Below are 115,159 nucleotides of genomic sequence, written 5' to 3' on the forward strand. Positions count from 1 at the left end.
TGAAACTGCGGACTTGTTAGAAACATGCTTGGCACAGCGCTTTGGTGAAATTCGTCCAGTGGTTCTCAGTTATAAGCATGCCTTTCAGGATCGTCTGGATATTAATCCGTTGCAGGCAACCTTAAAACAACTCAAAGATACGGCTCATCGTGTCGGTCTGAATCTTGATTTTGGTGATGATCGTCTGGGGTATATGGACTTGTTATTTTCGCACTTTGTTGAGCCAAGTTTAGGCTTTGATGCGCCCGTATTCTTAACCGATTTTCCACCTGAAATGGCTTCATTGGCCAAAGTGAAACAGGATGAAGATGGAGAACTGGTTGCAGCACGTTTTGAGGTTTATATCGAAGGTTTAGAATTGGCAAATGCCTATGATGAACTTTTGGATGCGTCTGTGTTGGCTTCACGTTTTGAAGCAGATAATGCAGAACGAACCCAGCAAGGTTTGCCTGTAATTCCGACCGATCAGTATTTGTTGGCTGCTTTGCCGAATATGCCAGAGTGTTCAGGGATCGCTTTGGGAATTGATCGTTTACTGATGGTTGCCATGAATCAAGTCAAAATTGAACAGGTCATTGCCTTCCCAGCAGAGATTGCCTAAGGCTTTTTTAATATTTATAGAAGTTGCATCAAGAGTTGCATCAATTCACTTTGGCGATGCGTTCGGGTTTTTTTGAAAATTGATTGTAGATGCTTCTTTACTGTATCGGCTTGAATTTGATGTGACAGGGCAATTTCTTTGGTGGTTTTGCCTTCGAGAAGTTGCTCACATATTTTATGTTCAACCGGCGTAAACATAAACAGCTGGGTACAGATGTCTTTCTGATATTTAGGTTTCTGTTTTAATCCAGAGAAGGTTGCAAGCAAGACGGGACGAAGGCCGAAAATCTTATGGGCTTTTTCTGGGCTGAGCAGGTCAAGGGTTAGGAATAAATGCTGGTCGAGTACGATGATTTTGCTACGTTCGTGATCTGCTTGTTGTTGATGATTTTTATAATTACGTTCCAGTTCAATCAGATTCTGGTCAAATTGTTGCTGATGTTGCTCATTTAAAATAAAACGACGCTGTTTGATTTGAATCTGTTGATGATCTTGCAATAATTGCTGAGCTTCAGAATTGATCTCTAAAATATCGCCATTCAGGTTAATAATCGCAATTGGTTGATTCATTTTTTGGATCAGCTGTGACCCAAGCAGGGTCATGGTGGAGTATTCAAAATGATGGCGATATTGTTGGATCTTCTGTTGTACCATCGGTAAAATTTCATGAATTGGCTGAAGTTCACTACAGCTTAATGCACCACGTTCAGGGCTGGTCAGAAAAGCCAGTAAGACACAGACTTTGTGGTCATAAATGATTTGTATGGCTGAACAGAAGCGTAAATCCAGAGGCTGTAGTACCCGTTGGTAAACTTGAGTCTGTGTGATTTCGTGCTCTTGAAAATGCTGAGAGCAATGCATCCATCCTGTCATGGGGGCCAAAAGCATTTTCTTTAAACGCGGGTCATCATCTATGGCTAAGCGGATTTGGGTCAGTGCGGCTTGTTCGAGTTGATTGGAATCAAAATTCACGCCGTGATGGACACTGAACGAAAGTGCTTGTACTTCTAGATCAACAGCCAATAGTTGCGAAGCTTGCACATCAAAATAGTGATTCAGTTGCTCTAAGAAAATCATCCAATCATCAGCATGCTGAACTTTATTTAAGATGTCCATGACTGGGCTGTGCTGGCTTAGAGTCATCTAAAATCCCATCGAAAAATAGAATATATTCCATATAGTTTATATGGATTTTAACTAAATGAAATTATTAAATTAAAAAAATGTGACTTCTTATGCAATTATCAGATGAAATGAGTATTTAAAGTTCATTAAGCTTTGAAAGCAACATGCCTAAACTGATAGAAGGTTTAGGCATGTTGGGGTTTAGTTGCATCCCTTTTCTGCTTGTCTAGGAGGGCAGAAATCACCACGCCCGTCATGATGATTGTCAGGGGTAACAATGATGCAGAGGTTTTTAGCAGAGATTTGTATCATTCCGCTGTGCGAAAAACGGTTCTAAACCCGACATGCGTTGCCGCCAAATCAAATTCTTGCGGATAACGGCTACTATTGCGGTAACGAGCGCAAAAGTTTGATGCGCATAAAAAAGACCCGCCTTTAAGGACATACTGGGTTGCGGTAGTATTTTGTTGACGTAAATCAGCGTAATTGCCCATGTGCTGATCATGTGCACCATGATAAACGGAAGAAGTCCATTCCCAGACATTGCCAATCATATCGTATAACTTGAATGCATTGGCGGCATAACAGCCCACAGGCGCTATCCCTGCAAAATGATCTTCAGCGGTATTATTCTGTGGAAATTCACCTTGCCAATAATTGGCTTGCGGATGTAGATGTGCATCCTGTGGCGCTTGATGTAAGGGGGTATCTGTTTTGGAGCCTGCTTTGGCAGCATATTCCCATTCTTGTTCTGTGGGTAAATCACGACCTAACCAAACTGCATAATGTTCTGCATCATTCTTGGTGACGTAGCGAACTGGCTCAGAGGGAAGAGGGGCTTGACCTGCGCTACCGTTGGGATTTTTCCAGGTGTAATCTGCTTTCAGTTGCCACCATTGATTTGGGTTATTCACATCAGGAGAAAATACTGCAGCTTGTTTCTGTTTTTCTGCATCAGTGATATAACCCGTTGCTTTGACGAAACTGGAAAACTGGGCCACAGTGACTTCGGTTTGATCGATCCAAAACCCTTTCACCTGACGTTGTGATTTTCCAAAATTCAGCTCATCTGGATAGGCAAGATTTGATCCCAATTGAAATGAACCTTCAGGAATCCACACCATGCCTGCAGTTTTATTGTCTTGCCATGCGTCAGGTACGCCTGAATATTTTTTGCATTGCTGCAATGAACCCAACTGAGCTAGCGAGCTGCTTTGCGTACGAGTATGGCTTATATGATCAGGCTTAACTTTGCTACAGCCTGTCACAAGCGACAGGCTGCTGAGTGAAACTAAAAAGGTCATCCACTTCATTTAAGGAAATATTCCTTAACACCATTTTTCTGCGTATATTGATTATATATATTTACAAGTTCTTGCAGTTTTTCAGGATTGTTTTTAGCGAGATTTTCTGTTTCACCACGATCATTTTTGAGGTTATATAGTTCCCAAGTGCCAGTTCCTAGTTCTGGCGTACCTTGTAATGCAACTTTCCAATCTCCTTGGCGTGCATATTTACTGCCATGTAATTCATCAGCAAAACTAAAGTTGACTGGACGAATGGTTGCGGCTTTATTTTCGAGCACAGATTTCCATGAATAGCCGCTTGGCGTATTAATCTGACGGCCTTTATATTGACCTTGTGGCACTGCAATATTGGCGTAATCTAAAACCGTCGGGAAAACATCTAACACCGAAGCAAAGCCGTGATGGGTTGTTTGAGCTTTGGTTTGATGTGGGAGTTTTACGATTGCAGGTGCAGTGGTTGCACCTTCACCAGCAGTGTCTTTCCATAGGTGGAAAGGTGCAGCACTGACTTCTGCCCAACGTGGCCCGACATAGTGGTAGGAACTCGAGGTGCCGACATTATTGACACTATTATCAAAACCCGATTCGGCACCATAATTGCCACGAATAAAGCCTTCTGCGCCGTTATCTGAAACAAAGAAAATTAACGTATTGTCATATAAGTTATTACGTTTCAGATATTGAATGACACGACCGATATTGGCATCCAGATTTTCAACCATACCCGCGTAGATTTCCATTCTACGGGCTTCTAATGCTTTTTGTTCGCTTGAAAGCTCATTCCATTTACCATATTTTTCTGGGGCATTTTGTGTGGCGATTGGTTCAGCTGCTTTAAAATTTGCTGGAATTAATCCGAGTTGTTTTTGACGGGCTATGCGTGCATCGCGAATCACGTCGTAACCTACATCGTAAACACCACGATAACGATCACGATATTCAGCAGGTGCTTGTAAAGGCCAATGTGGTGCGGTGTAAGCAGCATAGGCAAAGAACGGTTTTCCAGAGTTTTTGCCTGACTCTAAATAGTCAATGAGTTTATCCGTGTAATAATCGGTCGAGAAAAAATTATCAGGTAAGGATGAAATCGGGACTTGTTTGCCATCTTCGGTGTATGTTGCATTCCGCTTATAGGCTGCTGGTGCTTGCTTGAAATGCAAGTCTAAGCCTTGTAACAAGGTAAAGGAGTGGTCAAAACCTTTGGCATGCGCATTGGTTGCATCGGTTAGACCCAAGTGCCATTTGCCACTGATATAGGTACGATAGCCATTGTCTTTAAGAACTTCGGCAATGGAAAGAGAGCGTTCATTTAAATAGCCCTCATAACCCGGTTGTTTTTGTAAGTGAGGCTTATTAAGTTCCGCCATTGCACCAATACCTGCTAAATGGTGGTCTGTGCCAGAAATTAATTGTGAGCGTGTTGGTGAACAGGTGGGTGCAGTATGATAATCCGTTAAAATGCGACCTGCTCGGGTCAATTCATCAATATTCGGGGTATGAATTTCCCCACCAAAAGTGCCTAAGTCTGAATAACCTAAATCATCGGCCATGATGAATAAAACATTGGGTTGTTTCTTGGTTTCAACTACGGTATTTGAATCATCAGAATCATTATTGCTGCACGCTGAAATTGAAAGGCTAAAAAGTGCAATAGAGAGTGTGCTCAGAAGGCTGTTATGAGACATTAGAATCAGCTGTATTTTATAAAAGAATTATGGCGAGTTTAGAGAGATGATTTTTATGGTAAAAATAATTAAAATTTGATTGTTAATCTTAAAAAAAGAAAAGCCCCAATACAGGGGCTTATTTCTAAGATAATTTAAAATGGGATTTTGGTGAGTTGATTCAAGAAATGTGGAACGACCCGTGGTTCTAAGATGATGGTCACCACGACACCATAGGCAGCACCCCAGAGATGCGCGCTGTGATTGATGTTGCTATTGCCGCGTTTGCCAGACCAGATGCTATAGGCCACATATAAAATGGCAAAAATAATTGCAGGAACAGGAATGAAGAACACAAAAATCAAGTTCCACGGTTGGAATAGGATATAGGCAAACAGTACTGCTGAAACTGCACCAGAAGCACCTAAGCTCGCCCATCGTGCATCATGACGATGTTTCAGATAGCTCGGTAAAATGGCAACAATCAGACCACCTAGATAAAATAAGACAAAGCCCATGTCATAGAAAAACTGACGATAGAAGCTTTCAATAATATTGCCGAAGAAAAACAGCGTGATCATATTGAACAATAGATGTGTGCCATCGGCATGAATGAAACCATGCGTGATAAAACGGTCATATTGCCCCCGTTGCATTGCAGGAGGCCAAAAGATCAAACGGTTCATTACAGCCTGATTGGAGAAGGCCAATAAGGAGATTGCAACAGTAATAATGATGAGAGTCACAGTGTGACCAAAGGGTAGATGTAACATATAGGTTTTAAATTGATCAGTGTCTAAGCAATAATGCCATTAAAAACTTAATAAACAATGTTCTTGCATAGAATTCCTACAAAAATGGTTGATTTTTTTTTTTTACCCTCCATCTTCGGTTAATATAACGACATCAGCTTGAGGATTATTGTTATGTCGACTGAGAACACCAACACTGCTGTCGCAGAAGAAATTCCAAACCTTTTAATTACTCCATCTGCACAAGAGTATTTAGGTGATTTATTAGCAAAGCAAAATACCCCAGGAATTGGCGTTCGTGTTTTTGTAGAGCATCCAGGTACTCCACGTGCTGAATGTTGTATGGCATATAGTGCGCCTGAAGAAGTGGTGCCAACAGACTATAAACAGGATTATCCTAATTTTCCTGCTTATGTTGATGCGCCATCAATTCCGTATTTGGTTGATGCTGTAATTGACTACAACAAAGATCGTTTTGGTGGTCAATTAACATTCCGTGCACCAAACTCTAAAGTGCCACGTGTCGGTCCAGATGCTTCAATTGAAGAGCGTATTACGTATGTATTGCAATCTGAAATTAATCCAGGTCTTGAAGGGCATGGCGGTAATTGTAGTTTGGTAGAAGTGAATAATGATCCAGAACACGGTCTTACTGCTGTATTGAAATTCGGTGGTGGTTGCCAAGGTTGTTCTGCGATTGATGTCACCTTAAAACAGGGTGTGGAAACGACGTTGAGACAGCACGTACCTGAACTACAGCGTGTGGTGGATCAAACCGATCATACGCAAGCAGAAGGCGCTTATTTCAAATAATTGATGGAAATTTACTGTATTTTTAAAAGCCCTTTCGAGGGCTTTTTTTATTGGTTGGTCAAAAAATAAGGCATTTTTCTTTATTTCATAACAAGATGTATGCAAAATAAAGTGAATATATAAATAATAATAATTATCATTTTTATTGAGTTTTATTTGTTTTTTGTTAGAATTCTCGTGAATTTTTAAGCAAATCTTAAGATTTTTTCTGAATCAGGTGGGAATATGTCTAATACAATAGTACGTCAATCACTACTCACAATTTCTGTGTTGAGCGGTATGATGGCCGTTGCACATGCAGCAGAAACTCAAGCCAATAAAGATGCAGTGCAATTAGACAAGATTGTTGTGACTGCAAGTGGCTTTGAACAAGATATTAAAAAAGCGGCAGCCTCGATTTCGGTACTGACACAAGAACAAATCAATAAAAAAGCATATCGTGATGTAACCGATGCTTTAAAAGATGTACCTGGCGTGGTCGTAACAGGGGGCGGTAGTTCAAGTGATATTAGTATCCGCGGTATGGGCAGTGCTTATACCGTGATTATGGTTGATGGAAAAAAAGTAAATACCCGCTCTGTACGTCCAAATAGCGATAACTCAGGTATTGAGCAAGGTTGGTTACCCAATATTGGTGCGATTGAACGTATTGAAGTGATTCGTGGCCCAATGTCTGGCTTGTACGGTTCAGATGCGATGGGTGGTGTGATTAACATCATTACCAAGAAAAATGTAAAGGAGTGGACTGGATCAATTAAACTTGATACCACCTTACAAGAGAATAATGATTCAGGTAATCAATACCAAACCAATGCTTATATTGCAGGGCCTTTAATTGCCAACCTTTTATCGTTTAAAGCCAATGGCCTATATTCTCAACGTGATGAAGATGAAATTTATGGGGGCTATAGCAAGCAAAAAATTCGTGCGGGTGGGGCTGCATTTAGTTTGACGCCAAATGATGATCACACCATCGATTTAGAATATCAACGTTCAATTCAAAATCGAGATGCAACGGTTGGAAAGAGCATTTCCCCAGTACAAACTGGACGAAACAAACCTGCTAATTCGCTTACTGATTATTATCGTACTGAATATAGCTTAACCCATCGTGGCAAGATTGGTGCTGTAGAGTCGCACTCATATATTCAACGTGAAGAAAATGAAAATCCATCACGTAATATGGAAGCAACGAACACGACCTTTAATACCATTAATAAAATTAATTTTGATCGTCATAGCTTGAGCTTTGGTGGTATGTATTTAAAAGAAGAACTAGATGACAAAGGCAACCAGTTAAGTGTGGGTGGGGCGAAACCAGTTTCAAACCTTGATCGTTACAGTTGGGCATTATTTGCCGAAAATGCTTGGAACATTGTGGACGATTTCACTTTAACTACATCACTCCGTTTAGATAAAGATGAAAAGTTTGGCGATCACTGGAGCCCGAAAGTTTATGGTGTTTGGGGTTTAAATGACAATTGGGTGATTAAAGGTGGTGTGTCAACAGGTTATAAAACACCAGCTCTTCGTGCCACTGTAGCCGAATGGGGCCAAGCAACGGGTGGTGGGCAGAGTAAAGGCGTGATTGTCGGGAATCCAGATTTAAAACCTGAGAAAAGTGTCAACTATGAGGTTTCTTTCAACTGGGATAATTTGGATAACTTGACTGCTGGATTAACGCTGTTTAATAGTGAGTTTAAAGATAAGATCACTGAAGTAAGAACTTGCCAAGGAGCATCTGGTACATTGGCGTGTGATTGGTTGGGTGAGAAGTTCGACTTTGTCAGCTTACGTGAAAACGTCGATAAGGCGAGTATGCGCGGCGCAGAAGCAACCTTTGGTTGGAAAGTTTTACCGAATGTGAATTTGAGTGCGAACTATACCTTTACCGATACTGAACAGAAGAGTGGTATCAATAAAGGCAAGCCTTTAAATGAAATGCCTAAGCATATGTTCAATACAACGGCAGATTGGGAAATCAATGACCAGTTCTCAAGCTGGGGACGTGTCAACTATCGTAGTAAAACCTCAGATTACTTGAGCCGTACTGCAATGGCGAAAGGTAAACCTGCGTATACCATGGTGGATGTCGGTGTAAACTTTAAGCCAACACAAAATATCGCAGTTGCAGCAGGGATCTATAACTTATTTGATAAAAAGATTGATACAGCAACCTACAATTATGTATTAGATGGTCGCCGTTACAATCTTGGCTTGACTTATAGCTTCTAAATGACAATAAAGAAAGGATAGGGCAGCAAATGCCTTATCCTTCTGATTTTATGATTTGAAGGACTTGATCAGAATAATAAAACTTTTCTAAATACGTGCGTGCGCGTTGTCTTAAATAACCTGTTTGGATGACTTGCTGTAAAACTGGTGAGAGCAGGTAGGTCAACTGATTTTGAATCAATTCTTCATCGATATTCAGATCACGCAATAACAGGTCAAAAGTGCATTCCTGATTACGTGCATACCATGCATATACGCCATCGTGCACTTGCTGTTTGAGATAAGGCGTTTGACGAATATGATCCCAAATCTCATGTCCCATGCCCACTGTTTTAGGCAAATCTTGTACTTCGATATAATGACGCAATACCGATAAAGGCATGACTTTAATTTTATGCCAAAGGTTGGCTTGGAAATGGTAGAGCTTATCGTCATTAAAATGTTGATTTAAGACTTTTTCACTCATCTGGCTAATTTTTAAAATATTCTTTTGCAGGTAATGTCCAATCGTGTCATTCAGGTTGGAATCAGTCACTGATTCTAAAACCGATTTACCCATTTTCATAAAATGCCCAACACCAGGAACCCGTTTAGACACCATGGAGTTATCTAAATAGTCTTGAATGGAATGCTGAATCAGTTGCGTAATCAGTGCTGAGAAAGCAGGATTATTGACAATGGTTTTGATCAAACGTTGGCGATGACCACTTTTACTCGCCACATACTGTGCGATTGAGTCGATGGTAAGCACAGGAATGACATCTTCAATGCTAGTTTGATCGTTGGCAGGATGGATCAAGGCAAAGCGGATATGTTCAGCAATCTGTTCAACTAAAAATGAGCTGGCAGGTGTAGCTAAAATTTGTTTTTCGATCAGATCAAAAATTTGTTGAAATGACCAAATATGCTGTAGCTGTTGTAAACGCAACCAATGATAGAACTGTTTAAACTCAAGTTGAATGGTTTCTGCTTGAGCAAACTCTGCATCAAGGAAATCAAGTTGTGCATCAATCAGTTGTTCTATCATTGGATGTTTAGACATAAAATCTCAAATTATTGCTTCAAAGTTATGGTGATGGCGCAGTTGCAGGTTTTTGTGCCTGAATCTTGCTTAAAAACGGTAAGTATTGCTGAACCACCAATTGATCTGCTTCTAAGATTGGCATATGTCCAACATTATCCAAGATCACTGGTGTTTGCGCATTTTTCATCAGTGATTTTAACTCAGGTGCAACCTCGACATTGATAATTTTATCTTGCTTGCCCCATAAAATGAGTGTTGGTGCATCAATTGATCGCGCAAGTAAGGCAAATGAATCGGGTGTATATAACTTATTGAGTGCAATGATTTGATCGACCATTTTCTGGGTTTGCTCAATCTGGCCAATCATCATTTTCTCTTGCGCTTGGGCAATTTCCTTAGGAATGAAAGGTGGAGTATACATAGCTTGTTGCATTAAGAAGTTGAAGTCACCTTTCTTGCTCACAATCATGTTTTTCAACTGATTTGGATCTTTTAAGTAAGGGGTGGTGGCAGACTTATAAACACCAGCTGCATCAATCAAGAACAAACTTTTGGTTTCAAACGGATATTGACCTGCATAAAGCATCGCAATTGAGCCACCCAATGAATGACCTGCGACATGTGCGGGTCCAGTGAGGTTCGCTGCTTCGACAAAACGACGCAATTTTTCTGTCACGTTTGGAACCGAATAGTCAAAGTCTTTCGGAACCTGTGTTTCACCGCTTGCTGGCAAATCTGGAATCACCACATGATAATTTGCTGTGAGCGCGCGTGCGACACGGTTCCAGTTGTCGCGACTTCCAGCTAAACCATGTATCAAAATCACAATCGGTTTTCCTGCTTGCCCACCTTCACTATATGACCATGTGATATCGCCCACTTTTAGAGTCTTGGTTTGTAGGCCAGCCCATGCACGTTCTTGTTGTAGAACATTTTGAAAACTCATCTCAATTTCTGCTGCTTGTGTTGTGCTGATAGCAACTGTTGTGAAACTACAAGCAAGCAAAGCGGCGGTTAAGGTCTTGCGAAAGGGAAAGGAAAATCGATTTGTCATGTTCATTGTTCTGTCCTTGATTTATTTTTAAACATATTGATTATTAGGGAAGACGCTACAGGAGTCATTTGCATAATTTACAGATGTATGGAAATTCTTGCCAATGAAATCATCAATTTTCTACGATTTTCGCAATCAAAAGATTGCAAGTTTGATTGAGAGATTCTGTTTTTGTCAGTGACTTTCAAACAGGCGCACATTAAACTGTTTGGCTAGCTCAATCACAAATGGATACACGCATGCTCACCGCACAAGAAGCATTAGAACGTTTAAAAGCTGGTAATGCCCGTTTTGTAAAAGGAGAAGCAGTTCAACAAAAGTTGTTATCTCACCAAGAACGTGCCGAGATGGCAAGTGATCAAAATCCTTTTGCAATTGTTTTAGGCTGTTCTGATTCACGTGTACCCGCAGAAATGGTGTTTGACCAAGGTTTGGGTGACTTGTTCGTGATTCGTGTTGCAGGAAATATTGTTGCACCTTCACAGGTTGGAAGTGTTGAATTCGCTGCAGAACGTTATGATTGTGCAGTTGTGGTGGTACTTGGTCATAGTCATTGTGGTGCGATTCAGGCCACGATTGATACCTTGATGCATCCTGATCATCCTCCTTCATCGAATTTAATGTCGATTGTGAACCGTGTTCGCCCTTCGGTTGAAATTTTGATGCAAACTGAATTGAAAAATGATTTGAAAAAGCTTTCGGCGCATGCAGTTCGTTCAAATGTATTTGCTTCAGTGAATCAACTTCGTCACGGTTCTGCCGTGTTAGAAAGCCTGATTGAAAAAGGTAAAATGATTGTCGTTGGTGCAGAATATTCGCTTGAAACGGGTGAGGTAACTTTTTTTGATTTTTAAAGCAGATGGCGAGTTGAGAAACTCGCCATTCTTTTATCATTAATGCTTTATATCCATCGTTGATAAAATTTGGATGTTTCAATCAAAGAGCAGCTCCACTATGAATATTATGCCGATATCTGAATCACAATTATCAGATTGGCTACAGCTAAGAAGCTTGCTTTGGCCTGATCATGAAGATGCGCATTTAGTGGAAATGCGTCAGTTACTTACACGAACAGATACTTTGCAGTTATTGGCATATTCAGAAATGCAACAGCCGATTGCAATGTTAGAAGCATCAATTCGACATGAATATGTGAACGGTACGCAAACTTCACCTGTGGCATTTCTGGAAGGGATTTATGTCCTGCCTGAACATCGACGTTCAGGTATTGCCACTCAATTGATTCAACAAGTAGAACAATGGGCAAAACAATATGCATGTACTGAATTTGCTTCAGATGCAGCAATTGATAATACCATCAGTCATGCAATGCATCAGGCCTTAGGTTTTCATGAAACTGAACGCGTGGTTTATTTCAAGAAAAATATCAGTTAGAGCATGTTCGCTATTAAATGAGCGTTTATAAAGCACCTTTAATGTAGGGATAAGCCACATTGAGCATGATTGGTTGTGCTTTGGCATTGGGGTGGATTTGATCATTTTGGATTAAATTTTTCTGTCCAGCCACGCCTTCAAGGAAGAAAGGCAATAATTTCACTTTATATTGCTGACTTACAATTTTGTAATTATTTTCAAAAGCCGCACTATAGGCTGTCCCATAATTCGGTGGTATTTTCATACCAAACAGTAAAACATTGGCTTTCTGTTTTTGGCTAAGTTGTACCAATTGAGCAAGGTTCTTTTGAATCATTTGTGGCGGTTGACCACGTAATCCATCATTGCCACCAAGTTCAATCACGACCACCTCAGGCTTATAGGTTTGCAATAATTTTGGCAGTCTTGCCAGTGCACCACTGGTGGTTTCACCACTGACACTTGCATTGACCACTTTATGCTGTTTCGGATACTGTTGGTCTAAACGCTGTTGTAATAAATGAACCCAACCTTGCTTTACATCTATGCCATAACCAGCACTCAGGCTATCACCCAAAATCAAAATAGTCTTTGCTGAAACCCATGTCGGGATCAAACACATGCTGATGATCCCAACTGCTTTTGATACTGACCAGATAACTTTAGATTTTTGCATCGTATTTCAAATTTGTCCTAAAGGATACGTGACATCATGCCACAACCGATTATCTCTGCCCAAAAAGTTACACAACATATTCAAATTAATCAGCAAAGTCTTACGATTTTAAAAGATATTGATTTAGACATTTATCAAGGTGAACAAATCGCGATTACGGGACGTTCAGGCTCGGGAAAATCAACTTTGTTAGGTATTCTCGCGACACTGGATCGACCGAGTTTGGGGGAGTTATGGGTCTGTGGTGAGGCAGTACATAGCTTAACCGAAGAACAACGGGCTCGTGTTCGGCTAGAAAATATTGGTTTTGTATTTCAGTCTTTTCAGCTATTACCGCAGTTGAGTGCTTTGGAAAATGTGATGTTGCCATTACGTTTGCAGCCTGATTTTAATTTTAAGCAAGCTGAGCAAAAAGCATTGGGGTGGCTGGAGCGAGTAGGATTAATTCGACAGGCATCGCAAACACCGAAGGTCCTTTCTGGTGGAGAGCAACAACGCGTCGCGATTGCACGAGCCTTGATTGCTGAACCCAAAATTATTTTTGCCGATGAACCTACAGGGAATCTCGATGGGCAAACTGCGGAAGAGGTTGAGCAACTTTTATTTGATTTAAATCAAGAACTCGGTACAACTTTAGTGCTAGTAACGCATGATCAGAGCTTGGCTGCCTTATGCCAACGTCATGTCAAACTTGCCGATGGTCAAATTCAGGAAATCGTCAAGTTGCAGGAGGGGGTATGAGTTCAGTCCTTAAACCCTTACTTTTACAAAGTTTTCGTACTGGGGGCTTATATCTGCTGATTATTGCATTGTCTTTGGCAATCAGTGCAACTACGGCGCTCAAGTTTAGTAATACCCAAGTCCAAAATGCGGTGGCATTGCAAGCCGCTGAGATGTTAGGGGCTGACTTGGTGCTATCGGATAAAGATCCGATTCAAGCCAATTGGCGGCAACAGGCAGAACAGTTGAAGTTGAAACAAGCACCTGTCACCGTATTTAGCTCAATGGCGCATACACAAGATCAGTTCGTGATGGTCAATGTCAAAGCTGTAGATGCAAATTTTCCGTTACGTGGTCAGTTAGAGATTGAGCCTAAAGTACAAGCGATACAGCCTGGACAGGTTTGGCTAAGTCAGCGGGCGATGGATTTATTACAGGCAAAAATGGGAGAGCCACTTGCGATTGCTGATGGCCAATTTAAAGTCACAGGCATTATCGAGCGTGATTCTAACCAAGAGACTGGATTCTCAGGTTTCTCTCCCACAGTGATGATTCACCAAGCTGACATTGCGAAAACCAATGCAGTCCAGGTGGGCAGTCGAATTGAATATCGACTGTTAATCGCGGGTGAGCCAGATGCAATCAAACGCTATAAACAGATTTTTAAGCAATCGCAGCATCCTGAACAGGATGTTGAACAGCAGACAGATCAACAGTTGGAGGAGAATGAACAGAGTTCGCTCAAACTCAGAGATGCCAGTCAATCCAATACTCGTTTAATGAAGCCGATTGAAAATCTGGATACTTTCTTACAGCTTGCCAATTTATTAACCATATTGCTGTGTGGTATTGCGATTGCTTTAACCAGTCAGCGTTATGTGCAGCAGAATCAAGATCATATTGCATTGATGCGTTGTTTAGGGGCGAGTAAGCGACAAATTTTATGGGCTTATATTGTCTTGCTTGGCATCGTTAGTGTCTTGTCGATTGTATTGGGCAGTTTGATTGGGATTGTTTTGGGCTATGGCTTATTGCAGTTGATGCTGCAACTGATTCCACAACTGCAATTGAGCTTCGCAGTCGCAGATCTGCTTTATGCCTTGCCAATTGCGATTTTTACCAGTGTGATGGTGTTGATTGGCTTTATTTTGCCAAGCATTTGGGAATTATTAAATACACCGCCGATTCGAGTGATCCGCCAACAAGAACGTTCGCGTAAGTCATATTTCGCTATGTTTGCGATTGGTATCGCCAGTTTGATTATGTTTAGTTTGGTGTTGAGTGATAACTTGCAGCTCAGCCTGTTAGTGCTTACTGCAATTTTGTTGCTTTGCGCCATTCTTTATGCGGTGATTTGGTTGTTACTGAAAGCCATTAAACAGCTTAAGCATCCTATTTCTGCCTATGTCCGGATTCCTCATCAGACCGCCTTACAGATTACTGCTTTGGCTTTGGGGTTAAGCTTGATCACGGTATTGAGTGTATTAAGAACAGACCTACTGCAACGTTGGCAACAGCAATTACCTGTGGGTACACCCAATCAATTTGTTTACGGTTTACCACCGTTTGATATGCCACAGTTTAAACAACAAATTGAACAAAATGGTTGGCAAGCGACACCGTTATATCCAAATATTCGCGGGCGATTGGTCGCTAAAAATGGTCATGCCTTTGCGCCAGAGTTAGTCAAACAAAACAATTCATTGCGCCGTGAATTGAATTTGACCCAAGCAGATTTCTATCCCAAAGACAATGTGATTACCCAAGGTGTCGCTCATTTTACCAAAGCAGGGCAAGTATCAGTTGAGCAAAAAACAGCAGATGAGCTTGGCATCCAAATTGGCGATCAACTCAGTTTTAGCTTACCTGAAGGGACATTAGAGGCAACGGTGGTGAACTTACGTACTGTCGAATGGGAAAGCTTTAGTCCGAATTTCTTCTTTATCTTCTCACCTAAAACTATGGATGAAAACGCTGGTAGTTATTTAGGTAGCTTTTATTTACCACCTGCCGATCAACCTAAAATGGTGCAACTGATTCAGCAATTCTCCAATACAGTATTTATCGATGTTGGACGTATTCTTGAGGAAGTGAAACGCTTGATGAATGTGCTGGTACAGATTGTCACGGTACTGGCCGCATTGGTTGGCTTCTCTGGTGTATTGGTACTGATTGCATGTTTAAATGTGCTGATGGATGAGCGTCGTAAAGAAGTTGCGTTATTACGTTCATTTGGTGTTGCTAAGAATAAACTCAAACGTATGCTCAGTCTTGAGATTGGTTTCATTGGAATGTTAGCGGGTATTGTTGCTTGTTTATTTGCTGAAGTCATTAGTGCGATTGCAAGTCACAGGATGCAAATGGCAGTGCAATGGCACCCTGAGATTTGGTTGATTTTACCGCTCGGCATGATGATTATTTGTACTTTGATCGGTCGTTATCGCCTCAGTTATTTATGCGATATTCCACCGCTACAAAGTTTAAGAGAAATGAATCAGTCTTAAAATGTTGACTGATTCTGGCGCAGGATTTCATGCCATAACGGATTGAGTCCTGTGCTTAACGTGGTGCAATACCAATAAAATGCAGCAAGTAATAGCGTACCCAAAATTAAAGCAAGGATTTGAAAGAACGCTTTATTTTGCATTTTTTGGCTGAAATACCATGTTGCTGCAAGTAGAGCACCCATGATCATGCCACCGATATGTGCAGCATTATTAATACCTGAAACCGTAAAACCAAATACAAGGTTAATCCCCATAATCATCAACAAGGATTTTTTATCCAGCCAAAAACGTTGCTGTGGTAATGCAGGAAAAAGAGAAATGACTGTCAGTGCAGCACCAAGTCCCATGACCGCGCCTGATGCGCCTGCGCTGATACGTGGCAGTAAGTTGGGATCGAAATGTTGCAACAGTTCATAGCCATCACGAATGCTTAAATAACTTGAAAGTACACTTCCCATCAAACCTGCAAGAAAATACAGACCGATATAGTAGCTTCGTCCAAATAGTTGCTCGGCAACACTGCCAAAGATATACAGTGCCCACATATTCAGCATTAAATGGATCATGCCAAAATGGAAAAACATACTACTGAACAATCGTTCTGGTTCACCAGTGAAGGTGAGTGGGGTAAAATCTGCACCCCAAGCAATTGCATCTACTGGGGCAGGGTCGGTAATATTCACACCTGAAAGAATTTGCCAGCCAAATAATCCGACATTGACTGCAATCAGTAGCGCAGTAAACCACCAGGTTTGTATTTGCAATTTTTGATTGATTTGTGGTGGAGTCGTTTCAGTCATGTGTTTACGCTAGTTATTGATATAAAAAATAGCTTAGCATGAATTTGTTGCACGATGGAGTGATGCACTTTAATGAAAGCCTTTTTAGCACGCGCAGTAATGTTGATTATCGGCGTCATTCTACTGATCCAACTTTGGATCTTTAGTAGTTTGGTCTGGTGGCGGACACATCCTGTTGAAACCACGATGTTTATGCGTTGGGATTATTTAACGGACTTTAAGCCGATTAAACAGGAATGGCGTGACTATGACAATATTAGTGATAATTTCAAACGCGCCATTTTAGCGGGTGAAGATGCAAAATTTATTCACCACCATGGTTTTGATTGGGCTGGGATTCAATTTGCGTTGGAGCGAAATAGTGAAAAAGGTGAGCTCGTTGCTGGCGGTTCAACGGTTTCGCAACAACTGGCAAAAAACCTATTTTTATATAATAAACGTTCATTCATTCGTAAGGGTCAAGAAGCGGTTGCAACTTGGATGATGGAGCGGATGTGGTCGAAACGCCGTATTTTAGAAGTGTATATGAACTCGGTGGAGTTTGGTCAAAACATTTATGGCGTTGAAGCAGCAGCTCAATTTTATTATGGCAAAAGTTCGAAAAGTCTGACTCGGGAGCAGGCTGCATTTTTGGCTGCATTATTGCCAAATCCTAAATATTATCAAGACAATCGCAATGACCCTAAGCTGCAATACCGTAAACGAGTCATCTTGAAATATATGAATGCGATACAAATTCCACAATAATCCAAAAAAATTTAAAAAAGCCTAATATTTTTGGGCTTTTTTACCAAATTGACATAATTTTGCAGCATACTTAAATCATCACTTGATGAATGATAATGCGACAAGGTTCGGTATGAATACTGCAGTGACGACAACAGCGCCCATAGAATATAGTTACAACGATCGTTATATTAATCGTGAACTTTCGATTCTCGATTTCCATCTTCGTGTACTAGAACAGGCTGTCGATCCACTTCACCCCCTTTTAGAACGGATGAATTTCCTTCTGATTTTTTCACGTAACCTAGATGAATTCTTTGAAATTCGTGTTGCAGGGGTGATGGAGCAACTGACCTTAGGCAATGAAAGTCGTACCCCAGATGGATTAACGCCTAAACAAGTTTTAGATCAAATTTCAAAAACCACACACGCTGCGATTGAGCGTCAATACCGTATTCTTAATGAACAAATTTTGCCGAAGTTGCGTGAAGAGGATATTTGCTTCTTACGCCGTGGTGAATTAACCCCTGCACAATCGGCGTGGATTAAAAAATATTTCCAAGAGCAAGTTGCACCTGTACTGACCCCAATTAGCCTTGATCCTGCACATCCATTCCCACGCTTAGTCAACAAAAGCTTAAACTTTATTGTGACTTTAGAAGGGAAGGATGCGTTTGGCCGTCAGATTGATCTTGCGGTTGTACCTGCGCCACGCTCATTGCCACGTGTAGTACGGTTGCCTGATGAGTTAACTGACGGTAAAGAACATCATGTAATGTTGTCTGCAATCATTCATGAACATGTTTCTGATTTATTCCCAGGCATGACCGCAACGGGTTGTTATCAATTCCGTGTCACGCGTAATGCGGATTTAGCCTTGAATGAAGATGTAGAAGATCTAGCTAAAGCGCTCAAAGGTGAATTAAGTTCACGTCGTTTTGGTCGTGCAGTACGTCTGGAAGTGACACATAACTGTCCAAAGCATATTTATGAATACTTACTGGATGAGTTTGATTTAAACGAAGAGCAGCTCTATCGCGTTGATGGACCAGTGAATTTAGCCCGTTTATTGTCTAATTTTAAACGTCCACATTTGCGCTATGACTCCCATACACCAGTCATTCCAAAAGCATTTAAAAAGTCTGAAAGTATTTTTGCTGCGATGCAGAAACAGGATATTTTATTACACCATCCATTTGAATCCTTCGCTCCTGTGATTCAGTTGTTGCGTGAAGCAGCGCGTGATCCGCAAGTGTTGGCAATTAAGCAAACACTTTACCGTAGTGGAGCAGATTCGGAAATCGTACAAGTACTTGCCGAAGCTGCTCGTAATGGTAAAGAGGTGACGGCTGTTATTGAGCTTCGTGCACGTTTTGATGAAGAATCCAATATCGAAGTAGCGAATGTATTGCAAGAAGCAGGTGCTGTGGTGGTATATGGCATCGTGGGTTATAAGACCCATGCCAAAATGATTCTGGTGGTTCGCCGTGAAAACAATAAACTGGTGCGTTATGTGCATTTGGGCACAGGAAACTACCATGCAACCAATGCGCGTATTTATACCGATTATGGTTTGATGACCACAGATAAAGACCTCTGTGAAGACGTGCATCGTATTTTCCAAGAATTAACGGGCATGGGGAAAATGGCCAAGCCGAAAAAGCTGCTCCATGCGCCATTCACGTTGCATGCACAACTCATTAACTATATTGATGATGAAATTGCCAATGCCAAAGAAGGTAAACCTGCGCAAATTATCATTAAGGTAAATGCACTAACTGAAGTGCAGTTAATCAATAAATTGTATGAAGCATCACAAGCAGGTGTGCAGGTGGATCTGATTATTCGTTCGATTTGCTGTTTACGTCCAGGTTTGCCACACCTATCTGAAAATATCCGTGTGCGCTCGATTGTTGGGCGTTTCTTGGAACATACACGGGTTTATTATTTCAGTAATAATGGTAATCCACGTATTTATGGTTCAAGTGCGGACTGGATGGATCGTAATCTATTCAACCGTGTTGAAGCCTGTTTCCCGATTGAAGACCCGGCTTTGAAAAAGCGTATCTATCAGCAAGGTTTGTTAAATTATCTCAAAGATAATCAACAAGCGTGGTTGTTACAGGGAGATGGTGTTTGGGATCGTGTACGACCTGTAGCAGGTGAGGCTCCTCATAATGCTCAACATACTTTGCTTGAGGCAATTAAATAAGATCAATAAAAAAACCGACCAGCATAGGTCGGTTTTTTTATACAAAATATTCAGTAGCTTTTGATTTCTAGCACCAGTTGGTTCACGAGATCTGCTGCTTCCAGCTCTCTGATTTGCCCGACATTGCTGCCTGCCCAAAAGGCACCATAACTAAAATCATGCTGTGCGCTTGCAACAGACATGAGTTGTTTAGCCAAATCATAGGTATAAGGGTAAGCTGGGACCTTGGGACGATTCGGTGAGTCAATCTGTGTATGCCATGTCCCAAGCAAACCACGAGCTGGTCGGCCAGACAGGCTAGCACTAATTTGAGTAATGTTTTGGCTAAATAATGCTTTACGGTATGCTGCATTTGCACTTGAACTTTTACATTGTACAAACGCTGTACCCAGTTGTACTGCGGCAGCTCCTAACTTGAGTACGGCTTTAGCTTGATCGCCATTCATGATACCGCCAGCTGCAATCACGGGCAGTGTGCAATGTTGGGTGATGAGTTGAACGAGATCAAAGGTTTGAATTGCAGCATCAAAGTGTTGATTGAAAATCCCACGATGTCCGCCGGCTTCAATTCCTTGAGCAATAATGATGTCTATACCTGACGCTTCAATCGCTTGGGCTTCAAGCAGATTCGTCGCAGATACCATGGTGATAATACCTGCATCTTTTAGCGCTTGAATTTGATGTGGATGTGGAATGCCAAAATGAAAACTGACCGCTTTGGGCGCTGTTTCAAGAACCACTTTCAGAAAGTCATCATTATCCAAAAAACTTGGATAAATGCAGTTCAGTTGAGTCGGTACTTCTGCACCAAATTTCTCAAATTGGGGGCGAATATAATCAATCCAGTGCTGTGCTATTTCGGGGTCAAGTTGTTCAGATTGATGGCAAAAAAAGTTAACTTGAAATGGTTTGTCGGTGAGTTCTTGAGTCTTTATGATTTGGGCTTTAGCTGCTTCTGGCGTATTTGCGCCAAGACCTAAGGAGCCCAATGCACCTTGATTAGAAACTTCTGCGGCAAGTTCTGGCGTCGAAACGCCTGCCATCGGTGCAAGTAAAATCGGATGTTTTATTTCTAATAATTCTAAAATTGACATGATGCTTTACTCATTCCATTTTTAACCACCTTAACGTAAAAACAAAAAGGCTGGCAAATAATAATCGCTATTTACTTATTGAATATAGAGGTTATTTTTATATTAAAAAATTCAGCTTTCTATATAGGTGTGACATTAAAGAGTGAGCCGACCCAACTCGAAAATGCCATCGCAAGCACGCCCCATAAAGTAATACGTAAACTGCCTTTGAGCATGGAGGTACGCGCAAAGTAACTGGATAATGCACCCAGCAAGGCCAGTGAAATTATCCCAGTAATCAGTACTGAACGTGCTACCCAAGTACCTGGACTCAGTAAAATGGCCAACATCGGCAGGGCTGCTCCACAAGAGAAAGAGGCTGCTGAGGATAAAGCGGCTTGAACTGGATTCGCAGCGGTATTTTCATGGATCCCAATCTCATCTCGTGCATGTGCACCGAGTGCATCGTGTTCAGTCAATTGTTTGGCAACTTCATGTGCCAGTTCAGGGTTTAAGCCACGTGAAATATAAATTTGTGTCAGCTCTTTTAGTTCTGCATGTGGATTTTTTTCCAGTTCTCTGGCCTCAAATCGAAGATCAGATTTTTCAATGTCTTCTTGAGATTTGACTGAAATATATTCGCCAGCCGCCATGGATGTGGCGCCGGAAATAAGTCCTGCAATACAGGTAATCAATAGAGTATGAGAGCTTGCACCGCTTGCAGCCATTCCCATAATCAGACTGGTGACAGAAATAATGCCATCATTGGCACCCAAAACAGCCGCACGTAGCCAGCCTGAACGTTGTATGACATGCGGTTCTGCATGTTGGGAATAGGACATAATGTACTCTTTAAGATCGGTTGGATTTAATTATTTATAACGTAGTAAATCATGTGTTATTTGTAAAATTTTATTGATGATTCATAAACTTAATCTATTATAAAATAACTTATTTTAACGATAGCATAACGATGATTTGGTTATAATATGTGAATAATTTAACACTTTAACTTTGGGTTACATTGGCGTTTTATGACCCATATTGTTGATATTTCTAGTTGAGATCTGCGATGAACAATTCGAACAATAAGCTGCTGAGTCATACACTATTAATCTTGGGTCTTTTCTTACCTATACAACATGCATTCAGTGCTGAAGCTGATTTTGTCAAAGAAGGGGATGCAGCATATAAACCAGGGAACCCAATTTATGATCGTTGGGATAAATTTTATAAAATTGAACAAAGCCGACCCGAAGAGGCCGAGAAAATTTTGATTGAGTTAGGTCAACTCACACCTAAAGATATTAAGGTCTGGAAAAGTCTGACTTATTTGCAGATACGGTTAAATAAACAAAATGATGCGCTTCAAAGCGTACGTAAGGCTGAACAGCTTGCTCCACAAGATGATCAATTGAAATTACAAGAAGCTTATTTGCTGAATCAGCAGAAACGGGATAAAGAAGCCTTAGTTATTTTTAAAGGATTATCGACATCAACAGATGCTGACATTGCAGCAAAAGCGCAACAAGCCGTGCAAAACTTAAGTGGTTCAGCTGTTCCATCCACCTTTAAGGATGTTTATTTTGCGCCGTCTTATGAGTCACGTTATGACGATTTCATTTTTCCATTGAAGATGCGTTATGGGAAAAATTTGGATAACGGACGGGCGCAAGTCTATGGTTTTGTAAATTTAAACCGTGATACTAAATCTAAAGGTGGTGTTCGCCCTGAAATTATTGATGAAAATGCAGTCACTGTTGGCATCGGCGCAAACTATCAGCCTTGGCAATCCATTCCTGTTCGCGCTTATTTAGAAGTCGGGGGAAGCTATGATTTGATCGATCGTAATCGTGATAAATTCCGTGAAAGTGTGGTGGGTGGGGTTACAGGTTATCAAGAGTGGTATGCCAATCCTGCTGTAGAACAACGTACGGTATGGAATGATTACTTTACTGATTTGTATGGCAATATCGCGAGTTACTCGCGTGAAGATTATAATGTGATTGCTGATTTGAGATTGCGTTCGGGTTTCAATGTTTATCGTGGTGAGGCAGGAACAGTACAAGCCTATGGCAAACTGCATACCTTAGCGGATTCAGAAGGTGAGAATTACAATAATTTATTTGAATATGGCGCTGGCGTTGCTTGGCAGCCATTTAATTATATTCCAGTGAAATTGCGAGTTGAGCGTCTATATGGGCATTATTTCAAAGATGCTTTAGCCGATGGAACTGAAAACTATAACAACACTCGTACTGAACTTGTTTTTTATAAGAGCTTTTAACGAGCTTTAATGGTATGTGCTCCATATCTCAGCTTGTACCACAATGCAACAGTATAAACAGTCATACGGTTCATGTAGTGAGGACCATCAAAAATATACACTTTTTGCCCTTCATAGGCTTTAAGCTGTTCTATGACTTCCCATGGGTAGGCGGAGCGGAATTTACCGCCTTTCACTGGGCGGAATGCTTCTAATACAATGATAATATTATCTTTGCCAAATTCTTTTTGAAGATCTTCAAGCACAATACGGGCTTGCTGTGGGGAGCGCGTTCCTACACCTACACCATCTTGAAAGAATACGCCTGTATGGTTGGGTAACCAGCTTTTTAACCAAGAGTCTAAATGTTCTGGTGCTTGTTCTCCACTATAGATACTGATCCAAAGAGGTTTTGGTAAAATACGGATGGCTTTGGCAAGATCATTCACACAGATCCAGGTTGGGTCTGCCTCGACAGGGAAATAATAACCTTTGAGTGGAATGAATTGAGTATTCTCGATGATTTTTTTAGAATTATCAGCAAGTTGTAATACATTGGAACGTGCGGTTTTTTCATCATATTCTCCTGCTAAGCCTAGAAGAATATGTTGGGCCCATGGTTTTTGCTGAATCTGCTTAAGGTTGATGTTTTTATCCCATTTTTGTAATCCGATCTCATGGTCAAACCAAGACTTGGATTGCACCACAGACCATTGTGGAACAAAAGTAGAAACACCGAGTAGATTCCAATTCCCAGAAGGTGGAGTGGTAGCTAAATCAGGTTGCCAAAATATGCCTTCAATCTGTGGAGGTTGTAGATCTGCTTTAAGCTGATGAGTACAACCTCCTAACAAGAATAAGGCTGAGAGGCTTAGCGTGGTTAACGTTGTTGATTTAGTCAGCCTTATTTTTAGCATTAGGTCGTTTACGCCAGTACCAGAGCAAAATTGCAAGAATCATGATAGCAGAGATTGTGACGACCAAGATAAAGAATGACGATTGCTTAACAAGAGGTGCTTTTTGGTTCCCCACCATAATTTTTTGTAAGATAAAGACTTGTCCGCTTTCTGTAACCAAAATCTTACTGGCATTATTGGGGATATTCTGTTGAATTTTCTCCCAAAGTTTTGTGAAGTTTTGCGCACCTTGCATTGAATCAGTAATGATATCAAAACGTTGATTATGGAAGCTGACCAAGAAACCATTGGTAGCAGCAGGTGCATAAAGTGTATTTTGATGCATTAGAACTTGCTGGCGATAAATATTAGGATTGACCTGTACGTTCAAAAGTTCAGGTTTATTTGGATCTAATTTCACCAGATTTAACGGAATTGGATCATTGGTCATCAGCATTTTCTTGGCCACTTGACTCATGGTCATTGCGATTTCCAAGCTACCTGCATTTCCATCAATAGCAATGGTCGGGTGCGTTGCAAAAGTCATTGATAAGGATGCAACACCATTTTTTAGTTTGTGTGGCAATTTCACTGTCGATTTTTGTGTATCAATCCAAAGGGAACCTTTTGCGGTTGGTAAGCACTGCGAGTTTACAATTACTGAATTTTCAAGTTTCAGGCTGAAGGTCGTATTGTTCGAAATGGTCTTGGCGAAGTAGTTAAACTGACGGTTAACAGGATCTGAATCTAGGTTGGCTGTTTTTAAGCTGCCTGCCAAGCCGCCATCAATCCACGTAGTAATGTTGGAACCTTCTAATAAACCACTTTGTACGCGAAGTGCGATTTGCCCCTGTAAAATATCAGTTGGCTGCCAAACTGCTGGGAAATTCAAGAATAGATTTTTCTCAGCTTGATTTAAACGGAAATCACTAATGCCTAAGTCCGCAAGGGTATGGATTTGCTTAATCTTAGCCCAATTCGGCGCTTCGAGTTTATTTGGAAGAAAGGTCGCAGAAGTATTTAATTGTTGTAAATAATTTGGATTGAGCAATCCGTTGATCGCAGAGACTAGTTTTTCAGGCTGATCATATTGAATTTGTAAGGTAGGAATATCATTTGCCGTACTGATTTGGACGAGAGTCCCTTTCGGTAAAGGGGTAGCTGATTTTGTAATTTCAATATAGAAGTTTGGTGTTTGCTCTGTCGGAGCATTTTGTTCATACCATTGGATAGGGGTGACTGAACTCCATGCACTAATCAGACGCCCTAACATGCTTGCTTCATTTACGTTTGCAGGATTGTATTTTAATACACCGACAAAAGGAGTTGGACGGACAACCTGAGGATTAAATAAAGCATCAGGCAAATCTTTTAAACGATAAATTGGTCTGTGTCGAATATAGTCAATTTTAGAATTACTTAAATAGGTAACTTGATCGACATCTTCGCTACAGAAAGTTGTTTTGTCGACGGCAGGTGAAGTATTGGGTGAGTACTGCTGCAAAATAAAGTCTAGACGATGAAAGCCACTTTGGGTTGCCGGAATATCAAAGCTTAACGAGCCACTTCCGTTTAAAGTAGTATTATAAATCAGCTTGTCATCAAATTTTACCAATAATGTTGTGAAATGTTCGGTGGAATAATCACTGGTAAAACGGATATTTTGCCATTCAGAACCTTTACCTACATAAATGAAGTGTGGCTCAATTGTATATTTATTGGACGTGTTGATGTTGTCGAACGTCCAAGTATTCAAGGTATCTGCCACAGAAAAAACGGGCAAGGAAAGAGCGATGCTTGCAACTACTGCTTTTAGAAAATGATGATGTAATGGGTTATTTTTCATTTATTTTTTCTCCTTGCTACGCTCAGTTTTATACCACTGTAATGAATTGCCTTGGATCTTATTTTTGAGCATGTCATATGCAGCTTTAAACACGATAAATAAGAACACTTGTGAATACGTTACGTAAGATAAGACAGCGAAGAAATATAGTTGAGGTTTGGCTCTTTCTAAAGATAAGGTGAACCACATTTGTGCGACATATAAACAGAAGGATAGGCCCCAAAGTAGAGTAAATGGACCAGGAACTGTAATCCCTGCAATACCCAATAAGCCTAAAGTTAAAGTGATGTGACTCCAGATCAGTGCGGGTACAAACAGCACATAACACATGATATTGTTAAAAATTTCGATTCCGATCGGGAATGGTTTTCGCAGTGCAATTGGTAAATATTTACTGGTCACATAGAAATTTCCTTGTGTCCAGCGAGAGCGTTGTTTTACAAATACACTTAAAGAAGGTGGATCTTGTTGCCAGCCGACAGCATAAGGTACCCACTTAATCCGTCTTTGGCCCAAGAAAATGCGAAAGCTCATCTCGGTATCATCAACCAAAGACTTTTCATCAAAACCACCCAATGTTTCTAAAGCATCACGCCAGATCACATAATTGGTGCCCATTAAGGTTGAGAGTTCGAAACGTTGCCAGCGACCACCTTGGAAAATCCATTGAAAGAAAATAAATTCAATCGCAATAAAACGGGTCAAAATACTGTCACGCCAGTTACGGGTACGAACTTTACCATTTACAGCCACTAATTTTTTATCAGCCAGTAAGGTTTGGGCTAATAGACGTACACAGTCAGGTTCAGGTGTACTATCTGCGTCATAGACCACGATTAGCTCACCTTTAGCATGCGGTAAACCGTTGTTGAGTGTACGTGACTTACCTTTTCCTCCCATACCTTTCGGTACATTAACAATTTTAATGCAGGGATAAATGGCAGCCATGCGCTCTGCAATTTCTAAGGTATTATCTTTAGAGCCATCATTAATCAGTAAAACTTCATAAGCATGTGCAGGATAGTCCTGTTGTGCAATCGCATGCAAAGTATCTTCAATCACTACACCTTCGTTATAGGCTGGAATCAAGACACTTAATACGGGCCATTGTTCAGGAACTGGCATGTTTTCCAGTTCCTTTGCTGCATTTTTAGAATATTTCCATGCCTGATAACTCAACCATGCCCAAAAGGCTTGTGGAATCCAGATCCCAAGAAAACCAAATAAGAAAAGAATATCAATTGCGGGCATTTATTCTTCTCCTACGAATGATAGATATAATCAAAATAAGGAGTAATCCACCGCCAAGTAATAATGAGATCCAGGAAATAGAACTTCCGAACGTACTGAGTAAACTTGGATAATGTGCTGAATAGATATAGTCGAGTGGAATGACCACTGTACTCAGTCCGATTAGAATATAGCCGAATAAACTGGTTTCAACACCGTCTGTGGTACTGGTAAATTGAGTACGATTCAAATCCCATGAGATACCGAGTTTAGGATATTCAATGGTATTTAAGGGCATACCCAATGGCGGGTTAATCACAACTTGATAACCTGAACTTTGTGATGGGTCGGTAATTGCTTGATAGAAATAATGTTGATGATGTTGAATTTTGCGGGCAGGGATACGTAGTTCAGTTGGGCTGTCTGATCGGATAATGTAGCTGCCAGCAGGCTGAGCAATCAGGTTTTCATCCCAGCCTGTTTCAATCAATGCCGCTAAAGGACGTAAGCCAATCGCGGTGGAAAAAGTTGCTTTAGCAGCAAAATACTTTGCATGAGCCATTTGATAGAAGGCGACAGGAATGGCACCTTCATTGACGGCTTTTTTAATTTTATAATATTTAATTGCACTAAAATATTCGTTCGGCAAAATTACACCAGGTTTGATGCCTTGCTCAATCAATTGCTTAAAACTTTCAGAATCTAGTTGGTCTGAAGTGAATACAGGCCACCATGTTGCAGGTTGTGGAAATAGTTGTGCAACGGTTTGAGGAGCTTCGGTCTGCGTAGTTAATTCTGTTTTTGCAGTTTCAATTTTGCAGTGATAATACTGCTGGTAGAATTGCTGCAACGTCGTATCAGGAATGTTACTTGTTGCGACCAGAACACCACAGATATTGAGTAATACGGACATTAGTGCACCTCTCGACTGGAAGGTGTTAAGTATTCAGTATGTTGCTCAATATGCAGTTTGAGTACAGTGAGTTCTTGAAGATCTTGAATGAAGTGTGGATAGATCTGCTGTTCATCAATGCTAGGTTCGTGAATGACAATACTTTTAATTTCACTGAGTTCTTCATTAATAAAATGGTAAATCACACTATTTCTCTCATTTGAAAGAATCGCCATAATTTTATTTTGGGTTTCTTTCCAGATATCTTCGCCCAACATTTCACGAATCAGTACAGTGTTGTTGATATGGGTCGTAATGATTTTATAGTGATCTTTATGCGTGAGTTGTAACAACTTTTTTAATTCAGCTTGGAAATGTTTTAAGGCGGTCAGCGGTAAGATATCGTGTTGATAATTACGATCATAACTTTGGATTGCACGAAAGCTTTTTAAGGCATTTCGAATATTATGACGTATCGCACTTAAAAAGATCGGGGTAATCGGTAGCACGAACAATAATAGCAGTTGACGTTCCACATAGGTTTGATTGGCCAAATCGAGAAAGAAGTAGACGGCAACGCCAACAAAGGTAATCAAGCCGAGGACTAATGCCATTCCGACATTCAAAAAAGCACCAGAAATTAACAGAATGAGCAGAAACACCCAACTACCGCGATAACTGGCTGGAAGCCACTCATATGCGACGATACCCATAAAAATTTGAGCGGAAATAATCCACAAGACGAGTGCTGGAGCTGGATTTTTTTGCATAATAATTTTAGTTTTAATAAATGTCTTTTGTGATCAAGGTAGCATTATTTTACGATTATTACGACAGCTTTTCTGTTGTTTGCTTTGTAAAATAATTTTATAAACAGTAACATACAGTATAGTCTGTATTTCAAAAGAATAAAAAGTATCCTATTTTAGAGGTTTATTTCATTTCTGTAAGCTCTGTTAATGAGATTTGAAAGCGTCGATTGCACGCAGACGACTGGCCTTTAAATCCACCATCGGCTCAGGATAATCCAGTGTTAGCGGCTGATTTCTAGCATAAGGCTCATGAATCATTTTGTTATTGAGATGGGCCAGCTCTGGAACCCATTTACGGATATATTCACCTTCAGGATCAAACTTTTGTGATTGAGTCGTTGGATTAAACACACGGAAATAAGGAACAGCATCCGTCCCTGTAGATGCACACCATTGCCATCCACCATTATTGGCAGCCAAGTCACCATCAATTAGGTGCTGCATAAACCATTGCTCACCTTTACGCCAGTCGATGAGTAGGTTCTTGCTTAAGAACATGGCACAGATCATACGTACCCGATTATGCATCCAACCAGTGGCTAACATTTGCCGCATACCAGCATCAATAATGGGGATACCTGTTTGTCCTTGCTGCCATTTTTCTAATGCAATTGGATCTTCACGCCAGCAGATCTTTTGGGTGTGAGATTGGAAGGGATGATGCTTGGAGACTTTGGGGAAATCAAACAAGATGTGTTGATAAAACTCACGCCACAGAAGTTCATCCAGCCATGTTTGTTGACCTTCGGACTGAATCTCAAAATGTCCCTGTTGTTGCCTAAATAGTGCTTGCAGGCATTGACGAATGGAAATAATGCCAATATTTAAATAGGCTGAAAGTTGGCTAGTGCCTGATATCGCAGGTAAATCTCGTGCTGTTTTGTAGCCAGTTAAGCGTTCATCAATAAATTGATCTAAGAGCATGAGAGCATGTGTTTCTCCGACTTGCCATTCGGTAAAGTTGGAATATTGGATTTTTTTTATATAGTCACGCTGTAATTCTTGAATATCATCTTGTTGAAAGGCTGATATATCAAGCGACAGAGGTTGCTGTTCCTTTGGGGGAGGATAACATTGTGGTAAACCGTGCTGTAAACGTTGATAGCAGGTTTTCTTAAATGCACCAAAAACCTGATAGGGAGAGTTAGATTGATTGCGAATAGAGGCAACTGGAAATAAAGTTCGATCATGCAAAAGGATCAATTCTTTATTATGTTGATTTATTTGCTGCTGTACGGTCTGATCTCGTTTGAGTTCATTGATGCCAAGTTCGATATTGGCATATATATTTTCAATGTTAAACTTTTGGATCAAAAGTGAAAAAAAGTCAGGAACATCTTTCCACAATGGAATTGTTTGAATCAAAAGGGGAATATTCAGGTCTGCAAGGTGCTGTTTTAGTTGTTGTAATTGACGTAGATAAAACTCGATTTTAATCGCTGCATCGTCGTGTTGCTGCCACTGTGCAGGAGACAAAATTACCAGTGCAACTGTCGGGCCTGCTTGAGTCGCATGCCAAAGCGCTGCATGATCATGGATTCTTAAATCTTGGCGAAACCAAATCAGTTGATAGGTCTGAGACATAGTTGTAGATTGTAATCGAAAGTTAGACAACGTTAAGCGATTTTTCGATTTTGGAAAAGTACTTAGCAATAAAAAAGCAAAGCCGAAGCTTTGCTTTTTCCATCTAATTCAAAAGTGAATTAGTGGTGGTGACCACCTGCACCATGAACGTGACCGTGATCTAATTCTTCTTGAGAAGCATCGCGGATTTCAACGATTTCTACTTCAAAAGTAAGATCTTGGCCAGCAAGTGGGAAGTTCGCATCAACGATGATGTTGTCACCTTCAATCGCTTTAACAGTTACGATTTGAACGCCATCATCAGTTTGAGCTTGGAATTGCATACCAGGTTGGATGTTGTCCACACCTTGGAACATTTGAGCTGGAACTTCTTGAACGAGGTCTGGGTTGTATTCGCCATAACCTTCAGCAGCTGGAACGTTTACAGTGAATTTTTCGCCTACAGTTTTACCTGTAAGTGCATTTTCTAAACCAGGAATGATGTTGCCTGCGCCGTGCAAATATGCAAGTGGTTCACCTTGAGATTGATCAAGTGTTTCACCCTCAGCGTTTGTTAAAGTGTAGTGGAATGAAACCACGTGGTTAAGTGCAATAGCAGTCATGTTTTGAATCCATGTCATCAATAGTTTTAGCTGTATATCATAAAGTGAAAAATAGATTTTGTTGACTATTTTCCACTTTTTGAAACGATTTAGTTAAATATTGAGACGAAATATCAAATTTCAACTCAATACAGTTTAATTTTTGGACGGACACGACGTGTTAGGAAATCTTTCATGGTCAGCATACCGGCTTGGGTATAACCATGAATATTGGCTTGATGCAATCGGTATAACGATACATACATGGTTTTTGCAATAAAGCCTTGTACGCTAACATCGCCCAACAATTCTCCCACAGCTTGATTGTGGCTTAATGACACCAGTGACCCTTTCTCACTAAAGCTGAACATCGGTTGAGGAGAACCCGATAAACGTGCAGCCATTGCATCCACCAGAAATGTGGCTTGCTGACTAGCGACTTGTGCACGTGGACCTAGAGGCGGCTGACGTGCATCTAATTGACAGTTGGCACAATCACCAAAGGCAAATACATTTGGGTCAGAGTAGGTTTGTAGTGTTGCATACACCATTAAACGATTAATCTTGTCACGTTTAAAATCAGTGAAAGATTCTAGGACTTTCGGTGCTTTTACACCTGCCGCCCAAACCGTAATATCTGAGTGCAGCACATTGCCATTACTAAAATAGACATTAGATTCATCAACTTTTTGTACTTTATGTTGAGTCAGAATCTCAATACCCATTTTCTGGAGTTGTTTAGCACTATGTGCAGCTGTTTTTTCTGTCAGCGCAGGGAGGATGCGATCAGAGGCTTCAATGAGAGTGATTTTGACCTGCTTCGGATCAATTTTCTTTAAACCATAACGATAAAAGTTTTTCGTGGTTTCAATCAGTTCTGCCGCCAGCTCAACGCCTGTTGCACCTGCACCAACAATACCAATATTTAAAGCCCGTTCGGTTGGCTGGTTTTGTGCCTCGATATAAAGATGGAACAAATCTTGTTGGAAGATGTCGGCCTGTTTGCGGCTATCGAGGAAATGGCAATGTTCGCGCACACCTTCTGTGCCAAAGTCGTTTGATACTGAACCAACAGCCAGCACAAGTGTGTCGTAGCTGAGATTTTGGGTCAGTGGGGTATGTTCTTTAGAAAGCTGTGGAGGAGAAAGTATAATTTGTTTTTGATCTTTATTGACATCGATCAAGGTGCCAAGCACGAATTCAAAATGATGTTTTTCTGCGTGAGCAAAATAATTGGTTTGTTCTTCGTGAGGATTGAGTGAGCCTGCAGCGATTTCATGCAGGAGAGGCTTCCATATGTGCGTGAGGTTTTGATCGACTAGGGTGATTCGGGCTTTCTTTCGTCTACCAAAACGTTCACCTAGTTGCGTCGCAAGTTCCAAACCACCTGCGCCACCACCCACAATCACGATATGATGTAAGGTTTTGCTCATGATTAACCTAATTATTTTTGTGAAAGGATGGCAGGATTATGCCATCCTTTTTTCGATCATGTATGGTTAATCTTGATAAAAAAAGTAGGTTTTTTTTATCCTTGATTTAAAGGGTAAAGTTTTGGGTTTTTTGTGTCATTGGTGGAAAAGAATGAAAATAAGTTAGAAAACCAAATCATAATTTTCTGGAAAATATTGGCTTCTTCAATGTGCACATCGTTTTCGATCTGCAAGCTACGAATCAATTGATTGTTTTGATAGATTGACACTGTTGCCAAGTTCATCACTTGGGTTAAAGGGGCAGTCAAATGCTGTTCATTGAGCTCAATATTGATACGTGTATTGGTGGTTTGCAGCGGCTCAACCGTGCTGACTTGTTGGTTTGCATCAATCAGATGAATACGTTGAGTCAGTAAGTCAAAAGTATTCAAATCAATCGGTGCAGTTTGACCATATAAGGAAGTGGTTACAATGGTTGGCTGCTGTGTTTCAACTTTAAACATTTTCAATGTCGATTTAACCACAGGAAGTTCTGCAATCAATCGTTGCTTAGGAATCACTTCTTCGTCGCGGGTATAGGTATAAGCCAAGTTCATTAACTTATGCGCCACTTCAGCACGTTTTACCGCGCTTGGTGTACCTAACACCACCACAATTAAACGGCGTTTTTCAACATGCGGGTTAAACGTCGGACGCTCTGCTGTTAACGCAAGATTATAACCTGCTGCTTTGGTATAACCCGTTTTTAGACCATCCGCTGTTGGGTCCATTTTTAATGCAAGGTTAGTGGCGTGATGGAAGCGTTGGTTATAGCTAAAACTTGGCATTTTTGAATAATACAAATATTCAGGTGTTTCTTTCACGATTGCTTTGGCAAGTAAGCTGAGATCTGCTGCGGTTGAGTAGTGATCTGTCATGGTGATACCAGCAGGGTTGCTGAAATGTGTATCTTTCATGCCAAGTGCTTGTGCTTCTTGGTTCATACGTGCAACGAACTGCGGCACACTGCCTGAGATTTTTTCAGCAAGGGTCACTGCTGCATCATTGGCAGACATGACGATCAGACCTGCTAACAGTTGATCAACAGAAATCTGCTCACCTGCTTTTAGGTACATTTGTGACTCATCCCACATCACTGTGCTGACCACAGGTGTTGCGGTCAATACGTCTGCTTTATGCAATTTACCCGCTTCAATTTCTTTTAAAGCGATGTAAGCCACCATCATTTTGGTTAAAGAGGCTGGCGCGCGTTGAACATGACTGTTGTGCTCTGCAATGATTTGTCCTGATTGGGCATCAATCACCGACCATGCTTGAGCTTCAACTGTTTCGGGTGCAATGTTGAGTAAATTTGCATGTGCAAGGTTTGCACAAACGAGACTAAACAACGTAAAGAGGGAGAGGAGAAATTTCACGTGAATACCTTGTATTGCCGATCCGATGGCCTAGAATGCGAGACAAGAATGCTATGACTTTTTTGTTGAAGAATCCAGCAACTTTTGCCGACAATTACGACATCTACGCATGACTTTGTAAAAAAATGCTAAGCTGTGTGAAATTGTTCCTATTTTCATGATTAAAAATTATGTTGCACTATCAAATTGAGTTCGACGATTATCGCCAGCACCTGATTCATGTCACACTTCGTTTTCTTGCAAATCCCAATCAAGAACTTTGGTTGCCTACTTGGATTCCTGGTAGTTATTTGATTCGAGAGTTCTCAAAGCATATCGAGTCGGTGAAAGCATCTGATGAAGCAGGGCGATTACTGACCATTAAAAAAACAGAAAAAAATCGTTGGCGTTTATTCAATACCGATCATGAACTGATTACGGTTGAATATGATGTGTATGCCTATGATTTGTCTGTACGCGGTGCCTATGTCGATCAGACACGTTTATATGTTAATCCTGCCTGTGTGTGTTTAGGGCTGATAGATCAAGAACAAGCTGCATGTGAACTTGAATTATTCCTACCTGATGAATTAAAACATTTCCAAATAGCTACAGGTTTGCCATCAAAAAGCTTAGTGAAGGGGCGTTTCACCTTAAAAGCAGAAAACTATGACCAACTGATTGATAGTCCATTTGAATTGGCAGATCAAAGTCGTTTTAGTTTTGAAGCCAGCGGTATTGCGCATGAGTTTGTGATTTCTGGCAAGCACACCACCAATTTAGCTCGTTTAGAGGCAGATATTAAAAAGATTTGCCAAACTGAAATCGACATGTTTGGTTCAGCGCCATTTCAGAACTATACCTTTATGACCATGGCAACTGGCAATAGTTATGGTGGTTTAGAGCACTGTAATAGCACCAGTTTAATTACACCGCGTGATGATTTACCGCAAGCCAATGAAGCAGAAGAGCCGTCTAAAGACTATCAGCGTTTCTTGGGCCTATGCAGCCATGAATATTTTCACTCATGGTTAGTGAAATTTATTCGTCCTGAAAATTTCGCCAATTATGATTTGCATAAAGAAGCCTACACCAGCTTACTGTGGATTTTTGAAGGCTTTACGTCTTATTACGATGATTTGATTCTATTGCGTAGTGGCGTGATTTCACAGAAGTCTTATTTGGATCTCCTGAAAGCGCAAATTGATCGTTATCTGCAAAATCCAGGACGTTTGATTCAATCCGTTTCTGAGTCTAGTTTTGATGCATGGATTAAGTTCTATCGTCAGGATGAAAACTCAAATAATGCGGGAACCAGTTACTATAACAAAGGCAGTTTGGTGGCACTGTGTCTAGACTTGGGCTTGCGCTTACGTGGTTCTAATTTAGATGCCTTGATGCGTCGTTTGTATGAAAATACCCAAAATGGTATTCAGGTCAACGATCGGACTATTTTTGAATTATGTCATGAACTGACAGGTGATAACTGGATTGAGCAAATCAATCATTTGATCAACACCACAGATGAGTTACCGCTGGATCAATTATTCCCTGAGTTCGGTTTAAGTTTTAGCAGCAAAGATGACAAGGCGTTACCATTCGGTTTAAAAGTGGTTGATAAAGCTGAAGGTGTGGTGGTGCAACAGCTTCGTCGTGACAGTGCTGCCGCTCAAGCAGGTTTATCGGCCAATGATGTGATTGTCGCGATTGATGGCATCAAAGCATCAGAAAAACTTTTAGTGAAGTATGCAAAGCAACAAGGCAAGTTTACGGTTTATGCATTCCGTCGCGATGAGTTCTTACAATTTGAACTGCAAGCAGGTGAGAACTCGCTTACAACAGTTGAACTCAAAGTTGAAGATCAAAAGAAACTCGATAGTTGGTTGAAGAAATAGTCAGAGATACGATAAAAAAGACGCTCTATATGAGCGTCTTTTTTATTAGCTACCTCGGTAGGTGGAATAACCATAGCGGCTGAGAAGTAGTGGAATATGGTAATGGGGGACGGTACCATCAACGGTGAAAATAACTGGAACCTCAGGGAAAAAACTCGGTTGCTTCTGAGCTTTAAACCAGTCGCCTGTTTTAAAGGTGACTTTATAAATACCTGCGGCGAGTTCTTGTTGTACTGGGTAAAGCGCAGTAATCCTGCCATTTTGATCTGTTTTGGCTTGATTGATTTCCACCCATTTATCTTTTTGCTGTGCTTCCAGAGTAACCATAACATCGGCAGCAGGTAAACCATTTTCCAAATTAAGCACATGAACGCTGAGTGGATTTGGAGAGGCTGCAAAAATTGTGCTGGTTGCGAATAGTGCTGTTGCAGCACATAAAAATTTAGACATTGTATGACTCCAAAGAAATTTTTCTAAAATCGTAGAGTGGCTTTCTCTATTAGATTTTTGATGCCACATCTAATGGCTAAGTTTATCGATCAATGTTTTTTAATTCTTTTTTAGAATGAATATCTTGCACCTAAATAAAACTCACTTGAGTATAGGTGTGCTTTCATTTGTTCATCTTGTAAACCACGTGCATTGGCAAAGTTGTTTAACCCGCTATCAGCCTTACCTAAGTCAACATAGCGATAACCCATATCAAGATTTAAGTTTTTAATGGCTTTGTAAGTTGCACCTGCACCTAAGCTATAGACCAATTGTGTTTCAGTATTGGAAAGGTATTGGCGAGATGCATTACCTTGCCAGCCTGAAGATTTAGTGCGGGCAATACCTAAGCCGACATTGCCATACACCGCTACGTTGTTGATGACTTCAAAATCCCGATAAGCATTCAACATTAAACGTTGTGTATCGACTTTGTGATGGTTGAGGCTGGTTGGAAAGTTGGTTGAACCACTGGTAAATTCAGCGTTATTTTTAAAGGTATACTCACCTTCAGTACGCCAGCCATTGCCAAAATCATAGCCAAAACCTAATGAAGCGTTGGTTTGATCTTTTTTATCTTGACCTGTGACAAATTGGCCAATACCAGGGCGTAAGCTGGTTTCCATATTGTCGGCTTTGAGTTGAGCAGCAGCAACTTTTGCAGAGAGATAATAACCTGCATTATTTGTGTCCTGAGCATAGCTCAGTGATACAGCAGTCAGTAAAACAGAAGAAACAGCAAAACGGCTCAGTAGCTTGTCCATATTCAATTTTCCAAAATCAATAGCGGAATGTTGGGCGATAAAAATCTTTATTTGCTTAAGACATGGTAGGAAGAAAAAAATCTTGGCGTGATGACAATTGGATTACCGATTTGTAATCTTGACGATGAATAAATCAGGTTAAGATATGGGATGCATATTTTAATTGTCGAAGATGAATCTAAAATCGCGCAGTTCTTAGCGAAAGGATTAAATGAATCTGGTTATACCTGTGCCATTGCAAAAGATGGCATAGAGGCTTTGTCACGTTTGCAGCGGGAAGCCTTTGATTTGTTGATTTTGGATGTGATGTTGCCACAATTGGACGGTTGGCAAGTTTTGCAAACGCTACGTACTTTTTCGAAAATGCCGGTTTTAGTACTGACTGCAAAAGATCATGTTTTGGATCGGGTAAAGGGTTTGGAACTTGGCGCAGATGATTATTTAATTAAACCTTTTTCTTATGTCGAATTATTGGCAAGGATTAAAAGTCTGTGACGCCGTGTACCGAATGTAGAACAAGAAACTTATCAAATCTCGAATTTAACCTTAAACCGACTCAGTCGGGAAGTACATCGCGCCGATACCAAGATTGATCTGACTGCCAAAGAGTTTGTGTTGTTACAATTATTGATTCAACACCGTGGTGAAGTGCTAACAAGAACGCAAATTGCTTCAATGGTTTGGAATATCAATTTTGATACGGATACTAATGTGGTGGATGTTGCGATACGCCGATTAAGGGCAAAGATTGATGATCATTTCGTTCCCAAGTTAATTTATACAGTCAGGGGGATGGGTTATAAGGTTGATTTAAAAGATGGCAATGATGCATAGACTGTCATTGGCTTCCCGCCTAAGTTTTGCTTTTAGCCTCATTTCCTGCGTGGTTTTTAGCAGTATCGGTGGTTTGTCTTATCAGAATTTTCGCGAAATGGTTTATAGCCAGCAAGATAAAGCCTTGGCTGCTCGGATTAAACGAATGGAAGTTTTTCTGACCGATGCACATACTATTCAGATTTTAGGGAAATACCCAAAGCTTTATGAAAATATGGTGGGACATGAAGACAGTATTTTTATTGTCAAAGAGTCAACACAAGATCTCATCACGATTAATCCATTACAAATCAAAATTCCTGAGCTAAATTATTCAAATAAAATTCAATATCGTAATAATACTATTGAGCATCCGACCACACGCTTCGCATTCCAATCCATTTCATATGATCATAAGCAATATCAATTGATTGCAGGGCAACAATGGAATGGAGCGAATCAAATACTGAGCCAATATTTTTGGAAAGTCTTGTTTTATAGTGGTCTGGGTATTTTGTTGTCTAGTCTTCTAGGATTTATGGTGGGGCATTATTTATTCCGTTCCATGCGCACTTTGATTGCAGAGACCAGTAAAATCAATGTGCAAAAGCTGAATCATCGTATTGAAATTGAATCCAGCAATATTGAGGTTCAGCAGTTGAGCCATGCAATGAATGAAATGCTCGATAAAATTCAACAGGATTATCAAAAACTGGCACAGTTTTCAGAAGATATCGCACATGAATTGAGAATACCACTCAATAATTTAATGGGACAAACGCAGATTTTACTGTCACAACCGCGTAAGACAGAAGAACTCGAAAATTTACTCTATTCGCATTTGGAAGAGTATGAGCGGCTCACCAAAATGATTGAAAGCATGCTGTTTATTGCACGTTCTGAACATGCTGAGCAGGGGCTTGAGAAAAAGCCAGTCAATGTCAAACAGCTGATGAAAAATATTATCGACTATTTTGATTGTTTGGTTGAAGAGCATCAGATGACGCTCAAACTTGATGTGGTTGATGATCTGAATATCATGGCGAATGAAGCATTAATCCAACGTGCGATTGCGAATTTAATCAGTAATGCCATTTTGCATGGTCAAACAGGTGGCGTGATTAGAGTAGATGCTGGTCAACGTGATTTAAATTGTGTCATGACGTTTGTGACTGAAGGTGTTTTTATAGATGAAAAGCATTTGCCTTATTTATTTGACCGGTTTTATCAGGTCGATGAAAGTCGACATCAAAAAGCGCAAACAGGTGGTCTGGGTTTAGCTATTGTGAGCTCAATTATGCAGTTACATGCAGGTGTCGCTGAGGTTGAAAATCGAACTGACGGTGTGGCGTTTAGTTTGATCTTACCACTAAAGAATTAACGTAATTTTCATCAAGCTCTGTCAAAATAGGACTAGATATTTAGCAATTTGTGTATTTGTTTGCTAAATGATCAATTCAGTGCATTCATTTAAAGTTGACAGTGGTTTGTATTTGAAAAGACATAACTTGGCCTCATATATACATACCAGATTGCTACTATTATATCATTTTGTAGTATTTTTTATCGAAATGTCGTTATCACAGGATATTGCGTTGACTAGCATGTGATGAACGCTGATACTCTCAAGTTTGTTCAAGCAAATCGGTTCTAGGAGCTGGGCCACAAGCGCAGTTTTCCATAACTCAATCCAACACAAGGGGCTATATATGGCTGGTGGAAAGTCAAAAATCATTTATACACTGACTGATGAGGCGCCGTTATTAGCGACTTATTCATTGCTACCGATCATTGAGACCTTTACAAAACCTGCTGGCATTGAGATTGTTAAAAGTGACATCTCAGTTGCAGTGCGTGTACTCGCAGAATTTTCAGATTACCTGAAAGATGAACAAAAGGTAACTAATAACCTTGCCGAGTTAGGTCGTCTTACTCAAGACCCAGATACCAATATCATTAAACTGCCAAACATCAGTGCGTCTGTTGCTCAGTTAGTTTCATGTATTAAAGAGCTTCAATCGAAGGGCTATGCACTTCCTGATTACCCAGAAAACCCAACCACTGAAGAAGAAAAAGAGATCAAGGCGCGTTATGGTAAATGCCTTGGTTCAGCAGTAAACCCAGTATTGCGTGAAGGTAACTCTGATCGTCGCGCACCAGCTGCGGTAAAAAATTATGCTAAAAAACACCCGCATTCAATGAGCGAGTGGAAGCAGTGGTCACAGACTCACGTTTCTCACATGGATGAAGGTGACTTCTACCATGGCGAAAAATCAATGACTTTAGACCGTGCACGTAATGTGAAAATGGAACTCATCACCAAGTCTGGTGAAACCATCGTACTTAAGCCAAAAGTTGCGCTTCAAGATGGTGAAATCATTGACTCAATGTTTATGAGCAAAAAAGCACTATGTGACTTCTACGAGAAAGAACTCGAAGACTGTCGTGAAGCAGGCATTTTGTTCTCATTGCACGTGAAAGCAACCATGATGAAAGTATCACACCCGATCGTATTCGGTCACTGTGTGAAAATTTACTACAAAGACGCTTTTGAAAAGCACGGTAAATTGTTTGACGAATTAGGCATCAACGTCAATAACGGTATGGCGGGTCTTTACGAGAAGATCGCAACCTTACCAACTTCACTTCGTGAAGAAATCATCGAAGATTTACATGCTTGCCAGGAACACCGTCCTGCACTTGCAATGGTGGATTCTGCTAAAGGCATCACTAACTTCCATTCACCAAATGACGTGATTGTAGATGCTTCTATGCCTGCAATGATCCGTGGTGGCGGTAAAATGTGGGGTGCTGACGGCAAACCTTACGATTGTAAAGCAGTCATGCCTGAATCTACATTCGCACGTATTTACCAAGAAATGATCAATTTCTGTAAGTGGAATGGTAACTTCGACCCACGTACTATGGGTACTGTGCCAAACGTTGGTTTAATGGCGCAAAAAGCGGAAGAATACGGTTCACACGACAAAACTTTTGAAATTTCTGAAGCAGGTGTTGCCAACATTACTGATCTCGACACAGGTGAAGTGTTGATGTCACAAAATGTAGAAGAAGGTGATATCTGGCGTATGTGTCAGGTGAAAGACGCACCAATCCGTGATTGGGTAAAACTTGCAGTAACACGTGCACGTAACTCAGGTATGCCTGCAATCTTCTGGCTTGACCCGTACCGCCCACACGAAAATGAATTAATCAAAAAAGTTGAAAAATATCTTGAAGATCACGATACAGTTGGTCTTGATATCCAAATCATGTCACAAGTGCGTGCAATGCGTTATACGCTTGAGCGTGTAGCGCGTGGTCTTGATACGATTTCTGTAACAGGTAACATCTTACGTGACTATTTAACAGACCTGTTCCCAATTATGGAATTGGGTACTTCTGCGAAAATGTTGTCGATCGTGCCGTTAATGGCAGGTGGCGGCATGTACGAAACAGGTGCGGGTGGTTCAGCACCGAAACATGTACAGCAATTAGTTGAAGAAAATCACTTGCGTTGGGATTCACTCGGTGAGTTCCTTGCGTTAGCTGTATCTTTAGAAGAGCTTGGTATTAAAGAAAGTAATGACCGTGCGAAATTGCTTGCCAAGACACTTGATCAAGCGACAGGAAAATTGTTGGATAATGACAAATCTCCATCACGTCGTACAGGGGAGCTTGATAACCGCGGTAGTCACTTCTATTTAGCATTGTACTGGGCTGAAGCATTGGCTGCTCAAGACGAAGATGCTGAGTTAAAAGCGAAGTTTGCTCCGCTTGCAAAAGCACTCGCTGAAAATGAACAGAAGATCGTTGCTGAGCTTGCTCAAGTTCAAGGTCAAGCTGCGGACATTGGCGGTTACTATGCAATCGATCCAGCGAAAGTAAATGCGGTCATGCGTCCAAGTGAAACGTTTAATACAACACTTGCGTCACTTTAAGTTTTATGTTTAAAACATGACTGATGATTAAATTGGTCATGTAAAAAAGCCGATGTGAAAACATCGGCTTTTTTTATTATAAAAATATGTATTTTCTACAAACATTCATTACAACAGAGTTCGCATATTTAAACTCCGCATGAAAATCATGTCGACCATCTCTAAACTCTAGAAATTCTACGGCTGACCAAGGGTAGAACATTTCTAGATAGTTTAAATATTCTTGTATAAGTTCCCAATTTTTTTCATCAATTTGCCCTTCAAGTAAAATTTGTAGTTGCTGTGCTTTTGAGCATAACGGAACTACTATTTCAATCAGTTTTGTATAGGCCACTTTATATTCTGACTCTCTTGTTTCTATTGAAAATGTATAAGTTAGAACATAGCTTTTAGATGTAAATTGCCCATGTAAATCCCATATATCATTGATTTATTAATTTTGAAATTAAAGATAAGTTGTGTTGTGTTTTCCAGTTAAGAATTAAAACTGCAGCTGTTATTGCTGCAAAGACTGTGGCTGCGCTACCTAATAATGAGGTAATAGGAGCGATGTTATTTTGATTTTCTATTTTTATTAATAAGTTTCCAAACCATAGGTATAGTAGATTTATTAATAAAAAAATTGAAATAAGTAGAAATGGTAAGTAATTAGAAATAAGTAGTCTAAGTATTTGATATCGTATTTTTCTAAGCATTTTATAACCTTAATAATATTAAAGCCCACTTTCGTGGGCTTTAATATTATTAAATCTTAACGACCATTACGACCACGTCCGCGTGGTGCTTTGGTATTTGGACGCGTTGTTCCATTGGTCTTACGACGCGGTTTATCTGCATCATCAGTTTGCCAGATACGGGTTGTACCACCACCAGCTTTTTTCTTGCCTTTAAATGGTTTTTCACCTCGTTCTTCACGTGCTTTATCTTTGGCACGAGAGAAATGCGGTTTATTATTCGATTTTTTCGCGAAAGAGCGACCTTCATAAGGCTTATCGGCAGGAACATCTTTAAAATCAGGATAAAGTAAAGGTTCGATTTCGAGTTGTTCACCTGGTTGTAAGCCCAGTTTGACCAGATCAATGCTACCAATTTGAGTACGAATCAGACGTAAAGTCGGGAATCCCACAGCAGCAGTCATACGACGCACTTGGCGGTTACGACCTTCGCAGATTTGTAGTTCAATCCACGTCGTTGGAATATTGGCACGATAACGTACAGGTGGGTTACGTTCCCATAGCCATTCAGGTTGATCGACTTTACGTGCTTTGGCAGGTAAGGTCATACCATCTGCAAGTTCAACACCCTTTTGCAGTTTTTCGATTGCTTCTTCTGTGACATCACCATCAACTTGAGCAAGATACGTTTTATATTTCTTATTATCAGGATGGGTGATGAACTGGTTTAAACCACCATGATCAGTAAGAAACATTAAACCTTCAGAGTCTAAATCTAAACGTCCTGCGATACGAAGTTCAGGATCTTTAATAAAACTTGAAACTGTTAAATGTTTTTCATCTTCGCGAAACTGTGACAAAACGTCAAAAGGTTTGTTAAATACGACTACTTTCATATGGATATACTACTTTGGCTATGGGCGGCATCATAACAATAAAGGTTTCTATTTAATGGAGAAATGTTGTTATTTCCCGTATAAATCTCAAAAAAACCTGTTTTGAACTAAACTGTTTCATGCAATAAAAAACGAAAGTATGCCATAGAAGGCATAGAGATAATCGCTAAATACATGAGGGAGAACCTACAAAATGGGTTATCAGAAGATTGTGGTTCCTGCTGATGGAGACAAAATCACAGTAAATGCAGACCTGTCATTGAATGTTCCAAATCGTCCAATCATCCCTTTTATTGAAGGTGATGGTATTGGTGTGGATATTACACCAGCAATGAAGGCAGTAGTAGATGCCGCCGTGCTAAAAGCTTACGGTGGCAAACGTTCGATCGAATGGATGGAAGTCTACTGCGGCGAAAAAGCAGATAAAATCTATGGCAATTATATGCCAGAAGAAACTTTTGATGCTTTACGTGAGTTTATTATATCAATAAAAGGCCCATTGACTACACCTGTTGGTGGCGGTATTCGCTCTTTGAATGTTGCATTACGTCAAGAACTCGATCTATATGTCTGTGTACGTCCAGTACGTTGGTTTGAAGGGGTGCCTTCACCTGTGCAACATCCAGAACTTACAGATATGGTCATCTTCCGTGAAAACTCAGAAGATATCTATGCTGGGATTGAATGGAAGGCTGATTCTGCAGAAGCAAAAAAAGTCATTAAATTTTTGCAAGAAGAAATGGGGGTAACCAAAATCCGATTCCCTAAAGATTGTGGGATTGGGATTAAACCTGTTTCTAAAGAGGGGACTCAACGTCTGGTTCGTAAAGCCATTCAGTTTGCGATTGATAATGATAAACCTTCTGTGACTTTGGTACACAAAGGCAACATCATGAAGTACACCGAAGGTGCGTTTAAAGAGTGGGGCTATGAACTTGCAATGGAACGTTTTGGAGGGCAGCTATTGGATGGTGGCCCATGGGTAAAAATTAAAAATCCGAAAACGGGTAAAGACATCATTATAAAAGATGTGATTGCCGATGCATTCTTACAGCAAATTTTAATGCGTCCAGCCGATTATTCTGTGATTGCGACACTGAACTTAAATGGTGACTATATTTCGGATGCACTTGCAGCAGAAGTGGGCGGCATTGGGATTGCACCGGGTGCCAATATTGGTGGTGCAATTGCAGTTTATGAAGCCACACATGGCACTGCACCGAAGTATGCGGGACAAGATAAGGTCAACCCAGGTTCAATTATTCTCTCTGCTGAAATGATGCTGCGTGATATGGGGTGGGTTGAAGCAGCAGACCTAATTATTCAAGGTGTTTCAGGTGCGATTTCAGCCAAGACCGTAACGTACGACTTTGAGCGTTTAATGCCAAATGCAACCTTATTACGTTGTTCTGAATTTGGACAAGCCATTATTGAACATATGGAATAAGTAAGCTTTATATCCTTATTAAAAGAGTAGCAAAGCTGCTCTTTTTTTATTTAAAATTGAGATAAATAAGTCATCAGAAAAACATGTACAAAATTGAATGCATGACATATTTTGATGTATTCGAAAATAAAAAATGAACATCATGGCAGAAAGAAAATATGCTGCAACAGCACCGAAAACAACAGAAACGATTACCAGTTTGGATTGGTATGGACAAGTACTTAGCAATCAAAAATATGATCGGACTCTATTTGTTGACTTAGATCTTTCCGAAGCCCAAAGCACAGGCGCGGTTTTTAATGAATGTACTTTTCGACGGGCACGTTTTAATGCATCAGTTCATCAGCGGAGTGCATTCTTGAATTGTACTTTTTATTTCTGCAATTTCTTCGATAGTAAATTCACTGACTGCAAGTTGGTCGGTAGTATGTTTAGCGATTGTCAGTTTCACCATATGCGGGTTGAGGACAGTGATTGGGCTTTTGTTGGATTACCGGGTGCTGATTTAGAGAAAGCTTCTTTTTTGAGAACCCGTTTAAGAGAAGCTGATTTGACTGGGGCACGTTGCCATGGAAGTTCGATTCGAGATAGTGATCTATCTGGTGCATGGCTACACCGTGCAGATTTTACCGAGTGTGATTTAAGAGGCAGTGATTTGAGTGCCTTAGATCCGAAAGAGACTCAAATTAAAGAGGCGATTATCAATCTTGATCAAACGCTGATGATTGCTGAAAACCTTGGCTTCGATGTCAGAATTGATTGAGTCTGTCAAAAGAAGTTGATCAAAATGAGTGGTTTTAGGCCACTCATTTTTATGGGAGATGAAATAGAACTGATATGATTAAGAAAGATAGAGTCGAATAAAAGGGATGAATTGTTCACCAATGATGATACTTAATAGACTCAATAAAGCCACAAGAGGTGGTGCAGGTGCTTTGACATCTAATAGCTAACACAACACACCAACCAATATACCAACTGCAAGTGATAATAAATAAATCTTCATTTTCAGATGTTGATCAGCCTGCTTTTACTTTACAGAAAGGATCAATGTTTGGATTACCATTCCAGATATATTCTGCTTCTTCTGCACAAAGTTGGGCAACTTCCTCACCTTGTGTGTCATGAATAAAGGCGAGAGTCATATCCATACCAGCACTCACACCCGATGAGGTATAGAATTTTCCATCAATGACCCAACGGGCTTGTGCTTGCCATAACACTTGGTCATTGAGTTGTTGTACGAACTCAAACGCCATTTTATTTGATGTTGCTTTAACGCCATTTAAAAGACCCGTTGCCGCAAGTAATGAACTTCCTGTACAAATCGTAAGTACGTGTGCACTATGAGTTGCTAAAGTTTTGAGCTGATCGAGAAATTCCTGATTGTTAATCAGTTCAAACGTCACGATCCCACCTGGAATGAGTAAAATACTTTCTGCTGTTGTTTCCATTTCATGAAATGATTTTGTCTGGATACAGACACCATGCTTATTTGAAACCAGTCCACCATTCAGGCTATAAAACTGCACTTGATACTGTTGTTGCAGTAAGCCAAATAATTCGACTGGACCCATAATGTCAAGGGTTTCAAAGTCTTCAAATACGATGGCATTAACAGGAATACGCATTGCTTTTCTCGCTTGTTTAATCTGCGTCATACCATAAAGAGCTTGCGGTTTTTGTGTGTGAATATTCTGTATGGCTTATTTTTAGTTATGCTAAATCATTGGACTTTTGGCCTGATCTGTTAGCAAGCGGAAGATGAATTTTGTTTTATTTTTAAGCAGTTAATGCCGCTAAATCTAAAAAGATGTGGTGTATCGTAAATTTAGAAAAATCTGTATCTATCATTTATAGACCAATTGTTCAAAATAACTGAAAAATAGCGAGAGGACTGTGTCATGAAAATGTATCAAGTGGATGCCTTTACCCAAGAATTATTTAAAGGCAATCCAGCGGCTGTGATCGTAGGTGATGAATGGTTAGATGAACGGTTGATGCAAAATATTGCCATGGAAAATAATCTTTCAGAAACAGCCTTTGTCAAAACACTTGATGAGCGTAATTTTGAGATCCGCTGGTTTTCACCAATAGATGAAGTTGCTTTCTGTGGACATGCGACTTTAGCCAGTGCTTTTGTATTATTTAAAGATTTTACTACGGCAAGAACCATTCAATTTCATGTGCGTGATCTTGGTATTTTTATCGTCAGCCAAGATACTGATGGCAAAATTAAAATGAATTTCCCGATTCGTAAAGCAGAGTGGGTGTCTGAATATCCTCAAGTACTTCGAGAAGGTTTAACCAAACCATTTAAAGCGGTCTATCGTAATGCTCAGGCATATATCGTGGAGTATGAGAGCGTACAGGATGTATTAGATGAGCAGCCTGATCTTGAAAAGTTAAAGCAACTTGGGCAAGTGCGTACTGCAATTACAGCATCTCAGCCAGACGTGGCGATTACAGCGAGAGGTGAGGGACAATTTGATTGTGTATCACGTTATTTTGCACCTGCAATTGGAATTCCAGAAGATCCAGTGACGGGCTCAATTCATACAGCGATTGTGCCACTTTGGGCTGAAAAATTGAATCAAACTAAGCTGGTTGCGTTTCAGGCATCTGCACGCGGTGGGATTTTAGAATGTATCATTGCATCTGAAGATCGTATTGAAATTTCAGGCTATGCAAAATTGTATATGCAAGCCGAACTGACAATCTGATTTTTAGCTTAAACTGTGCAAAAAGAAAGATAAAAGCTGTTTAAATAAACAGCTTTTTTCAAAACATAACTATTAAAAATGCGAATCGTTCTCTACTATAGCTTGACGTTTTTATTTAAATCATCAAAAACACTTGGATAAATTATGTTAATGCGGTTTAAGCAACTTACTCTCTCTCTTTGTTTGATTGGGTTGAGTGCGACGTCTTGGTCTCAGACAGTGCTCGTAAAAAGTGAAAAAAATATCGAAGAATATAAATTAGATAACGGTTTCAGAGTTATTCTTGCACCAAACGATAAAGAAAATAAAGTCTATGTAAATACTGTTTATTTGACAGGCTCGCTGAATGATCCGAAAGGTAAGGGCGGACTTGCGCATTTATTAGAACATTTGGCCTTTAAAGGTACTCAAAATGTGAAGGGTGATGAGTTTCAACGTCGTTTAGATCAATACACGTTAATGACCAATGCCAGTACCGATTATTATGCGACCAAATATTTAAATATTGTTCGTCCTGAAAAAAATGCATTGAATGAAATTCTGTACCTTGAATCCGAGCGTATGGATAAATTGGTGCTGCAAGAAAAATTTGTACCTTCTGAAATTGAAATCGTAAAACGTGAACGAGAAATCCGTATGGATCAGCCGTTTGCGGTATTGATGGATCAAATGTGGAAAGCCGCGTATGGTAATCAATATTTAGGTCGTTTGCCGATTGGTGATTTACCTGAATTAAAGTCGATTCAGTTGAATGAATTAAATCAGTTCTATAGAACTTGGTATGCACCAAACAATGCAGTCATGGTGATCTCAGGTAAATTTGATAAGACCGAAGTATTGAGCAAGATTGATCAGTATTTTAGTCCAATTCCAGCACGTCCAGTGCCTGCCCAAGTCCAAGTGCCTGTGCTCGATTCAAGCAAAATTGAACAGCGTCAGTTTACGGTACAAAAGGGTAGTGATTTAGCTAAATTCCATGTCTATATGAATGGAAAAAATACCCCAGTACAGCCAACTTTAGCGCTTGCGCCAGCGTTATATACCATGCAGCCAAGTGGTACTTTGTATAAGAGTATGGTGGAAACGGGAATCAGTACCGGAGTGCAATCAACCACATGGTTAGATCAAGACTTTAACGTGGTCTTTATGGGTGCAATTTATGCTCCGAATCATGATGCGAAAAAGGTTGATGAAGCACTCAAAACCGGTGTTGAAAATAGCCAGCCATTCACCGAGGCTGAATTACAGCGCATTAAAAATATTACGCAAAATACCGCAGATACCATTGCCAATGACGCTGTCGCTTTAGGTTCACGCCTAAGCGATTATGCAGTTTCATCACATGGTCAATGGGATCAATACTTTAGGGACTTACAAGCCGTTCAAGACTTAAAGCTGAATGATGCGAATAAAACCTTAAAAGAATTTTTAGTCTCTTCACATCGTATTTCAGGCGACATTTTACCGACGCCTGAAGATCAAAAGAAAGCGATGACCATGAAAGCAGAAGAGAAACCTAAAACTTTAGATCAAAGCGATGAAAAGCCTGAACCATTAAAAGATGCCAATGTTTACAAACAGGAAGTGACCCAGTTTATGGCACAATCTGCTCAGCAATTGCAAAAAAATGAGCAGAAAATTCAACGTGGTGAATTAAAGAATGGGATTCGCTATGCACTCTTCCCAACGCCTACACGTGACGATAAAACTTATGCCACGATTAGCTTGGATTTTGGTGATGAAAAAGCATTATTTGGTAAAGGGGTTACTTTAGATTTAGCCAGCTATTTAATGCTCCGTGGTTCTGAAAAGCATACCTTGCAAGAGATTACCGATAAGGCGATTGCTGCAAGTGGTGGTGCATCGGTCAGTTCAAATGGCAATGGTTTTACCATTGTTGTTCAAGCAAAAAAAGACAAATTCGAAGACTTCTTTAACTTCATTGTTGATGTCCTTAAACAGCCAAAATTCTCGCAAACTGAGTTTGATTTGGCAAAAAATCAAAGCCTGTCTGTGTTGGATCGTCCATATACGGAACCAGCGGTTGTGTCATCAATGACCTTGTCCAAGATTCTGGAAATTTATAAACCAGGTGATATCCGTTATCACTTTGAACCAGAACTTGCGAAGAAACAGATTAGTGAAGTCACCCAGCCGCAAGTGAAACAATTCTATGATCAATTCTTTGTGACAAATCATGCACAAATTGCGGTGACAGGTGATTTTGATGCCAAGAAAATGCAGAAAACTTTGCAGAAAGCTTTTGGTTCTTGGAAAGCAAAACAACCATTTGCAAAAGTGACAGGGCAATATACGGTTTATAAAGCACAGAAAGTTCATGCTTTATCGGAACAACGTGAGTTTGGCAGTTATCAAAGTGTTTTAGCATTACCCGTCGGTTCGTACCATAAAGATGCGCCTGCTTTAATTATTCTCAGTCATATTTTAGGTAATTCACAGCTTTCATCACGTTTGGCGCAAGAATTACGTGAGAAAAATGCTTTGGTTTATGGCTTTGGTAGTGGTTTAGATCTTGATCCAGACATTGATGATGGTACCTTAAGTATCACAGCAAACTATACTTCAGGTCGTTCTGCACAAGTATCGCAATCTGTGCATAAAGTTCTAAATGAGCTGTTAAGTAAAGGCGTGACCGAGCAGGAAGTGGAAGCTGCGAAAGCGGATATCATGAAGAAGCGTGTGACCGCTTTAGAGGATGAGCGCAATATTCATGGCATGCTGACAGGTCAATTAGAGCGTAACAAAACGCTGTTAGATCGTGCTGAGCGTGATCAGGAGCTTGCGAAACTAAGCAAAGAAGATGTGAATGCTGCAATTAAAAAATACATCAAACTGGATCAGTTTGTAGAAGTGATGGCTGACCAATATGGTCAAGCACAAGACTTGAAATAAGCAATAAAAGAAAGCCACCGATCAGGTGGCTTTCTTTTAACAATCAACGATTAATGATCGTGTTTATGTGCATGAAAATCTTCGTTCTTACGGAAGCGTAAGTAGTTTTCAAACTGTTCACAATATTCGTCAAAATTATCTTCCAGCATCATTTGGAATTGTTGTAGTAGATAAGACATCACTTGCTCTTTCGCCTCACGCATTTCGTTGCCATCTTTAAAGTTATTGGCTGCGACCCATGTATTGAAGCGAGCAGTGGCAAATAGCATTGCTGCGCTGACTTGGCCACGTAATTCTTCTGGCTTTGGTTGTTGACCTTTGGGTGGTCGGCAGAAATCATTGGCAAGTTTAATAAATTCATCTGCACGCTCAAAAAACACCGCATTTAAAGCTTCTTCATCCGTCACATCGGTGGCGTTAATTTTTTGAGACATGATATTTTCCAGCGACAAGTAAAGACACCTTATTATAGACAAAGCCTTGTCGAAACTAAACCTTTGCCTTAATCTAAAATAGCCTAAGCAATTAGAATAATCATTATGCAAGATGCAATCGCGATTCAAAGCTTAAAAACAGATATTGCCTTACTACGTCAACATATCCATCCGCCTCAATATTTAGAAAATGTTGAAGGTTTGCCCATTTATTATGGCTTGCAAGCTGATGTAGATGAATATTATCGACAATGGCAACCGCTGATCGAAAGGGCACAGCAGTTATGTCAGCCATTTATGCAAGATGAGGTGGTGGATGCGATTCATTTACCAAGTCATTTAAATTTGCCGTTGTTTTTCTTTCATGTTGATCGAATTCGGATTAATAAAACACCCGCCAAAGAGTCTAAAACTTTCCGAGGTGTGGCTGCTTTGTTAGAGAAATGCGGACATTTTGAGACCGATCAGATTTTTGCAATGCAGGAGTGGTTGGGCAGTGATGATACTGCTGCCTTGGTGGCGCATCGTGAGTTTATTGATTTACGAACTTACGTGTTTCAGCATGGGCAAAGTGAATATACCCGTACCCGTTTTTATATGAGTGGCATGATTCTCAGTGTTGAGCCACATTTTAAATTGGTGGATGCACGGGATAAGCCACGTAAGCAGCGTAATGATCGTTATAGTGATCCGATTGCGGATAATGGTACATGGAAGATTTTTGGGAAGTATCGGTAAATGATTTAAGTGGAATAAATAGTTTAACACTCTAATTTTCATTAAAAAATAATAGCACAGCCATAAGAGCTATATAAAGTTTGGATGTTTTCGCGTAGGCGATTTCCTACTTTGTTTTCGGACAAAGTAGGCAAAACCTGAGGTGCGAATCGCAAAGATTAATAATCTTTGTCGTACCGCAAGGCGAAAGCTATGCTTGAGTATAGACTACGCACTTCGCTTGTCTTGCACTAAGTCAAAGCTTTAGTCGCTTTGACTTGCTCAGGTTGCTGATGACGTTTGCGAGTATCCGCTTTTTGTAGGACTTAGATTATTTGTGGCGGCATCCATGCCGCTAGCACGATAGCAGTGTAATGTGGTTAACGATTACCTTATGCAGCTATCGCTTCTCATCCCAAAAAGCGTCCTGAGCAGATAGGGTCTGAAGCTTTTTATTCGCTTTTTTGGCCACATGTGGTTGTTGAGCCTTAACCCAACCTAAAGCAAATAAAAATTGCGGTTGCTCAGCGGCTTGTTGTTCAAAGAGATGTTCAGCGACAAACAGGTCATTATAAAAACCTAAATATTCTTGAATTGGTTGCAGCTTATTCAAAAATTGCTGAACTTGTTTTTCAGGATAAATTCCAGCAATAAAGTCGATGCAATAACGCAATTGTTTAACGCGTTTGCGAGTACGATGTTGTTGTTCAACTTCTAAGCTTGAAAATTGGGCCGCATCTTTTAGGATCTTTTGGTATAGCTTGCCTAAGCTTTTCGCTGCTTGTTTTGAAAGTTTAGGCTTAGACTCATGCTCACTATAAGTAAAGCTAAATAACGCTAAAAATAGCTGTGTCGTTTTAGGGTGACTTAATAACTGAGACATATTACTGTCAACACTTTCAGGGAATGGGAAATCAAAATCACAAACCTCTTTTACTAAGGGAATGATGGAATCTTGAATCGCATCATTATCACGCGATTGTCCCAAAGCTCTAAAAATATCAGCCAACAGATTTTCCCAAGTCGGATCAATGTGTGCCGACCAATTAGAAAAATGTTTTAAAGCTGAACGTAAACGTCGTAAACCAACACGAGCTTGGTGAATATGGTCAGCTTCTGCTACACCATCAGCGATTGCAGCTGCATTTGGCAGGATATGGTTGAGGGTATTTTCGATCATCAGTTTAAGGGCTTGTTCAGCACGGATATCTGTATCTAGATTCAGTGATTTTGCTTTGGTGGCAGGGGATACCGCTTTGCCAACGGCCAGTAAATTGCCACGTTCAGCCTTACTGCGAACATCAAGCCAAAGTTGGTATTTATCTACCCAAGTTTTGGCAAAATTAATCAAGCCTTGTGCTGAACCTTGTTTCAATTCAAATTCGATTTCGCTAATTTTGGCACGATCAGTTGAGGTTCTAATTTCACCATCATCCAAACAGACCTCAATTTGAGAACCCTCAAACTCGAATACATGAAAGGTACGCTGTACGTCAGTTTGAAACTGTAACTGTAGTTCAGCAGCTTGCTCACCTAAAATATCACGAAGTACAGTTTGAACGGTTTGATTATGTTTGTAGAGAGACAGATCAAGTTCTGGTTCTTGAACACATTTACCTAGATAGATATCTTCTTCGATACGTTGTAAATGGTTTTTGCTGGCTGCTTTAAAGGTCTGCACCCAATGTTCACCCTCTTGGCGCAGGCGAATTGCCACATAATTTTTAGCAAGCAAACGGTCAGCAGTGTCATAGTATTTTGCTTGCAATCGAATTTTCTGTGCTTTTTGTTTGCTTAAGGTCTGTAAAACACTTTTTTTCTTGGATTCAGGGAGTTGAAATTTTAGCTCTATTTCCATGATGTTATGACTCCTGACCATAGAGAATGTTAGATACAAAACTTAGTATAACTTGTTGATCTCAAAAATCATTGTAAAGTTGTTTTAAGCAAGTAAAGGATGGCACGCAATGACTTTATTTTGTACAAAAAATGCATTAACGTGTGGAGAGTCTTGCACGATTAGGATGATCCAAAAATGAATGCACCAGCGAATATTACCAAGCCAGTGGAATTTTCATTACCTATTAAAAACTATGATGAATTTTATCACTTTTATTTAACAGAACATCGCAGTATTGCCAGCCGTCGTTTGCATGTCGCAGGCAGCTCGATTGGTTTATATTTCTTTAGTAAAGCCATTCGTAAACGTCAGGCAAAATATGCTGTATATGGTTTGGTATCAGGCTATGCCTGTGCTTGGGTTGGGCATTTTTTCTTTGAACATAATAAGCCTGCTAGCTTTAAACAGCCGCTTTATAGCTTCATTTCAGATTGGCGGATGCTATCTGATGTTGCGCGTGGCCGTTTGAGTTTAATTGATCGTCAATTTGATAAAATTGATTCTTGAAATTCGTTTGAGCTTTTAAAAGCTGCATTTGCAGCTTTTTTATTTGTTCTGATGTATAGCAATTAATGATGTAAATACATTGCTTATCTTTAAATTTTAAGCAAGAAAATATACTCTGAAGCGAATGTAATTATAGTGAATAGTGAAACGTTCATGCGCGGTCTTTACCTCATTACCAACGATGATCCAATCCAGCTCTTGCTCGAAAAACTAGATGTTGCTTTGGCAACAGGACATATTGCCATTTTGCAGTATCGCCGTAAGAAAGTGGCAAAATCAGATCAGCCAAGTGAAGTAGAGCAGATCAAAGCACTTTGTGAAAAACATCAAGTCCCGTTTTTGATTAATGATGACTTGGCATTGGCCGAACAATTTGGTTTAGGTGTGCATCTGGGGCAATCTGATGGTGAAATAAGTGATGCTGCTGCACGGTTACCACAAGGTGTGATTATTGGTCGGACTTGTCTAAATTCACTAGCTTTGGCTGAAAAGGCAATTGCTGATGGGGCAACCTATGTGGCCTTTGGTGCAGTCTATGCGACCTCAACCAAACCCGAAGCGGGGAATGTGGGGATCGAAGTGATCAAACAAGCCAAACAAAAATTTGATGTGCCGATTTGTGCCATTGGTGGGCTGACCGTCGAAAACTCTCAAGTGGTGATCGAGGCTGGGGCGAGCCTTTGTGCGGTAATTAGTGATATATTAGGGCGATCAACAGCCGAAATTCCTGCTCGTGTACATGCATGGGCAACGTTATTTGACTAATTATATGCATCCGCTTTGCGGAGCTTTCATTGTTTCTCGGAACGACAGCGTTCCTCGTCCTTGATTCTAGGTTGAGTCTTTTATGAGTTTATCTCCAAAGCAAGAACAGTTATTTAAACAAGCAAGTAAACATATTCCAGGTGGGGTTAACTCGCCGGTACGCGCATTTAACGGTGTTGGTGGCACGCCTGTCTTTATTGAAAAGGCCAAAGGTGCGTATTTATGGGATGTTGATGGCAAGCGTTATGTGGACTATGTCGGTTCATGGGGGCCAATGATCCTAGGTCATGCGCATCCAGATATTATTCAAGCGGTTCAAACCGCCGCAGAAGATGGTTTGAGTTTTGGTGCACCAACTGTGCACGAAACCACTCTGGCAGATACGATTTGCGAAATTATGCCTTCAATTGAATTGGTTCGTATGACCAGTTCTGGTACAGAAGCCACTATGACCGCGATTCGTTTGGCACGTGGTTATACAGGCCGTGACAAGATTGTAAAATTTGAAGGCTGTTACCACGGTCATTCAGATTCATTATTGGTCAAAGCGGGTTCAGGTTTACTGACTTTAGGTGAAGGTGAGCCAACTTCAAAAGGTGTACCTGCTGATTTTGCAAAACATACTTTAACGTTGCCGTATAACAATATTGAAGCGTTGAAAGAATGCTTTAGCAAATTTGGTCATGAGATTGCGGGTGTAATCATTGAACCTGTTGCAGGTAATATGAATCTGGTAACGCCAATCGATGGTTTCTTGCAAGCGATTCGTGATGTCTGTGATGAATACAAATCAGTGTTTATTATTGATGAAGTGATGACAGGTTTCCGTGTCGCTTTAGGTGGCGCACAATCGGTCTATAACGTTAAACCTGACTTGACCACATTGGGTAAAATCATTGGTGCAGGCTTACCTGTCGGTGCTTTTGGCGGTAAACGTGAAATCATGGAATGCATCGCGCCTTTAGGCGGTGTTTATCAAGCGGGTACATTGTCAGGGAATCCATTGGCAATGCGTGCAGGTATTGCAATGTTCAAGCATCTACGTGAGCCTGAGTTTTATGACAAGCTGGCTGCACAGTTAGCCAAATTACTTGCAGGTTTACAGTCAGCAGCAGACGAAGCGGGTATCCCATTTAAGACTCAGCAAGTGGGTGGCATGTTTGGTTTGTACTTCACAGATCAAGATGACATTACCAGCTTTGATTCAATGTTGGCCTGTGATGTTGAAGCATTTAAGAAATTTTTCCATGGCATGTTAAAGCGTGGTGTATATCTTGCGCCATCTGCATTTGAAGCAGGATTTATTTCGTCTATGCATTCAGATCAGGATATTGCAGAGACGATTCAAGCTGCAAAAGAAACCTTTGCTGAAATGAAATAACGTTGTGATGCATACAGAAGCCCGATTTGTTCGGGCTTTTTTTATGGCAACGGTTTAGGTTGATCTGAATAAAAATAAACCTCAATTGATTTAAAAATAATACGTGATCGGAACGGAATCTTACGAAGTTTCTATCTATTTATATAATAAATCTCAGCTACGAATAGCAGTAAAGATAAAGAATCTTTACTGTACTGCAAGGTAAAATATGCTTGAATAATCCACTATCTTTGCAGTTGTGTTCGGCTGCACCCAAGCACGAATGTTTTGGTTTATGCAGGCTGCGGATGGCGTTGCTAGATATCATATTTTAGACAAGCGTTTTATAAGAAACTCATAGGAATGGAGTAAAACATGAAAACTAAACATTATTTAACTTCCGCTGATGTGGAAATTCTGGTTGACGCAGCATTGCAATATGCAACGGAGCACAGCTTTAATGTCAGCATTGCAGTGGTCGATGACGGTGGAACGCTGTTGATGATGAAGCGCATGGATGGTGCATCGGTATTATCGACAGAGATTTGTCAAGAAAAAGCATATTCTGCCGCCGTCAGCCGAAGAACAACCAAGGCATCCGAAGATATGATCCGTGATGGTAAAATCGGCTTTTTAACGATCAATGCAGCAAAAGGAATGTTAGAAGGCGGTGAGCCAATTGTATATCAAGGGCAGGTCGTGGGTGCGGTCGGCATTTCAGGCGTACAATCTTTTCAAGATGCAGAAATTGCCCAGCATGCAATTCAACAATTTCTAGCGCAACAGAGCTAAATCATCATTTAAATTCGATTCTGGATGAAAATTCGAGAGAAACACGAAAAAAATCAGTAAAAATACGTGTCATGCATTGTAATTCAGCGCCAAGCTTTTTATGATTGCCCGCTTGTTTTCATCCAGTCGTTGGAAGGCTACCTTGAATGATTTTCTAAGTGAACATTTGATTCATCGTGATGAAGATTTTATGGTCATCCATAAACCTGCAGGCTTGCTCACCGTACCGGGAAAAACACCTGATTTACAAGATTGTTTGATCAATCGTTTATTAGAATTAGAACCGAAAACCTTACTGATTCATCGTTTAGATCGTGATACCTCTGGTATTTTGGTATTTGGTTTATCCAAATTTGGACAAAGTACCATTTCTCGTCAGTTCCAAGACCGTCAAACCTCAAAAATTTATCAAGCTTTGGTTGCAGGGCATTTAGAAGGTCAGGGCACCGTCGATATTCCTGTGATTTATGATCCAAGCCGTCCGCCCTTACATATCGTAGATGCGTCTTATCACAAACCTGCATTAACAGAATGGCAAGCGATCGAACATTTAGAAATTCAAGGACAAGCGGTCACCCGAGTCAAATTAATTCCGATTACAGGTCGTTCACATCAGCTTCGTGTGCATATGCAATATTTAGGTCATCCGATTCTTGGTGATACCTTATATGCCACACCCGAACAGCAACAGCTTTATGCGCGTTTGTGCTTACATGCAACGCAGTTAAGCTTCACTCATCCTAAAACAGGTACACAACTGACATTTGATTGTTCTGTACCGTTTTAATCTAAAAACTTTTTTATGAAACACGATGTGATGCACGCTATTTGGTTGCGCTTTGTGTCAAAATACATCGCTTAAAACTACATAAAATGCCTTAACTTTTAATTGAGTCAGGGCATAAAATATGTAGGCTAACATGAGATAAAGGTGGAAAAATTGCAGCAATTTGCTATTGGTCAACGTTGGTTATCAGATACAGAAACTGAACTCGGTCTAGGGGTTCTTATTGATGTAGATGAACGTTCTATCAGCATTTTATTCCCTAAAAGTGATGAAACTCGTGTTTATGCACGCAACAACGCGCCTTTAACTCGCATCATCTTCAATGTAAAAGATGAAGTGCAAGACCAAGAAGGCATCAAGTGGATTGTTGAGTCGATTGAAGACCGTCACGGTGTTCTTCGTTATGACGTTGTTCGCAACTTAGACAATGGTGAACAAGAGCGTAAGGCACTGAATGAAACCCGTATCGGTGCGCAAATCCAGCTGTCAAAACCTTTAGAGCGTCTGTTAGCAAGCCAAGTCGATTATAAAGAATGGTATGACCTGCGTATTGAAGCGATGTTGTTGCAAGCACAAATGCATACCAGTCCTTTACGCGGTTTTTTAGGTGCTCGTGTTGGTTTGATCCCACATCAATTGTATATCGCACATGAGGTCGGTAAACGTTTTGCACCACGCGTTTTGTTAGCGGATGAAGTGGGTTTAGGTAAAACCATTGAAGCTGGTTTGATTATCCATCAACAACTGAAAACAGGCCGTTCAGAACGTATCCTGATTTTAGTACCAGATTCATTGCAATATCAGTGGATGATTGAAATGCGTCGCCGTTTCAATCTGCAATTCTCTCTGTTTGATTTAACCCGTACTGCTTCGATTAAAGAGCACGATCCTGATCTAAATCCATTCCTGACTGAACAATGCATTATTGCCAGTGTCGATTTGATGGTTGACCATGATGACTTGCGTGAGCAAGCCATTGAAGCAGGTTTTGATTTGCTTGTGGTCGATGAAGCACATCACTTGATGTGGAGCGAAGAAGAAGGCGGCAATGATCGCTATGATTTGATCGAAGAGTTGTCTGAACAAACGGCGGGTGTATTACTGCTCACCGCAACACCTGAGCAATTAGGGGTTGAAAGCCATTTTGCGCGTTTACGTTTACTTGATCCGCAACGTTTCAGCAGTCTTGATCGTTTCCTTGATGAAGAAGAACAATATCAACAAACTGCAAAAATTGCAGAAGTGTTGATGTCAGATGAAGCATTAACAGAAGAGCACTTAGCTGCGCTTGAAGGCTTGTTGGGTCATCGTATTGATGATCAGCCTGAACATCGTATGCGTGCGATTCATGAATTATTAGACCGTCATGGTACAGGTCGTATCTTATTCCGTAACACCCGTGAAGCAATTCAAGGTTTCCCTGGTCGTGATTGCCAACCTGCACCATTAGCAGCACCAGAAGACTGGTCTTTTGATGGCAAAATGCGTGAGCAAATGTGGCCAGAAGAAGGTCAACTTGATGGCGCATGGATGGAAAACGATCCGCGTGTGCCTTGGTTGATGGAAGTGCTGCGCAAAGATTTAAAACATAAAAAAGTGTTATTGATTGCTCGCAGCGGGCCAGTGGTAGAGGCATTGGAAAATGTTCTACGTCTACATGCAGGCATTCGTACAGCAATGTTCCACGAAGGCATGAGTTTGTTGGAGCGTGACCAAGCAGCGGCATATTTTGCTGAAGAAAGTTATGGTGCACAAATCCTACTGTGTTCTGAAATTGGTTCAGAAGGGCGTAATTTCCAGTTTGCCAGTGATTTAATTTTATTTGATTTACCTGCAAACCCTGATGTACTTGAACAACGTATTGGTCGTCTGGACCGTATTGGTCAAGAGAACCGTATTCAGATTCATGTGCCGTATTTAATTGGTACAGCACAAGAGCGCATGTTCCGTTGGTACAACGAAGCGCTCAATATTTTCAGCAGTATTTCTCCAACCGCGCAAACGCTACAAGAGAATTTTATTGTTGAGTTAAAAGATTGCTTGCTGGCAGATCAAGGTCAGACTTTTGAAGATTTACTTGAAGAAGTGAATGTACAACGTCAGGCATTAGAAGCTGAGTTACAAGCAGGTCGTGACCGTTTGCTTGAGTATAATTCATGTCGTCCAGTGGTGGCGCAAGGCATTGTGCAAGCCCTTGAAGATTATGATGACAACACGACTTTGCCAATGTTCGTGAAGCGTTTCATGTCATCAACCAATATCGATTTTGATGAGCAAAGTAACGGTACGGTGATCATTAAGCCGACTGATCAAATGCAAGTTCAAGGAATTACCTTGGACGAAGAGGGCATGACGGCAACCTTCTATCGTGATCAGGCACAAATCCGTGAAGATGCACAATATTTGACCTTGGAACATCCATTTATTGAAAGCGTGATGGAAATGATCCGCACACAATCATTTGGTAGTACCAATGTTGCCTTACTGAAATCCAATGCATTGAAACAAGGTTCGGTGTTATTGGAAGTATGGTTTAAGGTCGATGTGGTTGCACCAAAAGCATTGAACCTGCCATCAAGCTTACCGAAGCAATTGATTCGTGTGTTGCTCAGTGAAAATGGTCAGGACTTATCTGCCAAGATCGATCCAAGCATTTTACGTCCGTACCTGCATCATCTAGATGGCAATAGTTGCCGTCAAGTGGTGAAAGCACGTCGTGACGTGATTGAAACTCGCTATGCGCAAGCTTTAGATATTGCAAAAACCTCTTTGCCAGAATTGATGCAACAAGCCAAAGAGCATTACAGTGGTAAATGGCAATATGAGATTGACCGTTTAACTTATCTCAAGCAATTTAATCCAAGTATTCGTGAAGATGAGATTGAGCGTTTACAGAAATTCCAGAAAGAAGGCCTTGGTCTATTGGATGGTCTATCTGTGACACCAGAAGCGATTCAGGTCTTGGTTGTGGTTAAGCCATAACCGAGGCATAAAAAAAGAGGACTTGAATGGTCCTCTTTTTTTATGCAGTGAATAAACTTAGTCTTGATCGATATTGGCTTCCAAGAACCATAAATATTGATCTAGATCTTCGAGTGCCGCATGCAGAATATCTTCGGAAATTGGATCCTGAATTTCTTCAATGGTGTCACGTAAGTGATTCGCGACCACACCATAACGATCTGCCAGTTCTTTTAAGTGATCTTGTACCGCATGAATGGCGACAGGATAGGCTTTCAGATGCGATGTTTCCGCAACTGTCTGCGTTGTACCTAACGCTGTTCCACCAATTTGAACCGCACGTTCTGCAACATTGTCTAAATGAGTGATCAGCGAAGTGCGGAACATATCCAACATTTCATGCACTGCAATAAAGTTGCTACCCCGCATGTTCCAATGCGCTTGCTTGGTCAATAATGAAAGATCAATCAAGTTGGCAAGGATTTGATTTAATATTTTTACTGTGGCCTCTTTGATCGAGTCATCTAAGTTATTACGTGTATATACTTTTAAAGCTTTTGCTGCTGAAGAACTCATAGTTACCTCATTCAATTATAATGTGATGAAACATAGTGAATAAAAACCATTCGATTCATCACTAGCTTATCCCTTGAATCAGCACTTAAGTGTTTTCATTTTCTAGGCTTTTGTAAGTTTGCTTATCATCAATTTTCTTTTTGATACAACCCGTGTGAATTCAGATTAAATGATGATGACATCTGTTAAATTGCATCTATGTGAATTGAAAATTTCTTAAATCAATCCTGCGTCTTTGCATTCTAATTTAATATAAGCATAGAAAACTGGCGCAACAATGAGTCCACTTAAGCCAAAAATCGACTCAAAAATCAGCATTGCCAACAACACTTCCCATGCACTGGCATTGATTTTGGTGCCAATGATTTTGGCATTTACGAAATATTCAAGTTTATGAATAATCACCAAATAAGCCAAGGCAATCGCTGCGACAGATAAGGAAATCGTCAGGCCAGCCATGATGATTAAGGTATTGGAAATCAGGTTTCCAATAATAGGCAATAAACCAAAGATAAAGGTCAGGATGGTGAGGGTTTTCGCAAAAGGCAGGTGAATGTCAAATAACGGTAGCACGATAAAGACAAAGATCATGAACAGTGCTGTATTGATCAGAGAAATCTTGACCTGAGCGAACACGACATTTTTAAAAGAAACCGATAGCTTTTGAATACGATGTAAAATCGCGGCTTTGAATACAGGCTGCGGCGCATGCTGTTTGAAATTTTGGATCGAGACCAAGATTCCGACAATCAGACCAATCACCATGGTGGCCAAGTTATGCAGAATATCGGTGCCCGTATTTTTCACAATGGAAATATTATTTTTGATAAAAGACAAAATCTGATTTTTGATATCGGCAACGCTATGCGGCAGATAACCTGGCAGATATTGACTCATTTCAGCCTGAAACTTAATCAGGGTTTGATCAATTTTAAAATTGAAGGAATTCAGCCCAGTCCCTTTTAAATCATAGATCACAAAACTAATCAGACTGGTGATAAAAAAACCAATCAAGAAGGTGGTTAAAACCCCAAGAATAATACTGATAAAGATACGTGCGCGTTGCCCATCAATATGTTTTTCGACAATCGAACTTAAGCTGTTAATAATTTCAAAGATCAGAAAGCCTGCAAAAAAACTGGGCAGTAGATGCAGGGGAATGACCATCATTAGAAACAAAAACATCAGAATGAAACTGGCGATGATGCTTTGACGGTCACTGAGAAGATTCATGATCTATATGCCTAATTTAGCTTGTCATTATAATAGCGGACAAAGATACAATTTTTGTTACATTCAGTTTTAGTTTAGGCCGATGCAAAGCATTAATCAATTTCCATTTCATTGATATGACGTGCACCTTCTAAAATCATGCGGATCATGATCATGGTTTGTTCTGCCACTTCAGTACGCTGTTCTATCGGCAGATCAAGCACTTTTGCGCCCATATTGAATACCAGTTGAGTAATGGCTTTAGCAACAAGATCAGCATGACTGATTTTACTGTTATTCATTTGCTCTAAACGAATGAGGTCTTCTTGAAGCTCTTGCTGAAAGAAGTTCAGTTGACGGTCAACCGCTGCTTTATAAGAGGTCGAACCGGTGTAACCTTCACGGAGTAATAAGCTCAGATTTCCTTCATCGGTATTTAATTGTTGAATAAACACTTCAACCGAACTACGGATAATGCTTTGTTGTTTTGACGCTTGTAAGCGCGCTTCACGAATAATACGGCGGAGTACCAAACCAGACTGATCAATCAGCGCGATTGCGAGTTCATCAATATCTTTGAAATGACGATAAAAGCTATTTGGAGCAATACCTGCTTCACGTGCAATTTCACGCAAGCTAAGTGAGGCGATACTTTTTTGCGGACCAATCAGACTCAGTGTGGCTTGAAACAACTCTTCTTTGGTAATGGTTGCTTTTCTACCCACTGAGCGCACAGGAGATTTCATAGGAATGACATCTTGTTCATTTATGTTGTCATGGCCGAGCGGTAAAAAAGAAGAATGAACCATTGTTTTCAATATATAAGTAAGCTACTCGGGATTATAACGATTGTCGGTGTACTTGTGAAATGTAAATTCTTATACGAGCGTATATACAAATATATATACATATGTATAATAATTAACAAACAACCAGAGTAAACCTGCTCATGCAAGCAATTGAAAAGAGAAATTCTCTATTTAATTCGTTGGCTCAAAGTGTAATGAACAGCCATGACGCCAATTTTTGGTTACAGAAAATCAATCCATTGTGGTCAATTAATCAGTCTCTTGCCAAAATCGTAAAAAAACAAATCGTGGCAAAAGATACCGTCAGTCTTATTTTGCAATGTAATCGACATGTCATGCGCGGAGTTGCAGGGCAGCACCATCCCGTTACGGTTGATATTGCGGGACGTCATTACGAACGCACCTATAGCTTCATGCAGGTAGATGCAGATCATCTTTGTTTAACGGTTAAAAAAGTTGATCAAGGTTTAGTGAGTTCTTGGCTGGTTGAGCAAAGTCAAACAGGTGATATCTTACGTTTGGGGCAACCTTATGGCGAGATGCAGCAGTCAGTTGTAACACCTCATTTGGTATTACTGGCGGCAGGTAGTGGTATCACACCGATGTTGAGTTTGATTGAAGGTCTATGCCAATCCAAACAATTGAACAAAACTGCTGTGCAATTGATGTATTGGGTGAAAACTCAAGCGGATGCTGCATATATTGAGTATTTCAAAGAAGTCTCTGAGAATTTCTCTCAGTTTAGTTATCAAATTTTTTATACACAGGAACAGGACCAGCGTTTAAATCAAAGCCATGTTGATCAATTGACTGCTTTAGATCAAACCACGGTTTATGCTTGTGGGCCATCTGGTTTTGCGGCTACAGCGGAAAGTTTGTTCCAAGACGCAGCTGCACTGCAAACAGAAGCTTTTAGCTTAAGCCAGTTGGGTAGCGATACAGCAGAAACGGGTTTTATCAATGTTACGTTGACCCAATCAAATAAAACTGTTGCGATTCCAAAAGGACAATCGATTCTGGCTAGTCTTGAGCATCAAGGCATCAAGCCCAATCATGGCTGTCGTATGGGGATCTGTAATAAATGTGCCTGTAACAAAGCACAGGGCGCGACTAAAAATTTATTGAATGGGACTGCCAATAGTGAACCAACGCAGTTATTAAAAATTTGTGTCAATTCAGCCCAGTCTGATCTTGTGATTGATCTATAAGTGAGAAATTGATTATGAACATGCCTGTTAAAATTGAATTTTTTAAAAATCCAAAAAATCGTGATTTAACTGCTGCTGAGCTAGATGCTTTTGCTCGTGAACTTGATCAGATCAAACAAGAAGTGCTGGATGATTTGGGTGAGAAAGACGCCAAATATATCCGCCGTGTTTATTCCACCATTCGTTATAGCAGTATGCTTGGGCGCGCTTGCTTATTCTTGGGTTGGTTTCCTCCAGCATGGTTACTCGGTACAGGCTTACTTGGTTTTGCCAAGATCATGGAAAATATGGAACTCGGTCATAACGTCATGCATGGTCAGTACGACTGGATGAACGATCCTAAATTCAATGGTCAAACCTATGAATGGGACACGGTTGGAACCTCAGATAACTGGCGTCAAACCCATAACTATAAGCATCATACTTATACCAATGTAAAAGGCATGGATGACGACGTTGGCTATGGTGTATTTCGTTTGTTCCCAGAACAACGCTGGTCTAAATTTACCTTAATCCAACCGATGTATATTTTGCCATTTGGGTTGTTATTCCAGTGGGGAGTGGCAATTCAAAACCTAGAATTGGGCAAAGTGGTGTATAAACGTAAAACCATGACTGAGTTCAAACAAGAGTGGCAGCCTGCACAGAAGAAAATTTTAAAGCAGATGTTTAAGGATTATGTGTTCTTCCCATTGATTGCGGGGCCTGCAGCACTTCCTGTTTTTACTGGGAATTTGGTGGCGAACGGGATTCGTAATGTTTGGACATTCAGCATTATTTTCTGTGGTCATTTTACCAAAGATGTAGAAGTGTTCCCTAAAGCGGTTTTAAAAGATGAAAGCCGTGGACATTGGTATATGCGCCAGATCCGTGGTTCATCAAACTTGACTGGTTCAGAAGCTTTTCATATTTTGACAGGGCATTTGAGTCATCAGATTGAACATCATTTGTTCCCAGACATTCCTGCGCGTCGCTACCGTCAAGTTGCACCTAAAGTTCAGGCAGTCTGTGAAAAATATGGTCTGCATTATAATAATGCGAGCTTTGTGAAACAGTTTGGTGAAGTCGTTGGTCGTATTTTTAAATATGCACTGCCTTTCAAAAAATAAGATGTAGCATTAAAAAAAGCCCTGAATACTTTTGCTTCAGGGCTTTTTTATTTTATTTCTTCTTTTGGGAAATCCACATGGTAATGGTGGCATGAAAAACTTTTTCATTGTGTTGATCAAGCACATCAACATTTACTAAGTATTCACCTGCTTTTTCCCAATCATAATCAGGTTCAACAGGTGTCGCGGTCGCGATCAGATCAGTTTCAGCCTTCTTTAAATATTCAACGGTCATGCCTTTCGGAATCCAGCGATGCGTGTTAGGAACCGTCACCTCGGTCATGGTGCCACCAGCAAGTTCGGCCATATTACACATCGCAATCGCGTGAACCGTACCAATATGATTGAGCACATTCCGTTTTTTCTTAATGGTGATTTTACAAGAATTGGCTTTTAATTCCTTGAATAAGGGAGAAATGCTACTGAAATAAGGTGCCTTTAAGCAGAGCATGCGGGTAAATGTCCATTTCCCAGCAGGCAAGACAGATACTTTGTTCCATAGATCTAGAGTTGAGGCCATGACTAAACTTCCTTTAACAGAATTAAATTCTTTTACAGAATATAATTCTGTTTACAAGTTGTGGTCAAGTCATACACAATAGTTCCGACGATTGGTGAATTTGATTAAACTATGCAAGCAGCTCAACAATTATTAGAACGTTTATATCCACAACGTAGGTCATTATTAAAAAGACAAATTTTGCTGGATGCTTTGTCATGCTTTATTGAATATGGTTTGGAAACCACTAGTATTGAAATGATTCGGGGAAAATCTGACAGTAGTGTGGGGGCGATTTATCATCATTTTAAGAATAAAGATGGCGTCATTGCAGCATTGGTGTTTGCTGCTTTAGATGATCAGGCCCTGCTACGAGATCAATATTTACAACAAGCAAAATCGCTTAAAGAACTGCTCTATGCGTTGATCTATAGCTATACAGATTGGGTTTCCGATCAGCCTAAGTTTGCACAGTTTTTATTACTTGCCCATTTTAGTGTGCGGCAGGGTGAGTATGGTCAACAATTAAATGATAAAAATAAACTCAGGAATCAAAAAATCGTTGCGTATGTTTCAAGCTATGCCGATGCTGCATTATTAAAATCAGTGCCAGCAGAGTTGATGATGTCTTTGGTCATTGGTGCAACAGAAAGCTATTGTCGTGCTTGGCTCTCTGAAAAAGTTGTGACCAATCCTAAAGCATATCGAGAAACTTTAGCTCAGGCTGCTTGGGATTCATTGCAAAATCTAGCCCAGCATCAATAAAACAAAAAAAGATCAGGAAAAAATAGATGTCAGCAATGAAAGAACAGCAAAAATATACAGGAGCGTGTTTATGCGGAGCAGTGGTTTTTCAGCTGAATCTGAAAAAAATTAAAATGGTGTATCGTTGCTATTGCAGCCTATGTCGTAAGCAGAGTGGAGCTGCTTCCAATGCCTCAACCTTTGTTCAAGCGGAATTATTCCAATGGCAGCAAGGCGAGTCGTTGATTCAAACCTATGTCAAGGATACAGGCTTTACCAGCAGCTTCTGTACCAAATGTGGTTCACCAGTACCGAATGCTTTAGCTATCAATCAAAAGGTGATGTGGATTCCTTTAGGATTGATTCAGGAGGATTTCATCCCCGAGCTTGAATTAAATTTTTGCGTGAACTCTAAGACCAGTTGGGCCGAAACTCATCAAAAACTTAGTGAGTTTGATGAGTTGCCGAATATGCTGGAGTTGACTGGTTATTTTAAGATGAATAACTAAAAGCAGAAAACGGGTGTTTTCTGCATTTAGGTTGTGGAGATTATTGTGAGGTCGTTAAGAGGCAGCTAACAATTGCTGTTCTTTCTGAGCTTGTTGGTAAGCATCAAAAAGCTCATCTTGTTTAACTTCTTGATTCACCACACTACATACGGCTTTATCTTCAGCAGTTTTTTGGTCGACTTCTTTCCCTTTTCCGCTACGACGGGACTCGTAAACTGTTCTTTGACGGAAATAACTAAAAGGCTCGGCATTGCTCATAAAACCATATTTAGAGTCATGTATATAGTTTTGATAAAAGTCCATGATCTCTGGTGTAGAGCCGTTGCTCCAGCTCTGAAATTGCCAATCCGCAATTCCTAGGTAATATTCATAGGCTTTGGAAACAGGGGATAATAATCTAAAGATATTTATTCCACCTGGACTCTTTGATTCCGTAAGTTTTCTTAGTTTGTCTAATCGTTCTATTTCAGTGGCCATATCAGAAGGACCAATAGGAATAAACTCACGGATTTTATTATCACTACGCGCTTGTTGGCTGACAGAAGCAGTTTTTTGTTCCGCTAAAGCACCATACGCCGCATAATAGACTTTCATGGAAGTGATAATTTGGTCCTGAACTTTTCCTGTCGCTGGCATTTGTGCTTTTACCGCATCATACAGACGCTGTGTTTCGTTCTGAATTTCAAATTGTTCAGCAAATAATGCCCCGTATTTTTCTTTTAATTGATTGTAGTCAAACATTCGGACACCTGCACTAACAGCATCTTCCAGCATGTCTTTCAGTGGAATACGGGCAAAGTTGTCGTTTACATTCTGACTGCCAGGCGTGTAGCCACCTCCCACATCAGAATGCATGCCTGGATAAACGAGTTCTTTCCAGTTTGAATTGGCAATTTGCCCATTTTCTTTATGAATTAAATCAACAGGGAAGGCAAAGCGCAGCTCATTTCCTGCAACATGATGCACACACATTTTGACGCGTTCATCAATGACCATATCCCGACCTTCAAAGGTCAAATTATTATTTAAGTTGGTTGCGGGTAAGCCAAATGAGGCCACGGTATCAAAAATTCCCATAAATTTAAATTCAATGGGGTATTTTCCTGTACCGTAGGTTAAACCATCGCAATCAGATTCGCATTGCCACATAAATTGATTGGTAAAAGCACGTGCTAAAGCGGCACCACGAGAGAAGCCAAATGTAGAGATATTGATTTTTTTAATCAGACGATGTTGCTTTAAACTTTTATCGACCTCTGCAAAGCTATACACTTTTTTTTCATTGGCATATTTACCTGTGTCTATTTCTGCTTTTTTCGCATTGATGATCATGACTTGCTTTAACGCATCATTCAGTTGGTCTTCGCCGTAATCTAAACGTCGACTTCCCCCAGCACCTGTTCCACCTCCAGTTACAGAGTTATCTCTAGCCCAAGCATACGCTTTTTCAAAAATACTTAACTCACCATTAAAACGTGTGCCTACGCCTGATACATAGATTGCATAATTATTAGTTAATTTGTTATCTAGTTCTTCCTGTTCTTTCAATGTTTGAGCATTTCGCCATAATCGAGCTGGATTTGACCATTTCTTTTTTTCTTTATCAGCATCTTTGTTATTGCCTGTACCATCAAAAAAAACCGAAATATGGACTACATCGGAACAATCTTGTTTTGCAGTAGGTGGTGTATTGGAAACATCACTATTAGTTTCTACTGTGCGTTTGATAATCGTCTTTGTAAACATTATTAAACTCCGTTACTTATTATTTCTCATTTTTTCTTGCCATTTTAGACCTTTTTCGGTTGGATTTGGCCAATTGTTAGATGTCGTAATTTCAACTGTATCATCTGGGTATAAATGTGCCGCTAAATATTTCTTACCTTTTAATTGCTCTTTCGTAATAATTACTTGATTTTTAGCAGAGTGGATTTCACCTGTTTTTGCATCTTTCCATGTAATAGTTTGTGGTCCAACTTTTACAAGCGATGTATTCATGCCACTACCAAAACCAGCTCCTATTTCATGATGATTTAATTCAACCATGTAGCTTACATAAGTTGGATCATACTTAAATGAGGTAGTAGCCATAGAATATGTTGCATTTGGTCCAATACCAGCACAGCCCGCAGCACTAAAAACTAAGCTGATAGGGAGGAGGAATATCTTCTTTAGATTCATGGTAATTCCTTATTTTCTTTAAAATACTTAATCCATATAAACTTATTTGGTTTATATGGATTAAATAGCTTTAATCGTCTTTATAAACATTATTTAGCTCCATTATTTATTTTTATTTAGTCTATCGTACCAAGCATCACCTTTTGTAGTCGGATTTGGCCAATTATTGGATGTGGTAATTTCAATACTATCATCGGGATATAAGTGTACTGCCAAGTATTTCATTCCTTTAAGGTCTTCTTTTGTTAGGCTGACTTCATTCTTAGCATTATGAACTTGCCCTGTTTTTGCATCTCTCCATGTGACAATTTGAGTTCCAACTTTTACGGGAGAAGTATTCATAGATCTTCCATAACCTCCGCCTATTTCTGTACCATTTAATTTCACCATATAACTTGCATACGTTGGATTATAATTAAAGGATACTGTTCCCATATTATAGGTTGCATTTGGTCCAATGCCTGCACACCCAGCAGCACTGAAAACTAAGCTGATAGGGAGGAGGACGAGTTTTTTTAGATTCATGGTAATTCCTTACTTGCTTTAAAATATTTAATCTATATAAACGTATTTGATTTATATAAATTAAATAGCTTTAATAGTTTCTGAGAAAATTATATAAGCTCACTATCTATTATTTTTTAATTGATTGAGCCATTTAGTACCTTTTTTAGTCGGATTTGGCCAATTGTTAGATGTCGTAATTTCAACTGTATCATTTGGGTATAAATGTGCCGCTAAATATTTCTTACCTTTTAATTGCTCTTTCGTAATAATTACTTGATTTTTAGCAGAGTGGAGTTCACCTGTTTTTGCATCTTTCCAAGTAACAGTTTGTGTTCCAACTTTTACCGAAGATGTATTTATTGAACTTATAGCTCCACCAATAATATGATTGTTTAACTTAACATCATAAGTATTGTAAGAGGGATTGTAATTAACGGATGTTGTTCCAATATCATATGTTGCATTTGCTCCAATACTGGTACAGCCAATTAACCCAAAGATAAGGATAAGTATTAAAATTCCTTTTTTATGATCAATCAGTGTCATGACTTAAATTTGTCCATATACCCAGTTGCCGATACAACCAGATAACATCGCAGATATGATGATAAGTGTAAAAAATAATACTTTGTGATTCATTTTCTCTCTTGGTAATCTATTTCGATCCATTGTAATAAAGCCTATAAAATAAATTGAATTATATTAGGCTGTTTTCGCCATTACGTTATTCATGACGTCATCCATTGTGAGCTTTTTATCTTTCAAATGAATCAATTGATACTGTAAATCATGGTCTGACTCAAATTGATCTTTATAAATCAGCTTTAAACAGATGAAATTTAAAATATCACGTGTACCAGATAGATTATACGTTCTTGCTTCTGGAATACTCTTAACCACCAATTGATATAATCTATCAGCATCAATTTTATCGACTAGAAACGAGTTGTTAAGTTTGAGGTAATAGATGAGGTTATCGGGAAAGGTAGCCTCGACCATCATTTCTTCTTGATCAGCAGAAAAATGTAGTGGTGTTTCTACACGTGGAAGTACTTCTACACGCTGATTCAAGCCAAATATGCCTTGCAAGTTGCCTGAACGATCCCAGTACCACCAACTTTGAATTGGTTTAAGCAAAGCTTCAATTTGTTGTGGGTTAAGTACAGGGCCTTGTACATATAATGTTGTATCTGCTTTATGGCCAACTAGAGTTGCTAAGATTAGCGGATCCCAAAAAGCCAACATCATTTCTAGGCCACCTTCGAATTCGACATCTAAAAAATGGCGTAAGTGTTGATATAAATAATCAAATGACAGGGGCGTGATAATAATCGTCATTCTGGTCGTGCCAGCAATATTCTTTTCTATCCACTCCCATTCAAGCGCAGTAAAGTCTTTTGGTAATTGCAGTAAATGAGGAGAGATTTCTCTTGCCTTTTCGCCACCAGCTTCTTTCAAAAGGCATTTTTGTCTTAAGTGCTCTAAAACTTTTAAGAATTTTTTATCCTGCGCCGCATCGGCCAATGCATAAACGTTTAATCCAACTTGATCCAGTGGATACTTTTCAAATGTTTTAAATAAGATTTGGAGACTTTGATTGCTCAGCATTTACATTCCATCTCCTTTATTAATAAAAGCACCACGTTGTGCGGCCCGTCGAGCGAGGCATTCCCAGCAAATATTATTGGGGAACAAGGGGAGTGTAGGACTTTCACTTGCACCCGCTATAAACAGGTGCTGACCTGCTTTGGCGGTAAATTTATTTGGCGTAATCACAGTGACGCCCTCACCATTGATTTTTAAGGCACTGTCTTTTGCTTTAAATACAATTTCGGTCGGGCTATGAATTTCTACTTTGCCTTCAGATGAGGTTATTTTGATGTCTAGTCGCGCAGCAACATCCAATACATTGTCTTGTGACTGTAGTTCAAATTTACCTTTTGCTGCATAAACTTTTAGGTCTTCTTCACCAGCAAAAACACTGACTTTTTTCTTGGCATTCAAGATAAGGTGTTCATCTGTACTGACATTGACTGATTGTCCAGCACCCATAGTGATACTGTCCAAAGCATTGATATGAACATCTTTCCCAGAAACTAACGATATGCTTTCTGGTGATGCTAAGAGCATTAGGGCATCTTTGGTTGCTTTTAAATCAGACCATTGTGATTCAATTGTTTTGATATATTGATCGATATTCGCAAGCATATCAGCAGCTTCAGCTTTCTGTTTAACTGCATATTCGGAGAGAGCTTTCATACTTTCCAAACTTTCCGTGAAGTTTTGGACGGCTTCTTTTGCCTCTAAATGTATATCAGTTGCTTTGTCTTGGACAAATGTTGAGATATAGAGTCCTTTACTTCGAATAGCACCTGCATCATCGGTTCTGAGTTCAAAGCCTTCACCACGACCATCACTTTCAGCTGTGTCTTTTGGATGGCTTAAATTACCTAAATTAAGTTGGGTTGCACCATGACTGCTGTGTAATTGGGCACTGATTTGTCCTGTCGTATCATCAAATCGTAGTTGGTTATAGCCTTCGCCACCAACTTCTTTGGAGCGGATACCGCTAAGTTTTTTGGTATCGGGAAGTTGGCCTTTAATGTCAAATTTGGTTGGTGAACGTTGTGCTTCATGAATACGACCAGTCACAAAGGGACGATCGATATTGCCATCAAAAAAGTCAATCACCACAATTTCATCTTTACGTGGTAAAAAGCGTGCACCATAGCCTTCACCCGCCCAAGGCGTCAGAACATCAACCCAAGCTGAATCGGTATCACTGTCATTTGAACCTGCACCACCATCGTGTGCATGGTCTTCTGTACGTGTAAATAAAAAGCGAACCTTGATTCGACCCCATTCATCCACATGGATTTCTTCACCGTCACTGACAACTTTGGCTCGTTGTACATGTGCAGTTGGACGGTGAGTCAATGGATCATATTCAGGGACAATTTCAATTGTACGACGTACCACCATTAGTTCGTTGGCTTGGCGTTCTTGTTCACTGTCTTTACTTATTGCCCAATGGCTTAAGTTTAATAGTTTCTCAACTTGATCCTTGATATCTTTGGGTAGGTTATTCTGATTATAAAAATGCTTGGTCAGGATCAAAAATTCTTTATCATTTTGACTATGATTCTTCTCTAACTCTGGATGATCACTTAACTGAAACCAATAGCCAACTTGAGTATCACGCACACTACTATTTGCGACGAAATATTTTGCCTGTAAAGCCTGATATTGATTCAGCTGTTTATTGAGTTTATCTAATTGTTTATTCCCTGAAGCTGTTGCCTAATCTTCTCCTTTTAGATCAGTAATCCAAGCAGGTGAAATACTCCATGCTTGTTCCAGACTCAGACTTTCATTATCTCTTTGGGCACTGTGTTGATGTGAACTGATCACTGAACCACTTGCATCTTCTTGGCTTAGACTATCTGCTTGCCAACGTTGTACATGAATGGCGGTGGGCTGCAGTTGGCGTTGAGCAATAAAACTGGTGATACTGTCTGACTGTTCTGTTGCATTAGAACGATGATATCGAATGGTTTGACGTTCAAGTGCTTTAAATTGAGCATTGTCATCAATCAGGCGTAACAGTTGTGGCTCGATACTCTGGCTTGGATTTGTGGCAATATAGCTCGATTCATCAATTAAAAAGTTGATTGACTCCTCGCGTAACAACCGTGTCAGATAGGCATAATCACTTTCATTCGACTGCATAGAAAAAGGGCGGATGTCATAATCTTTGGTTAAGCCACTGCTATCCAGTTTTAAACTGGCGGCAAATAATGAACTCTTGCTTTGCCATTCCTTGAAAATGATTTCGCAAATCTCTACCGCACTTTTGTTCATAAATACGCGGCTATTGCGACGTTTATGCCATAAGCTGGTTGCATCCTGCATGGTGAGTCGATATAAACTCAAAGCACCATCGCTTTGTCCTTGACTTGCGCCTGTAATTATTCCTGTGGTTCTAAACAGTTGTCCTGAATCTGTGACTTGATCAACGGCAACCTGACAGCCAATAAATTGTTTTAATTCGATATATGGATTACTTGATAAGCAGATCAGTTCAATGGATAAACCATCATTGAGACCATGATAACCGTCAAGGCGTTGTAATATGACTTGAGTGTTAAGTTCTATATTTGAAAAGTGTACGCTGATCGCACGTTTTTGAGCACCAAACCCTAATTTATCCAAGACACCAAAGATATTATTCAACATTATTATTGCCTTATTCTTGATCGGGGAAACTTAGCAGAAAGACCTGTCTGTTACAATTCTAAACTGTTTTCATTTTGTTTCATTCAGATTCCTTGTTTTGCATGGAAGGGGAAAATTATCTCTAAATAGATATTCTTTGTGCCTTATTTAATACTGAGTTACGAGATTATTTTTAAATGAAAATAAGAAAAAACCGTGCTTGAGCACGGTTTTGGTGGGTATGGAGTTAATTTTATTTAAACTGAATTGAACCGTTGGCGTTAACTGTGATTTTAGATTCGCCCGCTGCCATATCCTGAGCAGGTGCCGCTTCTGCCATGGCAAATTTTGCCATACCACCACGCATCATTGGTTGTGGGAAGTAATTGCTGGTATTTAGATTCAAGCTGACCAGATTGTATTGGGCTTTACTCCAAGCTTGAGTAATCGCTTGTGCGCGCTGCTGGAAGTTTTTCGAAGCTTCAATCATCAGCTCATTTTCAACTTTTTTACGCTGTTCATCAGACACTGTAAAGTTAATCGATTGCGTTTGGAATGTTTGTTGTAACTCACTGATTAATTGGCTCGCTGCTTTAAAGTCTTTACTTTCAAGTTGGATCTCGGCACGAGCGCGCCATTCTTTCAGTTTATTACTGTCATTGTCATACACAGGGTAGGTGCTTTGTGCACCTGTTTCGACTTTCACTTGTGAATATTTACGTGAAATTGCTTGCGCCTGATTCATCAATTGATTGATCTGATTTGAAAGCTCAGCAGGTTGTTTGTTGCTTTTCTCGATAAAAAGAACGGCACGCATTTCATCATTTGCGACCTGACGTGAAGCGTCCGCTTGGATATTGACGATATTGTAGTTCAAGTTTTCTGTCTCGTGAGCAAAAAGGCTTGGGCTGAGTGCTGCCCCGATCATCATTGTTGCAAGTGCTAAAGTACGCATAAAAATGTCCTTAGAATTTGGTATCGAAAATTTATTTTTACAAGATTGATATTAAAAAGAACTCATGGTGAACTTCTGCATATTTTGTGGTGACTTTGTAAGAGATTAGCAGTGTTTTGCAACAGAAAAATAAAACAAAAAATATTAAAAATTAAAGGATTATGTGGGTTGTTTTGACCATTTATCTAAAAATAGAAGTCCGATTAAAAAAAGCTTACTTTCTTTAGCTTGTCACATAGTATGATGATAATTCATCATACTTATTGGAACGAAGCATTTTTTCAATAAGATTAGATGAACGTAAGACATAAAAAGTGTTTATTTTATTTCAAAATTAGGTATCATCTCGCTCCTAGTTGAAAGATATAAAATTTGTGTCTCACTAGATTCTAAAAAGCACCGAGTCAAACGACCGCAAGTCACCAGACTTATTTCTTTTACCCATATCAGAGATGGTAATTCGATATGAGCGTTACTTCTGTAAACCCTGCCACTAATTCTACTAACGAATACTACCTGACTCGCCAAAGTCAGATGGAATCCAATGTTCGTAGCTATCCACGTAAATTACCATTAGCGATAGCCAAAGCATTAGGTTGCTGGGTTACTGATGTTGAAGGTACTGAGTACCTCGACTGTCTAGCTGGGGCAGGAACATTGGCTTTAGGTCATAACCATCCTGCGGTAATTCAAAGTATTCAAGATACGCTTGCAAGCGGTCTCCCATTGCATACTTTAGATTTAACAACGCCTTTAAAAGATGCATTTACTGAAGCATTACTTGAGCAATTACCAGGTGGTAAGGAAGAGTATTGTCTACAGTTCTGTGGTCCATCTGGTGCAGATGGTACAGAGGCAGCAATTAAATTAGCGAAAACCTATACAGGTCGTAGCACCGTGATTAGTTTCTCTGGTGGCTACCACGGCATGACGCACGGCGCACTTGCAATGACAGGTAACTTGTCTGCCAAGAATGCGGTGAATGGCTTAATGCCTGGCGTACAGTTTATGCCATACCCGCATGAATACCGTTGCCCACTTGGTTTAGGTGGTGAAGCGGGTGTTGATGCTTTAACTTATTTCTTTGAAAACTTCATCGAAGATGTTGAAAGCGGTGTGACGAAACCTGCTGCTGTGATTCTTGAAGCAATTCAAGGTGAGGGCGGTGTAGTGACTGCACCTGTAAAATGGTTGCAAAAAATCCGTGAAGTGACTGAAAAGCACAACATCGTTTTAATTTTGGACGAAGTTCAAGCTGGTTTTGCACGTTCAGGTAAAATGTTTGCCTTTGAACATGCAGGTATCGAGCCTGATGTTGTGGTGATGTCGAAAGCGGTAGGTGGTAGTTTACCACTTGCAGTATTGGGTATTAAACGTAAGTTTGATGCTTGGCAACCAGCAGGTCACACCGGTACTTTCCGTGGTAACCAACTTGCAATGGGTACAGGTTTAGCTTCACTTCAAGTGATTAAAGAACAAAACCTTGCTCAAAATGCGCAAGAGCGTGGTGACTTCTTACAAGCTGAGTTCAAGAAACTTGCTCAAGAATTCCCATGTATCGGTAACGTACGTGGTCGTGGTTTGATGATTGGTGTTGAGATCGTTGACGAGCGTAAACCAGCGGACCATATGGGTTCACTACCAGCTGATGCTCAATTGGCTGCTGCAATCCAGACTGCTTGTTTCAACAATAAATTATTGCTTGAAAAAGGCGGCCGCAATGGTACGGTCATCCGTTTACTTTGCCCATTAATTATCAATCACGAAGAATGCGTAGAAGCAGTTGCTCGCTTCAAGAAAGCTGTTGCTGAAGCATTAAAAGCAGTACGAGGCTAATTCATGGTTGATTTTGCAGAACATCGTAAAGCGTTACTCTGCAATGATGCTCAATCCATTGCTGACTATGAGTCAGCAATGGGCGAGGCGGTACAAGCCGTTTCAGCATGGTTGCAAAATGATAAAATGTACACGGGTGGAAGCATTAAAGATTTGCGTGCAGCAATTTCTTTTCAACCGTCTAAAGATGGTTTAGGTGTACAACAATCTTTACAACGCATGATTGAGCTTTTTCTCAATAAGAGCTTAAAAGTACATCACCCACACTCACTTGCACACTTACACTGCCCGACTATGGTGATGAGCCAAATCGCGGAAGTGTTAATCAATGCGACTAACCAATCAATGGATTCATGGGATCAAAGCCCAGCGGGTTCGTTGATGGAAGTTCAGTTGATTGATTGGCTTCGCCAAAAAGTGGGCTATGGTGCTGGTCAAGCAGGTGTATTCACTTCTGGTGGTACGCAGTCAAACTTGATGGGTGTATTGCTTGCGCGTGACTGGTGCATTTCGAAAAACTGGAAAGACGAAAATGGTAAGCCATGGTCTGTTCAGCGTGATGGTATCCCAGCTGAGGCAATGAAAAACGTCAAAGTCATTTGTTCTGAAAATGCACACTTCTCTGTGCAAAAGAACATGGCAATGATGGGTATGGGCTTCCAGTCAGTTGTTACTGTTCCTGTGAATGAAAATGCACAGATGGATGTCGATGCACTGGAAAAAACCATGGCGCATCTTCAGTCTGAAGGTAAAATCGTAGCGTGTGTTGTTGCAACTGCAGGTACGACAGATGCTGGAGCGATTGATCCACTCAAGAAAATCCGTGAAATTACCACGAAATATGGTTCATGGATGCACATTGATGCAGCTTGGGGCGGTGCACTGATTCTTTCAAATGACCATCGTGCAATGCTTGATGGCATTGAATTATCAGACTCAATCACGCTGGATTTCCATAAACATTATTTCCAAAGCATTAGCTGTGGCGCTTTCTTGTTGAAAGACGAAGCAAACTATCGCTTTATGCATTATGAAGCAGAATATTTGAACTCTGCTTATGACGAAGAGCATGGTGTACCTAACCTTGTGTCTAAATCATTACAAACGACACGTCGTTTTGATGCATTGAAATTATGGATGACAGTTGAAGCATTAGGCGAAGAGCTTTATGGTTCGATGATTGATCATGGTGTGAAATTAACGCGTGAAGTTGCTGATTATATTAAAGCGACTGCTGGTCTTGAACTGTTGATTGAACCTCAGTTTGCTTCAGTCTTATTCCGTGTTGTACCAGAAGGTTATCCTGCTGAATTTATCGATAGCTTGAACCAAAACGTTGCAGATGAACTATTTGCACGTGGTGAAGCGAATATTGGTGTGACCAAAGTAGGCAATGTTCAATCATTGAAAATGACCACTTTAAGCCCAGTTGCAACGCTTGAAAACGTTCAGAACTTGCTTGCATTAGTGCTTGCAGAAACTGATCGTATTAAAGATGCAATTGCTGCAGGGACTTATGTTCCAGCCATCGATTAATTGATCTTAAAGCAATAAAAAAGGCACATTATGTGCCTTTTTTATTGCTGCAAAATTTTCTTTATTCAGTTCTTGTGTTTGTTTTGCAATGTTTATGCACAAAGTATGCATTTTAAATAAGAATCAGAAATAATTACGCATAAATTGTGACGCGCAAATTTCATATTGTATTGAAAGATTCTCAAGTTTTTTGCTGGATAAATATCACTTGTCTTGTGCTTAGTAGTGGTTATTTCCTTGATAAGAGCAAAATCAAAAATGAGAGCCATGATGACAATGAATTGAAGGAACAACACATGCAACAACTGAATATGCAAAACGAATTTAAACTGATTATTAACGGTCAATCTTGCCTCGGTGAAGCGGGCGAACTCGATATTATCAATCCAGCAACAGGTACAGTTGCAGCAAGTTGCGCCAAAGCTTCAGTTGCGCAAGTGAATCAAGCCATTGCTGCAGCGCAACAAGCATTTAAAAGCTGGCAGCGTAGTTCCCATGACGAACGTAAAAGTATACTCAATAAAATTGCTGACGGGATAGAAAAACATGCGGAAATGTTGGCTGAGTTAGTGGTACTTGAGCAAGGTAAGCCACTGGCGTTGGCACAGATGGAGGTGCAGGGTGCGATTGGCTGGACGCGGTATACTGCAAGTTTGGACTTACCCGTGGATGTCTTGGAAGATAGCGAGCAGAAGCGTATTGAACGTCATTATCAGCCCCTAGGTGTGGTGGCTTCGATTACACCTTGGAACTGGCCATTGATGATTGCCGTTTGGCATATCATGCCTGCTTTACGTGCAGGGAATGTGGTCATCAATAAACCATCTGAATTTACGCCTTTAGCCACTTTAAAGCTGTGTGAAATCATTCAGCAAGAAGTGCCAGCAGGTGTCATCTCGATCGTCGTAGGGGATGGCGAAATTGGAGAAGCGCTATCAACGCATTCAGATGTACAAAAGGTTGTTTTTACTGGTTCAACCAAGACTGGCCAACATATTATGTCGGGTGCGGTCAAGACCTTGAAACACTTAACTTTAGAGCTTGGCGGTAACGATGCAGGTATTGTATTACCTGATTCGGATCTAGACCAGATTGCCAATCGTATTTTTAACGTTGCATTTCTAAATGGTGGACAGACATGCGCGGCTTTAAAACGCTTATATGTGCATGAAAGCCAATACGATGCTTTAGCACAAAAACTTGCTGATATTGCCAATGCACAGATCGTGGGTGATGGTATGGCTGCCGGAACGACCTTCGGGCCAGTGCAAAATCAAATGCAATACCAGAAAGTCAAAGCTTTAATTTCTGATGCTATGGCGCATGGAGCGAAAGCTTTATCTGGTGATCAAAGATTACCTGAACAGGGCTATTTTATTGCGCCGACCATTCTCACTGGACTGGATGAAACATGCCGAGTAGTGCAGGAAGAACAGTTTGGTCCAGTGTTACCAATTCTCAAATATACCAGCATTGATGATGCGATCGCGCGTGCCAATGCGAGTGAATTTGGCTTAGGTGGTTCAATTTGGTCGAGTGATCTGAAAGTGGCACAGTTCTATGCAGCACAACTCGAATGTGGAACGGTGTGGATCAATACCCATGCGGAAATTGTCCCACATGCGCCTTTCGGTGGCTGGAAAATGTCGGGTGTTGGTGCTGAGTTTGGAATGGAAGGTTTGCTGGAAAATACCATTGGGCAAACGCTGCATATCAATAAAATTTAAGTTTTTTATAATTTTAAGGCGGATTCGATATCCGCCTTTTTCTTTTTATGCATGTTGCGACTTAAAACAGGGCTTAAGTGGCAGGGTGGTAACTATGGCTTTTGGTTTTACTTAAAAAATGATTCTGTTCTTTGATTTTTTTTAACACGATGTAAGATTTGATATGTCCAATAAAACCATAAGAAAGCAGCCTTTCCGTAACGAATTGGGAAAGCTGCTCCAGATTTTCCGCGACAACTTTCAAAATAAAGTCTGCATCACCACTAATTGAAAAGGCATCCTGAATATTGTCTTCAGCTTCTATGAGATCCTGAAATGCTTGCTGTGATTTGGCTTCATGAATACGCAAATTAATATGGATCATTGCTGTTACCTCCAAACCTAATGCTTGTTGGTGAATGCGTGCGGCATAACCCAAGATCACGCCTTTTTGCTCCAGTAGCTGCCGTCGTCTGGAACACTGGGAAGCAGATAAACCGATTAAATCTCCCACTTCCTGATTGGTGAGCCGTCCATTCTTTTGTAATGCCTGAATGATTTGCCAGTCGAACTTATCCATTGCATAAAATCCTTTTATGATACACAAATATTGTATTTTTATTAAAATCCGTTTTTATTATGCACGAAATTTAACAGGTAGATGAAATATTATTTTTCTATGGAATAAAAAATTGACTTGAAAGGATGTAGAGCAATGTTCATAGAAATTGGTGATTTTTTAAATCTTCGTCTTAAACAAATGGGTATCCAACATCTGTTTGGTGTACCAGGTGATTTTAACCTTTCTTATCTCGAACAAGTTGAAGCAGGCGCGCAACTGGAATTTATCGGGAATTGTAATGAATTAAATGCTGCTTATGCGGCAGATGGTTATGCACGGATCAATGGTTTTGCCGCACTAACTACCACTTATGGTGTAGGTGATTTAAGTGCCATCAATGGCATTGCGGGTGCATATGCAGAGAATGTGCCTGTGGTGCATATTTCGGGTATTCCACCTTTACATGTGGTGCAGAAAGGAACTTTAGTACATCACACACTGATAGATGGAAACTACGACAACATCATGAATTGCATGAAAGAGTTCACGGTAGCGCAAACACGTTTAACCCCAGCCAATGCAGCCTTTGAAATTGACCGTGTATTACGCCAGTGTTTTCTGGATCGTCGTCCAGTTCATATCCAGCTACCTTCAGATATTACCCACGTTAAAATTGAAGTGTCAGATCGTGCATTAGATTTGTCTTATCCAGTGGTGGAGCCAGAGCTATTACAAAGCGCTGTCGCGAAACTGTGTGAGGTAATTGGTTCTGCTAAAAATCCGGCATTGTTAATTGATAATGAAGCGTCCGTGTTTGGGGTAACTTCACTACTGAGTGATTTATCACAAAAATGTTCGATTCCCTTTGCCAGCATGCTCACGGCAAAAAATATTATGGATGAAGGGTCACCCCGTTATGTGGGAACTTATGTCGGAGGAGCGAGTCAGCCGCAGGTGCGTAATACCATTGAACAGTCCGACTGTTTGATTGGGGTTGGTGTACGTTTTAGTGATGTTGGAACAGGCGTGTTTACCCATCAAATTGCCACAGAAAACTATATTGAAATTAAGCCATATGCATTAACGATTTTTGGACAGGATTTCCCAGGCATTGAAATTGGACAACTTTTAGTTGAGCTGAACAAGAAGGTTGCACCGCGTAAACTATCTAAACCAATTTTGGAAAAACAGCCTTTAAAAACGATGGACGTTCCTGAACAGCAAACATTGAGTCAGGACATTTTATGGAATGCAATTGCAGGTTTTCTAAAAGAAGACGATGTCATTATCGGAGAGGTCGGAACCTCGAACTCTGCTTTGGCAGGTTTACAGCTACCTGCAACTGCGAAATATATTGCCCAACCACTGTGGGGTTCGATTGGTTATACCTTACCTGCTTTGCTCGGCAGTTTGCTGGCGGCACCTGAACGACGCCAAATCCTGTTTATTGGGGATGGTTCGTTTCAGCTCACCGTACAGGAACTCTCAACCATTATCCGTCATGATCTCAAGCCGATTATCTTCTTATTGAACAATGGCGGCTATACCATTGAACGTTTGATCATGGGGGAAAATGCTACGTATAACGATGTCCAAAATTGGAAATATACCGAAATCCCAAATGTCTTTAATGGCAGGAAAGCTTATAAAAGTTGTGTGGTAGAAACAGCAGGTCAACTTAAACAAACATTAGAAAATATCGATCAATTCGATGGTCTGACCTTTATCGAATTAAAACTGCCCGCTATGGATGCGCCCTTGAGCCTGAAAAAGTTTGCTTCGGTGATTGCCCGTTTTGATTATGGTGATCGAGGTTATGAAATCTTGAAACAACGTTCCCAAGCATTACCGTGTAAAAAAGCAATTTCCTTCTAATCAGAAGAAAATTGGAAAATCTTCATATTTATAAATTGATAAGAGAGCGAATCAGATTCGGAGCTTCATGTTGAGCTTCGAATCATGCGCTGTATAAAAGGTGTACAGGATGTGACACACACATTGGAGATAAAGTGATGGATGTAAACAATAAACATGAGTTAAAACAAGGATTGTCCAATCGGCATATTCAGTTAATTGCCCTCGGTGGTGCGATTGGTACAGGATTATTTCTGGGTCTTTCACAAACCATCAAACTGGCAGGGCCTTCTATATTATTGGGCTATGCGATTGCAGGTGTGATTGCATTTTTAATTATGCGTCATTTAGGTGAGATGGTGGTTGAAGAACCCGTCAGTGGTTCATTTAGTTATTTTGCCAATAAGTACTGGGGCCGAATGGCAGGCTTTATGTCTGGCTGGAATTATTGGGTGCTGTATGTGCTGGTCAGTATGGCAGAACTCAGTGCCATCGGAACCTTTATCCAGTTTTGGTGGCCTGATGTTCCAACATGGCTGACTGCCTTGGTTTTTTTCGTGTTGATCAATGCGATTAATCTGGTCAATGTAAGGTTCTTTGGTGAGTCAGAATTTCTATTTTCCTGCATCAAGATTGTTGCGATTCTAAGCATGATCGGCTTTGGTGCTTATCTTTTACTTTCTGGTTCTGCTGGACCTCAAGCAGGTATTGCTAATTTATGGCAACACGGTGGCTTTTTCCCACATGGCGCGCATGGTTTTGTCATGGCACTTGCAGTCATCATGTTTGCTTTTGGTGGACTTGAGCTGATCGGGATCGCTGCAGCAGAAACCAAGAAACCTGAAACCACCATTCCGAAAGCGGTCAATCAGATCGTGTATCGTATTTTGATTTTCTACATTGGTGCAATTGGGATTTTATTGTGTCTTTATCCGTGGAATATGGTGGCGGAAGGGGGAAGTCCTTTTGTCTTAATCTTCCAGTCGTTAAACAGTAATGGTGTAGCCAATGTATTGAACTTTGTGGTTCTGATTGCAGCTGTTTCGGTTTATAACAGCTGTATTTATTGTAATAGTCGTATGTTGCATGGCTTGGCAGAACAGGGCAATGCACCAGCGATACTGAAGAAAGTCAATGCGCGTGGGATTCCTGTACCCGCTGCCATTGTCTCTGCATCGGTGACGGCAATTTGTGTGGTGGTCAACTATTTAATTCCTGGTGAAGCTTTTCAATTGTTTATGATGCTGGTGGTTGCTGCTTTGGTCATTAACTGGTTGATGATTTCAGTCACACATTTGAAATTTAATAAAGCAATGCGCCTGAAGCAACATCAGACCAAGTTTAAAAGTCTCTGGAGCCCATGGAGTAATTATTTAACCATTAGCTTTGTCTGCTTTATTCTGATTATTATGGCGATGACACCTGATATGCGTTTAGCGGTGATTCTTGGACCGATTTGGTTGGGTATTTTAGCGCTGATGTATGTACTAAAATATAAAAAGAAGAACGTTATCTCTACAGCTGTGCAACCAAATATTTGAGTTGAAGTTTGCCTACACAGCGTAAAAAAAGAGTCCAAGATTGGACTCTTTTTCTTTATGAAAGGTGCACATTGCTGGGTTGTGTCGGGACATTCATTGAAAATGTCATTTTTGGTAAAAAAACTAGGCCCATTTCAATAAAATTATCTGGATAAATTTATGTATTTTATAAAAGGAGAAAATACGAACAACGATACGTTCTAGCTGACATGCTAAAAACAGAGACAACAATATGTTCAATCAATGGCCAGCTTTCATGGGCTTTATTAAGCAAATGCACAAAGCAATTGATCATCCTACGATACGCTCCAAGCGGTCTTTTTTACAAGAATACGCTTGGCAACCTCAGCATCGGGCTCAGCAAAAAGGCTGGAGTCGCTACGGAATCATTATTCCAGATTTGCCTATTCCGCATCAGTTTTTTAGTTTTCTTTCTATTGTTAGTTCAGCTGGGCCTGAGGTGGTTGAGCCTGATCCATTGTTGCAAACCCATCTTGGTAAAAATGCCATGATTGTGGCAGGTACTGCGGCAAAAATGGCACGGCACTCTCAAAGTCATTTAATCCCGCAAAATTATCAGTCTTCTGAATCTAATCCTTTTTTACAGTTTGGCAAAGATGTCAGCATGGCATGGCAGCACCCATATTACCGTGTTGTGATTCGTCAAGCTGAATTCAAATTGGACATTCAACTTAAAAATACCGATAAGGTTTCTTGGTTTATACAAATGCCGATGTATGACCACTTTAGCTTGTTATCACATTATGAAGGGTATTTTCGCTATCAAGGTGGTATCCAAAAAATTTCAGGATTATGTACTTTTGAATATGCTTTCTGTAAGAGTTTGAATGATTCCTCGTCTATTGCGGAGAGAAAAATTCCGCTCGATTTTAGTACCTACCATATTGTTTCACTTGATGAACAGACTCAGCTTTTATTGAATGAAACACACTTTAATGGCGAAAAAATGGTGAATAAAGCCTTTCTTCGAAATATTGAAGGGGATAATCAAGCTTTGGAGGCTGAATTTGAAATTTTAAGTTATCAGTCTCGATTGGCAATTGCAGAAGATGGTCGACCGCTTAAATTACCATTTAAATTCCGTTGGCTAGTCAAAAATAAGTGTGGTGATACCGAGATCATTATCCGTGGGGAAGTGGATACCAGTATGTTATATGGCATTAGTAATGGATATGTCGGTGGTTATGGTTATGAAGGCTTTTATAAAGGACGTGAGATCGAGGGGCGAGGCTATATGGAATATATTGACCGTCGAGTGGGTGAGTAATTTACTGACGGAGCGGAGTTTTGGTTTTTAAATGAATCAAATTGTTTTCCAACTATAGAGCAATGCATTGCTTTAGTTAATCGCCACTTAGAAGGGGGAAATTTATCCTGTACCAAATTAAGTTGTAGATTGTGTTCTAAATAGGCTTTTAAACTATCCAGTACTGTTGTAAAACCACCAGTACTATCAATAATAAAAGCAATCAGTTCATCGCCCTGCAATGCAATATTGTAGTTTTGAATCTTAAGATAGGTTTGATCATCAGTTAATGTTTCAAAGATAAAGTCTACGGTACTGCTGGGCTCACCCCACTGAATTTGAATCAGTTCATTGGCAATGATTTTGATAACCGTCACTTTGCTTGAAACTTGGTATTTTTCCCATGTCCATTCAACTGTTTTACCCTGCTCAAGCTTCCCTGTAGATGAGCTAAACCAGAACTTTGAGCTGATTTCAGGGTGTATAAATGCATCGAACACCTGTTGAACAGGTTTACGAATCATCATCTGTGTTTCAATTGTGACAGGATTTATCATCATATCTGTCTTTTTTGAGAGGGAATTGTCATAAAACATATATAAACTCGCTGCGGTGGCCAAGATACATTTTGTTAAGTGAATTTTTTCTGATTATTAAAAAAATTATAAAATTCAATGCTTCGGTGCTAATTTTTCTCGTATTGACCTACAATTATTTTATAAAAATACAGAAAAGAATATGGTTTTATGACCAAGAATTTTCTAAAAATTAGTCTTGAGAAATGACCATCACAAAAGCGTCATAAAGTTGTCACTTAATTGTCATATTATCTGCTCAAAATGCAGTTAACCAAAGTACAACACTTAGCTTAAAAAGAGTTGTAAATCAAATTGCATAAATGAGAGAAAACAGAATGCGCTTAAATCCACGTCACATCGCAATTGCATTAGCTGTATCTGGGGCAACTGTAGCAACGACTGCGAATGCAGCTCGTGATACGATTCAAATTGCTGGTTCATCTACTGTATTACCGTTTGCAAGTATTGTTGCTGAAGAATTTGGCAACACATTCCCACAGTTCAAAGCACCAGTTGTTGGTTCAGGTGGTACGGGTGGTGGTTTGAAGCAATTCTGTCAAGGTGTGGGTGATAACACTATCGACATCGCAAATGCTTCTCGTCAAATTAAAGACACAGAATTAGATGCATGTAAAAAGTCTGGCGTAAACCAAGTACAAGAAATTAAAGTGGGTTACGACGGTATCGTATTTGCATCAAATGTAAAAAAAGCGGCTTATAAATTAAAACCAGTTCATGTATTCACTGCATTGTCTGCACAATTGCCTTCAAACGGTAAATTAGTTCCAAACCCATATACGACTTGGAACCAAATTGATAAATCATTACCAAATGAACCAATTACACTGGTAATTCCTGCATCTAACCACGGTACGCGTGAAGTGTTCCAAGAAAAAATGGTTGATGCGGGTTGTGAAGCATTTGATTACTACAAAGCATTAAGTAAAGATGATCAAAAGAAAGCATGTTCAACTTTCCGTAAAGATGGCCGTGTAATTGAAATCGCGGGTGATTATACTGAAACTCTAGCTCGTTTGAAGACTTCGCCAAATGCAGTAGGTGTATTTGGTCTAGGTTTCTATGATTCAAACCGTGATAAATTACGTGTAGCGACAGTAAATGGTGTGACTCCATCAGAGAAAACTGTATTAGATGGTAGCTACCTTGTTTCTCGTCCATTGTTCTTCTATGTGAAAGGCGAGCACTTGAAATCAATCAAAGGCTTACCACAGTACGCAGAATTCTTCTTAAACAAGAAAATTTCTGGTAAAGGGTCTAAATTAGAAAAAGCTGGTTTGATTCCTTTAAGCGACAAAGAGCGCGCAAAAATCCTAGCTGATTTTAAAGCTGGTAAATCAGTTAAGTAATATTGTTAAAAGGGAGGCTGGTGAGACGTTGGATCATCAGCCTTTTTGTCTAGCTAAGTTTTTTCAAATCATGAAAATTGAGAAAACAGAGGAGATTACATGAATCTGCTACTTATCGGTGTGTTATTAGCCCTTGTGGCAATTGCATATCAAATCGGGCTGAGTAAAAGCCGTAACCTAGCAGGTAAGGGAAATAACTCAGCAACACTACATTCTCGTCCAGGATATTATGGGGCGTTGGTTGCTTTGTGGTGTGGTATTCCTGCTTTTTTAATTTTGATTATTTGGAACTTGGTTGAACCAAGTATTTTGCAACATATTATTTTCAATAATATTCCTGCATCTGTAAGTTCGACCTTAGATGCGGCAGGCCGTGATGTTTTGACCAGTCGAGTGCAAGCAATTGCATCTGGTTTCGGGGTAACAGATCAGCCAGCAGCATATGAAGTTGCAGCAGCACAACAATTGGCTAAATTCCAGACCATTGGCTCTTTTGCAAAACTTGCAGTGGTGATTAGTGCTGGACTGGCTGGTTTAGTTTGGGCAAAGCGTCATGTTAGCCAACAATTTCGTGCACGTAACCAAGTCGAAAAAACCATTAATGTTGCTTTGATTTTGTGTTCTGGTGTCGCAATCCTAACAACAATCGGTATTGTTTTATCGATGTTAAGAGAAGCGTTACACTTTTTCCATTTTGTTAGTCCAGTTGATTTCTTCTTTGGTACTGAATGGAATCCAGGTTTTAGCACTTCAGGAAATGCAGAAGGTAGTTACGGCATCTTACCTCTGATCTGGGGAACCTTAATGGTCAGTGGTATCGCATTATTGGTTGCAGTGCCGATTGGCTTGTTGGTTGCGATTTATTTGGCTGAATATGCATCGCCAAGGTTGCGTTCTTGGGCAAAACCTGTGATTGAAGTTTTGGCAGGGATTCCAACGATCGTTTATGGTGTATTTGCCTTAATGGTCATTGGTCCATTCTTCAAAATGGTGGGTGAGAGTGTTGGTATCAATATTAATGCGACCAGCGCACTCACAGCAGGTTTTGTGATGGGTATTATGATTATCCCATTCGTTTCCTCATTGTCCGACGACATCATTACTCAGGTGCCTCGTGCGTTACGTGATGGTTCTTTGGGCTTAGGTGCAACTAAATCAGAAACTATTCGTCAAGTCGTTCTACCAGCTGCTCTACCAGGGATCACAGGTGCATTTTTGCTTGCAGTATCCCGTGCAGTGGGGGAAACCATGATTGTGGTACTTGCAGCAGGGAACAGTCCATTATTGCATGCAAATCCATTTGAAGCAGTTTCGACAGTAACCGTAACGATTGTGAAGCAGTTAACGGGGGATACTGATTTTGCGAGTCCGCAAGCACTTGTGGCATTTGCCCTTGGTTTAACGCTGTTTGTGATTACTTTGGGTCTAAACATTATTGCACTGTACATCGTGCGTAAATATCGTGAGCAATACGAATGAGTTCATCAAATACATCTCCTCTGGATCCAAACCTATTGGATCCTCAAGTAGCTGCTGAACAACGCGAGCAGCGTAAAAGAAAGATTCAAAGCTCTTTGGCCAAGCGTCACCGTAAAGAAAAAACGTTCCGCTTTGCAGGTATCTCGGCAGTTGTTATTGCTCTGGCATTTGTTGCCTTACTATTTGGCAGTATTTTGGCGAAAGGTCTGCCTTCTTTTTGGCAAAGCAGCGTGACCGTTCCTGTTTATTTTGATCCAGCAATTATCAATGTCGGTGCGAAGCCAAAACAAACAGCAGGTGAAACCCCAGCTCATTTTGAAGAGCGCATGGTGGCTTGGCAAACTGAAATGGGGATGGTGGATTGGGATGCTTTGATCGTAAATGGGATTGTTGCTAAAAATAAAGCACTAGAGTCTCAGCGTGATTATCTGAGCAGTTTATATACCAGTTCTGAAGCATACCGTTTACGTGATATGGTGCTTAAAAATCCTGCGCTGATTGGAAGCAAGCAAGAGATCAAATTCTTAGCCGATGCCAATGTTGATGTATGGTTAGCTGGTAATATTGACCGTAGTTTACCAGACGATCAGCAACAACTTGAACCAGAAGTACGTCAACTTGCAGATCAGTTAAAAGCAGAAGGAATTATTAAAAGTACCTTCAATACCAACTTGTTCTTTAGTCCGGACTCTCGTAGTTCACCTGCAACAAGTGGTTTAGCTGGTGCATTTATGGGTTCATTATTCATGATGATGATCGTGATTGTGATCTCGATTCCAATTGGTGTTGCGAGTGCAATCTATCTTGAAGAGTTTGCGCCAAAGAACATGATGACGGACATTATTGAAGTCAACATTAACAACTTGGCAGCAGTTCCTTCGATTGTATTTGGTTTATTGGGTGCGGCGATCTTTATTGGTTGGATGCAATTGCCATTATCTGCACCATTAGTGGGTGGTTTAGTACTCAGCTTAATGACTCTCCCAACCGTGATTATTACCACACGTGCATCGTTAAAAGCAGTACCTCCTTCGATTCGTCAGGCTGCTTTAGGTCTTGGGGCATCAAAGGTACAAACCATTTTCCATCACGTATTGCCACTGGCATTACCCGGCATTATGACAGGTGCAATCATTGGGGTTGCACATGCACTGGGTGAAACTGCTCCATTACTTTTAATCGGAATGAGTGCTTTCGTGGCAAGCGTACCGACGACACCACTTGATCAAGCGACAGCGTTGCCAGTACAGGTTTATTTATGGCAAGGTAATGAATTACGTAACTTCTTTGAAGGACGTACTGCCGCTGCGATTATTGTTTTACTGGCATTAATGATTGGTTTGAACAGCCTTGCTATTTGGCTCCGTAAGAAATTTGAAGTGCGTTGGTAATTGAGGAGAGTACAATGAATACGATTGATATTATGAACGCCTTAGAAAAGGATAAATCAGTGAATCCACAGCAAAAAGAATTTACGTCATCTGAAGCGCAAGTTCAGCAATCAAATACTGCATTTGTCTCTCAGTTTGAAACGGCTTCATCAAATAAAAAGCCAAAGACAAGTGAAGTGAAAATCAGTACCAAGGATGTTCATGTTTATTATGGTGACTCTGAGGCGATCAAAGGGATTGACCTAGATGTTTACCAGAATGAAGTGATTGCGTTCATTGGCCCATCAGGTTGTGGTAAATCAACTTTCTTACGTACTTTAAATCGTATGAATGACACCATCGATAGCTGCCGTGTGACAGGTAAGGTCACATTAGATAATCAAGATATTTATGATCCAAATCTTGATGTAGTGTTATTACGCGCACAAGTCGGTATGGTCTTCCAAAAGCCAAACCCATTCCCAAAATCAATTTTTGACAATGTTGCTTATGGTCCTAAATTACATGGTCTGGCACGTGATAAATATGATTTAGAAGAAATTGTTGAAAATAGTTTGCGTAAAGCAGGCTTATGGGATGAAGTAAAAGATCGTCTTAGCCAACCAGGTACAGGCTTATCAGGTGGTCAGCAACAACGTTTATGTATCGCACGTACCATTGCGGTGAGTCCAGAAGTGATCTTGATGGATGAGCCATGTTCGGCACTCGATCCAATTGCAACTGCAAAAATTGAAGAGTTGATCTCAGAGTTGTCAGAACAATTCACCATTGCAATCGTAACCCACTCCATGCAGCAAGCAGCGCGTGTCTCTGACCGTACCGCTTACTTCCACTTGGGTGACTTGATTGAAGTGAACTCGACTGAAAAAGTCTTTACTCAACCTGATCATCAATTGACTGAAGCTTATATTACAGGCCGTTTTGGCTAATTCTTACGGTGACAGAAAAAAGGGTCTTCGGGCTCTTTTTTTATATATAAATGAAAATGAATCTATTTTGCAAAATCGCTATTGAATTTTTATTGATCAGACCACATCTTAGATCAATAACGCCGAACTTATAGAGCACATACTTCATGTTATTCCATTTACCTAAGTTTCCTGCTGAAATTCGTATTAGTCATTTAAATGCGCGTGTGAATGAACAAAGAAAAAGAATTGCGCAAACGACAGCATCTCGTTTGGAGTTATTGCAACTTGTTCAACAACTTGGCAAAGAAGCCAAGATCCGTAAAAAGAATGATCAAAAAATCTATGTCCTCGACTTTAAAGGGGATGTTCAAGCCTCTGCGGTAGATACCATTCGAGAAGAAATTACCCTAATTCTAGCGACTGCTAAAGCAGGGCATGACCGTGTCGTGGTCCGTTTAGAAAGTCCAGGTGGCATGGTGCATGGTTATGGTCTTGCAGCGGCTCAATTGGTACGTTTACGCGATGCCGGTTTTAACGTCACCATCTGCGTCGATAAAGTCGCAGCGAGTGGTGGATATATGATGGCATGTATTGCCAGCGAAATTATTTCTGCGCCGTTTGCTGTGGTGGGTTCGATTGGTGTGGTTGCACAAGTACCCAACTTTAATCGTTTGTTAAAGCAACATAATGTTGATTTTGAATTATATACCGCAGGTGAATATAAGCGTACCGTCACCATGTTTGGTGAAAATACACCAGAAGGTAAGGCAAAGTTTGAAGAAGAATTGCAGCAAACACATTCTTTATTTAAACACTTTGTTGAGAAATATCGCCCACAACTGGATATTACAAAAGTAGCAACAGGCGAGCATTGGTATGGTGAAGATGCACGTGAGCTGAACTTGGTTGATAAGTTACAAACCTCAGATGAGTATTTATTAAGCCTGTTACCAAAGCATGATATTTATGTGATTAATACCCGTAAACGTCCAACATTTGGAGAAAAATTGGGCTTACAAGCTGCACAAATGGCAGAGAGTCTCATTCCAACCGTATTAGGTAAAATTACCGATACTCTTGCCAAAGCCAATAGCACTTTGGTGCAAATGCGTGATCCTAAATTTTAAGCATTTGGATTCAACTGTTCTGTTAAAAAAACCAGCCTATATGGCTGGTTTTTCTTAGCTATGTTTTTGATTTTGATTATAGATAGGAGTTGGTTTTAAACATTTGGTCAATTTAACAAACATGACAAAACTTCTGATAGAAGAGATTGTAGTCATATCAATCATTTGATATTTTATTTGCAAGATGAATTACTTAATTATTCATTAATCTAAAAATTATTTAAAAATATAATTGATAAGTGAGCATAAGAATGACAAGAGTCGTTGTTTTTTCGAAGAAAAACTCGAATATTCTACAGGATGCCCAACTAAAAAGTGTGGTTTTAGACCAACCTTCAATTGTGCAAATTGGTGTAAATCAGGCGGAGATTAAGTCAATTATCAAACAAGGGAATGATCTTGTCATAACACTAAAAAACGGTGAGAAAATTATTCTCAGCGATTTCTATACCGATACTAATCTAACGGAACATACCTTGGCCATTTCTAAAGCAGATGGTTCCTATGCAGTTGCTGAATTTGATGATTCAGGCAAATTTGTACGTTATGCACCAGCCACATCACTGGCGCAATTTGCCTATACCGAGCCAGTTGCACAAGCGATGCCTGTTCAAAGCAGTGACAATGATCTAGGGATAAGTAAATCACAATTATGGAAAGTCGGCTTAGCTGCTTTGGTCGCGGAAGGGACATATTTGTGGGTCGTCAAAGATGACAATAAAGATGAAAAAAATAAGAGTGATATTCAGCCAATAGATATCACTCCACCCGCAATTAAAGCCACAATAGCAACGGATGATTCGCAAACAATAACTGTAAAAACAGAGGCAAATGTTAGAATTGAAATTAAAGATTCAACTGGGAAAATACTTGCTACGGGACAAGCGGATGCTCAAGGAAATTATACCTTTAAATTATCCCAGCCTTTGCCAGCAGGTGAAAAAGTTACGGTAACGGCAACTGACAGTGCTGGAAATGCAACTAAGAGTGAAGTTATTGGAAATAAAGATGTGACCGCACCTGATGCACCAATGGCACAATTGAATGCAGATGGTACGATTGTCTCTGGTAAGACTGAAGCGAATGCTAAAGTGTCGGTTTACGATGCTGATGGAAAATTACTTGGTACGGTTACCGCAAATAAAGAAGGTCTATATTCAATTAAAGTTTCTCCACCCTTAACCAATGACAAGGGAGGAACGGTGATTGCTGAAGATGCAGCAGGGAATAAATCTACTCCGTCGAAAGTCATTGCTGGAAAAGATACATTACCCCCTGACCAACCTTTAGTTGAGGTAAATAAAGAAGGGACTTCTATTCAAGGACGTGCTGAAGCCAACAGCAAAGTACAGATAAAAGATGCTGATGGAAAAGTGATCGGCAGTGGAACTGTAGATGCGCAAGGCAAATTTCAAATTACGCTTTCACACGCATTAACTGCAGATAAAAAAGCATCGATTATTATTGAGGATGCAGCAGGTAATAGTTCTAAGCCACTTGAGATTACTGCAGGCAAAGATACCATTGCACCAGATAAAGCTTTAGTACAGATCAACGCGGCGGGTGACTCTGTTACAGGGACTGCCGAAGCCAACAGTAAGGTGGAAATTAGAAGTGCTAATGGAAAGACTGTGTTGGGTACAGGCACTGCGGATGCTGAAGGAAAATTTACGATTACACTATCACCTGTTTTGACGGATAAAAATATCGGCAAAGTTTATGTCGTTGATGCGGCAGGTAATCGCTCCGAGGCAACGGATGTAATTGGTACCAAAGACACTATTGCCCCAAATAGTCCAGTTCTGCAAAAAGTCACAGATGATGTCGGTGCGGTAAAAGGGATCATTGCAGCGGGGAGTGATACTGATGACAGTAAACCAAAGTTAGAGGGTATGGGCGAAGCAAAAGCTGTACTGACCATCTATGATAATGGGCAACCTATAGGGACTGTCACCGTAGGTGATAATGGAAACTGGAGTTTTGAAATTGCCAAAGACTTAGGATTAGGGCTACATAAAATTACTTTGACTCAGACTGATGCTGCTGGAAATATTAGCGAAGTGAGTAGTGCTTTTAGCTTTAATGTAGTGGCTCCTGCGGCGAAAGCCTCTTTGGTGGATTCAATTGATTTAGATGCTTTGCAAGCCAATCAAATCGAGCCGCCAGTCAATGAATCTGCAACGGCTGAAAAGTTAGGTGTAAATGAGTTGCTCACGCCTTCTAGCCAAACCTCAAACCAGCTGGATGAGGTTTTGAATCAATTGCTTGTTGGCCAAACGCCTGCAACAGTAGTGAGCATTTCAGGTAGTTCTGATTCAACCAATCTTGATTATGCACAAAGTATTAAAGCTGATCCATTAGATCAGCTTGCTGTGTTGCAACACTCTATTATTTAATAGATATTCTGAACAATAGAACGCTTATTTTTGAATAAGCGTTTTTTCTTTGATGAGTTGGATAAAACCAATCAGAATTGCTCCAACTGTAGCGAGGAACATGTCTTTATGAGCATCCCAAATATCACCTTGTTGGCCATTATAGTTCTCTGCATCTTCAGGTGATAAGCTGATGGCAATCCACCATTCGATCAATTCATAGAACATACTCGATGCCATGACAAATTGAATAACAAGTAAGAATAAGGTAAATGGTTTGGCAGAGGGTAACCAGACTTGAAAACAACGATAAAAGAACGGATAGAGCAGTAAACCATAAGCAAAATGAACCAGCCGATCATACATATTGCGTGACCAGCCCATAGTTTGATTAAGATCAAAGTGAAACAGATGTTCAATCCATTCATTATATGGAACATATGAATAGAGAAAATGTGCACCTAGAATATGAATCAAAAGAAAACCAAGGTAGAGGCAAAAACTATAAAAATTAATGCCGATCTTCTTCATGACGACAATTAAGGCAATCAGCATCAATGCTGTACCGGCTTGATGTAATAAATAAGATTCAAATTCAAGCGGTTCAATACTTGCTAGCGCGACGATCAGTAGCAGAATAGCCAGTGCAATATAATGTTTTAAAGTCAGTTGTTTTTCGATCATGCTGTATCCTAAATACAGTCAGGCAAATGTTATTGATCTTACTCGGTTGTTCCTAAAGCGATTGTTTCTTTAGTTGCAGAGATACCGCCGAGTGCCTGACAAGCTTGTTTATATAATTGATATTTTTGTTGTACAACTTCATCAAGTGGAATGTCAAAGAGATCTTCACCATTTTTATATTGTTCAATATAGTTTGCGGCTTTCTCTTTATTGGCTGCCAATGACTGTTGATAAAAATTTGACATAGAAGAGGTGGCTAACTCATTGGATTCAATATTATTACATTGAAAACTCTGTAGCACTTTTTCAGCGCGTTTTACTTCATTTGATTTTCCAAAGATGCAACCTGTTAAGCTCACGGTGGCAATGAGTAAGTACAAAAGCTTCATGATCAATAAAGTAGAATTTTAAAGGACGTATTATTGTATATATGATTCATTTTATAAATTCATTATTTATGTCTAACACGATAAAATTTAATCTTTTTTCAATGTGATGATTTTATTGGACAAAAAATAAATAAGATAATTATGCAAAATAGGAAATTGAGCAGAGCGAAATCGGTGCTCGTTTATCTTTACTTGATGTTGCAAATCGTCATTGTTGGCGAAAATGAGAGGAGCGCATGGATACCTTAGAGAAGGTAAAATATTCAATCGGTTGATATAAAATGATTTTTAACGTTATGCTAAAGAGGGTGGGCATCAAAACAACGAGTTATGTACATTAAGCACATTTTTTTATTCTGTTTTCTAGTTAGTTTATCACTTGGGTCTTATGCGGATGACTATGATTTTTTTGCAGAGTATGAGCCAGAAGACACAGAACAAATGTTTGATTCAGCCTATCCACAGACCAAAACAGAATATTCTGTTCTGCATAATATGTTTTTTCAGAATGAACGTTGGCGCGTCTATAACTATACAGCGTATCAAACCAATCAGTTTAATCATAAAATGCTGACGGGGGACACCACCAGTCTTTCACTGGATGATTTCTCGATTTCAGTGGGCTACGGCATGATGTATCAGTTGAACCAGACCAACCGAATAGGTTATGAATATCTATCCAGTTTCCCCTTTGATCGGGGGCAATTAATTCGATTTTTCTGGTTACGTATTTTTTAACTGGTTTTTTGATATAACCCAGCTCGTACGATCCCTGCTTTGGTTTCTTTAATTTTCTGCCATGTACTTGGCAATTTCAGTTGAGATAAGTCTCGATCTGCTTCGACATAGATAAAGGCATTGTTGCTGATCATCGGGTCAGCGAGTTCGGCAAGTTCTTGCCATAAATCCAGACTATAAGGTGGGTCGAGAAATACCAGATCAAACGCCGTGTTTAACTGCTTTAATATTTGCTGTGCTGTAGCAACATGTAATTGGCAATTCTCAGCTTTTAACAGTTGAATATTGTCTTTTAAAAAGCGTGCTTGGGTTTGATTCGGTTCAATCATCACAACATTGGCCGCACCACGAGAAAGGGCTTCAAACCCCAACGCGCCTGAGCCTGTGCATAAGTCTAGGACCTGTGCATTTTGAATATCCCACATCAACCAATTGAATAAGGTTTCACGGACACGGTCCGGGGTGGGACGTAAGCCATCGATACTTGCAAAGGGCAGAGTACGACGCTTCCATTCACCACCAATAATACGTAATTGATTTTTCATTACTCAGTCACTCCATCTGCAGGTTGAGGTGCAGCGGCTGCAACAGGAGAGGAGGCCGCAGGTGTGGTTGCTACAGGGCTTGATGCTGGTGTCGCATTTTGTGCTGCCGAATTTGCCACAGATAACTCACCTGGCTTAATTCCAGCAGTCATCAAACCGCCACTTACTTGATGGCTAGCTGGGCGAAGCGGATTCTTTTTACGAGTCACGAGCCAATAATCGAAGATTGGACGCGCAATTTGTGCAGCTGAGCCACCATGCTTACCATTTTCCCAAACTACTGCGATCGCAATTTCTGGATTATCTGCAGGTGCAAAGCCTACAAATAGACCATGGTCCCATTGTCGAGATGAAAGTGCTGATTCGTTATAGCGTTTACCTTGGGCAATACTTTTAACTTGTGCTGTTCCTGTTTTACCTGCAATTGAATATTGTAAGCCACCCTTAATGCCACGTCCCGTACCTGATTGAATCACGTCTACCATTGCATCATGCATATTGGTCCAGTCTTGTTCTGTCCCGTTAAACTGGATTTTGCCATCAGGCGCATTATGTACAGCAAACTTTTTGGCGCCTTTGGTTTCTCTTAATACATGCGGCGTAACATGTGAGCCTTTATTGGCGGTAATCGCGGTGGCCATAGCCAATTGTAATGGCGTTGCGGTAAATGCACCTTGACCAATACTGACAGAAATAGTTTCACCTTTTAGCCATTTTGATTTACGCGTACGCATTTTCCATTCTGGGCTTGGGTACAGACCAGTACTTTCACTTGGTAAGTCGACCCCGGTTTTTTCACCAAAGCCAAATTGGCGCATCCAGTCATTCATTTTTTCAATGCCCATGCGATAGGACAGGACATAGAAATACGTATCACAGGACACAATTTGTGCTTTATGCATATTGACTGAACCATGACCACTTTTCTTATGGTCGCGGAAGCGGTGACTATCACCTGGCAGTGAGAAATAACCAGGATCAGAGATCGCTGTACTCCAGTCGACAAGGCCATAATGAATACCGCCTAAACCAAACATTGGTTTAATGGTAGAACCTGGCGGATAAGCTCCCTGAACCGCGCGGTTATAAAGCGGTTGATCAAGGTTGTCACGCAGGCCGCTATAATCTTTAGAGCTAATCCCTGTAACGAAGAGATTTGGATTAAAACTTGGGCTAGACACGAGTGCGAGGATTTCTCCTGTACGTGGGTCCATCGCTACAATTGCACCACGACGATCTGCCAATTGTTTTGCCGCAATGGTTTGTAGACCATAATCAAGCGATAAATATAGATCATTTCCACGTGCTGGATTCTGACGACCTAAATTACGCAATACATTACCGTGCGCATCAGCTTCGACAGATTCATAGCCAGGGATACCATGTAACAGGTCTTCATAGCTTTTTTCGACCCCAATTTTACCAATTAGGTTTGTTCCTGCGTATAAATCCTTATCAATAGACTTGAGTTCTTTATCATTGATACGACCCACATAACCAATCACATGTGCAAACAATTCACCATGTGGATAATAGCGGGTCATTTGGGTTTCAATTTTGACCCCAGGAAAGGCGTATTTCACTTCACTGAATTTGGCAATATCGGCTTCAGTCAAATTTAATTTGATTGCAAGGCGTTCGGTCTTACGAGCCGTTTTGACACGGCTTTTAAAACGATCAACATCATCTTGAGTCAATCCTAAGATTGGGATTAAACGTGTAATGGTGTCGTCAATATCGCTGACATCAGCACGGCTTAAGGTTGCAGTGAAAACAGGATAGTTATCTGCCAATAATACGCCATTACGGTCGTAGATATAGCCACGAGCAGGTGCTAAGGGCTGTAAACGAATTCGGTTCTTATCTGAGGCCGTTGTAAAATCATCGTAATGAACAATCTGTAAATATGCATAACGACAGATCAGTAAAAGTAGAAAAATAGCCACAATCGAAATTGCAAAAAAGATCCGACCCTTATAAATGCGCTTTTCTTGTTGCATGTTTTTTAAAGGAAAGTGCTGTTTCATAGAGTGTCGACTTAATTACAAGATGGAGAGAATACGAAAGCTACGCATTTTAACGTAAGTTGCATGATCATACTGTAGAATTTTCAACAATTCATGCAAATGATAGCGCGACAGCTTTTGACTTTGCAGACATTAAAATTGTATGGTCTTGTATATTAGAAGCAAAATAATTCTGTTAAAGTCACAAACAGTTTGAAATAGGATTTTCCAATACACTCTTAGGGAAAATGGAGAAAATAATGAGAAAAATTTGCCTTTTATTATCGGTTTTAACATTTACAGGCTTAACACATGCGGATGAAAATCCATTTAAGCCCGAACCTAAATTGAAAGACGCAAACGTTTCTACATGGAATGTAGGTGCAGGTTTTACCAAAAAATTATTACACGCCAACCTTGAATGGGTAAATCCATATGGTATTGCCTATGCCAAAGCGGGGGCATTTCTAAATGATGATAATGAACCTGGTGGACAAGTTGGATTTCGTTATCCGTACTATTTAACAGGTACAGATAAAAATGGTTATTACCTTGGTGTTTATGCGGGTCATTTAGACAGTAAGAACTATGGTGGTAAACAAAAGGGCAATTTGGGTGTAGGTGCTGATATTGCTTATGTTTGGCTGAATAGCGAACGTATCAGTACTTTTAGTGTAGGTGCTGGGGTACGTGAAAAAATAGAAGATGGGAATGGCAATACTGTGAAAAAATCAGAGCCAGTTCTTCAGTTTTCTTATACCTTAAGTTTTGGTTTATAAGAGGAAATTAGTGTTCATCCTTTTATAGGCCATCATGTATCAATAATTCAGAGAGTCATGCATGTTTGATTACGTCAATGAATTGTGGCAGATTTTCTTAAATCGACCTGACCATCTGGCAGTCTTAAGTATCATCCCTGTGACCGCCTTTGTAACATGGGCACACGTATGGATGGCATTGAAAATGGTATTTTACCCAATCAACTTTTGGGGATTCCATTTAGGACCATTACCTGTCGGTTGGCAAGGGATTGTGCCACGTAAAGCTGGACGTATTTCAGGCATCATCACTGATAACACTTTATCTAAATTGGGTTCATTGCGAGAGTTTTTAGAAGCAATGGATCCAGAAGATATGGCCATGATCATTGGTGAACAAGTTGGTTTTGAGCTTGAGCATCTGATTGATGAGGTGATGATTGACCGTAATGCAGTACTCTGGGAAAACCTGCCTTATTCAATTAAACGCCGTATCTATGCACAAGCACATAAACAGTTGCCAACAACGCTTCGGGAACTTGTGACTGAGCTGACCATGAACGTCGAGTCACTGGTTGATATGCGTGAAATGGTGGTTAGCCAAATGGAAGGTGACCGTCGTTTAATGGTCCGCATGTTCTTGAAAGTCGGCCAGAAAGAAATTAACTTTATTTGGCATATTAGTGCATTAATCGGGATGTTCTTTGGTATTTTCCAAATGATCGTCTGGTTCGTGGTGCCGTGGCATTGGACTGTACCGTTCTGGGCGGCAATTTGGGGCTTTTTAACCAACTGGATTGCCATCTGGATGGTATTTAATCCGATTGAGCCACATTATATTCGTTACCCGCAGATTTTTCGTCGCACCAAAGACCGTAAGTTTCCTTGGATTGTGCCTGTCTTAAAGATTGGTACTTACAATGTTCAAGGTGCATTTATGAAGCGCCAGGAAGAGGTTTCTGATGTATTTGCCAGTGTGGTGACTGAAGATCTAATCACTCTAAAGTCCATTATGACTGAAATGATGTATGGCAGTAAAAAAGATAAAACCCGTCGTATTGTCAAGCGCCATATTAATGAAATTATGGAAACCCCATTGGTCAGAACCTCATTGCAGCTCTCATTAGGGCCAAGAGAGTATGCTAGACTCAAGACCGACTTGATTGATCGCTCAATTGAAATTACCATGGGACCTGTATGTGACCCAGCTCTGAATGCAAGTCGCGCGCAGAAGATCTTTCAAATGTTTAGAGACCGCATTCGTGAACTAACACCGAAAGAGTTCCAGAACTTATTGCGTCCTGCATTCCAAGAAGATGAGTGGATCTTAATTGTACTCGGTGGTGTGACTGGTTTCTTTGCCGGTTTAATCCACTTATTTGTTGCTTTCTTATAATTAATTTGATGTTGGTTGAGCGATAAGTCTGTATGATATTGCTCAATTTAAGATTTATTGTTTTTAAATGAGGATGTTCTTTTATGCGCATTATTTTACTCGGACCACCTGGGGCAGGCAAAGGTACTCAAGCTCAGTTGATCTGTAAGCGCTACAATATCCCACAAATTTCAACCGGTGATATGCTCCGTGCTGCAATTCGTGAAGGTACTGAACTTGGCTTAAAAGCGAAAAGCGTCATGGAGTCAGGCGGTTTAGTTTCTGATGAACTGATTATTGGCTTGGTTAAAGAACGTATTGCTCAGCCTGATTGTGAAAATGGTTGTATCTTTGACGGTTTCCCACGCACAATTCCACAAGCTGAAGCATTAGAAACAGCAGGGATTAGTATCGATCATGTGATTGAGATTGCTGTACCAGACGAAGAGATTGTGCAGCGTCTTTCTGGTCGTCGTCAGCACCCAGCTTCTGGTCGTGTTTATCACACTGTTTACAATCCACCAAAAGTGGAAGGTAAAGATGACGAAACAGGTGAAGACCTTGTACAACGTCCAGATGACCAAGAAGAAACGATTCGTAAGCGTCTGGGTTCTTACCACAGCGAAACTGAGCAATTGGTTGGCTTTTATCAAGGTCGTGCTGCTTCTGGTGAAAATGCACCGACTTATGACAAGTTAGATGGTTTGCGTGCAATCGAAAACGTTCAAGCTGACCTATTTGCAATCTTAGATAAATAATTTAAGTTGCCGATTTTAAAAGAGCTCTGAATATAGGGCTCTTTTTATTTGGAGAAAACTCATGCTAAAAGTTATTTTGATTTTAGTGGTCATTTTCAGCATCGTTTTACTGTTATTTCTTTTGTATCAAAGTCAGAAAATGCTGCGTCATGTGCAACAGCAACAAGCCTTGGAAAACAGAAAAAATGGCAAAGTACGCCAATTACATCCAAAACTGCAACAGCAAAAAAAACCTCAGGATTAACTGAGGTTTTTTATTGAGATTGGTTTACTTGCGCCAAATTCGAATCGATCTGGCCAGTTACATACATCTGCAACGATACATTCCCCACATTTTGGTTTACGTGCGATGCAGCAATAACGGCCATGTAAGATTAGCCAATGATGGGCATCTATAATAAATTCTTTTGGAATCACTTTAATCAAGCGATCTTCTACCTCTAACACATTTTTCCCAACGGCCAAACCTGTTCGATTACCTACACGGAAAATATGGGTATCGACCGCCATGGTCGGCTGACCAAATGCCGTATTCAGTACCACATTCGCTGTTTTGCGGCCTACACCGGGCAAAGCTTCCAGTTCTTTACGTGTTTCTGGAATTTGACCTTGATATTGATCGACCAAGATTCGGCAGGTTTTAATTACGTTTTCAGCTTTAGAGTTATATAAACCAATGGTTTTGATATATGATTTTAAACCGTCAATTCCAAGGTCTAAAATGGCTTGAGCGGTATTGGCAACAGGATACAGTTTATCCGTGGCTTTGTTGACACTGACATCAGTTGCTTGAGCAGACAGTAAGACTGCTATCAGCAATTCAAAAGGAGAGGAGTAGTTCAATTCTGTTTGTGGATGTGGTCTTTGCTCACGTAAACGTTCAAAAAAGGTCTGGATCTGCTTTTTAGTCATATTTTTTACGGACATTTAGACCTCCTGCAATTCAGTTAAACGTTGTTGTAAAGCAATCAATTGGGCTTGCTTTGATTCGTCAGCACGAACAATGAGTTGTTTTTCGAGTTTTTTAATCTGGGTACGTACTTTTGCAAGTTCGATTGTTGTTTTTGCATCGAGTGTAGTGTTTTCTTGCGGCTTATCCGCCAAGGTTATCACGGGTACATTATGAAGTGCCTGAGAAAATTGAGCGAAGAATTCCACATCGATTTCAGCGCGCACAATGGGCCCTTTACGGCTCAAGCGACGTTTTTCTTCACGTTGGATATGTGCATAATAACGATGTCTTAAATCATCCTGTTCAGTCACACGCTGCATTGTTGTTGGTAAAGGTTTGGTATCTTCGACCAGATCAATGCAATCGACTGGGCAAGGTGGAATACATAACTCACAACCTGTACACAGATCGGTCAAAATGCTGTGCATCAACTTGCCGCTACCAATGATGGCATCTACAGGACAGGCACTGATACATTTGGTACAACCAATACATTCATCTTCACGAATCACCGCTTTAATGCGTTGTGGTCGACCATCTCGCTGAATTTCCCAAACACTGGGTTCTGCTTTGAGTTGTGGGCGCTCTAGCAAGGCTGCTAGTGCATTTGCAACGGGTTGACCACCAGGTACACATTTATTGGCATCTTCACCCTCTGCAATTGATTTTGCGTAAGGTAAGCAGCCATCACGATGTCCACATAAACCACATTGTGTTTGTGGTAACAGTTGGTCAATTTGGACAATAAGTGCGTGTTGTGCAGTTGCGGACATGTATCGAGGATGAAGCAAAAAACTGGGAGCTTAGTATAGCAAATATTGATTTATTACGGCGCAGCAATCGAAAAATATCCAGATAAATGAAACAGCTTTATGCTTAAAAATAGTGCTTTAATTGATTTCTTTTAGTGTGGTTGAGTTTTGGAAACTATTTTATTTTCTATAACAATGTGACTTTTTCCACATTTTTGACCTTTATTTAGTATATAAATAATGAATATTTATTATCTTAAGATTTTGATTTTAATTAATAAAAATAGTTAAGCTTAAAAATAACATTGTGATGAAATAGTAATCTGTATTTAATAGGTGGAAACTCTATTTTGGTGCATTTTTCGCACCAATATAAATCACAAACTCGGGGGTGAATGTTGAAATACAATAGCTTAAATGACTTTCTGGATTATGTTAAAGCTAGAGATCCATATCAACCTGAATTTTTACAAGCGGTCGAAGAAGTCATGACTAGTTTGTGGCCATTCATTGAGAAAAATCCGAAATATGCTCAATATGGTTTATTAGAACGACTGGTTGAACCTGAGCGAGCGATTCAATTTCGGGTATCGTGGATGGATGACCAAGGTCAGACCCATGTCAATCGTGGTTTCCGTGTGCAATACAACTCGGCAATTGGTCCATATAAAGGGGGAATGCGCTTTCATCCTTCTGTGAACTTGTCTATTTTAAAGTTTTTAGGCTTTGAGCAAACATTTAAAAATGCTTTAACGACCTTGCCAATGGGTGGTGGTAAAGGTGGTTCAGATTTTGACCCCAAAGGTAAATCTGAAGCAGAAATCATGCGCTTCTGCCAAGCCTTGATGTTGGAGTTATATCGTCATCTTGGTTCGAATACAGATATCCCTGCTGGAGATATTGGTGTCGGTGGCCGTGAAGTTGGTTATATGACTGGGATGATGAAGAAGTTAAGTAATGATACATCATGCGTATTCACTGGCAAAGGGATTTCATTTGGCGGTTCATTGGCTCGCCCTGAAGCAACAGGTTATGGCACGGTTTATTTTGCTGAAGAAATGCTGAAAACTCGTGGCGATAGTTTTGCCAATAAAACGGTATCGATCTCTGGTTCAGGTAATGTGGCGCAATATGCTGCCGAAAAGGCCATGTTCTTGGGGGCGAAAGTGGTGACCTTGTCGGATTCAAATGGTACGGTCTATTTAAAAAATGGCTTTAGCAAAGCCTTGCTTGATGAAGTAATGGAACTAAAAAATGTTCAACGTGGTCGGATCTCAGAATTCGCATCAAAGCATGGTTTCGAATATTTCGAAGGTCAAACCCCGTGGCATATTCCTGCGGATATTGCTTTGCCGTGTGCAACACAAAATGAGTTAAAAGCTGAAGATGCTGCAACTTTGCTGGCAAATGGCGTGATTTGCGTGGCAGAAGGGGCCAACATGCCATCCACCCTTGAAGCTGTTGAAAAATTTATTGCAGCAAAAATTCTGTATGCGCCAGGTAAAGCATCGAATGCAGGTGGGGTAGCAACCTCAGGTTTGGAAATGTCGCAAAATGCAAATCGTCTGGGTTGGTCTTTTGAACAGGTGGATGAGCGTTTACATGCGATTATGAAAGAGATTCATCGTAATTGTGTTAAGTATGGAACTCAGCAAGATGGCTCAATTAACTATGTTGATGGGGCGAATATTGCAGGCTTTGTAAAAGTTGCTGATGCCATTTTAGCGCAGGGCATTTATTAAAAATCTTACGAATTTCTTCTTTAATAAAGTGGGAATTCCCATAAAAAAATCCGATGACAAAGCATCGGATTTTTTTATTTCTAAATGAAATTATGGTTTTTTCACAATCTCTTGCTCAACAACCATATCGAGTACGTCTGCAATGCTTGATTGGTCAGCAGCAGGGTTTTTAATGTCAAAACGTTTAACACGTACAATCACACGTTGTTGTGGGTTGTGCTCAAAACCTTCGATTTGACCGTAGTACAATGACCAGTTTTTATCTGCATAAGTTTTTAAACCTTTGTCATCATATTTGATTTCACGAACTTGCATACAAGTTTGTGGTGCAACACCTGTGCAAGACTTAGTTTCTGGTGAAATTTCCAAGAAAACAGTTTTGCCTTCAGACTGATATTTTGCTTCAGGTGTCATCTTACCTACGAAAGTATATTTTTGACCTTTGGCATCAGCGATGACTAAAGTTGGTTGTTCTGGGTTGCTTGCATTCACTTCAAAAGCGATTTTACGTTTTTGTAAAAGCTCGCCAGCAAATTGTTCTTGCTTCATTAGCGCAGGATCACAAGCCATTAATGTTGATGCACCATCACCCGTAGTGATCACACCATTTTCAACTTTCCACGATGTATTTAAACGGTTACAACCTGTGTCTACAGATAAACGATCATTCGCCAAGAAGCTTAATACGATTGGACGTTTAGTATCAGCAGGTTGATATGACCATGTGTAATTGGTTAATACATTGCTATTAGCCACTTTTGCACCTGCAAATACATGCTTTTGACCTTTACTATCAGTAACAGTCAAAATTGCTTGACCGTTAACTGTGCTAATTTCAAATGGTACTTTTTTCTCGCTGAAAATATCAGAAGATAAATACTCTTGTTGCATTAAATCATCAGCACAAGCCATCATGGTTGATACAAGTGGTGAAGTGACAATGCTATTGCCTTCAACTTTCCAAGTACCGCCTTGGTTATTACAACCCGTTTGGATTGCAAGTTTTTGGTCAGCGTTAAAAGATAAAACTAAAGGTTTAGATGCTTTAGAACCTTGGTAAGTCCAATTATATTCAGTTAGGTTTTTTGCAGCAGTTGTATTAATTTGAGAAATTACATTATCAGTCACATTTTGCACTGTTTGGCACGCCATTAAAGAAAGTGGAAGTAATGCAAGAACTAAATATTTGATTTTCATATTCAAAACAACAGTAAATAAATAACAGTCATAAGCTTAAAGTATTCTTAAAAAGAGAACATGTCATCCTTTTAGCAATTAAGTTTGTTAAATGTTTCTATTTGTAAATTTTAAGAAAATATAGCAGATTTATAGGCTTGCCGTTATTTTGAGCAAGCCCATTTTATTTTTATGTGATTTAGTTGGATATTTAATCAAAACGGTAAATATCCATGCCTAACGAACCCATCGAGAAGCTGCTATGCACGACGTTGAAGCGATGACCTGTACCCATCGCAAAAAAGAGTGGGGCGAGGTGCTCTAGTGTTGGATGGTTTCGCTGGATATAAGGAAGCGTTGGCCAGTCAAGTACCGCATCGTAGTCTTGATGGGTAAGTTTACTTACAACTGTATTGCGGAAAGTACTGACCCATGTTGGTGTATCGGCATCTGCTTGCCATGATAGTTCAGCAAGATTGTGAGTAATGCTGCCCGAGCCGATCAACAGGATTTGCTGCTCGCGTAACGGAGAAAGAACCTGTCCAATTTTATAGATTTCATCTGCATTCATTTGAATTGGCAGTGAAATCTCAATCACAGGGATGTCTGCATCTGGATACATGTGTAATAGAGGCATCCAGACGCCGTGATCACGCGGACGCGTACTATTTGCATGTGCAGCAATTCCTGCTTCGGCGAATCGCGTAAGAATTTCTTCTGCCAGTTTTGGTGCGCCAGCTGCAGGATAACGAATTTCATATAGCTCAGCAGGAAAGCCACGGAAGTCGTGCCAAGTTTGTGGTCGAGTTGATGTATTGACCTCTAAGGCTTGGCTTTCCCAATGTGCTGACATTACTACAATCGCTTGAGGTTTAGGCAGGTTATTACCCAAGCGATGAAGTGCAGGTCCCACTTGTTCAGGATTAAGGGCAAGCATGGGTGAACCATGGGAAATAAACAATCCGGGTAACGTCTGGAGATCCATAAATAAACACCTGAGAGGGAATACCTCATTATCGTGACAAAACTGGCATCAGAATGACAGCCCTGAAACTTCAACATGTTGTTCTAAAATCAGAACAATTTTAAGCTCGATGGTAAGGATGGTTATGATTAATTGTCATGGCTCGATATAGTTGCTCAATTAGCAAAATACGTACCATGGGGTGAGGCATAGTCAATTTTGAAAGTGACCAATGCCAAGCAGCCGCCTTACGAACCGCATCGGAATGTCCATCAGGGCCACCAATTGCAATCGCAATATCATTGCCTTCAAGCATCCACTGCTTCATGGTATCTGCCAGTTTTTCAGTACTTAATTCACGTCCACCCACTTCTAAAGCAATCAAGGTTTCATTCGATTTGAGTGCATTGAGAATGCTCTCACCTTCAATTTGACAATATTTCAAAATATCTGCTTCTGAGTCATTTTTGCCGCGTTTTGCCATTGGAAGCTCAACGACCTGAGTTTGTACAAAAGGTTGAATACGTTTGAAATAGTCTTCAAATCCAGTCAACACCCAAGCAGGCATTTTTTGACCAATGGTGAGAATGCGGATTTTCATAAGGCATGTGCGATTGAGGAAATGAACAATATTATAAACGCTGTTGTCTCTTCCATGCAGGCAAGTGCGATTTATCTTGTCATAAAAAATACAAAAAACAGCGATAGAGTACTCATAAAAAACGCAGCTCAAAACGCGTATGAGCTGCGATCAAAGTGCCATCCGTCTGGAGTTCGGATGGCGCTAAAATGAGTTCATGAGTCAAATTTAGCCTTTGTTTTTATCGACTCTATTTTATTATGCCGTATGTTGGTTATTTTTCAACCATATTGTGTAACAAAAAAAGAGAGCCGAAGCTCTCTTTTTATTTTCAACTATTTAGCAGATTAGTGACGTGCCGCTTTTGCATCTTCGACTGGTTTCACAATCGGTGTTTTCGGCAAAGGCTTTGGTGTATCCGTCAATGCTAAAGGTAGGATGTCATCAATGCTTTTCACAGCTTTAATTTCTAAGCCTTCTTTGACATTATCTGGAATCTCAGCCAAATCACGAACATTATCTTGTGGAATGAAAACCAGTTTAATTCCACCACGGTGGGCTGCAAGAAGTTTCTCTTTTAAGCCACCAATACGCATCGCACGGCCACCAAGACTTGTTTCACCTGTCATGGCGATATCTGGACGAATCGCAATATCTGTAAATGCCGATACAAGTGCAGTTGTGAGTGCCAAACCAGCAGATGGGCCATCTTTTGGTGTTGCACCTTCAGGTAAGTGAACATGAACATCAGTTTCTTCAAAACGTGATGATTCAATACCGAGTTCATCAGCACGGGTACGTACAACAGTCATTGCTGCGGTAATTGACTCTTTCATTACATCACCGAGTGAACCCGTCGTAATGAATTTACCTTTACCTTTTACAGCTGCAACTTCAATGGTAAGTAATTCACCACCGACAGATGTCCAAGCTAAGCCATTTACACGACCCACTTGTGCTTCATCTTCGGCAATACCAAAGTCAAATTTATGTGGACCTAAGTATTCTGGAAGATTTGCAGAAGTAACGTCAATCTGTAAATTCTTCGACTTTTTACTGACCGCTTCTTTCACAACTTTACGTGCAATTTTTGACACTTCACGTTCTAAACTACGAACACCTGCTTCACGAGTATAACGTTGTACGATGTCACGGATTGCTTCTTCATGAACAGTCAATTCTTTTGCACGTAGACCATTGTTCTTTATTGCTTTTGGAACAAGGTAACGTTCAGCGATATTCACTTTCTCATCTTCGGTATAACCCGGAAGACGAATCACTTCCATACGATCCAGCAAGGCTTCAGGGATATTCATACTGTTTGCTGTACAGATGAACATGACTTCTGAAAGGTCAAGATCAAGATCTAAGTAATGGTCATTGAACTTGCTGTTTTGTGATGGATCAAGTACTTCAAGCAATGCAGAAGCTGGATCGCCACGGTAGTCTTGCGCCATCTTGTCAATTTCGTCGAGCAAGAACAATGGGTTCTTAACACCAACTTTTGTCAACGATTGCACGATTTTACCTGGCATCGCACCGATATAGGTACGACGGTGACCACGAATTTCAGCTTCATCACGTACACCACCCAGTGCCATACGGACAAACTCACGACCTGTTGCTTTTGCCACAGATTCACCAAGAGAGGTTTTACCCACACCCGGAGGACCAACCAAACAGAGGATCGGACCTTTGAGTTTTTTAACACGAGACTGAACAGCCAAATATTCAACAATACGATCTTTTACATCATCTAAGCCGTAATGATCGGTATCTAGAATTTCCTGTGCTTTAGCAAGGTTAATGCTGACTTTGCTCGCTTTATTCCAAGGTGTATCTAAAATCACTTCTAGATAGTTGCGAACAACAGCGGCTTCGCTCGAAGCAGGTTGCATTGCTTTAAGTTTACGAAACTCAGCTTCAGCTTTTTTGCGTACGTGTTCAGGTAAATCTGCTTCTGCAAGACGTTTTTCAATTTCAGCAACGTCATCTTCAGCACCGCCATTCATATCGGAAAGTTCACGTTGAATGACTTTCATTTTTTCATTTAGAAAGTATTCACGTTGGTTCTTTTCCATTTGACGTTTTACACTGTCATGCAACGTTTGCTCAATTTGCTGTTCAGCAGACTGATTCATCAAATAGCTCATTAACTCTTGCAAGTGAGCTTCAAACTCGTCGTGCTCTAAAAACTTTTGTTTTACTTCAATATTTAAAGGCACACGAGTTGCAACGAAGAACATCAATTGCAATAAGTCTTCGATTTTATTTGCTGCTGCAACGAGTTCACGTGCATTACGTAATTTCGCTTCTGCATATTGAGCGAACAGGGTACGTAATTCATTTAAGCGAGTCTCTTGGGTCTCTTGGTCCAAAGGCAATGTCATTGGGCTTAAATGATGCTCAGCTGTTAAGTATTCTTCACCATCAATAATGCGTTCGAGTTTCGAACGATGCAGGCCTTCAATCAGTACTTTGATACAGTTTTCATCATTCTCATGATTCACAACTTGTACGATTTTAGCCACAGTTCCATATTGATAAAGATTATCGTGATCAATTTCTTCTGTGAGCGAATCTTTTTGCGCAACTACAAATACTAAATTGTCACTGTTACGAGCCACATCCACTGCATTGATCGATTTTTCACGACCCACAAATAGCGCGATTTGCATATGTGGATAGACCACAACATCACGTAATGCTAAGAGTGGTAATACACTTGGAACCTGTGGCTCTAAGCTAGTTTCATTGTTTAAAATATATTCAGACATGGGCACTCCTAATGAGTGACAACGGTGTTGCCATGTTTTTTATAGTGATGTGCATTTCAAAAAATACAAGGGGTTTTGATTAGAAAATATAAAAAAAAGACTAAATTACTCAAGATTGATTGCGGAAATAAGAAAAACAGAGTGCTAACGTTTGAAATGATACAACTTTTTAGGACTAAGCAATCCATCCAAAGGTTGATCCCACTTTTGTCTTGATAAGGGGTGATCTACATATTGAAAGTCATGTGCGAGACCAAGACGATAAGGGGAATGCGTCGCCGTCGCGAGTGTCCGATCATAGTAGCCCCCTCCCATACCGATTCGTGTTCCTTCATTATCACAAGCCAATAAAGGCATGATGAGCAAATCTAAGTGTGAAACATGGCGACCGCGACTTGCCATCGGTTCTTTCATGCCAAGTGGATGATGGGAAAAACGTTTATTTAAATATTGTGTTGCGCTTACTCTGATCCAGATCAAATTTTGATTCATATTGCAAATCATGGGCAAATAGACTTGTTTATTCCGTTGAAAACAAAGCTTGATAATTTTATTGGTATGAACTTCACCAAAGGCATCTAGATAAAGGCCAATTTTTTTTGCAGCTTTAAATCGAGGAAAGTGATTAAGTCGAACCAGAACCTGTTGTTCAGCTTTATTTTGCTCATAAATAGAGAGTTGTCTTCTTTTTGAACGAAGTTGTTTTCTTAATGAGTTTAAGGTAGGGCTCATAAGGTTTCAAAACTAATCCTGAATAGAAGCAATCATACTTGATTTATTCAATAAACTCTAAAATCAAAGATCCTGTTATTTATAAGTAAAATTTCAAACTCGTAGATTTATTTGTATTTTTTCTAACAAGTGTAATTTTGATAATTTATTCCAATAATTAATGTGAATTTTAGATATTGAATAATTTTTTATTATTTATTATGGAGTAATTACTCTATCTTTCATGTTCTTTATAAAATAAAACAAAAGCAGAACAAAATAAAACATTTTTATATTTTTGTGATTTAAATCATGTATTTGATTATTTGTTTTGTGTATTAATGTGAGAAATAAGTCTCATATTTTTAATAAAAATATTTACTTAATCTTTACCAATTTACTCGATTTTATTAGCATCCGCGACTCTTTTTTGGCACCGAAACTAAAAATGCTTATTGGCATTTTTAGACCATCAATAACTGTTGTAATGATCTGAGAATTTTTATGAATAAAGTCTATAAAGTGGTTTGGAATGCATCGATTGGCGCATGGGTTGCAACGTCTGAACTTGCAAAAAGTAAAACAAAAACTAAATCTAATGTTCTCAATTTGTCAGCTGCTATTTTAGCTGGGGCAATTAGTTTTTCCCCTGCGGCTTTTGCAGCAACGAATATTGAGGGTGGTACAGGATCTGGAACCTCTATTTCTGGAAATCGATGTGCTGAAGGGGCTGCAAGCACTTCTGGGAACAGGGATATTGCAATTGGATGTGGCGCACAAACTCAAGGAAGTGGTAATTCAAATATCGCAAATCGTCAAAACCCCTACAATAATTCAACGGGTGCATTTGCAGGTGCAATGAAACAAGGGGGTTCAGTCAGCGTTGGTACCGGTTCAACTGTTGAACAGAATTTTGGTACAGCCATTGGTTCTTATGCAACAACGAAAGGTATTGCTGCTGTTGCAATTGGTACAGCCGCACTTTCAACTGGGAATACATCTTTAGCAATTGGTCGCCAATCAGCAGCAACAGCAGATTATGCACAAGCACTTGGTAATGTTGCTGCTGCAACAGGTAAAGGGTCTTTAGCAATTGGTCATTCTGCAACAGCAGAAGGCTATCGCGCAATTGCAATTGGTTCACCTGATATTGAAAATGCAGGTTCAGTAGCGGGCCAAGCAGGTGCTGAATATCAATCAAAAATGGCAACTAAAGCGACAGGTAAAGATTCGATCGCATTTGGTGGTGGTGCGGTTGCAACACAAGAAAACTCGTTAGCGATTGGTGCATTCTCTGAATCTACAGGTGCAAAATCAGTTGCAATTGGTACAGGTGCAAAAGCTAAAAAAGATAATGCGGTTGTTATTGGTGATCAAGCAGAAACAACTTTCGATGGCGGTGTTGCTGTTGGTAAAGGCGCACGTTCAGAAGCTGAAAACAGTATTGCTTTAGGTAAAGATTCAAAAGCAACACAAGCAACGGGAAATAGTTTTTTAACTAAACAAGCTGCGCCAACAGGTGTTTTATCTGTAGGTGATGTTGGTGCTGAACGCCGGATTCAAAATGTAGCAGACGGTGCAGTAGATTCTGATGCTGCAACTGTAGGTCAGTTAAAAGCAGCTCGTACACATTACGTGAGTGTAAATGATAATGGGGTACAGGGCGGTAATTATGAAAATGACGGTGCAAAAGGTCGTAACTCGATTGCTGTAGGCGTAAGCGCAAGTGCGACAGGTCATGATGCCGTTGTGGTTGGGTCACAAGCGAAAGGTGCAGGAGTTGGTGCGGTTTCTGTAGGTAACGCAAGTGAAACCGTGGGTAGTGGTGATGTTGCAATTGGCCGTAATGCTTCAACAAAGGGAGCTGCAGGCACGGCAACAAGCTATAGTAATCAATCGATTGCCATTGGTGATCAGACAAAGGCTGTTGGTGATCAATCCATTGCGATCGGTGCCGATGTGGTTGCGCGTGGTAACTCATCGGTTGCGATTGGTGGAGATGACGTTGATAAAATTGCTCAAGATGCCGAGTTAAGTAAAACCTATACTGAAATTACAGGTGGTGTGCTTAAATCTGGCCGTTATCCAACAACAGAAACCAACCATGGTTCAACAGCGGTTGGTGTTCAAGCTGTGGGTACTGGTGCATTTGCATCAGCATTTGGTATGACATCTAAAGCGACAGGTGATGCGTCATCAGCTTTTGGTGTCATGTCGAATGCCTCTGGTAAAGGTGCTGCGGCATTTGGTGCTGTTTCTCAAGCAACAGGTGATGGCGCGTCAGCGATGGGTATTAACTCAGTTGCTTCTGGTACAAATTCGACTGCAATTGGTTCTGGTAATAAACCAGGTGAAGGTGCAACCGCTACTGGTAATGGTGCGGCTGCTGTTGGTAGTGGTGCGAAAGCAACGGGTGACAGTGCTGCTGCAATTGGTAAAGGGGCTGAGGCAAGCAATGAAAATGCTGCTGCCGTCGGCGGTGGAGCAAAAGCAACAGGTAAGAACTCTGCTGCAATTGGTGGTGGTGCAATTGCAGATCAAGAAAATGCAGTAGCAGTCGGTCAAGGTGCACAATCAATGGTTGTTGGTGGTGTTGCATTAGGTGCGCGTAGCCGAGTTGAAGCTGAAAACAGTGTTGCATTGGGCCAAGATGCTATCGCAACTGAAGCAACAGGAAGTTCATTCCTGACGAATCGCGATGCTTCGATGTCAAATGGTGTGGTTTCTGTTGGTTCCGCTGGCAAAGAGCGCCGTATTACTAATGTTGAAGATGGTTCGGTTGATTCTGATGCAGTTACCGTACGTCAGTTGAAGAACGTTGATACTCGTGTAAATCAAAATACTCAAAATATTAACAATTTAGATCAAAAAATTGATGCTACGAAAACTGATTTAGGTAATCAAATCACCGATACTAACAACAAGTTGGATGATGCGAAAAAAGACTTGGGTAACCAAATTACGGATACCAACAACAAGTTAAATGACACTAAAGATCAGTTAACGACTCAGATCACAGATACCAAGACTGAGTTAAACAACACGATCAACAACAACAAAACAGAACTAAATACCAAGATTGACAACACCAAGACTGAGTTGGAAAACAAAGGTCTAAACTTTGCAGGTAATGCAGGTAAGGACGTTCATCGTAAGTTGGGTGATAAGTTAAATATCGTGGGTGGAGCGGATGCTGCGACAGCGGAAGACAAAACCAGTGGTGAGAACGTCATTACCCGTACCACCGAAGATGGCATCAAGATTGAATTGTTGAAAGATGCGAAGTTCGACAGCATTACCACTGGCGACAGCATATTAAACAACAATGGCTTAACCATTAAAGATGGCCCAAGCATCACCAAAAATGGCATTAATGCAGGTAATAAAGTCATCAGCAATGTTGCAGATGGTAAAGATGGTAAAGATGCAGTCAATGTTGATCAGTTAACCAACGTTAAAGATGGTTTAGATGGCAAGATCACAGATACCAACAACAAGTTAGATGATGCTAAGAAAGATTTAGGTAATCAGATTACTGATACCAATAAGAATCTAGATGATGCGAAAAAAGACTTGGGTAACCAGATCACGAATACTAAAGATCAGTTAACTAATCAGATTACAGATACCAAGACTGAATTAAACAACACGATCAACAACACGATCAACAACACCAAGACTGAGTTGGAAAACAAAGGTCTAAACTTTGCAGGTAATGCAGGTAAGGACGTTCATCGTAAGTTGGGTGATAAGTTAAACATCGTGGGTGGTGCTGATGCTGCGACAGCAGAAGACAAGACCAGCGGTGAGAACGTGATTACCCG

General features: G+C 40.2%; 95 protein-coding genes and 4 pseudogenes (1 of these 99 only partly in view). 48 read left to right on the top strand and 51 right to left on the bottom strand.

Annotation, left to right across the window (positions count from 1 at the left end; translation table 11 throughout):
- Positions 1 to 601, top strand: partial view of an EF-P lysine aminoacylase EpmA gene (gene epmA / locus F909_RS19025; RefSeq protein WP_032877461.1) — the 3' portion only. The gene continues 383 nt to the left of window position 1, outside the view; 601 of the gene's 984 nt are visible here — the last part of the coding sequence; its start codon lies off the left edge, out of view; its stop codon occupies positions 599 to 601.
- Between the two features lie 14 nt (positions 602 to 615).
- Here epmA and F909_RS19020 read toward each other — a convergent pair whose 3' ends face one another.
- The 4 genes from F909_RS19020 to F909_RS19005 all read right to left on the bottom strand — a co-directional run bounded on the left by F909_RS19020 (position 616) and on the right by F909_RS19005 (position 5,469).
- Positions 616 to 1,743, bottom strand: a complete 1,128-nt coding sequence (locus F909_RS19020; RefSeq protein WP_005145012.1) for a helix-turn-helix transcriptional regulator — start codon at positions 1,741 to 1,743, stop codon at positions 616 to 618.
- Between the two features lie 290 nt (positions 1,744 to 2,033).
- Positions 2,034 to 3,038 (bottom strand): formylglycine-generating enzyme family protein, encoded by a 1,005-nt coding sequence (locus F909_RS19015; protein ID WP_005145013.1) that lies wholly within the window; start codon positions 3,036 to 3,038, stop codon positions 2,034 to 2,036.
- A complete protein-coding gene (locus F909_RS19010) occupies positions 3,035 to 4,717 on the bottom strand; it encodes an arylsulfatase (protein ID WP_005145014.1) in 1,683 nt (560 codons plus the stop codon). The genes F909_RS19015 and F909_RS19010 overlap by 4 nt, the downstream gene beginning before the upstream one ends.
- A gap of 134 nt (positions 4,718 to 4,851) precedes the next feature.
- The gene (locus F909_RS19005; protein ID WP_005145015.1) at positions 4,852 to 5,469 is read right to left on the bottom strand and encodes a rhomboid family intramembrane serine protease; all 618 of its coding nucleotides are present in this window, start codon (positions 5,467 to 5,469) and stop codon (positions 4,852 to 4,854) included.
- 153 nt (positions 5,470 to 5,622) lie between these two features.
- Between F909_RS19005 and nfuA the strand changes: the two genes are divergently transcribed.
- Positions 5,623 to 6,261: a Fe-S biogenesis protein NfuA gene (gene nfuA, locus F909_RS19000; RefSeq protein WP_004652044.1), complete on the top strand. Its 639-nt coding sequence runs from the start codon at positions 5,623 to 5,625 to the stop codon at positions 6,259 to 6,261.
- 225 nt (positions 6,262 to 6,486) lie between these two features.
- The gene (locus F909_RS18995; RefSeq protein WP_005145016.1) at positions 6,487 to 8,496 is read left to right on the top strand and encodes a ligand-gated channel protein; all 2,010 of its coding nucleotides are present in this window, start codon (positions 6,487 to 6,489) and stop codon (positions 8,494 to 8,496) included.
- Positions 8,497 to 8,530: 34 nt separating this feature from the next.
- Here F909_RS18995 and F909_RS18990 read toward each other — a convergent pair whose 3' ends face one another.
- Together F909_RS18990 and F909_RS18985 are read right to left on the bottom strand one after the other, a co-directional pair.
- Positions 8,531 to 9,538 carry a hypothetical protein gene (locus tag F909_RS18990; RefSeq protein ID WP_005145017.1) on the bottom strand — a complete coding sequence of 336 codons (1,008 nt, stop codon included), beginning with the start codon at positions 9,536 to 9,538 and terminating at the stop codon, positions 8,531 to 8,533.
- Between the two features lie 25 nt (positions 9,539 to 9,563).
- Positions 9,564 to 10,580, bottom strand: coding sequence for an alpha/beta fold hydrolase (locus F909_RS18985; RefSeq protein ID WP_005145018.1), 1,017 nt, complete (start codon positions 10,578 to 10,580; stop codon positions 9,564 to 9,566).
- A gap of 233 nt (positions 10,581 to 10,813) precedes the next feature.
- Here F909_RS18985 and F909_RS18980 point away from each other — a divergent pair, with 233 nt between their 5' ends.
- Positions 10,814 to 11,428 (top strand): carbonic anhydrase, encoded by a 615-nt coding sequence (locus tag F909_RS18980; RefSeq protein ID WP_005145019.1) that lies wholly within the window; start codon positions 10,814 to 10,816, stop codon positions 11,426 to 11,428.
- A gap of 100 nt (positions 11,429 to 11,528) precedes the next feature.
- Positions 11,529 to 11,969, top strand: a complete 441-nt coding sequence (gene aac(6')-I / locus F909_RS18975) for an AAC(6')-Ighjkrstuvwx family aminoglycoside N-acetyltransferase (protein ID WP_005145021.1) — start codon at positions 11,529 to 11,531, stop codon at positions 11,967 to 11,969.
- A 25-nt stretch (positions 11,970 to 11,994) separates the two neighbouring features.
- On the opposite strand, the gene F909_RS18970 is transcribed toward aac(6')-I, so the two are convergent.
- Positions 11,995 to 12,624 carry an arylesterase gene (locus F909_RS18970; protein ID WP_032877464.1) on the bottom strand — a complete coding sequence of 210 codons (630 nt, stop codon included), beginning with the start codon at positions 12,622 to 12,624 and terminating at the stop codon, positions 11,995 to 11,997.
- A 36-nt stretch (positions 12,625 to 12,660) separates the two neighbouring features.
- Here F909_RS18970 and F909_RS18965 point away from each other — a divergent pair, with 36 nt between their 5' ends.
- Complete coding sequence (locus tag F909_RS18965) at positions 12,661 to 13,365, top strand: ABC transporter ATP-binding protein (RefSeq protein ID WP_005145029.1); 705 nt, start codon at positions 12,661 to 12,663, stop codon at positions 13,363 to 13,365.
- A complete protein-coding gene (locus F909_RS18960; protein ID WP_005145034.1) occupies positions 13,362 to 15,848 on the top strand; it encodes an ABC transporter permease in 2,487 nt (828 codons plus the stop codon). The genes F909_RS18965 and F909_RS18960 overlap by 4 nt, the downstream gene beginning before the upstream one ends.
- Here F909_RS18960 and F909_RS18955 read toward each other — a convergent pair.
- Positions 15,845 to 16,651: a rhomboid family intramembrane serine protease gene (locus F909_RS18955; protein WP_005145036.1), complete on the bottom strand. Its 807-nt coding sequence runs from the start codon at positions 16,649 to 16,651 to the stop codon at positions 15,845 to 15,847. The two genes, F909_RS18960 and F909_RS18955, sit on opposite strands and share 4 nt — an antisense overlap.
- A gap of 72 nt (positions 16,652 to 16,723) precedes the next feature.
- Here F909_RS18955 and mtgA point away from each other — a divergent pair, with 72 nt between their 5' ends.
- Positions 16,724 to 17,398, top strand: a complete 675-nt coding sequence (gene mtgA / locus F909_RS18950) for a monofunctional biosynthetic peptidoglycan transglycosylase (protein ID WP_005145038.1) — start codon at positions 16,724 to 16,726, stop codon at positions 17,396 to 17,398.
- 112 nt (positions 17,399 to 17,510) lie between these two features.
- Complete coding sequence (gene ppk1, locus F909_RS18945) at positions 17,511 to 19,589, top strand: polyphosphate kinase 1 (RefSeq protein WP_005145040.1); 2,079 nt, start codon at positions 17,511 to 17,513, stop codon at positions 19,587 to 19,589.
- Positions 19,590 to 19,639: 50 nt separating this feature from the next.
- Here ppk1 and F909_RS18940 read toward each other — a convergent pair whose 3' ends face one another.
- Together F909_RS18940 and F909_RS18935 are read right to left on the bottom strand one after the other, a co-directional pair.
- Positions 19,640 to 20,683 (bottom strand): NAD(P)H-dependent flavin oxidoreductase, encoded by a 1,044-nt coding sequence (locus F909_RS18940; RefSeq protein WP_005145043.1) that lies wholly within the window; start codon positions 20,681 to 20,683, stop codon positions 19,640 to 19,642.
- A 119-nt stretch (positions 20,684 to 20,802) separates the two neighbouring features.
- Entirely contained in the window at positions 20,803 to 21,504 is a 702-nt protein-coding gene (locus F909_RS18935; RefSeq protein ID WP_005145046.1) for a VIT1/CCC1 transporter family protein, read from the bottom strand.
- A gap of 230 nt (positions 21,505 to 21,734) precedes the next feature.
- Between F909_RS18935 and F909_RS18930 the strand changes: the two genes are divergently transcribed.
- Positions 21,735 to 22,949 (top strand): tetratricopeptide repeat protein, encoded by a 1,215-nt coding sequence (locus tag F909_RS18930; protein WP_005145048.1) that lies wholly within the window; start codon positions 21,735 to 21,737, stop codon positions 22,947 to 22,949.
- On the opposite strand, the gene F909_RS18925 is transcribed toward F909_RS18930, so the two are convergent.
- From F909_RS18925 to F909_RS18885, 9 genes are all read right to left on the bottom strand, one after another.
- The gene (locus F909_RS18925; protein ID WP_005145050.1) at positions 22,946 to 23,845 is read right to left on the bottom strand and encodes an alpha-amylase family protein; all 900 of its coding nucleotides are present in this window, start codon (positions 23,843 to 23,845) and stop codon (positions 22,946 to 22,948) included. The two genes, F909_RS18930 and F909_RS18925, sit on opposite strands and share 4 nt — an antisense overlap.
- Positions 23,823 to 25,670 (bottom strand): hypothetical protein, encoded by a 1,848-nt coding sequence (locus F909_RS18920; protein WP_005145051.1) that lies wholly within the window; start codon positions 25,668 to 25,670, stop codon positions 23,823 to 23,825. Before F909_RS18920 ends, F909_RS18925 begins: the two co-directional genes overlap by 23 nt.
- Complete coding sequence (locus F909_RS18915; protein ID WP_005145054.1) at positions 25,671 to 26,921, bottom strand: glycosyltransferase family 2 protein; 1,251 nt, start codon at positions 26,919 to 26,921, stop codon at positions 25,671 to 25,673. It abuts the gene before it with no gap.
- Positions 26,908 to 27,813: a hypothetical protein gene (locus F909_RS18910; RefSeq protein ID WP_005145056.1), complete on the bottom strand. Its 906-nt coding sequence runs from the start codon at positions 27,811 to 27,813 to the stop codon at positions 26,908 to 26,910. Before F909_RS18910 ends, F909_RS18915 begins: the two co-directional genes overlap by 14 nt.
- Positions 27,813 to 28,562 (bottom strand): hypothetical protein, encoded by a 750-nt coding sequence (locus tag F909_RS18905; protein WP_005145059.1) that lies wholly within the window; start codon positions 28,560 to 28,562, stop codon positions 27,813 to 27,815. The genes F909_RS18910 and F909_RS18905 overlap by 1 nt, the downstream gene beginning before the upstream one ends.
- Positions 28,563 to 28,748: 186 nt before the next feature.
- On the bottom strand, positions 28,749 to 30,188 hold the full coding sequence (locus tag F909_RS18900; RefSeq protein WP_005145062.1) for a cryptochrome/photolyase family protein: 1,440 nt from the start codon (positions 30,186 to 30,188) through the stop codon (positions 28,749 to 28,751).
- Positions 30,189 to 30,307: 119 nt separating this feature from the next.
- Positions 30,308 to 30,790 (bottom strand): FKBP-type peptidyl-prolyl cis-trans isomerase, encoded by a 483-nt coding sequence (locus F909_RS18895; protein WP_004801387.1) that lies wholly within the window; start codon positions 30,788 to 30,790, stop codon positions 30,308 to 30,310.
- Between the two features lie 125 nt (positions 30,791 to 30,915).
- Complete coding sequence (locus F909_RS18890; RefSeq protein WP_005145064.1) at positions 30,916 to 32,202, bottom strand: NAD(P)/FAD-dependent oxidoreductase; 1,287 nt, start codon at positions 32,200 to 32,202, stop codon at positions 30,916 to 30,918.
- Between the two features lie 95 nt (positions 32,203 to 32,297).
- On the bottom strand, positions 32,298 to 33,617 hold the full coding sequence (locus F909_RS18885) for a D-alanyl-D-alanine carboxypeptidase PBP6B (RefSeq protein WP_005145066.1): 1,320 nt from the start codon (positions 33,615 to 33,617) through the stop codon (positions 32,298 to 32,300).
- A gap of 170 nt (positions 33,618 to 33,787) precedes the next feature.
- Between F909_RS18885 and F909_RS18880 the strand changes: the two genes are divergently transcribed.
- Positions 33,788 to 35,491: a M61 family metallopeptidase gene (locus F909_RS18880; protein WP_005145067.1), complete on the top strand. Its 1,704-nt coding sequence runs from the start codon at positions 33,788 to 33,790 to the stop codon at positions 35,489 to 35,491.
- Positions 35,492 to 35,536: 45 nt separating this feature from the next.
- Here F909_RS18880 and uraH read toward each other — a convergent pair whose 3' ends face one another.
- Both uraH and F909_RS18870 read right to left on the bottom strand, forming a co-directional pair.
- A complete protein-coding gene (gene uraH, locus F909_RS18875) occupies positions 35,537 to 35,941 on the bottom strand; it encodes a hydroxyisourate hydrolase (protein WP_005145068.1) in 405 nt (134 codons plus the stop codon).
- Between the two features lie 110 nt (positions 35,942 to 36,051).
- A complete protein-coding gene (locus F909_RS18870; RefSeq protein WP_005145071.1) occupies positions 36,052 to 36,744 on the bottom strand; it encodes an outer membrane protein in 693 nt (230 codons plus the stop codon).
- Positions 36,745 to 36,894: 150 nt separating this feature from the next.
- Here F909_RS18870 and F909_RS0120065 point away from each other — a divergent pair.
- The 3 genes and pseudogenes from F909_RS0120065 (at position 36,895) to F909_RS18860 (ending at position 41,498) form a co-directional block, all read left to right on the top strand.
- A pseudogene (locus tag F909_RS0120065) lies at positions 36,895 to 37,578 on the top strand (heavy metal response regulator transcription factor).
- Complete coding sequence (locus F909_RS18865) at positions 37,562 to 38,938, top strand: heavy metal sensor histidine kinase (RefSeq protein ID WP_005145075.1); 1,377 nt, start codon at positions 37,562 to 37,564, stop codon at positions 38,936 to 38,938. Before F909_RS0120065 ends, F909_RS18865 begins: the two are co-directional and overlap by 17 nt.
- 328 nt (positions 38,939 to 39,266) lie before the next feature.
- A complete protein-coding gene (locus F909_RS18860) occupies positions 39,267 to 41,498 on the top strand; it encodes an NADP-dependent isocitrate dehydrogenase (RefSeq protein ID WP_005145076.1) in 2,232 nt (743 codons plus the stop codon).
- A gap of 76 nt (positions 41,499 to 41,574) precedes the next feature.
- On the opposite strand, the gene F909_RS21470 is transcribed toward F909_RS18860, so the two are convergent.
- Both F909_RS21470 and F909_RS18855 read right to left on the bottom strand, forming a co-directional pair.
- Positions 41,575 to 41,832 (bottom strand): hypothetical protein, encoded by a 258-nt coding sequence (locus F909_RS21470; RefSeq protein ID WP_005145077.1) that lies wholly within the window; start codon positions 41,830 to 41,832, stop codon positions 41,575 to 41,577.
- A 417-nt stretch (positions 41,833 to 42,249) separates the two neighbouring features.
- Positions 42,250 to 43,068 (bottom strand): rRNA large subunit pseudouridine synthase E, encoded by an 819-nt coding sequence (locus F909_RS18855; protein WP_005145081.1) that lies wholly within the window; start codon positions 43,066 to 43,068, stop codon positions 42,250 to 42,252.
- A 193-nt stretch (positions 43,069 to 43,261) separates the two neighbouring features.
- Between F909_RS18855 and icd the strand changes: the two genes are divergently transcribed.
- Both icd and F909_RS18845 read left to right on the top strand, forming a co-directional pair.
- Positions 43,262 to 44,515, top strand: coding sequence for an NADP-dependent isocitrate dehydrogenase (gene icd / locus F909_RS18850; RefSeq protein WP_005145083.1), 1,254 nt, complete (start codon positions 43,262 to 43,264; stop codon positions 44,513 to 44,515).
- Between the two features lie 142 nt (positions 44,516 to 44,657).
- On the top strand, positions 44,658 to 45,278 hold the full coding sequence (locus tag F909_RS18845) for a pentapeptide repeat-containing protein (RefSeq protein WP_032877468.1): 621 nt from the start codon (positions 44,658 to 44,660) through the stop codon (positions 45,276 to 45,278).
- Between the two features lie 78 nt (positions 45,279 to 45,356).
- Here F909_RS18845 and F909_RS20650 read toward each other — a convergent pair.
- Both F909_RS20650 and F909_RS18840 read right to left on the bottom strand, forming a co-directional pair.
- A pseudogene (locus F909_RS20650) lies at positions 45,357 to 45,521 on the bottom strand (DUF1427 family protein).
- A gap of 13 nt (positions 45,522 to 45,534) precedes the next feature.
- A complete protein-coding gene (locus F909_RS18840) occupies positions 45,535 to 46,146 on the bottom strand; it encodes a DJ-1/PfpI family protein (protein ID WP_005145089.1) in 612 nt (203 codons plus the stop codon).
- A gap of 273 nt (positions 46,147 to 46,419) precedes the next feature.
- Between F909_RS18840 and F909_RS18835 the strand changes: the two genes are divergently transcribed.
- Both F909_RS18835 and F909_RS18830 read left to right on the top strand, forming a co-directional pair.
- Positions 46,420 to 47,238 carry a PhzF family phenazine biosynthesis protein gene (locus F909_RS18835; protein ID WP_005145092.1) on the top strand — a complete coding sequence of 273 codons (819 nt, stop codon included), beginning with the start codon at positions 46,420 to 46,422 and terminating at the stop codon, positions 47,236 to 47,238.
- 144 nt (positions 47,239 to 47,382) lie between these two features.
- On the top strand, positions 47,383 to 50,151 hold the full coding sequence (locus F909_RS18830; protein ID WP_005145097.1) for a M16 family metallopeptidase: 2,769 nt from the start codon (positions 47,383 to 47,385) through the stop codon (positions 50,149 to 50,151).
- Positions 50,152 to 50,201: 50 nt separating this feature from the next.
- Here the strand turns inward: F909_RS18830 and F909_RS18825 are convergent, their stop codons facing one another.
- The gene (locus F909_RS18825) at positions 50,202 to 50,585 is read right to left on the bottom strand and encodes a DUF3144 domain-containing protein (RefSeq protein WP_005145099.1); all 384 of its coding nucleotides are present in this window, start codon (positions 50,583 to 50,585) and stop codon (positions 50,202 to 50,204) included.
- Positions 50,586 to 50,690: 105 nt separating this feature from the next.
- Here F909_RS18825 and F909_RS18820 point away from each other — a divergent pair, with 105 nt between their 5' ends.
- The gene (locus F909_RS18820) at positions 50,691 to 51,323 is read left to right on the top strand and encodes a hypothetical protein (RefSeq protein ID WP_005145107.1); all 633 of its coding nucleotides are present in this window, start codon (positions 50,691 to 50,693) and stop codon (positions 51,321 to 51,323) included.
- Positions 51,324 to 51,702: 379 nt separating this feature from the next.
- Here F909_RS18820 and F909_RS18815 read toward each other — a convergent pair whose 3' ends face one another.
- Positions 51,703 to 53,160, bottom strand: a complete 1,458-nt coding sequence (locus F909_RS18815) for a CYTH and CHAD domain-containing protein (protein ID WP_005145108.1) — start codon at positions 53,158 to 53,160, stop codon at positions 51,703 to 51,705.
- Between the two features lie 177 nt (positions 53,161 to 53,337).
- On the opposite strand from F909_RS18815, the gene F909_RS18810 reads away from it, so the two are divergent.
- The 6 genes from F909_RS18810 to rapA all read left to right on the top strand — a co-directional run bounded on the left by F909_RS18810 (position 53,338) and on the right by rapA (position 60,395).
- Positions 53,338 to 53,709, top strand: a complete 372-nt coding sequence (locus F909_RS18810; RefSeq protein ID WP_005145109.1) for an Mpo1-like protein — start codon at positions 53,338 to 53,340, stop codon at positions 53,707 to 53,709.
- Between the two features lie 153 nt (positions 53,710 to 53,862).
- Positions 53,863 to 54,474, top strand: a complete 612-nt coding sequence (gene thiE / locus F909_RS18805) for a thiamine phosphate synthase (RefSeq protein WP_005145110.1) — start codon at positions 53,863 to 53,865, stop codon at positions 54,472 to 54,474.
- Positions 54,475 to 54,556: 82 nt separating this feature from the next.
- Positions 54,557 to 55,855 carry a glutamate-1-semialdehyde 2,1-aminomutase gene (gene hemL, locus F909_RS18800; protein WP_005145112.1) on the top strand — a complete coding sequence of 433 codons (1,299 nt, stop codon included), beginning with the start codon at positions 54,557 to 54,559 and terminating at the stop codon, positions 55,853 to 55,855.
- A 354-nt stretch (positions 55,856 to 56,209) separates the two neighbouring features.
- A complete protein-coding gene (locus F909_RS18795; protein WP_005145114.1) occupies positions 56,210 to 56,626 on the top strand; it encodes a GlcG/HbpS family heme-binding protein in 417 nt (138 codons plus the stop codon).
- A 142-nt stretch (positions 56,627 to 56,768) separates the two neighbouring features.
- Entirely contained in the window at positions 56,769 to 57,413 is a 645-nt protein-coding gene (locus tag F909_RS18790) for an RluA family pseudouridine synthase (protein ID WP_171067251.1), read from the top strand.
- A gap of 144 nt (positions 57,414 to 57,557) precedes the next feature.
- Positions 57,558 to 60,395 carry an RNA polymerase-associated protein RapA gene (gene rapA, locus F909_RS18785; RefSeq protein ID WP_005145119.1) on the top strand — a complete coding sequence of 946 codons (2,838 nt, stop codon included), beginning with the start codon at positions 57,558 to 57,560 and terminating at the stop codon, positions 60,393 to 60,395.
- A 57-nt stretch (positions 60,396 to 60,452) separates the two neighbouring features.
- Here rapA and dps read toward each other — a convergent pair whose 3' ends face one another.
- The 3 genes from dps to fabR all read right to left on the bottom strand — a co-directional run bounded on the left by dps (position 60,453) and on the right by fabR (position 62,971).
- On the bottom strand, positions 60,453 to 60,950 hold the full coding sequence (gene dps, locus F909_RS18780) for a DNA starvation/stationary phase protection protein Dps (protein WP_005145121.1): 498 nt from the start codon (positions 60,948 to 60,950) through the stop codon (positions 60,453 to 60,455).
- 216 nt (positions 60,951 to 61,166) lie between these two features.
- Positions 61,167 to 62,183, bottom strand: coding sequence for an AI-2E family transporter (locus tag F909_RS18775; RefSeq protein ID WP_005145126.1), 1,017 nt, complete (start codon positions 62,181 to 62,183; stop codon positions 61,167 to 61,169).
- 92 nt (positions 62,184 to 62,275) lie between these two features.
- Positions 62,276 to 62,971, bottom strand: coding sequence for an HTH-type transcriptional repressor FabR (gene fabR, locus F909_RS18770; protein ID WP_005145127.1), 696 nt, complete (start codon positions 62,969 to 62,971; stop codon positions 62,276 to 62,278).
- Positions 62,972 to 63,111: 140 nt separating this feature from the next.
- Between fabR and F909_RS18765 the strand changes: the two genes are divergently transcribed.
- On the top strand, positions 63,112 to 64,179 hold the full coding sequence (locus F909_RS18765; RefSeq protein ID WP_005145129.1) for a ferredoxin reductase: 1,068 nt from the start codon (positions 63,112 to 63,114) through the stop codon (positions 64,177 to 64,179).
- Positions 64,180 to 64,193: 14 nt separating this feature from the next.
- Complete coding sequence (locus F909_RS18760) at positions 64,194 to 65,288, top strand: fatty acid desaturase family protein (RefSeq protein ID WP_005145130.1); 1,095 nt, start codon at positions 64,194 to 64,196, stop codon at positions 65,286 to 65,288.
- Positions 65,289 to 65,340: 52 nt separating this feature from the next.
- On the opposite strand, the gene F909_RS18755 is transcribed toward F909_RS18760, so the two are convergent.
- A complete protein-coding gene (locus F909_RS18755) occupies positions 65,341 to 65,808 on the bottom strand; it encodes a hotdog fold domain-containing protein (protein ID WP_005145131.1) in 468 nt (155 codons plus the stop codon).
- Positions 65,809 to 65,919: 111 nt separating this feature from the next.
- Here F909_RS18755 and F909_RS18750 point away from each other — a divergent pair, with 111 nt between their 5' ends.
- Together F909_RS18750 and F909_RS18745 are read left to right on the top strand one after the other, a co-directional pair.
- Positions 65,920 to 66,552, top strand: a complete 633-nt coding sequence (locus F909_RS18750) for a TetR/AcrR family transcriptional regulator (protein ID WP_005145132.1) — start codon at positions 65,920 to 65,922, stop codon at positions 66,550 to 66,552.
- Positions 66,553 to 66,578: 26 nt separating this feature from the next.
- Positions 66,579 to 67,040: a GFA family protein gene (locus F909_RS18745; protein WP_005145133.1), complete on the top strand. Its 462-nt coding sequence runs from the start codon at positions 66,579 to 66,581 to the stop codon at positions 67,038 to 67,040.
- A 54-nt stretch (positions 67,041 to 67,094) separates the two neighbouring features.
- On the opposite strand, the gene F909_RS18740 is transcribed toward F909_RS18745, so the two are convergent.
- From F909_RS18740 to F909_RS18715, 7 genes and pseudogenes are all read right to left on the bottom strand, one after another.
- Positions 67,095 to 68,786 (bottom strand): T6SS phospholipase effector Tle1-like catalytic domain-containing protein, encoded by a 1,692-nt coding sequence (locus F909_RS18740; protein ID WP_005145135.1) that lies wholly within the window; start codon positions 68,784 to 68,786, stop codon positions 67,095 to 67,097.
- A gap of 12 nt (positions 68,787 to 68,798) precedes the next feature.
- Positions 68,799 to 69,221: a hypothetical protein gene (locus tag F909_RS18735; RefSeq protein WP_005145138.1), complete on the bottom strand. Its 423-nt coding sequence runs from the start codon at positions 69,219 to 69,221 to the stop codon at positions 68,799 to 68,801.
- Between the two features lie 102 nt (positions 69,222 to 69,323).
- Positions 69,324 to 69,746: a hypothetical protein gene (locus tag F909_RS18730; RefSeq protein WP_005145140.1), complete on the bottom strand. Its 423-nt coding sequence runs from the start codon at positions 69,744 to 69,746 to the stop codon at positions 69,324 to 69,326.
- Positions 69,747 to 69,848: 102 nt separating this feature from the next.
- A complete protein-coding gene (locus tag F909_RS18725; protein ID WP_005145141.1) occupies positions 69,849 to 70,274 on the bottom strand; it encodes a hypothetical protein in 426 nt (141 codons plus the stop codon).
- A gap of 156 nt (positions 70,275 to 70,430) precedes the next feature.
- Positions 70,431 to 71,336 carry a DUF4123 domain-containing protein gene (locus F909_RS18720; RefSeq protein ID WP_005145143.1) on the bottom strand — a complete coding sequence of 302 codons (906 nt, stop codon included), beginning with the start codon at positions 71,334 to 71,336 and terminating at the stop codon, positions 70,431 to 70,433.
- A pseudogene (locus F909_RS0120075) lies at positions 71,337 to 73,964 on the bottom strand (type VI secretion system Vgr family protein).
- Positions 73,965 to 74,196: 232 nt separating this feature from the next.
- Positions 74,197 to 74,898 (bottom strand): SIMPL domain-containing protein, encoded by a 702-nt coding sequence (locus F909_RS18715; protein ID WP_005145146.1) that lies wholly within the window; start codon positions 74,896 to 74,898, stop codon positions 74,197 to 74,199.
- A 465-nt stretch (positions 74,899 to 75,363) separates the two neighbouring features.
- Here F909_RS18715 and F909_RS18710 point away from each other — a divergent pair, with 465 nt between their 5' ends.
- From F909_RS18710 to F909_RS18700, 3 genes are all read left to right on the top strand, one after another.
- Positions 75,364 to 76,734, top strand: a complete 1,371-nt coding sequence (locus F909_RS18710) for a diaminobutyrate--2-oxoglutarate transaminase (RefSeq protein ID WP_005145147.1) — start codon at positions 75,364 to 75,366, stop codon at positions 76,732 to 76,734.
- A 3-nt stretch (positions 76,735 to 76,737) separates the two neighbouring features.
- Positions 76,738 to 78,270 (top strand): pyridoxal phosphate-dependent decarboxylase family protein, encoded by a 1,533-nt coding sequence (locus F909_RS18705; protein WP_005145149.1) that lies wholly within the window; start codon positions 76,738 to 76,740, stop codon positions 78,268 to 78,270.
- Between the two features lie 296 nt (positions 78,271 to 78,566).
- Positions 78,567 to 79,997 carry an aldehyde dehydrogenase family protein gene (locus F909_RS18700; protein ID WP_005145150.1) on the top strand — a complete coding sequence of 477 codons (1,431 nt, stop codon included), beginning with the start codon at positions 78,567 to 78,569 and terminating at the stop codon, positions 79,995 to 79,997.
- 73 nt (positions 79,998 to 80,070) lie between these two features.
- Here F909_RS18700 and F909_RS18695 read toward each other — a convergent pair whose 3' ends face one another.
- Positions 80,071 to 80,556 (bottom strand): Lrp/AsnC family transcriptional regulator, encoded by a 486-nt coding sequence (locus F909_RS18695; RefSeq protein ID WP_005145152.1) that lies wholly within the window; start codon positions 80,554 to 80,556, stop codon positions 80,071 to 80,073.
- 135 nt (positions 80,557 to 80,691) lie between these two features.
- Between F909_RS18695 and F909_RS18690 the strand changes: the two genes are divergently transcribed.
- The 3 genes from F909_RS18690 to F909_RS18680 all read left to right on the top strand — a co-directional run bounded on the left by F909_RS18690 (position 80,692) and on the right by F909_RS18680 (position 85,221).
- Positions 80,692 to 82,413: an alpha-keto acid decarboxylase family protein gene (locus F909_RS18690; protein WP_005145154.1), complete on the top strand. Its 1,722-nt coding sequence runs from the start codon at positions 80,692 to 80,694 to the stop codon at positions 82,411 to 82,413.
- 137 nt (positions 82,414 to 82,550) lie between these two features.
- Positions 82,551 to 83,933 carry an amino acid permease gene (locus F909_RS18685; protein ID WP_005145156.1) on the top strand — a complete coding sequence of 461 codons (1,383 nt, stop codon included), beginning with the start codon at positions 82,551 to 82,553 and terminating at the stop codon, positions 83,931 to 83,933.
- Positions 83,934 to 84,189: 256 nt separating this feature from the next.
- Positions 84,190 to 85,221, top strand: coding sequence for a DUF6670 family protein (locus F909_RS18680; protein ID WP_228129382.1), 1,032 nt, complete (start codon positions 84,190 to 84,192; stop codon positions 85,219 to 85,221).
- A gap of 92 nt (positions 85,222 to 85,313) precedes the next feature.
- On the opposite strand, the pseudogene F909_RS0120080 reads toward F909_RS18680, so the two are convergent.
- Positions 85,314 to 85,757: pseudogene (locus F909_RS0120080) on the bottom strand (SRPBCC family protein); the annotation flags it as partial.
- 356 nt (positions 85,758 to 86,113) lie between these two features.
- Between F909_RS0120080 and F909_RS18675 the strand changes: the two are divergent.
- The 6 genes from F909_RS18675 to blp2 all read left to right on the top strand — a co-directional run bounded on the left by F909_RS18675 (position 86,114) and on the right by blp2 (position 94,449).
- Positions 86,114 to 87,145, top strand: coding sequence for a substrate-binding domain-containing protein (locus F909_RS18675; RefSeq protein ID WP_005145160.1), 1,032 nt, complete (start codon positions 86,114 to 86,116; stop codon positions 87,143 to 87,145).
- A gap of 99 nt (positions 87,146 to 87,244) precedes the next feature.
- Positions 87,245 to 88,624 (top strand): phosphate ABC transporter permease subunit PstC, encoded by a 1,380-nt coding sequence (gene pstC, locus F909_RS18670; RefSeq protein ID WP_005145162.1) that lies wholly within the window; start codon positions 87,245 to 87,247, stop codon positions 88,622 to 88,624.
- The gene (pstA, locus tag F909_RS18665) at positions 88,621 to 90,015 is read left to right on the top strand and encodes a phosphate ABC transporter permease PstA (RefSeq protein WP_005145164.1); all 1,395 of its coding nucleotides are present in this window, start codon (positions 88,621 to 88,623) and stop codon (positions 90,013 to 90,015) included. The genes pstC and pstA overlap by 4 nt, the downstream gene beginning before the upstream one ends.
- A gap of 14 nt (positions 90,016 to 90,029) precedes the next feature.
- A complete protein-coding gene (pstB, locus tag F909_RS18660) occupies positions 90,030 to 90,944 on the top strand; it encodes a phosphate ABC transporter ATP-binding protein PstB (protein WP_005145165.1) in 915 nt (304 codons plus the stop codon).
- A 146-nt stretch (positions 90,945 to 91,090) separates the two neighbouring features.
- Positions 91,091 to 92,053: a protease SohB gene (gene sohB, locus F909_RS18655; RefSeq protein ID WP_005145167.1), complete on the top strand. Its 963-nt coding sequence runs from the start codon at positions 91,091 to 91,093 to the stop codon at positions 92,051 to 92,053.
- Positions 92,054 to 92,304: 251 nt separating this feature from the next.
- On the top strand, positions 92,305 to 94,449 hold the full coding sequence (gene blp2, locus F909_RS18650) for an Ig-like repeat protein Blp2 (protein WP_005145169.1): 2,145 nt from the start codon (positions 92,305 to 92,307) through the stop codon (positions 94,447 to 94,449).
- Between the two features lie 24 nt (positions 94,450 to 94,473).
- Here the strand turns inward: blp2 and F909_RS18645 are convergent, their stop codons facing one another.
- Positions 94,474 to 95,112 (bottom strand): DUF2238 domain-containing protein, encoded by a 639-nt coding sequence (locus F909_RS18645; RefSeq protein ID WP_005145171.1) that lies wholly within the window; start codon positions 95,110 to 95,112, stop codon positions 94,474 to 94,476.
- 38 nt (positions 95,113 to 95,150) lie between these two features.
- Positions 95,151 to 95,501, bottom strand: coding sequence for a hypothetical protein (locus F909_RS18640; RefSeq protein ID WP_005145172.1), 351 nt, complete (start codon positions 95,499 to 95,501; stop codon positions 95,151 to 95,153).
- 330 nt (positions 95,502 to 95,831) lie between these two features.
- On the opposite strand from F909_RS18640, the gene F909_RS18635 reads away from it, so the two are divergent.
- The gene (locus F909_RS18635) at positions 95,832 to 96,239 is read left to right on the top strand and encodes a hypothetical protein (protein ID WP_005145174.1); all 408 of its coding nucleotides are present in this window, start codon (positions 95,832 to 95,834) and stop codon (positions 96,237 to 96,239) included.
- On the opposite strand, the gene rsmD is transcribed toward F909_RS18635, so the two are convergent.
- The gene (gene rsmD, locus F909_RS18630; protein WP_005145177.1) at positions 96,236 to 96,784 is read right to left on the bottom strand and encodes a 16S rRNA (guanine(966)-N(2))-methyltransferase RsmD; all 549 of its coding nucleotides are present in this window, start codon (positions 96,782 to 96,784) and stop codon (positions 96,236 to 96,238) included. The two genes, F909_RS18635 and rsmD, sit on opposite strands and share 4 nt — an antisense overlap.
- Positions 96,784 to 98,811 carry a penicillin-binding protein 2 gene (gene mrdA, locus F909_RS18625; RefSeq protein ID WP_005145179.1) on the bottom strand — a complete coding sequence of 676 codons (2,028 nt, stop codon included), beginning with the start codon at positions 98,809 to 98,811 and terminating at the stop codon, positions 96,784 to 96,786. Before mrdA ends, rsmD begins: the two co-directional genes overlap by 1 nt.
- A gap of 239 nt (positions 98,812 to 99,050) precedes the next feature.
- Between mrdA and F909_RS18620 the strand changes: the two genes are divergently transcribed.
- From F909_RS18620 to F909_RS18605, 4 genes are all read left to right on the top strand, one after another.
- Positions 99,051 to 99,569, top strand: a complete 519-nt coding sequence (locus tag F909_RS18620; protein WP_005145183.1) for a hypothetical protein — start codon at positions 99,051 to 99,053, stop codon at positions 99,567 to 99,569.
- Positions 99,570 to 99,630: 61 nt separating this feature from the next.
- Entirely contained in the window at positions 99,631 to 100,944 is a 1,314-nt protein-coding gene (locus F909_RS18615) for a DUF445 domain-containing protein (protein ID WP_005145186.1), read from the top strand.
- Positions 100,945 to 101,027: 83 nt separating this feature from the next.
- Complete coding sequence (adk, locus tag F909_RS18610) at positions 101,028 to 101,681, top strand: adenylate kinase (RefSeq protein WP_005145189.1); 654 nt, start codon at positions 101,028 to 101,030, stop codon at positions 101,679 to 101,681.
- Between the two features lie 61 nt (positions 101,682 to 101,742).
- Entirely contained in the window at positions 101,743 to 101,925 is a 183-nt protein-coding gene (locus tag F909_RS18605) for a hypothetical protein (RefSeq protein ID WP_005145191.1), read from the top strand.
- Here the strand turns inward: F909_RS18605 and nth are convergent.
- Both nth and F909_RS18595 read right to left on the bottom strand, forming a co-directional pair.
- Entirely contained in the window at positions 101,922 to 102,608 is a 687-nt protein-coding gene (gene nth / locus F909_RS18600; RefSeq protein WP_005145194.1) for an endonuclease III, read from the bottom strand. The two genes, F909_RS18605 and nth, sit on opposite strands and share 4 nt — an antisense overlap.
- Entirely contained in the window at positions 102,609 to 103,406 is a 798-nt protein-coding gene (locus F909_RS18595) for an RnfABCDGE type electron transport complex subunit B (protein ID WP_005145196.1), read from the bottom strand.
- A 374-nt stretch (positions 103,407 to 103,780) separates the two neighbouring features.
- On the opposite strand from F909_RS18595, the gene gdhA reads away from it, so the two are divergent.
- Positions 103,781 to 105,127 (top strand): NADP-specific glutamate dehydrogenase, encoded by a 1,347-nt coding sequence (gene gdhA / locus F909_RS18590; protein ID WP_005145197.1) that lies wholly within the window; start codon positions 103,781 to 103,783, stop codon positions 105,125 to 105,127.
- 90 nt (positions 105,128 to 105,217) lie between these two features.
- Here gdhA and F909_RS18585 read toward each other — a convergent pair whose 3' ends face one another.
- The 5 genes from F909_RS18585 to F909_RS18565 form a co-directional block, all read right to left on the bottom strand.
- Positions 105,218 to 106,324: an META and DUF4377 domain-containing protein gene (locus tag F909_RS18585; RefSeq protein WP_005145198.1), complete on the bottom strand. Its 1,107-nt coding sequence runs from the start codon at positions 106,322 to 106,324 to the stop codon at positions 105,218 to 105,220.
- 190 nt (positions 106,325 to 106,514) lie between these two features.
- Positions 106,515 to 107,288 (bottom strand): DODA-type extradiol aromatic ring-opening family dioxygenase, encoded by a 774-nt coding sequence (locus F909_RS18580; RefSeq protein WP_005145199.1) that lies wholly within the window; start codon positions 107,286 to 107,288, stop codon positions 106,515 to 106,517.
- A 100-nt stretch (positions 107,289 to 107,388) separates the two neighbouring features.
- On the bottom strand, positions 107,389 to 107,868 hold the full coding sequence (rlmH, locus tag F909_RS18575; protein WP_005145201.1) for a 23S rRNA (pseudouridine(1915)-N(3))-methyltransferase RlmH: 480 nt from the start codon (positions 107,866 to 107,868) through the stop codon (positions 107,389 to 107,391).
- Positions 107,869 to 108,194: 326 nt separating this feature from the next.
- The gene (gene lon / locus F909_RS18570) at positions 108,195 to 110,624 is read right to left on the bottom strand and encodes an endopeptidase La (protein ID WP_005145202.1); all 2,430 of its coding nucleotides are present in this window, start codon (positions 110,622 to 110,624) and stop codon (positions 108,195 to 108,197) included.
- 144 nt (positions 110,625 to 110,768) lie between these two features.
- Positions 110,769 to 111,356 (bottom strand): 5-formyltetrahydrofolate cyclo-ligase, encoded by a 588-nt coding sequence (locus F909_RS18565; RefSeq protein WP_005145203.1) that lies wholly within the window; start codon positions 111,354 to 111,356, stop codon positions 110,769 to 110,771.
- Between the two features lie 483 nt (positions 111,357 to 111,839).
- On the opposite strand from F909_RS18565, the gene F909_RS18560 reads away from it, so the two are divergent.
- Positions 111,840 to 115,159: ESPR-type extended signal peptide-containing protein (locus F909_RS18560; protein ID WP_005145204.1), on the top strand; the 3,320-nt coding region annotated here is incomplete at its 3' end.

Source organism: Acinetobacter sp. ANC 3929 (genome assembly GCF_000369405.1).
GTDB lineage: Bacteria > Pseudomonadota > Gammaproteobacteria > Pseudomonadales > Moraxellaceae > Acinetobacter.

What these genes read in the sequence shown, in the direction of transcription:
- F909_RS19020 (WP_005145012.1), bottom strand. Translation starts at nt 1,743, where the DNA reads ATGACTCTAAGCCAGCACAGCCCAGTCATGGACATCTTAAATAAAGTT.
- F909_RS19015 (WP_005145013.1), bottom strand. Translation starts at nt 3,038, where the DNA reads ATGAAGTGGATGACCTTTTTAGTTTCACTCAGCAGCCTGTCGCTTGTG.
- F909_RS19010 (WP_005145014.1), bottom strand. Translation starts at nt 4,717, where the DNA reads ATGTCTCATAACAGCCTTCTGAGCACACTCTCTATTGCACTTTTTAGC.
- F909_RS19005 (WP_005145015.1), bottom strand. Translation starts at nt 5,469, where the DNA reads ATGTTACATCTACCCTTTGGTCACACTGTGACTCTCATCATTATTACT.
- nfuA (WP_004652044.1), top strand. Translation starts at nt 5,623, where the DNA reads ATGTCGACTGAGAACACCAACACTGCTGTCGCAGAAGAAATTCCAAAC.
- F909_RS18995 (WP_005145016.1), top strand. Translation starts at nt 6,487, where the DNA reads ATGTCTAATACAATAGTACGTCAATCACTACTCACAATTTCTGTGTTG.
- F909_RS18990 (WP_005145017.1), bottom strand. Translation starts at nt 9,538, where the DNA reads ATGTCTAAACATCCAATGATAGAACAACTGATTGATGCACAACTTGAT.
- F909_RS18985 (WP_005145018.1), bottom strand. Translation starts at nt 10,580, where the DNA reads ATGAACATGACAAATCGATTTTCCTTTCCCTTTCGCAAGACCTTAACC.
- F909_RS18980 (WP_005145019.1), top strand. Translation starts at nt 10,814, where the DNA reads ATGCTCACCGCACAAGAAGCATTAGAACGTTTAAAAGCTGGTAATGCC.
- F909_RS18970 (WP_032877464.1), bottom strand. Translation starts at nt 12,624, where the DNA reads ATGCAAAAATCTAAAGTTATCTGGTCAGTATCAAAAGCAGTTGGGATC.
- F909_RS18965 (WP_005145029.1), top strand. Translation starts at nt 12,661, where the DNA reads ATGCCACAACCGATTATCTCTGCCCAAAAAGTTACACAACATATTCAA.
- F909_RS18960 (WP_005145034.1), top strand. Translation starts at nt 13,362, where the DNA reads ATGAGTTCAGTCCTTAAACCCTTACTTTTACAAAGTTTTCGTACTGGG.
- F909_RS18955 (WP_005145036.1), bottom strand. Translation starts at nt 16,651, where the DNA reads ATGACTGAAACGACTCCACCACAAATCAATCAAAAATTGCAAATACAA.
- mtgA (WP_005145038.1), top strand. Translation starts at nt 16,724, where the DNA reads ATGAAAGCCTTTTTAGCACGCGCAGTAATGTTGATTATCGGCGTCATT.
- ppk1 (WP_005145040.1), top strand. Translation starts at nt 17,511, where the DNA reads ATGAATACTGCAGTGACGACAACAGCGCCCATAGAATATAGTTACAAC.
- F909_RS18940 (WP_005145043.1), bottom strand. Translation starts at nt 20,683, where the DNA reads ATGTCAATTTTAGAATTATTAGAAATAAAACATCCGATTTTACTTGCA.
- F909_RS18935 (WP_005145046.1), bottom strand. Translation starts at nt 21,504, where the DNA reads ATGTCCTATTCCCAACATGCAGAACCGCATGTCATACAACGTTCAGGC.
- F909_RS18930 (WP_005145048.1), top strand. Translation starts at nt 21,735, where the DNA reads ATGAACAATTCGAACAATAAGCTGCTGAGTCATACACTATTAATCTTG.
- F909_RS18925 (WP_005145050.1), bottom strand. Translation starts at nt 23,845, where the DNA reads ATGCTAAAAATAAGGCTGACTAAATCAACAACGTTAACCACGCTAAGC.
- F909_RS18920 (WP_005145051.1), bottom strand. Translation starts at nt 25,670, where the DNA reads ATGAAAAATAACCCATTACATCATCATTTTCTAAAAGCAGTAGTTGCA.
- F909_RS18915 (WP_005145054.1), bottom strand. Translation starts at nt 26,921, where the DNA reads ATGCCCGCAATTGATATTCTTTTCTTATTTGGTTTTCTTGGGATCTGG.
- F909_RS18910 (WP_005145056.1), bottom strand. Translation starts at nt 27,813, where the DNA reads ATGTCCGTATTACTCAATATCTGTGGTGTTCTGGTCGCAACAAGTAAC.
- F909_RS18905 (WP_005145059.1), bottom strand. Translation starts at nt 28,562, where the DNA reads ATGCAAAAAAATCCAGCTCCAGCACTCGTCTTGTGGATTATTTCCGCT.
- F909_RS18900 (WP_005145062.1), bottom strand. Translation starts at nt 30,188, where the DNA reads ATGTCTCAGACCTATCAACTGATTTGGTTTCGCCAAGATTTAAGAATC.
- F909_RS18895 (WP_004801387.1), bottom strand. Translation starts at nt 30,790, where the DNA reads ATGACTGCTATTGCACTTAACCACGTGGTTTCATTCCACTACACTTTA.
- F909_RS18890 (WP_005145064.1), bottom strand. Translation starts at nt 32,202, where the DNA reads ATGAGCAAAACCTTACATCATATCGTGATTGTGGGTGGTGGCGCAGGT.
- F909_RS18880 (WP_005145067.1), top strand. Translation starts at nt 33,788, where the DNA reads ATGTTGCACTATCAAATTGAGTTCGACGATTATCGCCAGCACCTGATT.
- uraH (WP_005145068.1), bottom strand. Translation starts at nt 35,941, where the DNA reads ATGTCTAAATTTTTATGTGCTGCAACAGCACTATTCGCAACCAGCACA.
- F909_RS18870 (WP_005145071.1), bottom strand. Translation starts at nt 36,744, where the DNA reads ATGGACAAGCTACTGAGCCGTTTTGCTGTTTCTTCTGTTTTACTGACT.
- F909_RS18865 (WP_005145075.1), top strand. Translation starts at nt 37,562, where the DNA reads ATGGCAATGATGCATAGACTGTCATTGGCTTCCCGCCTAAGTTTTGCT.
- F909_RS18860 (WP_005145076.1), top strand. Translation starts at nt 39,267, where the DNA reads ATGGCTGGTGGAAAGTCAAAAATCATTTATACACTGACTGATGAGGCG.
- F909_RS18855 (WP_005145081.1), bottom strand. Translation starts at nt 43,068, where the DNA reads ATGAAAGTAGTCGTATTTAACAAACCTTTTGACGTTTTGTCACAGTTT.
- icd (WP_005145083.1), top strand. Translation starts at nt 43,262, where the DNA reads ATGGGTTATCAGAAGATTGTGGTTCCTGCTGATGGAGACAAAATCACA.
- F909_RS18845 (WP_032877468.1), top strand. Translation starts at nt 44,658, where the DNA reads ATGGCAGAAAGAAAATATGCTGCAACAGCACCGAAAACAACAGAAACG.
- F909_RS18840 (WP_005145089.1), bottom strand. Translation starts at nt 46,146, where the DNA reads ATGCGTATTCCTGTTAATGCCATCGTATTTGAAGACTTTGAAACCCTT.
- F909_RS18835 (WP_005145092.1), top strand. Translation starts at nt 46,420, where the DNA reads ATGAAAATGTATCAAGTGGATGCCTTTACCCAAGAATTATTTAAAGGC.
- F909_RS18830 (WP_005145097.1), top strand. Translation starts at nt 47,383, where the DNA reads ATGTTAATGCGGTTTAAGCAACTTACTCTCTCTCTTTGTTTGATTGGG.
- F909_RS18825 (WP_005145099.1), bottom strand. Translation starts at nt 50,585, where the DNA reads ATGTCTCAAAAAATTAACGCCACCGATGTGACGGATGAAGAAGCTTTA.
- F909_RS18820 (WP_005145107.1), top strand. Translation starts at nt 50,691, where the DNA reads ATGCAAGATGCAATCGCGATTCAAAGCTTAAAAACAGATATTGCCTTA.
- F909_RS18815 (WP_005145108.1), bottom strand. Translation starts at nt 53,160, where the DNA reads ATGGAAATAGAGCTAAAATTTCAACTCCCTGAATCCAAGAAAAAAAGT.
- F909_RS18810 (WP_005145109.1), top strand. Translation starts at nt 53,338, where the DNA reads ATGAATGCACCAGCGAATATTACCAAGCCAGTGGAATTTTCATTACCT.
- thiE (WP_005145110.1), top strand. Translation starts at nt 53,863, where the DNA reads ATGCGCGGTCTTTACCTCATTACCAACGATGATCCAATCCAGCTCTTG.
- hemL (WP_005145112.1), top strand. Translation starts at nt 54,557, where the DNA reads ATGAGTTTATCTCCAAAGCAAGAACAGTTATTTAAACAAGCAAGTAAA.
- F909_RS18795 (WP_005145114.1), top strand. Translation starts at nt 56,210, where the DNA reads ATGAAAACTAAACATTATTTAACTTCCGCTGATGTGGAAATTCTGGTT.
- dps (WP_005145121.1), bottom strand. Translation starts at nt 60,950, where the DNA reads ATGAGTTCTTCAGCAGCAAAAGCTTTAAAAGTATATACACGTAATAAC.
- F909_RS18775 (WP_005145126.1), bottom strand. Translation starts at nt 62,183, where the DNA reads ATGAATCTTCTCAGTGACCGTCAAAGCATCATCGCCAGTTTCATTCTG.
- fabR (WP_005145127.1), bottom strand. Translation starts at nt 62,971, where the DNA reads ATGGTTCATTCTTCTTTTTTACCGCTCGGCCATGACAACATAAATGAA.
- F909_RS18765 (WP_005145129.1), top strand. Translation starts at nt 63,112, where the DNA reads ATGCAAGCAATTGAAAAGAGAAATTCTCTATTTAATTCGTTGGCTCAA.
- F909_RS18760 (WP_005145130.1), top strand. Translation starts at nt 64,194, where the DNA reads ATGAACATGCCTGTTAAAATTGAATTTTTTAAAAATCCAAAAAATCGT.
- F909_RS18755 (WP_005145131.1), bottom strand. Translation starts at nt 65,808, where the DNA reads ATGGCCTCAACTCTAGATCTATGGAACAAAGTATCTGTCTTGCCTGCT.
- F909_RS18750 (WP_005145132.1), top strand. Translation starts at nt 65,920, where the DNA reads ATGCAAGCAGCTCAACAATTATTAGAACGTTTATATCCACAACGTAGG.
- F909_RS18745 (WP_005145133.1), top strand. Translation starts at nt 66,579, where the DNA reads ATGTCAGCAATGAAAGAACAGCAAAAATATACAGGAGCGTGTTTATGC.
- F909_RS18740 (WP_005145135.1), bottom strand. Translation starts at nt 68,786, where the DNA reads ATGTTTACAAAGACGATTATCAAACGCACAGTAGAAACTAATAGTGAT.
- F909_RS18735 (WP_005145138.1), bottom strand. Translation starts at nt 69,221, where the DNA reads ATGAATCTAAAGAAGATATTCCTCCTCCCTATCAGCTTAGTTTTTAGT.
- F909_RS18730 (WP_005145140.1), bottom strand. Translation starts at nt 69,746, where the DNA reads ATGAATCTAAAAAAACTCGTCCTCCTCCCTATCAGCTTAGTTTTCAGT.
- F909_RS18725 (WP_005145141.1), bottom strand. Translation starts at nt 70,274, where the DNA reads ATGACACTGATTGATCATAAAAAAGGAATTTTAATACTTATCCTTATC.
- F909_RS18720 (WP_005145143.1), bottom strand. Translation starts at nt 71,336, where the DNA reads ATGCTGAGCAATCAAAGTCTCCAAATCTTATTTAAAACATTTGAAAAG.
- F909_RS18715 (WP_005145146.1), bottom strand. Translation starts at nt 74,898, where the DNA reads ATGCGTACTTTAGCACTTGCAACAATGATGATCGGGGCAGCACTCAGC.
- F909_RS18710 (WP_005145147.1), top strand. Translation starts at nt 75,364, where the DNA reads ATGAGCGTTACTTCTGTAAACCCTGCCACTAATTCTACTAACGAATAC.
- F909_RS18705 (WP_005145149.1), top strand. Translation starts at nt 76,738, where the DNA reads ATGGTTGATTTTGCAGAACATCGTAAAGCGTTACTCTGCAATGATGCT.
- F909_RS18700 (WP_005145150.1), top strand. Translation starts at nt 78,567, where the DNA reads ATGCAACAACTGAATATGCAAAACGAATTTAAACTGATTATTAACGGT.
- F909_RS18695 (WP_005145152.1), bottom strand. Translation starts at nt 80,556, where the DNA reads ATGGATAAGTTCGACTGGCAAATCATTCAGGCATTACAAAAGAATGGA.
- F909_RS18690 (WP_005145154.1), top strand. Translation starts at nt 80,692, where the DNA reads ATGTTCATAGAAATTGGTGATTTTTTAAATCTTCGTCTTAAACAAATG.
- F909_RS18685 (WP_005145156.1), top strand. Translation starts at nt 82,551, where the DNA reads ATGGATGTAAACAATAAACATGAGTTAAAACAAGGATTGTCCAATCGG.
- F909_RS18680 (WP_228129382.1), top strand. Translation starts at nt 84,190, where the DNA reads ATGGGCTTTATTAAGCAAATGCACAAAGCAATTGATCATCCTACGATA.
- F909_RS18675 (WP_005145160.1), top strand. Translation starts at nt 86,114, where the DNA reads ATGCGCTTAAATCCACGTCACATCGCAATTGCATTAGCTGTATCTGGG.
- pstC (WP_005145162.1), top strand. Translation starts at nt 87,245, where the DNA reads ATGAATCTGCTACTTATCGGTGTGTTATTAGCCCTTGTGGCAATTGCA.
- pstA (WP_005145164.1), top strand. Translation starts at nt 88,621, where the DNA reads ATGAGTTCATCAAATACATCTCCTCTGGATCCAAACCTATTGGATCCT.
- pstB (WP_005145165.1), top strand. Translation starts at nt 90,030, where the DNA reads ATGAATACGATTGATATTATGAACGCCTTAGAAAAGGATAAATCAGTG.
- sohB (WP_005145167.1), top strand. Translation starts at nt 91,091, where the DNA reads ATGTTATTCCATTTACCTAAGTTTCCTGCTGAAATTCGTATTAGTCAT.
- blp2 (WP_005145169.1), top strand. Translation starts at nt 92,305, where the DNA reads ATGACAAGAGTCGTTGTTTTTTCGAAGAAAAACTCGAATATTCTACAG.
- F909_RS18645 (WP_005145171.1), bottom strand. Translation starts at nt 95,112, where the DNA reads ATGATCGAAAAACAACTGACTTTAAAACATTATATTGCACTGGCTATT.
- F909_RS18640 (WP_005145172.1), bottom strand. Translation starts at nt 95,501, where the DNA reads ATGAAGCTTTTGTACTTACTCATTGCCACCGTGAGCTTAACAGGTTGC.
- F909_RS18635 (WP_005145174.1), top strand. Translation starts at nt 95,832, where the DNA reads ATGTACATTAAGCACATTTTTTTATTCTGTTTTCTAGTTAGTTTATCA.
- rsmD (WP_005145177.1), bottom strand. Translation starts at nt 96,784, where the DNA reads ATGAAAAATCAATTACGTATTATTGGTGGTGAATGGAAGCGTCGTACT.
- mrdA (WP_005145179.1), bottom strand. Translation starts at nt 98,811, where the DNA reads ATGAAACAGCACTTTCCTTTAAAAAACATGCAACAAGAAAAGCGCATT.
- F909_RS18620 (WP_005145183.1), top strand. Translation starts at nt 99,051, where the DNA reads ATGAGAAAAATTTGCCTTTTATTATCGGTTTTAACATTTACAGGCTTA.
- F909_RS18615 (WP_005145186.1), top strand. Translation starts at nt 99,631, where the DNA reads ATGTTTGATTACGTCAATGAATTGTGGCAGATTTTCTTAAATCGACCT.
- adk (WP_005145189.1), top strand. Translation starts at nt 101,028, where the DNA reads ATGCGCATTATTTTACTCGGACCACCTGGGGCAGGCAAAGGTACTCAA.
- F909_RS18605 (WP_005145191.1), top strand. Translation starts at nt 101,743, where the DNA reads ATGCTAAAAGTTATTTTGATTTTAGTGGTCATTTTCAGCATCGTTTTA.
- nth (WP_005145194.1), bottom strand. Translation starts at nt 102,608, where the DNA reads ATGTCCGTAAAAAATATGACTAAAAAGCAGATCCAGACCTTTTTTGAA.
- F909_RS18595 (WP_005145196.1), bottom strand. Translation starts at nt 103,406, where the DNA reads ATGTCCGCAACTGCACAACACGCACTTATTGTCCAAATTGACCAACTG.
- gdhA (WP_005145197.1), top strand. Translation starts at nt 103,781, where the DNA reads ATGTTGAAATACAATAGCTTAAATGACTTTCTGGATTATGTTAAAGCT.
- F909_RS18585 (WP_005145198.1), bottom strand. Translation starts at nt 106,324, where the DNA reads ATGAAAATCAAATATTTAGTTCTTGCATTACTTCCACTTTCTTTAATG.
- F909_RS18580 (WP_005145199.1), bottom strand. Translation starts at nt 107,288, where the DNA reads ATGGATCTCCAGACGTTACCCGGATTGTTTATTTCCCATGGTTCACCC.
- rlmH (WP_005145201.1), bottom strand. Translation starts at nt 107,868, where the DNA reads ATGAAAATCCGCATTCTCACCATTGGTCAAAAAATGCCTGCTTGGGTG.
- lon (WP_005145202.1), bottom strand. Translation starts at nt 110,624, where the DNA reads ATGTCTGAATATATTTTAAACAATGAAACTAGCTTAGAGCCACAGGTT.
- F909_RS18565 (WP_005145203.1), bottom strand. Translation starts at nt 111,356, where the DNA reads ATGAGCCCTACCTTAAACTCATTAAGAAAACAACTTCGTTCAAAAAGA.